Here is a 115,343-nt window from a genome sequence, read left to right as displayed (position 1 = left end):
TTTGCTAAAGTTGATGATGATATTAAGATTAAGGCAATAGTAACTAGTTCTGACGTACAGGGTAACGTTTATCAAGAACTAGCTTTACAGGATGCGACAGGTGCTATCATTGTTAGTGTAGCACAAGGTGGACTCTATGGAGCATTACCTGTTGGTACTGAGATATTGGTTAGCTTGAAGGATCTTTATGTCGGCAACTATGGTAAACAGGCTCAAATCGGTGTACCATCGAAGAATGCTACAGGTGCAGATGTCATTGGCAGAATCGGTCGTGCGACATGGGATCAGCACTACAAGATTCTTTCTACAGGACATAAAGTTGAGCCTACTCTCTTTGCAACAGGTTCAACTCCTACAACGTGGAATCTTGATACGGACGGAGGTAAGCTCGGTGTAATCCGTAACGTTAGTTTCAAGAGTAGCAACAACGCAAAGGTGAAAGACACCTTCGCTGATGCGAATGGCGGTGCGGGAAGCGTTAGTTGGACATTGAATGAGCAGGACGGAAGAAAGGTAATTGTATATAACAGTAACTTTGCTGACTTTGCGAATGCTAAAGTTCCAACTGGTAAGGTAGACATCACTGGTATCATCAAGCGTTTCAATAACCAGTGGGAAATCATTATCCGCTCTTTGGACGATATCAAGCCCGCTGAACGCATAGATCCATTTGCAGGACTTCCTGGTACAGGCGATGGTACACAAGCTAACCCAATTGACGTTACTCGCGCCTTAGCTTATATTGCTTCTGGTCATGCTGATGCTACAGAATACTATATAAAAGGTAAGATTTCCTTAGTCAACAGCGTTGATACTGGTAATTATGGTAATGCTGAATATTACATATCAAATGACGGCACAACCAACAATCACCTCATGGTATTCCGTGGCTATTGGTTGAATGGTGCTAAGTTCACTACCGCAACAGCTCCACAACTTGCTGTTGGAAAGACAGTCGTTATCCTCGGTAAGTTGAAAGACTATAATGGTACGCCAGAGATTGACCAACGCAGTAAGATTATCTCAATTAATTAACAAGTAAAGTAACAATACACAAGATGAAAAAGATTATTTATTCAATGATGGCATTGGCTATCTCAGCCACAGTTTTCACCAGTTGCGAGGATGTACCATCGCCATATAACATGACATTCGAAGAGCCTAATGTCACTCCTACCCCACAACCAACCACTGATCTCAATACAGAGGCTACCGCTTGGACGGTTGCAGAAGCAGTACAGAAGATACAGGCAGGGCAGACTACAAATGGGGAGGCTTATGTAAAGGGTATTATCTCTGCTGTAACTTTCTACGATCAGAACCATAAGAGTTTGTCTTATTATCTCTCTGATAATGGAACCGATAAGACGCTTCAAGTATTCTCTGGTAAGGGTGTAAATGGTGCTGACTTCGCAGCTAAGACCGATTTGCAGGTTGGTCAAACAGTTGTTGTTAAGGGTAATCTCAAAGCTTTTACTAACAAGCAGGGACAGACTATCATGGAGATAGATAAGGGTAGCAAGATTATAACTATTGGTGGCTCTGCAACCCCACAACCATCAGGTGTAGCACTCGCTGCAACATTTGCAACAGGCGAAGACAATTTCACCATCAATAATATCACCCTTCCTTCAGAGCTCACGTTCGTTTGGAAACATGATGCAAAGAACAAGTATATGAAGGCTTCTGCACACAAAGGAAGTGACAACTATGCTTCTGAGAGCCGTCTCGTCTCTCCAGCCTTTAGCCTAGCAGGTAGAACTTCTGTTACACTTTCTTTCAAGCACGCAGCTAAATTCTTTGCCAATGCAGCCAACGAGTTTAAGGTACAAGTATCAACAGATGGCACAACATGGCATGACGTAGCTGTTTCAGCTTATCCAACAGGTAACGATTGGAAGTTCATCGATGCTACTTGTGACCTATCAGCTTATGCAGGTCAACCAACTGTTTATATTGGTTTCCACTATACCAGCACAGCAACAACTGCTGGTACATGGGAGATTAGCAACGTAGAGGTAAAGTAAAAAACAATATGAAATATTTGGCAGGGTGCAGAATTATTCGTAATTTTGCACCCTGTTGAGTGTAGTCTCCTAGTTTATTCATAGGAGAAGAACAAAGACGAGTTACATTATTAACAATTAGATAATAACAAAATGAAACAAGGTATTCATCCAGAAAACTATCGCCCCGTCGTATTCAAAGATATGTCCAACGGCGATATGTTCCTTTCAAGATCTACATGCAAGACTACAGATACAGTAGAGTTTGAAGGCGAAACTTACCCAGTGGTAAAAGTCGAAATCTCAAGTACCTCTCACCCATTCTATACAGGTAAGAGCAAACTTGTCGATACAGCAGGTCGCGTAGACCGCTTCATGAGCCGTTACGGTAAGTTGAAGAAGTAATCGATAAATATCTTTCGATTTAAAGACATATAAAGTGCGAACAAACGTAGTTGCATATACGTTTGCTCGCACTTTTGTATTCAAGAGAAACTAGCATCCTCTAACAAAGCAAGCACACAACCCGACACAATGAACAATAAACTAGTTAGCAAGGGTATCTTAACCCTTACCTTATTCACCTTAGCTGTATGTTCTTCATGCAGCAAAGACGATAGCGGATCCTCCTCCACAGGACAGAAAGAGACCATCGTTAATAACACAAACTCAAATATGAAGGATATCCGACCAGCAACACATCGCCTTGAATTTCCAAGGCTAAAGGGCGGAAGCAGTACTATTCTCACACACGAACTGAACACGGGTGAAGTGAATTACAGCGTGGAATGGGATGTTGTTAAGAAGTCGAACAGATGGACTTGCTACGAGATTTATGCGAAAAACGCTGAGAAGAACGTACCAAGGAAGCCATACACCGACCCAAATCAATACCCCTTTGACCCGCTCTTCCCCGCAAATGCCTATTATACTTACGACCCTATCTACGGCTCTGGCTACGACCATGGGCACATCTGTCCCTCGGAAGATAGGAAATACTCAAGGGAATCGAATGACCAGACTTTCTATCTTAGTAATATGCAACCTCAAGTCCATGGCTTCAACGCTGGAGTTTGGGAAACAATGGAAAGCAAGATGAGAACCTATATCACTGCTGCCAAAATCTCAAAAGATACACTCTTCATCTGTCGCGGTGGTACGATTGATAAGGCAGGACAATTCATGACCATGAGAAGTAATGTCATCGTCCCCAAATACTTCTTCTCAGCTGCCCTGATGAAGTATAAGGTGTACGGAAAAGATAAGTGGGAGTACAAGGCTATCGGCTTCTGGTTTGAGCACAAGAATAACAATGACCGCTCGCTTGTACCCTATGTTGTCAACATCAGTGAGCTTGAACAACTCACGGGTATAGACTTCTTCTGCAATCTACCTGATGACATTGAACGAAAGGTAGAAAGCGTATCAAAAGAGAAAATCATTGACCTCTGGAACATACAATAGGTTCTTTCTGCTACGAAAGAACGGACTTTACAGATTGTTTCACAACAGCTCTGTCTAATCTTTCTCACCCGTTTGCGAATCGTCTACTACCCGTTCCAGCATGATTTAGCACCCGTTCCAGCATTATTTATTACCCGTTCCACATTTCCTTCTAACGTGTTGCGCATCATTTACACACGCGTATAAATTTAGTTTCATCATGATGAAACACAAGTTTCACCATGGTGACGAAATAGTTTCACCATGGTGAGAAAACAATTTCACCATGGTGAAACTAACAAAAGATACGGAAGGGAAAAAACACAAGACGCATGAGTAAAGAACAGGAGACAAGGGAGAAAGAATAGCGGAACCTATTAGACAAAGAGCGTGAATAGGGTGCAAAAGGATTTGAATTAGCATAGATGGAAATGTAAATATATTAGGTATAAATGATGTGGAGATAGGAAGGTGTTTTCACGACGCAATATCCCTTAAGAGCACGAACATTATTGTCTTGATTCTTAAAGGACTTAAAAACGGGGGCTATGATTAGTATTTTTCAGAATTTATAAGTACCTTTGCCATGTAGCAGAAGGTGTAAGAGAAAGCTAGCCAAAGTTATGCTATTACACACACTACCAATATATTATAAGAGAAGCATACTGAATGAAAGAATTTATCATATCTGAAGTAAAGACAGAGACAGCTATATTAGTGGGCCTCATCACAAAGGAGCAAGACGAAGCCAAGACGAAGGAGTATCTTGACGAACTCGAGTTCCTTGCTGATACCGCAGGTGCTGTTACCGTTAAACGATTCACACAGAGAGTGAATGGTCCGAGTGCTGTTACCTACGTTGGTAAAGGTAAGCTCGAAGAAATCAAAGAATATATCAAGCAGAAAGAGGACGATGATGAGCCCATTGGTATGGTTATCTTTGACGATGAGCTATCAGCCAAGCAGATGCGCAATATCGAGCAGGAACTCGGGGTAAAGATACTAGATCGCACCTCTCTCATTCTCGATATCTTCGCTATGCGTGCGCAAACAGCCAATGCGAAGACACAGGTAGAATTGGCACAATATCGTTATATGTTACCTCGCCTACAACGCCTATGGACACACTTGGAGCGTCAGGGTGGCGGCTCTGGTTCTGGCGGTGGTAAGGGGTCAGTAGGTTTGCGTGGTCCTGGTGAGACTCAGTTGGAGATGGACCGCCGTATCATCCTCCAGCGAATGTCCCTCTTAAAGCAGCGATTAGCCGAAATAGATAAACAGAAAACAACTCAACGTAAGAACCGTGGGCGTTTGATCCGTGTAGCACTAGTCGGTTATACGAATGTGGGCAAGTCAACAACTATGAATCTGCTCGCCAAGAGTGAGGTGTTTGCCGAGAATAAGCTCTTTGCTACCTTAGACACAACCGTGCGTAAAGTAGTTGTAGAGAATCTTCCATTCTTACTTGCTGATACCGTAGGATTCATCCGCAAGCTCCCCACAGACTTGGTTGATTCGTTTAAATCGACACTTGATGAGGTGAGAGAAGCTGACTTACTTTTACATGTTGTGGATATTTCTCACCCTGATTTCGAGGAGCAGATACAGGTTGTAAACCAAACGCTCACCGAACTAGGGTGTGCTGATAAGCCCTCTATGATCATCTTCAATAAGATTGATAACTATCATTGGATAGAAAAGGAAGAGGACGATCTCACGCCAGCAACCAAAGAGAATATCACCTTGGAAGAACTCAAGAAGACCTGGATGGCTAAGGAACAGGAACAATGTCTGTTCATCTCAGCTAAGAATAAGGAGAATATAGACGAGTTCCGAGACGTGCTTTACAAGAAGGTGCGTGAGTTGCATGTGCAGAAGTATCCCTACAATGACTTCCTTTATAACATCGAAGAGGAATAAATATTATTGGGCTAATGAGCCTAATAAGGCTAATCGGGCTAATAAGATAAATTGGGCTAATAAGGCTAATTGGGCTAATAAGGCTAATTGGGCTAGTAAGGCTAATTGGGCTAGTAAGGCTAATAACAACAACTAAAACAAAGAATTATGCAATATCGTTCCCTAACACCTGAAGAGATAGACCTTCTAGAGAAGAATAGCTGCTGGGCAGAGGATTGGACTCGTGTGAAGGTTGCAGAGGAAGACTTTCAAGCAAAGTTCTTCCATCGTGTAATGTTTTATGGTGATATCCGATTGGGAAAATGCCAGAAGGATATAGAAATAGCAAAGGATTTCGTTAAGCACTCGGGTATTAACGATGCCACCTTACGCAATGTCACGATAGGTGATAACTGTTTAATAGAAAAGATAGGGAACTATATCAATAATTACACCATTGGTGACGACTGCATTATCTCAAATGTCTCTGTTATGGAGACAACAGAGGGAGCAACCTACGGAGAAGGCAATCTAATTGCTGTGCTCAATGAGGTAGGCGATGGAAACGTGATACTATTCCATGACTTGAACAGCCAGTTTGCTGCATTCATGGTTAAGCACTTCAATGATAAAGACCTCAAGAATGCAATACGTAGGCTCGTTTCGGAAGAGATAGCACGCACCAATCCTGACCGCGGTACCATTGGTAATAACGTGAAGATTATCAATACACGGGAGATAACAAACACGGTTATACAAGATGATTGTGAAATATCAGGTGCTAGCCGATTGAGTGATTGCACAATACTTAGTTCAGAGAATGCAAGTGTATTTATTGGTACTGGTGTCATCTGTGAGAACTCGATTATCTCTGACGGATCTAGTATTGTGAATAGCGTAAAGATGCAAGATTGTTTTGTTGGAGAGGCATGCCAGATAACTAATGGTTTCACCGCCTCACAAAGTGTATTCTTTGCTAATTCATTCATGGCAAACGGCGAGGCTTGTGCTGCCTTCTGCGGTCCTTTCTGTGCATCGCATCACAAGAGCTCACTACTCATCGGTGGTATGTTCTCCTTCTATAATGCAGGATCAGGAACCAACTTCTCTAATCATGCGTATAAGATGGGACCAATGCACTGGGGAATATTGGAACGTGGTACGAAGAATGCTAGTGGTAGCTATCTGTTAATGCCAGCTACGATAGGAACCTTCTCTGTATGCTTCGGTAAGTTAATGCACCACCCCAACACAACAGCTCTCCCCTTCTCGTATCTTATTGCGGAGGCCGACAAGATGTTCCTTGTGCCTGGTCGTAACATAACAACGGTAGGACTTTATCGTGACATACGCAAGTGGCCTAAACGTGATATGCGTCCGCAACAGTCACAGAAGAGTATCGTTAACTTCGATTGGCTATCACCTTTCTCTGTTGGTGAGATATTAAGAGGAAAGAAGATATTGGAGAGTCTGCGACAAGCGAGTGGTGATAACGTATCAGCATACAACTATCACGAATACACCATCAATGCTTCCAGTCTACGTAAGGGTATCAAATACTACGATATAGCCTTGCACATCTACATGGGGGCAGTGCTCAAGCGTGCACATAAGTGGGGCTTCTTTGGTAAACCAGAGACCGAAGTCGGTACTGGTAAATGGAATGACTTATCAGGCTTATTACTTCCTGAATCAGAAGAGATGCGCCTTATCCGTGATATTAAGGATGGTACGCTTGAAACCATACAAGATGTTATTGAACGCTTTACGGAAATCAACGATAACTATCGAGTATATCAATGGACATGGACGTATCGCATGATCCTTGAATATTATGGTATCAAGGAGATTACAGCAGAAGACGATGAACGCATTAAGAAAGACTACATTGAGGCACGTCGTGCATGGATTGCCGAGATTAGGAAAGATGCTCAGAAGGAGTTTGATATGGGCGATGTGGAGCCAGAAGTATTTGAGTCCTTCGTCAATAGCCTTGATCATGAGATAGACTTTGAGAATTGATAACCAACCTTATATACAACAACTAAACTATTATTGTATGAGAAAGTATTTCCTTAATCAAATCTACATGAAGGGGATTTGTGTGGGAGCAATGCTTCTACTAACAACCCTTGCGGGACATGCACAGCGTTACAACTACGAGAGTGTGCCAAATGATCCTATGCAAACGCGTATCTATACGCTGAAGAACGGACTGAAGATTTACTTATCAGTTAACAAGGAGAAGCCACGTGTGCAAACTTACATTGCTGTTCGAACAGGGTCACGTAATGACCCAAAGGAGACAACTGGTTTGGCTCACTACTTGGAACACCTTATGTTCAAAGGAACTACCCACTTCGGAACATCTAACGCAGAAGCTGAACGTCCTTATCTAGACTCTATTGAAGCACGATTCGAACAATATCGTCACATCACAGATCCAGTAGCACGCAAGAAGTGGTATCATCAAATTGATTCCATCTCTCAACTAGCTGCTCGTTATAATATTCCTAACGAGTACGATAAGATGATGACCGCTATTGGAAGTTCTGGGACAAATGCCTACACATCGAATGATGTCACTTGTTATGTTGAGAATATCCCTTCAAATGAGATTGACACATGGGCAAAGATACAAGGGGATAGATTCCAGAACATGGTAATCCGTGGTTTCCACACAGAGCTTGAAGCTGTGTACGAGGAGTATAACATTGGACTGGCAAGTGACTGGCGCAAGATGTATGCAGCTTTGTTTGCAAAGTTATTCCCTACACATCCTTATGGTACACAAACAACGATTGGACTTGGAGAGCACTTAAAGAACCCTTCTATTGTCAATATTAAGAATTACTTCCACAAGTATTATGTACCTAACAATATTGCTATCTGTTTATCTGGCGACTTGAATCCAGACGAGACTGTGGCAACTATTGATAAATATTTCGGTAATTGGAAACCAAGTGCACATATAGATGTACCACAATATGCTGCTCAACCAGCCATCACAGCGCCTATCGACACAACTGTTATAGGTAAGGAAGCTCCTATGTTCTTCATGGGTTGGCGTGCTGACGCTAGTAACTCTCAACAGATTGATACCCTAGAAGTAATTGGAGAGTTACTATCGAATGGCAAAGCTGGTTTATTCGACTTAGACCTCAATCAAAAGATGAAGGTACAAGAGGTCGGTGCGGGCGTTGCTGATATGAACGATTACTCTGTATTCTATCTCTATGGTCAATCTAAGAAAGGACAAACATTACCAGAAGTTCGTAGTTTGGCATTAGATGAGATTGAGAAGTTAAAGAAAGGACAATTCTCTGACGATTTACTTCCTTCTATCATCAACAACTATAAAAGACATTATTACACACAGCTCGATAACAACCAGTTCCGAGCAAAGCAATTTGTTGATGCATTCATCAATCATAAGAACTGGAAACAGGAAGTAGAAAAGATTAGTCGTATATCTAAACTAACAAAGACTGACATCGTTAGGTTCGCTAACCACTTCTTTGGTAATGACTTTGCGTGTGTTTACAAAGAGCAAGGCAATGACACTACTATTAAGAAGGTGGAAAAGCCAGCCATAACCCCTATCCCTACGAACAACGATAAACATAGTGCGTTCTTGGAGGAGATTGTGAATACAAAGGCAACTCCTATTCAACCTCAGTTCGTTGATTATAAGCGTGACCTGACAAAGGCGACAACAAAGAAGGGCTTACCTATCCTTTATAAGCAGGACACATCTAACGATCTCTTCACGCTCTGCTTTGTTCTTCCTTTCGGTGACGAACACGATCCTAAGCTCGCTTATGCAGCTGAATATCTTGAGTATCTTGGAACTAATAAGCTCACAAACGAACAGATCAAACAACAGTTCTATAAGTTAGCATGCGACTATAGCATATCTGAGAAGAATGAGCGCACCTACATCACGCTTAATGGCTTAAATTCAAATATGCCACAAGCTCTTGCCTTATTAAATGATTTACTTAATAATGCAAAGGTGGATAAGCAGGCTTATAACCTCTATGTTGAACAGGTTTTGAAATCACGCAGCGATAATAAAGCTAATCAGCAACAAAACTTTGCGGCTCTGAGAAACTATGCAACGTATGGAGAATACAACCCAACCCGTAATATTCTTAGTGAACAAGCTCTTAGAGCAATGAATCCACAAGAACTACTAAATATGCTGAAAGGGTTGAAGAACTATAAGCAGACAGTTCTCTACTATGGACCATCAAGTCTAAAGGCGATTGATGAACTTGTTAGTAAAACCATTCAATCACCTAAGAAGTTTGCAGAAGTTCCTGCTGCTAAACGTTACGTAGAACAGACAACACCAAAGAATGAGGTGATTATTGCTCCTTATGAGGCAAAGAATATCTATATGGTACAGCTTCATAACGAGAATCAAGATTGGACACCTGAACGTGCCCCAATCATTGCTCTCTTCAATGAATACTTCGGTGGTAGCATGAATGCAATCGTCTTCCAAGAGTTGCGCGAAGCACGTGGACTTGCTTACTCTGCCTATGCACAATATAATACACCTTATCGTTTAGGTGATAAGGAGAGTTTCTACACCTATATTATTACACAGAACGATAAGATGATGGATTGTGTACACGAGTTTAACAAGCTCCTTGACGATATGCCAGTGCGTCAAGCAGGTTTTGATCTAGCAAAACAAAGTTTGATGAAGAGCTTGGCTTCTGCACGTACTACAAAGTACTCTATCCTCACTTCTTACCTTGCAGCACAACGATTAGGACTTGATACCTCATTAGGCGAAGTTATTTACAAAGCTCTTCCAGCACTACAACTGAAAGATGTCATCGACTTTGAGAAGAAGTATGTAGCTAATAAGCCATTTAAGTACATCATTCTTGGTGATGAGAAAGAGCTTGATATGAAGGGGCTTGAGAAGATTGCACCTATCAAGAAGGTTACTACAGAAGAAATCTTCGGATATTAGAACAAGGTAAAAGCGAATAAACAAGAAACATACAAAAACATAATAACAAACAAATAGAAAACGCCGCTGTGCCTTATACAACATAGGCACAGCGGGAAAACAAAACATTATGGCTGAATTCAAATATGCACCAATGTTTCAATTGGGCAAGGATGACACCGAGTACAGACTGATCTCTAAAGAGGGAATTAGTGTAGGTGAGTTTGAAGGTAAAGAGATCCTTAAAGTAAGTAAAGAAGCGTTGACGCTCCTAGCACAAGAAGCTTTCCACGATTGTGAGTTTACGCTCCGTCGTGCACACAATGAGCAAGTTGCGAAGATTCTAACTGATCCAGAGGCTTCAGAGAACGATAAGTATGTTGCTCTCCAATTCCTCCGCAATGCAGAGACGGCAGTTAAGGGAGTATTGCCTTTCTGTCAAGATACGGGTACGGCTATTATTCATGGTGAGAAGGGACAGCAAGTTTGGACTGGTTTCGAGGATGAGGAAGCACTCTCACGTGGTGTATTCAATACTTTCACCGAGGAGAACCTTCGTTACTCACAGAACGCTCCTCTTAACATGTATGATGAAGTAAACACAAAGTGCAACCTCCCTGCACAAATTGATATCGAGGCTGTTGAAGGTGCAGAATATCGATTCGTAATGGTTGCCAAAGGTGGTGGTTCTGCTAATAAGACCTACTTCTACCCAATGACAAAGGCTACCATCCAAAACGAGGGAACGCTGATTCCATTCCTCGTAGAGAAGATGAAGAGTCTAGGTACTGCTGCTTGTCCTCCTTACCACATCTGCTTTGTTATTGGTGGTACATCTGCTGAGAAGAATCTATTGACAGTTAAACTCGGTAGTATTAAGTACTATGATAACCTGCCAACTACAGGTGATGAGACAGGTCGTGCTTTCCGTGACATCGACCTAGAAGCTAAACTCCTAGACGAGGCACACAAGATCGGACTTGGTGCGCAGTTCGGTGGTAAGTACCTAGCACATGATATCCGTGTCATCCGCTTGCCACGCCATGGTGCAAGTTGCCCTATAGGTATGGGCGTAAGCTGTTCTGCTGACCGCAACATCAAGGCTAAGATTAACAAAGATGGTATCTGGTTAGAGAAGATGGATACAAATCCAAGTGAGTTAATACCAGAGGAGTACCGCAAGCCAGGAGAGGGCGCAAAGGGCATTGAGATTGATCTTGATAAGGGTATCGATGCTGTACGTGCGGAATTAACAAAGTATCCTGTATCTACACGCGTCAATCTAAAGGGAACTATCATCGTAGCACGCGACATAGCACATGCTAAGTTGAAGGCTCGTTTGGATGCAGGTGAAGACTTACCTCAGTACTTCAAGGATCATCCAATCTTCTATGCTGGTCCTGCTAAGACACCGGCAGGTTATCCTTGTGGTTCAATGGGACCAACAACAGCTAACCGAATGGATCCATACGTAGATGAGTTCCAGAGTCATGGTGGCTCACTTGTTATGTTGGCGAAAGGTAATCGTACCCAAGTAGTTACTGATGCATGTAAGAAGCATGGTGGATTCTATCTCGGTACGATTGGTGGTGTAGCTGCTGTCCTTTCTCAAAGTAGCATTAAGAGCATTGAGTGCGTAGAATACCCAGAACTTGGTATGGAAGCTATCTGGAAAATTACAGTTGAAGACTTCCCCGCTTTTATCCTTGTTGACGATAAGGGGCATGATTTCTTTAAGGAATTAAAGCCATGGACTGGTTGCAGTTGCGATAAATAAGATGTAAGAGAATATACAACTGAAGAGTAATAGCTTTTACAATTTTTCAACGAGATTATTACTCTTTATAAAACTAAGAACAGCATGAAAGTAGGTTAATACTTACCTAATGCTGTTCTTTTTTATATACTAAATAGGAGCTAAACTTACAATAATATTGAGACTTCATAACCCATTAGATTACAGGCACAAAAGCATTTAATAACTTCATCACGAATCCATTAAACTAAAGCACAATTATACTTTAACTTAAACTTCATTCGTACTTTAACTTAAACGACGATTGTACTTTAACTTAAACCCCTCTCGTACTTTAACTTAAACATCAATAGAGACTCATACACACCTTATATAATAGAAAGGGTTATAAAAGCACCATCGAGGAACAACAAATAATACAAAACAATAGCGTTGAAAACGATGAATATCTTCCCAAAAGGAAGAAGAAAGGTTCTATTTAGTCTCTTTTGTGTTTATATTTGTTAAAAGATGTGTGTACACTATACTATATTACAATAGGTTATATTATATTTGCATCTGCAAAACCTAAAGGTACAGAAACAACAACCTAGTATTAGACAACGAAGTCCTAAATACACCCCTAAAGGACCCCTAAGTCAGATAATTTATTAACAAACTCAACTATAATCAATGAGAAAAGGAAAGATTCTACCAGTAAGTGTTTTCCTATCTTGCTGCTGCCTTAACGCATTTGCCAGTGGTCATGTCAGTTCATCTGACAATCTCGGCAAAAATATGGTGACAGCTGTTACCAAAGCTACAAGCACAGGTATCTTAGGAACACAACAATCGAATGGTGATGTAAAGGTCAATGGTACTGTCGTTGACAATGCCGGTGAGCCAATTATTGGTGCAACGGTAAGAGTAAAGAACTCTCAAAATGGTACAGCAACTGACCTTGATGGTAAATTTGAGTTAAGCGTCCCTAAGGGTTCAACTCTTATCATCAGTTACGTCGGAATGCTTACGCAAGAGGTTCAAGTAACAGGTTCGTCTGACCTGAAGATTACCATGAAAGACGAAGCACACAAGATTGACGAAGTTGTCGTAACCGCTTTAGGTATCAAACGCTCAGAGAAGGCTTTGAGTTATAACGTACAGAAGATTGGTGGCGAACAACTTAGTGCTGTTAAGAACGTAAACTTTGTAAACAGTCTGAATGGTGCTGTCGCTGGTGTGAACATCAACGCTTCAACGTCAGGTGTTGGTGGTGCTACTCGTGTTGTCATGCGCGGTACAAAGTCTATCACCGGTGGTAACAACGTTCTTTATGTAATCGATGGTGTGCCAATGCTCAATAAGAGTGGTGGTGATGTTGGCGGTGGTCGTTACTCAAGCCAACCAAGTGGTGAAGGTATTGCAGATATTAACCCAGACGATATTGAGAGCATCAACGTTCTTACAGGTCCTTCTTCTGCTGCCCTTTATGGTTCAGCTGCCGCTAATGGTGTTATCATGATTAACACGAAACGTGGTGCAGAAGGAAAGGTGAAGGTTGCAGTTTCAAGCAGTATGGAGTTCTCTAATCCTTTTGTTATGCCAGAGTTCCAAAACACTTATGGCAACAAAGCAGGTTCTTTTGAAAGCTGGGGCGATCGTTTAGCAACTCCATCTTCTTACAATCCTAAGAACTTCTTTAACACTGGTCATAGTTACATCAACTCTGTAACATTGACAACAGGTACAAAGACAAATAAGACATATATCTCTGTTGCAACAACCAATGCAACTGGTATATTACCTAACAACAAATACAATCGTTACAACTTTACAGCTCGTAACACAAGCGACTTCCTCAATGACAAGTTACATCTTGACGTAAGTGCTAGTTACATCATCCAGAACACACAGAACATGTATCGTCCTGGTGAGTACTACAACCCATTGACAGCCGTTTACCTTTTCCCACGTGGAGAGGACTGGTCAGCAGTACAGTTGTACAAACGTTACGACGCTTCACGCAAGTTTGCTACACAATATTGGCCTTATGGTGACCAGGGTATGCAGTTGCAAAACCCTTACTTCATTGTTAACGACATGATGACTCCTACAGAGCGTAAGCGTTACATGTTCATGAGTAGCTTGAAGTATGACATTCTTCCTTGGTTAAATGTTACTGGTCGTGTACGTGTTGATAACACTAACACTGAATCAGAGAGTCGTTTCCACGCAAGTGGTCAGGGCATCTTGTATGCAGGTACATATGGTAATGGTATCTATAACCACTCTCAGAGCATCGATCAGCAGACATACTTGGATATGATGTTCAACCTTGATAAGAGCTTCGGTACTGATTATCGCTTAACAGCTAACCTTGGTGCCAGCCTCGAAGACTATCGCTCAAGTGGCGTTGGTTTTGGTGGTCCTATCCTCAAGGTTCCTAACTTGTTCTCTTCTGCAGCACTTGATCCAGTAAACGCGATACCTAATGATTCTGAGTTCCGTAAGCGTAATACAGCAGTCTTTGCTAGTGCAGAACTCTCTTGGAAGGATATGTTGTTCCTCTCAATGACAGGACGTAACGACTGGAGTTCACTCTTGGTAAATGCAAAGGAACCTTCTTTCTTCTATCCTTCTGTAGGTCTATCAGCCATTGTTACTAAGATGGCAAAACTTCCAGAGTTCATTTCATTCATGAAGGTGAGAGGTTCATATACTGAAGTAGGTTCTCCTATCCCTGATCGTTATCGTGGCGTTACACGCGGAACAGTGACCTACCCTATCTCTAATGGTATTCCTTCAACACGTACCATCATGCCTTTCTATGACTTCAAGGCTGAAAGAACGAGATCATACGAGTTAGGTTTAGACCTACGTATGTTCAATAATAAATTGAACCTCGATCTTACTTGGTATCACTCTAACACCTACAACCAGACCTTCTTAGCAGAACTCTCTGCAACATCTCCTTATTCTGGTTTGTATATCCAGGCTGGTGACATTGCCAATACTGGTGTTGAAATGTCTTTGGCATATAATGACCATGTTGGTGCTGTTGACTTTGAATCACGTCTTGTATATAGCCGCAACGTCAATAAAGTAAAGAAGTTGGTTCGCAATTACCATACAGGTATTGACAATCAGGTAATCAACTTTACTGAGACATCAGCTGGTGGTGGTTTCATTCGCGAGGGTGATAGCATGGGTGATGTATATATCACAAAGGTCTTGAAGCGTGATGCTGCTGGCAATATCGCTGTTGGTGCAGATGGTAGCCTTTCTTCTATGGACTTACCAAATGGTCAACGTCTAAAGATTGGAAACACTAACCCTGACTTCACTTTGGGTTGGAGAAACAATATCTCATGGAAAGGTCTTAACCTTTCATTCCTAATCAATGCACGTGTTGGCGGTATCGTAACTTCTGCAACACAGGCTGTTCTCGATCAGTTCGGTGTATCTAAGGCAACAGCAGATGCAAGAGACCGTGGCTATGTAGAGGTTGCTGGTGGACAGAAAGTTGACCCACAGAAATACTACGAGGTTGTTGCAAACCAGCAGCTGATGGGTTACTACTACTACAGTGCAACTAACGTTCGTCTACAGAACGTAAGTCTAAGCTACACATTGCCTAAGACTCTATTAGGACAAGGCTGGCCTGGCGTTACTGTTGGACTCATCGCTAATAACTTATGGATGATTTACAACAAGGCTCCATTCGACCCAGAAGTTGCTGCTTCTACTGGTACTTATGGTCAAGGTAGCGACTATTTCAGTGCTCCTAGCCTAAGAAACATTGGATTTAGCTTGAAACTTAACTTCTAAAACGAATTTCTCATGAAACGAAATATTAATTCTATTATATGTGTTTCGGCTCTTGCCGCATCACTATTAGCTTCTTGCCAAGCTGACTTTGAGGATATAAACCGTGATCATCGTCAGCCAACAGAAACACAATTGGAACAAGATAACCTAAATGTTGGTGGTTTTGTTACTTCTTTCGAAGAGAGTATCTTCCCTGTAGGTTCTTCTGGTACAGGTTATGTTAACGATTATCAGATTCCTTACACACTAGCAGGTGCATGCTGGATTGGCTATATGGCACCAGCTCAAAATAAGTGGGTTGGACGTGGTTTCCCAAGCTACGCTCTAAAGCCATGGAGCCAATACACTTATAATGTAATGGCTGGTAATGCCTTCCGTAACTTCCTTGACGTTAAGAAGCGTACTGCCAATGATCCAGAAGGATTAGCAATAGCACAGATCATCAAGGTTGCAGCAGTTCACAAAGCAACAGATACCTTTGGTCCTATTCCTTATACCAAGGCTGGTATCGCTGGTGCTACAACAGCTGAATACGACTCACAAGAAGATGTTTATAAGGCTATGCTAAAAGATTTGGACGACGCTGTTCAGGCTCTTAGCAATGGTGGACATGATGTGTTCCCTAAGTATGATATCATTTACGAGGGAAATTACACTAAATGGTGTAAGTTTGCTAACTCTTTAATGCTTCGTTTGGCTATGCGCATCGTTTACGCTAATCCAACACTTGCACAGCAATATGCAGAGAAAGCAATCAATAATCCTTATGGTGTAATTGAATCTGCTAAAGACGCTGCACAGCTATCTAAGGGTGCAGGTGTTTCTCTACGAAATCCATTAGTAATCATCAATGGGAGCTACAATGACGTTCGTATGGGTGCAGAGATTGAATCATACCTCAAGGGTTATGACGATCCACGTATCGCCTCTTACTTTGTAAAGTCAAAGAATAATGGTATCGAGGGTTACTATGGCGTTCGTTCAAGTATTCCAAACACAACAGACTACTTGGATAAGACAAAGTCATCTTCTCTCAATGTGCAAGACGCAACACCTATTTACATCATGAAGGCTTCTGAGGTTTACTTCCTACGTGCAGAAGGTGCACTTCGTGGTTGGAACATGGGAGGTGGCTCAGCACAGTCATACTACGACAAGGGTATTGCAACTTCATTTGAAGAGAATGGTTTAAGCTCAGCACAAGCAACAGCTTATGCAGCAAATAGTACAGCAAAACCAGCTAACTTTATTGATGCACAACACTCTGAATATAATGCAACTGCAGCCTCTACGATCACTATCAAATGGCAAAGCAGCGATACCTTTGAAAAGAACTTAGAGCGTATCATCACACAGAAGTACCTTGCTATCTATCCTGATGGACAGGAGGCTTGGTCAGAGTTCCGCCGTACAGGATATCCTCGCATATTCCCTTCTGTTCTAAACGCAACAGATTGTGATGTTGATGGTGACCTCCGTCCTACACGTATTCCATACTCAAATGATGAATACACCAAGAACCTTGCAAATGTTCAGAAGGCTGTTTCATTATTGAATGGACCTGACAATGGCGCAACACGTGTATGGTGGGATAAGAAGAATAAATAACCCTTATAAAGATTATTCAAATGAAGAAATATTATATTTTCGGTCTCTTAGCATTACTCTTCGCTACTGTTAGTTGTAGCGATTGGACAGAGCCTGCAACAAAGAATATCGACGGACTCTTAGCTGATGCTGATGCTGCACAGGCAAAAGCACATGAGGCTTATCTGGCTAACCTCCGTGCGTACAAACTATCAGATCACCAAGTCACCTTCGGGTGGTTTGGTGGCTGGACAGGTGAGAATCCAGCATCACGCTGCCTCTATAATCTCCCTGATAGTACAGACTTCGTATCTCTTTGGGATGGTTTCTCTAATCTAACCAAGGCACAACAGGCAGACTTGAAGCGTGCCCAAGAAGAGAAAGGTATCCGTGCATTGGCATGTGCTCTTCTTTTCGACATCGGTAAAGGTGTTACCCCTGCACAGCCTAAAGCATCAAAGGATAAAGGTGAGACATGGGAACAATACAACCACAACTACTGGGGTTGGGTAGATGGTGATGAAGAGAAAATTAATGCCGCCATTGTAAAGTATGCTAATGCAATTTGCGACACAATCTATAAGTACAACCTCGATGGTTTCGATCTCGACGCAGAGCCTTATATCCCACAACCATTCCAGACCAGTAAAGAGATGTGGCAAGGCGATCGTATGAATCTATTCATCCGCACTATGGGTAAGCGCATCGGGCCAAAGGCTGAGACAGAAGAAGGTAGAAAGAAATTGTTAGTCGTAGATGGCGAACCTTATTGGTTCTCTGCAGATATGGCTCTCTACTTCAACTACTACATTCTTCAGGCTTACAACTGCTATTCTTACACTGATCTTGACACACGCTTCCAGCAGGTAGCTAACAAATTTGCGTCAAAGCAATCAGCTGAGGAGGTAGCTCGCAAGCTCATCGTAACAGAGAACTTCGAGGCTTACTCTGCTAAGGGTGGTGTAAACTTCACGACTCGTGATGGAAAGACTGTCACATCTTACCTTGGTATGGCTCAATGGCAACCACTAAAGGGACGTAAGGGCGGTATCGGTAGTTACCACATGGAGAAAGATTACGCAGCTAATCCTTCTTACAAGTACCTACGTCAGGGTATCCAGATCATGAATCCTGCTATAAAATAACTAAAACATAAATAGACAAGATGAAACATATATTTCAATTCTTAGGTATCGCTTCTATTGCATGTCTCACATGGTCATGTGCAAATGTAGACTATGATGAGGTGGGTAATGAAGGTAAGTTACCCAACGCAATATATATTGATGGTGCAGATGTTGCTCCTATCTCTAAGCTTACAGTAGACGCAGCAGGTGGTAAGGCTAGCTTCACTGCTCGTGCAGCAAACAGACTATCATCTAATGCTACTCTGAAGTTTGCTGTTGATGAGCAAGAGCTTACAAAATACAATGAGGCAAATGGCACACATTATAAGCTATTGCCTGCAAAGTATTACAGCCTATCAACAGAGAATCTCACCATTGATAAGGCAAATATCTCTAATGGTAATATCGATGTAAACGTTAAGCCACTTGGTGACGATTTAGATGCTTCAACAAAGTATGCAATACCTGTGAAGATTGCTTCAGTTGATGGTGCTAAGCTCTTAGGCTCAAGCTCTGTAAAGATCTTCGCTATCGACCGCGTACTCTATACAACCGCTCTACGTCAGAAGAACTTCTACTTGAAGACCGTTTTCCCAACACCTTACACAGGTTTACACGAGTGGACAATGTCTTACGCTATCAAGCTTGATCGCAACAAAGATAACCAGGCAGTTCTCTCTCCAGACTTCTATTCTCGTGTCACTGCTGATGGTGCTTTGCAGATGAAGGTGGGTGAGACAGACGATCCTAAGGCATTTGCTAAGACAAAGCTACAGCCAGGTAAGTGGTATTACATTGCTTGGGTTTACAAGAACCAGCATGTAAGATGCTACATCAATGGCGTACTTGATAACGAGTTCGACGTACCAAAGGTTGAGACTTTCACTAAGTTGAACATGAGTTGGGGCGCATTCGAGGGCTATGTTCGTGAGATTCGTCTCTATGACAAGGCACTCACAGCATTCCAGGTAGCTGATAACTTGTACATTGAAACTCCTGACAATCCAGACTTACTCTTCTATGCACCATTAGACAAGAAGACTGGTATCAAGGATGTATCAAAGAAGCAGAATACTATCAAGGTTTATGTTCCAGGTTCTGGTGATGGTACAGAGTATGACCAAAGCCTTATAACATGGTCGAACGAGAAGTTCCCAGAATAAACATTCAATAAGTAACTAAGCAATATGAAAAAGAACATATATATTATAGCAGTTGCACTCGCAGCTACAACCTTTACGGGTTGTAGCCACGATTACAACTACGATGGCGAATACGACATCCCAGGTTATTTCCATGGCTCTGACCCACGAAACAACTTGGTTTACTTCCCAACTAATGTTCAGGAATATACCAACGACTTCGTTGGTGACATCCCTGTGGGTGAGAATAGTCACACATTCAACTTCACAGCAAACATTAGTCGTAATCTTACTAACGCTACTAAGATTCAGGTGGCATTAGCAGCTGACGCTCCATTGTTGGCTACTACTTACAAAGACTATCAGGTGGCTACTGCTGATCAGATATCTCTTCCTAACAACGGAGTATTCGACTTTGCAACTGGCACAACCCAAGTAAACATACCAGTCACTGTAAATAATCTCCAGAAGATTACCAAACCAACAGTCGTACCAGTACGTATTACACCTTCAAGTGCTGACTTGAAGAATCCATCAACAAACAAGCAGGACTATGCATACATCGTTATTCAACCTAAGGATGTATGGACTGCTAAGCTTATTGGTGAAGGTGGTATAGCAAAGATTGGTGCTTCTTCTACTACATATACAAGTGGCACAACATTGAATATCCAATTTGCTACAACCAAGCAGCTTACTGAAGATTGCAAGGTAGGACTAGAGCGTGACAACTCTCTCTTCAAGAGTGAGGGTGAGGCGAAGCTTGCTCCTGAGGGTATCGCAGTCGCTTCACAGGTAAGTGCAAAGAACTTATCAGATGTGCAAACTACCGTAACATTGCAGCATCCAGAGAAGTTCACAGCAGAGGGATTATACATCCTTCCAATGCGTGCAGTATATTATGACAAGGCTGGCAACAAGCATTACATCCAAGGCGGAGAGGTGCTCATCCCTATTAATGTAGCTGATATCCACTTCGAGGCATCATCTTCAACTCCATCAGGTAGCAAAATCTCTAGCTCAGATTACACTATCACTACTTCTAGAGACTTCTCTTATGGATCAATAGAAGATATGTCAGATGAAGATACGGAGCAGTACACTTACCTCCCACAAGGTACAACTGACCTCACTATCGATTTGAAGCAAACAACAAGTGTAAAGGGTATAAGCCTAGGAATATTTGTCAACGAAGATTATGCTTACTATCCTGATTACGTAAAGGTTTATGGTAGTACCGATGGTTCTAACTGGAAACTCATGTCTGACAAGATTACGATGAACCAAACAACATGGAATGACATCGTTGCTACGAAGACTACAAACGTACGCTACCTAAAGATTGAGTACCACACACTCGAGGCATTTGGCTCATTGTCAGAGATTGAAATCTTTAAGTAATTCCGATAATAAGTAAACATCCTCACGGGTGTTTACAACAAGCAAGAACAAGAGGCTGTATTGCTTCTCTTACCACTACAATAAGTGGATAATGAGATGAGATACAGCCTCTTTTGCGTCATCTCTAAACAACACATATGTGTTACCACTCATTACACATATGTGTTACCATGCGTGACACATATGTGCTACTACTCGTGACACGTATGTGCTATTCCTTGCTACACATAGGAGAACCAGAAGTATCATCAGTATGATACAGGAGTTTCATCAGTACGATACTACAAAGAGACCATCAATCGAATGGGATAAAAGATAGGTTCTCCTGCAAACAAAGAAACGCCCTTCTTGAGTTGAGATAGGCGTTATCTCGCATCAAGAAGGGCGTTTGCTCTATTCAAGACAGACGCAGTCTGCCGCTCTCCTACTCTACCAAACGATAGAGACCAACCTCACTAATGGTGGGGATATCACGTACTTGATGAAGTACCAAACGTACTTCTTTCGCCGTCTGAGGAGCGAATTTCAACAGGCGTTTATGCCCTATCGTAGTACCCTCCGTCACCTTCTTCCATTGCCCTTTGGCATCTTTTACCTCCAATGAGAACTGCTCTACACGCTGTCCCTTTCGGATGTCTTCTTGCACAGAAAGCACATTGAATGTCGCTGGTTGCTTGAGTTTAAAAAGGAACACAGCCGTACCCTTTTTCATATTCGGACGGACGGATGTATCATAATTATCATCTATCAGATTCTGACCTTTACCCTCTAGTAACTGACAAGTAACTTTTGCATTCGCTAAAAGGTTATGCTTAAAAGTAGCATCATATAACTGACGGAAACCACGAAGGCTCTTCACATCTGCCTCCGCAAGCTGTCCTTCCTTATTCGGAGGGAGATTCAAGAGTAAAACTCCATTCATTCCAACTGATGAGAAGTAGATATTCATCAACTCTTTGGGGGTCTTTACCTGATTGTCCTGTTCCTTATGATAGAACCAACCTGGGCGTATGGACACGTCAATCTCTGCAGGATACCATACGAGAGACTTTGCTTTCTCAATGACTTTCCGACTTCCTAAATCCTCTCCACGCATATCGCCAACAGGCTGAGTCAGCATTTCCTGTTGAGAGTTCTTAGCTATGGCATCCTGGTCGAGATTATCCTTTGGAACAACGCTCCACTCCATTTCACGACCTTTACCCGTCTCAGTTCCAACCCATCGAACGTCTGGTCCCATCACAGCTATCACCGCATCGGGTTGTAATTTGCGAATGACTTCATACCAACGCACAAAGTCATAGTGCTGCTTCTTACCGTTGGGTCCTTCACCGCATGCACCATCAAACCATACTTCACTCACCTTTCCATATTGCGTGAGTAACTCTGTCAGTTGCTTAACAAAGTAATCGTTGTATTCCTCTGTACCATAGAGCTTAGAGTTACGATCCCATGGTGAGAGGTAAACTCCAAATGACATACCATACTTATGACAGGCATCACTGACCTCACGAACCACATCGCCCATTCCATTCTTCCATGGTGACTGCTTCACACTATGGTCAGTATAAGCTGAAGGCCATAAACAGAAACCATCATGATGCTTACATGTAAGGATGGCACACTTGAACCCTGCCTCCTTCAACTCACGTATCCATTGGTCAGCATCCAGGTTAGTTGGATTGAAGATCGCAGGAGACTCCGTTCCATCGCCCCACTCCCTGCCTGTATAAGTATTTACCCCATAATGCAAGAAAGCTGTCAACTCCTGGCGTTGCCAGTTGAACTGACGAGCGGAAGGAACAACATTTGCAGCTTTCTTAACAATGTCTGCAGGAGAATCAGATGGATTAATAACAACAAAATTATGCTCCTGAGCGTGCGCTACAGGGAGCAATGCAGGCATACAAAACAAGCAAGAACTTGCAATCGTAGCCCTCAGAATTTTCGAGTAGGCTTTATTCTGCATACGAATAGGTAATTGATTGTAAATTAATTTATGTATTACTCCCCGCAAAATTACGACATTATCCTTAGATAATCAAACTATGCTATCACAAAAAGCATATAAAGACTCTTAAAAGCGGAACTAGCAATAATAAACGACATATAGCCTAGAAATAACACATTTAATTGATAAATTATAGTTAAATATTTCCATAAGTATAAGTAAATTTGTAACTTTGAATCCACTTTAAAAGACATCCAAATAAACGAAATGAATCTAAAGACTAAGAACCAAATGACGGTAGACCAAAACCAAAGTAAGCAGCATAGTCCAGCGACATGGGTACCAACACTTTACTTCGCAATGGGTATGCCTTTCGTTGTTCTCAATATGGTTTGCACGTTAATGTATAAAGGTATGGGAGTATCTGATGCTCAAATTACCTTTTGGACATCACTCATCATGCTTCCATGGACATTCAAACCTGTATGGAGCCCATTCCTTGAAATATACAAAACAAAGAAGTTCTTTGTTGTTCTCACACAGATACTTACGGGATTGTTGTTCGCATTAGTAGCTTTTGCGTTACATCTCCCTTCTTTCTTCGCAATCACCATTGCCATGCTTGCAGTAATTGCAATGAGTGGTGCCACACATGACATTGCTGCTGACGGAACCTATATGTCAGTACTTTCTAATGAGGAACAAGCCCGTTGGATAGGCTGGCAAGGAGCCTTCTATAACATTGCAAAGATTGCAGCAACAGGTGGATTGGTATATCTTGCAGGTAGTCTCATCAAAATATTCGGCGTTACGAAGGCATGGACATTCATCATGCTGATTATTGCTATCATAATGGTTTCTATTGGTATCTACCATTATTTCATCCTTCCGAATCCAAAGAAAGAGGCACAAGAAACACCTCAATCTCTTAGTGACTCATTAAATGAACTACTCAAAGTATTCATTGATTTCTTCAAGAAGCCACATATTCTATACTATATCTTCTTCATCATTCTGTATCGTTTTGCAGAAGGTTTTGTCATGAAGATTGTCCCTCTCTTCCTTAAAGCACCCCGTGCTGAACAAGGTCTAGGGCTTACCGAGCAAGAGATTGGACTTTGCTATGGAACATTCGGAGCTGCTGCTTTTGTCATCGGCTCTATCCTTGCTGGCTATTACATTGCTCATAGAGGATTGAAGAAGAGCTTATTTTCCCTCGCATTAGTATTTAACATCCCCTTTATAGCCTACACGCTCTTGGCTATTTATCAACCAGAAAACTTGATATGGATAGGTGGGGGTATCGTAATGGAGTACTTCGGATATGGCTTCGGCTTTGTAGGATTGTCATTATTCATGATGCAACAGGTTGCGCCTGGTAAGCATCAAATGGCGCATTATGCCTTCGCCAGTGGTATTATGAACCTAGGAGTAATGTTGCCTGGTATGCTAAGTGGACTCTGTAGTGACATTCTTGGTTATCGCAGATTCTTTATCTTTGTCTTGATATGTACCATTCCAGCATTACTAATTACATGGTTCGTACCTTTCACTTATCCAGATACAACAAAGAAAGAAAAGGCCTAATAAGCCCTTAAATAACAAATAGAACATTCAAACAAAATAATTAAAACCAAAACTTATGAGATTAATCATAGAACCCGATTACAATCAGTTATCTAAATGGGCAGCTAATTATGTTATTGAACGTATCAATGCTGCAAAGAATCAAGCTAAACCTTTCGTACTCGGTCTGCCTACTGGTTCATCACCAGAGGGTATGTATGCAGAGCTAGTGAAAGCTTACAAAGAAGGAAGAGTGAGTTTTAAGAACGTTATTACATTCAATATGGATGAGTATGTGGGACTACCTGAAAGTCATCCACAGAGCTATCACTCATTTATGGCAGAGCATCTTTTCAATCACATTGATTGCCCCCAAGAGAACATCCATATACTTAATGGTAATGCTGAAGACTTACAAGCAGAATGCCAACACTATGAAGAAATGATTCGTGAAGCAGGCGGTATCGATCTCTTTCTCGGAGGTATTGGCCCTGATGGTCACATTGCTTTCAACGAACCAGGTTCATCTCTTCATTCACGTACTCGTATCAAGACACTGACATCTGACACTCGTATAGCAAACTCTCGATTCTTCGATAATGACCCAGAGAAGGTTCCAGCACATGCTTTAACAGTAGGTGTTGGTACAGTCATGGACGCAAAAGAGGTTCTAATCCTTGTAAATGGTCATAACAAGGCTGAGGCTCTTCATGCTGCTGTTGAGGGAGGTATCACTCAGAAATGGACTATCAGCGCCCTTCAGATGCACGAGCACGGAACAATTGTATGTGATGAGTCTGCAACAGACAAGTTGACAGTTGAAACATATAAATACTTTAAAGATATAGAAAAGGAGAATCTATAATGAAACTAAATCTAAGTTCACAAATCGTACTAAACCAAGTTCCTAAAGAGTTTTATCACCCATCAACTGCTATCGAGAGATCAGAGATTACGCGCTTTGAGAAAGTGCCTACTGATATATTCCCTACCATAGAAGAAGGTGCTGCCGATATAGCAAATCAACTTGAAACAGAGATTAAGAAGAGAGAACAAGAGGGACGACAACTCGTCATAGGTATCGGCTCTGGCTCATCTCTCACACCAATATTTGAGGAGCTTATCAAGCGTCATAAGGCTGGAAAATTGAGCTTCAAGAATGTTGTTATGTTTAATGCTTACGAGTACTTCCCACTGAATGCGGAGAATGTAAATCGTAGTATCAATCAATTGAAGCAGCGCTTCCTTAATCATATAGATATCGAAGAGAAAAACATCTATACCTTAGATGGAACGATTGCTCAAGACAAGGTACAAGAACATTGCCGTGCCTACGAACAGCGCATTAAAGAGCTTGGAGGACTTGATGTAATCTTATTGGGTATTGGTCGTATGGGTAATATTGCGACCAACGAACCAGGTTCTAGTATCACCTCTGCATCACGCCTTATCCTCATTGATGAGACTGCACGCGAAGAGATGAAGATGAGTTTTGGTTCACAAGAAACCGTTCCTCCATGCTCTATCACTATGGGTATTAGCACTATACTTGCCGCTCGCAAGATTTTCTTAACAGCATGGGGCGAGGAAAAGGCAGATATCATCAAGAAAACTGTTGAGGGTAAGATTAGTGAGACAGTACCTGCATCCTACTTACAAACACATAATGATGCTCATGTAGTAATCGACCTCTCTGCTGCAGCAAAACTTACTCGCATCCAGCATCCTTGGCTTGTTGCTTCATGCAAGTGGACCGATAAGTTAGTACGCTCAGCATTGGTATGGTTGTGCCAGATCACTGGTAAACCAATCCTTAAGTTAACGAATAAAGACTACAATGAAAATGGTCTTAGTGAGTTATTAGCACTCTATGGTTCAGCTTACAATGCTAATATTAAGATCTTTAATGACCTTCAGCATACTATCACAGGATGGCCAGGTGGTAAGCCTAATGCCGACGACACCTATCGTCCCGAGCGTGCTAAACCATTCCCGAAGAGAGTAATTGTATTCTCTCCACACCCTGATGATGATGTTATCTCAATGGGAGGAACACTCCGTCGTTTAGTACAACAAGGTCATGATGTACATGTGGCTTATGAGACATCGGGTAACATTGCCGTTGGAGATGAGGAAGTTGTACGCTTCATGCACTTCATCAATGGCTTTAACCAAATATTCGGCAACGAGCAAGATGAGGTTATCAAGTCTAAGTACAAAGAGATTAAGAACTTCTTGAAAGGCAAGAAGGAAGGTGATATCGACACACAAGATGTACGCACAATCAAGGGACTTATCCGTCGTGGAGAGGCTCGCACAGCTTGTACATTCAATCAGATTCCACTCGACCACGTACACTTCTTGGATCTTCCTTTCTACGAGTCTGGTAAGATCGAAAAGCTCCCAATGAGCGAGGCTGATGTAAACATTGTTAGAGATCTCATCACTAAGGTGAAACCTCATCAGATTTATGTTGCTGGTGACTTGGCTGACCCTCATGGTACACACCGTAAGTGTACAGATGCAGTACTTGCAGCTTTAGACCTTGAGAAAGAAGCTAAAGCAGAGTGGCTAAAGGATTGTCGCGTATGGATGTATCGTGGTGCATGGGCAGAATGGGAAATTGAGAATATCGAAATGTGCGTTCCTATCAGCCCTGAAGAACTACGTGCTAAGCGCAACTCTATCCTCAAGCACCAGAGTCAGATGGAAAGTGCTCCATTCCTCGGAAACGATGAGCGACTCTTCTGGCAACGTTCGGAAGACCGCAATCGTGGAACAGCAAAACTCTACGATGATCTCGGTTTAGCTTGCTATGAAGCAATGGAAGCATTCGTTGAATACAAGTTCTAGTACCTAAAGGGGCTGTAATAGAAAGAAAATCTTTAGATTACGACCTTTAAAAATTAACCCTGTACCTACCTTTCAAGGGTAGGTACAGTTTATACAACCCCCAATATAATCATGTTCTTATCGATTAGAACAGTGATTATAACTAAACAAAACAATCAAAAACTTCCCCATTTAACAAAAATGAGAAAGCATATTATCTTTTCACTTATTCTCTCTTTGTCATGTTTGACAGGGTATGCAAAGACTATCCAAACACCTAAAGATGATGGTGAATTTAGAACTGTTGTCTTTGACGGAGCTCATAGCACCGTCCCTTACCGCATCCCTGCAATTACAGAAACACGCAAAGGAACTTTATTAGCTGTATGCGACTATCGCTTAAACCATAGTGATATAGGATGGAACAATCGCAATGGTTTATGGCAGATTAACGTTGTTATGAAGACCAGCCAAGACTTTGGTCGAACTTGGTCAGACTCTGTTTGCGTTGCACGTGGCAATGAACATGCAACTAACCCTGTACGTGCTGCCTTTGGAGACCCAAGTATTGTAGCAGATAGAACATCTGACAATGTCCTCCTACATTGCGTTGCGGGAAAGTCAGGATACCAGACAGCAACCCGACAGAATCCACAACATGCTGTATTCTTCCATAGTAAGGATGGTGGTAAGACATGGGACAATGGTATTGAACTAACCGAGATGATACATGGTCTTTATGACGGGAAACTACCCAACGGAGGCAAACCTGATGGTATATTCCTTACATCAGGTAAGATTATGCAAAGCCGCTATATACGTAAAGGTAAGTTCTACCGCCTTTATATAGCACACCCAATTAGGCAAAAAGGCGTGGATATCTGCGGTACATTTGTCATCTATTCAGATGACTTCGGATATACTTGGCATACCCTTGGCAACCCTTCAGTCGCTCCTTCAATAGCACAAGATGAATCAAAGATAGAGGAGTTACCTGATGGTAGTGTATTACTTAGTTGCAGGAATGTATATGGTGGAAGACGATTCAATGTGTTCACATATACCAATGCAAAAGAAGCTACTGGGTCATGGGGCAAAGAAGTAATGCCAGAGAACATGACCGCTAAGGAAGTAAATGCATGTAATGGTGGTATCCTCATCGTACCAGCTAAGAGGAATATTGATGGCAAACAACTCTTCGTTGCCCTACAATCTGTTCCTCTCAGCGCAAAGCGTGATAGCGTTGGTTTCTATTATAAGGAAATAGCTCGTTATGCCGATTACTCAACAGCAGCGGCACTTGGAAAGAATTGGAAGAAAGGACTGCGTGTAACTGACGAGTCTTCTTGTTACTCCACAATGGTTAATATGTCTAATCATCGCATAGGCTTCCTTTACGAAGTTCGTGGGCAAAATGATGGCTATGACATAGAGTTTGTTAGTCTCTCATTGAATGACATCACAAACGGAGAATACACGATTCTTCCACATGTTGACCGCACTCAATTCCTCAAAGATGCAGCTCTTGCAAGGAAAGGAAAGACTCAACCAAGAAACAAAAGCAATATAAGAAAGAAATAAGAACAGACGTTTATACTATCCATTTATTATCAAGATATTGACATGAGAAAAATATTCAGCATTCTTTGTGGCATATTACTTCCTCTATCCTCATTGGCTCAGACTACCACTCCTGAGTGGCAGAGTCAATACAGCACAGGACTGAACAAGTTAGAACCACACGCTTATGTGATACCTTATTCATCTGTTACAGCATTGCAGCAACCTGGTGGTTACGAACATTCCACCTACTATATGTCGCTCAACGGAAAGTGGAAGTTCCATTGGAATAGAAACCCCGAGCTACGCCCAAAGAACTTTTATCAACCTGACTTTGCCGTACAGGGATGGAATGACATCAATGTTCCAGGCAACTGGGAACGCCAAGGTTACGGCTTACCTATATACGTCAATGAGACATACGAGTTTGATGATAAGCTCTTCAACTTCAAGAAGAACCCACCTCATGTACCATCTGCAGAGAATGAAGTAGGCGACTATCGTCGTACATTCACTATACCTGCTGCATGGAAGGGACGCCGTGTCGTTCTATGCTGCGAAGGTGTTAAATCATTCTTCTACCTATGGATCAATGGGCAATATGTTGGTTACAATGTAGGTGCGAAGATGCCTTCTGAATGGGATATAACCAAATACCTTAATGACAAGGGTGACAATGTAATTGCGATGGAGGTCTATCGTTGGAGCTCTGGTTCTTACCTCGAATGCCAGGACTATTGGCGTATCAGCGGTATTGAACAGGATGTTTATCTGTACTCCACACCTATGCAATACATAGCAGACTATAACACAACTGCTTCTGTTGACAAACAGACGGATGGCAGCTACAATGGTACTTTCAGTCTAACTACCAATATAAAAGGAACAGGAGCTGCTTCTGTCAATTACACCTTAACGGATGACAAAGGCAACAAAGTGCTCTCCGAAGATAAGACTGTAAACCCGAAAGATGCCGATGCTATCGTAAACTTCACCACAAAGGATGTACAGAATGTAGCTGCATGGAGTGCTGAGCACCCTAATCTCTACACGTTACTTATCACCTTAAAGGATAAAGATGGTAATGTAACAGAGCAAACTGGTAGCAAGATAGGATTTAGGACTATCGAGATAAAGAACAAACAACTCTGTATCAATGGTACGCCTATACTTGTCAAGGGAGCCAATCGCCACGAACATTCTGAACGTGGTCGCACCGTCAGCAAGGAGCTTATGGAACAGGATATTCGTATGATGAAACAGAACAACATCAACCTGGTTCGCTGCTCTCACTACCCTAACGACGCTTATTGGTATCAGCTTTGTGACAAATACGGATTGTACGTTATCGATGAAGCAAACATCGAGTCACATGGTATGGGATATGGCAAAGAGTCATTAGCAAAGGATAGTACATGGCTCAAGGCACACATGGATAGAACTCGCCGTATGTATGAGCGTTCTAAAAACCACCCTAGTATCATCATCTGGTCATTAGGTAATGAGGCTGGTAATGGCACTAACTTCGAGCACACATATCGCTGGCTTAAGAATGCTGATAAGACTCGCTTGATACAATACGAGCGTGCGGAAGAGAACTTCAACACGGATATCTATTGCCCAATGTATCGTTCACTTGATCACATGAAGGAATACGCTAAACGCACTGACACCACTCGCCCTTACATCATGTGCGAGTATCTTCACGCTATGGGTAATAGTTGTGGTGGCATGAAGGACTACTGGGACTTGATTGAGAAAGAACCTATCTTGCAAGGTGGAAGTATATGGGACTGGGTGGATCAGTCGTTCCGTGAGGTAGATAAGAATGGTAACTGGTATTGGAGTTATGGTGGCGATTATGGACCAAAGGATGTTCCTAGCTTCGATAACTTCTGTACGAATGGTTTGATAGCTGCCGATCGCACACCTCATCCACATCTTGCAGAGGTGAAGAAGATTTACCAGAACATTAAATCAGAGCTTGTATCAAACGATAAAGAAATAACGATTAAGGTAAAGAACTGGTTTAACTTCACCAATCTCAATGCTTACCAGCTTAACTGGCAAATTGTTGATGAGAACGGAAAGGTGCTCTCTAAGGGAACAAAGAACGTGGATTGCGCTCCTCATGAAACAACAACTATCACCTTCCCTGCTGCTAACTTGAAGGCAACAACTGAAGCCTTCCTTGATCTCGCATGGCAACCTGTCAATGACGGATTGGTTATCACCAAGAATGATGTAGTTGCTTACGATCAGTTCACACTGAAACAAGCAGCGAACTGCACCACATATCTCCCACGTGAGAAGCAACGCACAAGTTATAAGGTGGATGAGAAAACAGGCGAGTTAACCTCTTTGAAGAATGGCAACAAGGAATATCTTGCTACCCCACTCTGCCTTAGTCTTTATCGTCCAGCAACCGATAACGATGGACGTGACCAATTCGGACTTAGACTCTGGCGTGAGGCTGGACTTGATTCTATCACGCAGAAGGTAACGAAGATTACGCATAAAAAGGACGTAACGAGCGCAGAGACCGAGATTATCGGTAAGAAGGGTAATGTCATTGGAACAGCTCTCTTCACTTATCAACCTCAAAAGGATGGTGCGTTAGCAGTATCAGTGACCTTCAACCCAGACACTGCAATCATCAAATCGCTTGCTCGCATTGGACTTACCTTCCGCATGAATGACGACTTCGGAAAGGTTGAATACGTTGGTCGTGGTGATGTTGAGACTTACAACGACCGCAAACAAGCAGGATTGATTGGGCATTACAACACCACTGCAGAGGCTATGTTCCATTATTATGTGAAACCACAAGCAACGGGCAACCGCACTGATGTGCGATGGGTGAAGTTCTCTGACACAAAGAACCAACTGATGGTTGCAGCGCAGCAATCCTTCCAGTTCTCTGTAATACCATTCTCTGATAGTGTTGTCGATCGTGCTACTCACATCAACCAACTCTATCGCGATGGAAAGGTAACAGTACACTTAGATGCACTGCAAAGCGGTGTTGGTACTGCAACCTGTGGTCCTGGTGTTGCCGAGCAATATCGTGTTCCAGTTAAGCGAACAACCTTCACCTTCGTTCTCTATCCTTTCGCCAAATAGTGTAAACGATTAGAACGACATAAACAATCGCCCTATTCCTTTCCTCTTACCATCATTCAGAGGAAAAGAATAGGGTTTTTCTGTCCCCTAACATTCCTTACGAACGACTTTACTAAGCCTTCTTTTAAAAGGAGAGGATATGCCTAGATAGATTATTAAGGTATATAAGAATCAACTGACGATAGTCCCTCGATACCCTTTTAGAGTTAGTATTCAATCGAACGAGTAATACCATGATGACTGCTTGCCTATAAGATGTATCAAATTCTACAGACGTGTAGAACGAATTATACAAGGCTGTATAACTAATTATACACACGTGTATAACTAATTATACAAGCGTGTATAAAATTGTAGGAAAAGGCTTTCAACGATCGTACTTAACCTTTCTAATGGAAGAGACACCTATTGGAGAGCAATTAGAATACGAACCATTGAATAACAACGATAAAGCTATTAGCAGAGGAGGAGAAACACTTCTCCTTTTGAGAAAGGCATATCTTTGATGCGAGAAGGGCGTTTCCTTGATGTGAGGAAACGCCCTTCTTAAATAGAAGAAAGCCTCTGTTGCTATACAGAAAGCTTCTGTATTTGTAAGTTCTTAATAGATTAACTCAATGAAAGACACTCGTGTAATTCAACAGGAACCAGACTATAATCCCCAATAGAACAAGGGTTATAGTTAATCGGAAAAGACAACTCGTTATCTTCTTAATCAATATTACACCAACGACTAAAGCCAATAACAAGCCTAAGAACTGTTCGAAGTGTTCCATTCTAAAAGATCGTAGTTTCTACTTAAACAAATGTCTGAAATTCATCGGGATAGGCGTCTCAAACTCCATGCGCTGATGTGTCACAGGATGGTAGAAACAAAGAACATAAGCATGCAAACATAGTCGGTGCAAAGGATCATCACCATTGCCATACTTGACGTCACCGCAGACTGGATGCCCCATATCGGCTGAATGCACACGTATCTGGTTCTTCCTTCCTGTTTCCAAACGATATTCAACAAGACTATGGCGCACTGTTCTATCTAACACATGAAAGTGAGTAACGGCATACTTACCGCCATTATCCACTGGAGAACTATAGGTGACATAAGCCTTATTATCCTTCAACCAGTTGGCAATCGTACCTTCATCGTTCTCCATCTCACCACTGACAACAGCCACATAGCGGCGATCATAGACTATATTATGCCAATCTCTCTCCAAGAGCTGTTCGGTCTGCATATCCTTAGCATATATCATTAAGCCCGAAGTGTCACGATCCAAACGATGCACAACATGCGCTGTGCACTTCTGTCGAGACTTGTGGAAATAATCGTCCAACACGGCTTTCACATTGAGAGCAGAGTGACCAGCAGCCATTGAGAGGATACCTATGTTCTTCTCAATCACAACTAAGAAGCGATCCTCATAGACTATCTTCACATAACGACTACGGAACAGATCGTTCTTCTTACTCTTACTTACTGAAACCTTGTCACCAGCTCTTAGCGGATAATCAAACTGCGTTACGCACTTGCTGTTAACCTTTATACCTCGGTTCTGCAACGTTGCTTTCACCTTACTCTTACTCTCGCTGAGGTTAGCTAACAGCCATTCCAGCAATGGAGCATTATCTCTTACCTTATAATGCTTATATTTCTCTTGTGTATATGGGTTCTTTCTTATCATCAGGGTGCAAATGTACGAAGAATAAGTGATACATCTATTAAATCAGTAGAAGAAATTAATTCCCATAGGCTACACGCCAACCTCAATAACTATTACCTATCAATAACAATTCTTCTCATGGCTTGAGAAGAAAGCAAGAGATTTGGGGAAATGGAATAAAAGTAGTACCTTTGCAGTCAAATTATTATATAATAAGGTATTAGAAAAAGATGATTACACTTTCAAACCTTGCTATCCAATTCGGCAAGAGAGTTCTCTACAAAGACGTTAATCTAAAGTTTACACCAGGTAATATATATGGAGTTATCGGTGCTAATGGCGCAGGTAAGTCAACATTACTTCGTGCGATATCAGGCGATTTAGAGCCTAACAAGGGAACTATTGAGCTTGGTCCAGGCGAGAGATTGTCGGTATTGGAGCAGGATCACTTTAAATATGACGAGTACAAAGTGATGGATACTGTCCTCATGGGACACGATAGTCTTTGGCAGAATATGAAGGAGCGTGAGGCTCTATATGCCAAACCAGAGATGACAGAAGAGGATGGTAACCGCGCTGCCGACCTAGAGTTAAAGTTCGCAGAGATGAATGGCTGGGAGGCAGAAAGCAATGCTGCACAACTTCTTCAGAACCTCGGTATTAAAGAGGAGCTACATGAGAAGCAGATGTCGGAGCTATCAAATACAGAGAAGGTGCGCGTTATGTTGGCGAAAGCATTGTTTGGTAAGCCAGAGAACTTACTACTTGATGAGCCTACTAATGACCTTGACCTTGATACCGTGGAATGGCTTGAGGACTATCTAAGTGAGATTGACGAGCATCAGACGGTGTTAGTTGTTTCACACGACCGTCACTTCTTGGACACTGTTAGTACACAAACGATTGATATCGACTTCGGCAAAGTTACGGTATTTGCTGGTAACTATTCGTTCTGGTATGAAAGCTCACAACTTGCATTGCGACAAGCTCAGAACCAGAAAATGAAGGCTGAAGAGAAGAAGAAACAACTTGAGGAATTCATCCGCCGGTTCTCTGCTAACGTTGCAAAGAGTAAGCAAACTACATCTCGAAAGAAGATGTTGGAACGTCTAAACGTTGAAGAGATCCGCCCTTCAAGTCGTAAGTATCCAGGCATTATATTCAGTATGGAACGTGAACCGGGTAACCAGATTCTAGAGGTACAAGACCTTAAAGCTGTTGATCCAGACGGCACTGTATTGTTCGATCACGTAAACTTCAACATAGAAAAGGGGCAAAAGGTCGTATTCTTGTCACGCAATCCAAAAGCAATGACAGCTCTCTTTGAGATTATTAATGGTAATCGAAAAGCAGACGAAGGAACGTACAACTGGGGTGTTACTATTACAACAGCTTATCTCCCACTAGACAATACTGAGTTCTTTAATTGTGACCTAAATCTGGTCGACTGGCTATCTCAGTATGGTCCAGGTAATGAGGTTGCTATGAAGGGATTCTTAGGTAGAATGCTGTTCAAACAAGAAGAGGTTGAGAAGAAGGTAAACGTCCTCTCGGGTGGAGAAAAGATGCGTTGTATGATTGCCCGTATGCAATTACAGAATGCAAACTGCCTCATCCTTGATACGCCAACGAACCACCTTGACCTCGAAAGTATCCAAGCATTCAACAATAACTTAGTTAGTTTCAAGGGTAACATCTTGTTTAGTTCACATGACCACGAGTTCATCAACACTGTTGCTGATCGTATCATCGAGTTGACACCAAGTGGTACTATCGATAAGTTAACCACTTACGACGACTATATCCATGATGAACAAATCAAGGAACAGAGGGCTGGTATGTACTAAAGACATCCAACATGGCATACAATTTGTAGGTGTATACCACGATTAATAGTACTTTAATATGAGCAAGAAAGAAAAGAAAATAAACATAGAAGGCGAAGAGTTGGAAAAGAACTATGATGAGTCTACTATGAACGAAGAGAATACACAAACTGAAGATAACAATGAAAAGGATTCTTCAGAGGAATCTTCTTCAGAAGAGAAGACTGATCCTATAGTAGCTGCACAGAGTGAGGCTGAAGCATGGAAGGACAAGTATATCCGTTTAGTAGCCGAGTTTGACAACTATAAGAAACGTACGTTAAAAGAGAAGTCAGAGCTAATCTTAAATGGAAGTGAGAAGACTATCTCCTCTATCCTACCTATTTTAGATGACTTTGAACGTGCTCTTTCTGACAAGACAGAAGACCCAGTAGCTATCAAAGAGGGCTTTGAACTCATCTTCAAAAAGTTCCTCAAGACATTGGAGACACTGGGAGTAAAGAAGATTGAAACGAACGATACGGACTTTGATGTTGATTACCACGAAGCTATTGCCATGGTTCCTGGCATGGGAGATGCCATGAAAGGAAAGGTAATAGACTGCGTTCAAACAGGATATACATTGAATGATAAGGTTATCCGACACGCTAAGGTAGCAGTAGGACAATAAACAAGATGGCTAAAAGAGATTACTATGAAGTACTCGAAGTAAGCAAGAGTGCTTCTATAGATGAGATTAAGAAGGCTTACAGGAAACTAGCTATTAAGTATCACCCTGACCGCAATCCTGGTGATGCCGAGGCTGAAGCCAAGTTCAAAGAGGCAGCGGAAGCATACGATGTATTGCATGATCCGCAGAAACGCCAGCAGTATGATCAATTCGGATTTGATGCTCCAGGCGGTGGATTTGGCGGTGGCAACCCATTCGGTGGAGCAGGTGGATTCTCTATGGATGATATCTTCTCCATGTTTGGAGATGTATTCGGAGGGCACGGCGGAGGCTTTGGCGGATTTGGAGGCGGTGGTCAACAAGCACCTAAATATCGTGGTTCTGACCTCCGACTGAAGGTTCGCTTATCCTTACAAGAGGTCGCTACAGGTGTTACCAAGAAGTTTAAAGTGCGCAAAGACGTCACCTGTGAGCATTGTCATGGTACAGGTGCAGAAGGTGGAAGTGGCACCGAGACTTGTCCAAATTGTCATGGTTCTGGTGTAGAGATACGTACTCAACAAAGTATGTTTGGTATGATTCAGACCCAAACAGCCTGTCATGTATGTGGTGGAGAGGGTACGATCATCAAGAACAAGTGTACTCATTGTCAAGGTGAAGGTGTTGTCAAAGGTGAAGAAGTTGTCGAAATCAATATCCCAGCAGGTGTTGCTGAAGGTATGGTGGTCAACGTTCCTGGCAAAGGAAATGCTGGAAAGCACAACGGAGTGACTGGTAATATACAAGTGTATATCGAAGAGGAACCTAATGAAACATTCGTTCGTGATGGACAAAATGTTATCTATAACCTCCTACTCGACTTCCCAACGGCTGTACTCGGAGGGCAAGTTGAGATTCCAACTATTGATGGAAGCAACGTAAAGATTAAGATTGAACCAGGCACACAACCGGGTAAGACACTTCGACTAAGGGGCAAGGGACTACCTGCCGTACAGGGTTATGGCACTGGAATTGGCGATCTTGTCGTACATATCAGTATCTATGTTCCAAAGGAGCTAACGAAGTCTGAGAAGAAAGCCATTGAGGAATTGCGTGACAGCGAGAACTTCCGTGGTGATAAGAATACGAAGCGTTCTATCTTTGAAAACTTCAAGAAATTGTTTAATTAACGCCTTAGATTCATTCTACAAGTCGACTAGCTGATTGTAAGATGAATGGTATTAGTCCCATTAGACTGTAACAGCTAATGGGACTAAATGTTATTATATCCATTGTCAAACGCCCAAGATTACAAACATAACACACTACATGACTTACCAAGAAACAGTAGAATATCTATTCAATAGCACCCCTGTTTTTGAGCATATTGGTGCTTCCGCATACAAAGAGGGATTAGAAACGACACGCACTCTAGACGAGCACTTTGGTCATCCGCACACCCACTTTCTCACCATTCACATCGCAGGAACGAATGGTAAAGGCTCATGTTCTCACACCTTAGCAGCCATCTTACAGGCTGAAGGATATAAGGTTGGACTTTACACAAGTCCGCATCTTATTGACTTCCGGGAGCGTATCAAAGTAAATGGAAAGATGATTTCTGAACAAGAGGTAATCGATTTTGTTGAGCAAGAACGCAGTTTCTTTGAACCATTACATCCCTCGTTTTTCGAACTAACAACCGCTATGGCCTTTAAACACTTTGCTGACCAAAAGGTCGATATAGCAATTATTGAAGTGGGATTAGGTGGCAGATTGGATTGCACGAACATTATAACTCCTATCCTTTCTATCATTACGAACATTTCTCTTGACCATACTCAATTCCTTGGAAATACGCTTGGTGAGATTGCAGCAGAGAAGGCGGGAATCATAAAACAAGGTGTACCAGTAATCATCGGAGAGGCTGTGCCCGAGACACAAAAGGTCTTTTTGGCTAAGGCACAGACGATGGATTCATTGATCGTATTTGCTGAAGACATCCCAGCAGTACTCTCTTCGCAGGCTTTACCAGGTGGGGGACGTGCATACGAAACCCGTTTCTTCGGTCATATTAAGGGTGAATTAGGAGGAAGCTATCAAGAGAAGAATGCCAATACCATACTTACTGCAGCTATGCACCTATATAATAAAGGTGTGATAAAGAATACTGAAAGTATAGAAAAAGGCTTTGCGAACGTTTGTGAGATGACTGGTCTCATGGGTAGATGGCAGACAATTCAGAAACAACCATTAGTGATTTGTGACACAGGACACAATGCTGGCGGATGGAAATATCTGTCTCAACAAATCAAGCATACGCCTTGCAAACAAAGAAGAATCGTCTTTGGTATGGTGGATGACAAGGACTTACACTCTGTCATGGGTATGTTACCCGATGATGCCGTGTACTACTGGACACAACCAAGTACGCATCGTGCCTTCCCTGTACATAAGATTTCCGAAACTGCTGATGCTTACGACTTACAAGGAAAACAATATCCAACAGTAATGGAAGCCTATCGAGCAGCTCTTGCTGATGCCGACAAAGATGAATTCATATTTGTTGGTGGGTCTAGCTATGTGGTTGCTGACTTACTAACAGGCTTGCAATAGAAATTCAAAAGGACATCTCTTATAACATCCACGAAGGATAGATGTTTCAAACAAGACATGTGAATGCACAACAATAAAGAACAAGTCGGTCTATAATGAAATGCTGTCTTATTAATAGAGATTAATAGAAAGAGAAGAAAGAAACGCCCTTCTTAAACAGAGAAGAGCGTTTCTTCACGACAAGGAAAGGCTCTTATCCCATCAAAAAGAGCGTCTCTTCATTTTAAACTTGTTGTCTAATTCTATAAGAACAAAACCAAATTAAGAATCAGAAGAAGTATTCGATTATAAAAAGAAAAGCATTAAAGATATGCTGATTAAGCAATAAAAGCACTTCTGGAAAGCAAAGGAAAGAGTGTTGATTAATTGTTTTTAACACAATAGTAAATATCATTTCTTTAGGTTAAGTTTGTGACTTTCGTTTATTTTTATTTACTTTGCAACTCATTGAATTAGTAACTAAAAACAAACGTCATGGTAAATACCGCAGAGACACAATATGTGTGTGGACTGAAAAAAGAGGACTTCCAGACCACTATTGATGGAAAGAAAACAGACCTCTATATCCTTAAGAATGCAAAAGGAAACGAAGTGGCAATCACAAACTACGGTGGTGCTATTGTCGCAATAATGGTTCCCGACAGAAATGGAAACCTATCCAATGTCATTCAAGGGCATGATAACATTCAAGACGTTATCAATTCTCCCGAACCTTATCTATCAACTCTTATTGGACGATATGGCAATCGCATTGCAAAAGGAAGATTCCAACTCAATGGCAAGGAATATAAACTTGCCATTAACAATGGTCCTAACTCGCTGCATGGAGGCAAACAGGGATTCAATGCAAAGGTGTGGGATGCAACACAGGTAAACGAACACGCTGTTGTATTGAAATATACATCCTCTTATGGAGAAGAGGGTTTCACGGGTGAGGTCGAAGTGTGGGTTGCCTATTCATTTACAAACGATAACGAGCTAGTTATCAAATACCTCGCTAAGTCAAATAAGAAGACTATCATTAACCTTACCAGTCATGGATTCTTCTCTTTGGCTGGTATTGCTAACCCAACACCCACTATCAATGACCTAGAATGTCAAATTAATGCTGATTTCTACTTGCCTATTGACGAGACTTCTATACCAACAGGTGAGATAAGAAAGGTAGCAGATACGCCTTTTGACTTCCGTCAGATGAAACCCGTTGGACGAGATATTGATGCTGACAATGAGCAGATTAAGAATGGAGCTGGTTATGATCATTGCTTCGTTCTGAACAAGAGGGAAGAGGGAGAACTGTCGTTTGCTGCACGAATCAAAGAGCCTCATAGCGGTAGAACAATGGAGGTTTATACAACAGAACCAGGCGTTCAGGTGTACACAGATAACTGGGCAGATGGATACAAAGGACAGCATGGAGCAACCTTCCCACGCCGTAGTGCTATCTGTTTTGAGGCTCAACACTTCCCTGATAGCCCTAACCATCCTTATTTTCCATCAGTTATCTTGGAGCCATGTAAGGATTACAGGCAGAAGACAATCTATAAGTTTGGAGTGGAGGAATAACCATCTTATGAATTAATAAACAAAAAAATAAACTAGACACAATGGAAAATCAAACAAAGAAGAAAGGAACTCTAGTGGCAATCATCACTATGATGTTCCTATTCGCAATGATCTCTTTCGTCACCAACATGGCGGCACCTTTTGGCACAATCTGGAAACAACACTATGATTGGGCAGGTATGATGGGAAACATGATGAACTTTGCTGCATACCTATTCATGGGCATCCCAGCTGGTATGATGATTACTAAATACGGATACAAGAAGACTGCTCTTGTTGCCTTAGCATTGGGCTTTGTAGGTATTGGAGTGCAATACGTTTCAAGTACAATGGATGGTAATTCTATCAGTACATACGTCGTTTACCTACTTGGAGCATTCATTTGCGGATTCTGTGTATGTATTCTTAATACTGTTGTCAATCCAATGCTTAACTTGCTAGGAGGCGGTGGTAATCGTGGTAATCAGCTCATTCAAACTGGTGGATCATTGAACTCTCTCGCAGCAACATTAACCCCTATGCTTGCGGGCTCAATGATTGGTGAGATTACAAAAGGCACATCTCTGCAAGTAGTAACACCATTACTTCTTATCGCATTAGGTATCTTTGCAGCTTCATTTGTTATCGTCTGGTTCACCCAACTAACCGAGCCAGAAACAGAGCATGCAGATGTCATTGGTGGTGTTAAGGGTGCTTTGGCTTATCGCCAACTTGTTTTAGGAATTATTGCTATCTTCTTCTATGTTGGTGTAGAGGTGGGTATTCCTGGACAACTCTTATTCTATCTGAGTGAGCCAGTATCTGAAGGCGGTGTTCTTGGCAGTGCAGCTGTAGCTGGTCTCATTGCTGGTATATATTGGTTGTTAATGCTTGTTGGTCGTTTTGTAAGTGCTTTCATCAGCGGTAAAGTTTCTTCTCGCACACAGTTAACAGTAACATCTGTGGTGGCTATTGCCCTCCTTTTAATTGCAATATTCACACCAGAAGGTAGCAAGATGAACCTTACAGTACCTAACCTTGCCGAGAGTACATTGATACATGCAGAAGTTCCAACAAAGGTATTGTTCATCATCTTGTGTGGAATTTGTACATCCGTAATGTGGGGCGTAATATTCAACCTCGCAACAGAAGGACTTGGGAAATACACAGCAACAGCCTCTGGTTTGTTCATGACTATGGTAGTCGGTGGTGGTGTCATGCCATTGATTCAGAACCTCATGGCAACTAAGATTGGTGATATTCAGAGCTATTGGCTAATCGTTGCAATGTTAGCTTATATCCTCTTCTTCGCTTTGATTGGCTCTCGCCCAGCTAAGAAAGCATAACAAAAATACCCTTTCTAATAGCAGATAATTCCTTTTGAATTGTCTGCTATTATAACATAAATGTAAAATAAAAACCCTAACAATCATTTTAAAATATACTAACTAACATGGACATAGAATTTGTAAGAAGTCGTTTCATTAAACATTTTGACGGCAAGACTGGTAATATTTATTTCTCACCAGGACGTATTAATCTCATTGGTGAACATACAGATTATAATGGAGGTTTCGTATTCCCTGGTGCTGTAGATAAGGGTATCATGGCAGAAGTAAGACCTAACGGAACAGATTCTGTAATGTGTTACTCTATCGACTTGAAAGACCGAGTTGAATTTAAGGTAGACGATCCAGAAGGTCCACGCGCTACATGGGCACGATTCATCTATGGTATGGTTCAGGAGTTTAAAGCACTTGGTGTTGATGTAAAAGGATTTAATATTGCCTTTGCTGGTGACGTTCCTCTCGGTGCTGGTATGAGTTCTTCTGCTGCTATGGAAAGTTGTTTTGGCTGTGCCCTGAATGATTTATTTGCTGACAACAAGGTTTCTAAATGGGATATTGCATTGGCAGGTCAGGCAACAGAACATAAATACATCGGTGTTAACTGTGGTATTATGGATCAATTTGCCAGCGTCTTTGGCAAAGAAGGAAAGCTCATGCGCCTAGATTGTAGGAGTCGTGAATTTGAGTACTTCCCATTTGATCCAAAAGGTTACAAGTTGGTTCTCGTAAACTCAAAGGTTAAACATGAGTTGGCAGGAAGTCCTTACAACGACCGTCGTAAGAGTTGTGAGAATGTTGTCGCAGCACTTAGTAAGCACTTCCCTAATAAGAAGTTCGAGACATTGCGAGATGCTAATTGGGAAGAACTAGAGGCTGTAAAAGCAGAAGTTAGTGCCGAGGACTATCAGCGCGCACATTTCGTACTGGGCGAGAAAGATCGTGTACTTGCTGTTTGCGATGCTCTCGTCGCCGGTGACTATGAGGCAGTTGGACAGAAGATGTACGAGACGCACTATGGTTTAAGCAAGGAGTATGAGGTTAGTTGTGAGGAACTTGATTATCTCAACGATGTTGCTAAAGAGAATGGTGTTACTGGTTCTCGTATTATGGGAGGCGGTTTCGGTGGCTGTACAATAAATCTTGTAAAAGACGACTTGTATGAGACTTTCATCAAGAATGTAACCGAAAAGTTCAATGCAAAATATGGACACGAACCAGAGATCTATCCTGTAATCATCAGTGAAGGCTCTCATAAGGTTTGTTAACTCTGATAGTTATAATTGCAAAAGTATAAGCCATAAGCTCATAAAGACTTATGGCTTTTTACTTTGAGAAAGTCAAAATAAACGGATAAAAACGTGATTATAATCATAAAAATTAGTATTTTTACATCTCTATTATAAATGTCTACAACATGAATGAATATTACCAAGGAGAACCCAAACTATTAGTCTCCGTGGATTGTATAGTCCTAGGATTTGAAAACAAAAAGCTTAAACTACTTGTCGGTAAGCGTAAAGTAGAACCAGAAAGTGGCAGATTGTCTTTGTATGGAGGATTTGTAAAAGAAGACGAGAGCTTGAAAGAGGCTGCTAATCGTGTATTATATCAATGCACAGGTATTAAGAATCCCTACATGAGACAAGTCGGTGCTTTTGGTGAAATAGATCGTGATCCAGGTGATAGAGTTATCTCCATCGCCTATTGTGCACTCATCAATGCAACAGATTATAACCATCAAGCTATGGAGGAAAATGACCTACAATGGCTTGAATTAGACCATCTAGAAGAACTATATGGCGATCATCAGAAAATGGTACAACTAGCTTTGGAACAATTACGCAAGCTCCTCAACAATGCTCCTATTAGCTTTAGTCTGCTGCCCAAACTATTTACTTTGACCCAATTGCAACATGTTCATGAAGCGATCTTAGGTACAGAGGTTGATAAACGTAACTTTAGGAAGCGCATTAAACAAGTTGATTTTATAGAGCAAACGAGTCTTATAGATAAAGTAACTAGTAAAAGAGGAGCCCTTCTATATCGCTTCAACAAGCAAGCATATAAGGATTGTTCTGTTTATAAACTATAAGTATCGTGAAAAGTAGAATAACTCTATTATGATCTTAAAATACTATTAGCAGCATCTAAAAACATTTTTATAAAAATGTAAGTTTATTATTTTGAGGTCTCCACATTTATCTCTATATTTGCATTATCAAATTTAAATCCAATCTATATGAATGACAAGGAACTGATGAACCGCGCAGCGGACAACATTAGAATTCTAGCAGTCTCAATGGTAGAGAAAGCCAAGTCTGGACACCCGGGAGGTGCTATGGGCGGAGCAGACTTTATCAACGTTCTTTTCTCTGAGTTTCTCGTTTATGACCCAGATCAGCCAGAATGGACTGGACGCGATCGCTTTTACCTCGATCCTGGTCACATGTCTCCTATGCTCTATGCAGCGCTAACACTTCAAAGGAAGTTCACAATTGATGACATCAAACAATTCCGTCAATGGGGATCTATCACCCCAGGACACCCTGAGCGTGACTTAGCACACGGCATAGAGAACTCTTCTGGTCCATTAGGACAAGGACATGCCTATGCTGCAGGTGCTGCTATAGCAGAGAAGTTCCTTGAGGCTCGACTTGGTCACACTATGATGCAACACAAAATATATGCTTACATCTCTGATGGCGGAGTACAAGAAGGCATCAGTAGTGAAGTCGGAAGATTGGCAGGAAATCTAGGTCTTAATAACCTCATCATGTTCTATGACGCTAATGATATCCAACTTTCAACAGAATGTGGGGCTGTTATGTGCGAAGATACAGCAATGAAGTATCAGGCATGGGGATGGAATGTCATAAAGATAGATGGTAATGATCCAGAAGCTATCCGTGCTGCACTTATCGCTGCAAATAAGGAGGAATTACGCCCAACCCTTATTATTGGTGCAACAATAATGGGTAAAGGAGCCTTGCAAGCTGACGGCAGTAGCTACGAACATAACATAAAGACTCATGGAGCACCACTTGGTGGTGAAGCTTATACTAACACGATAAAGAACCTTGGTGGAGACCTCAATGATCCATTCAAGATATTCCCAGAAGTACAGAAGCTATACGATGATCGCAATGCTGAACTAAGACAGATTGTTGCTGAGCGACATGCTACAGAGGATGCGTGGAAGAAGCAGAATCCATCAAAGGCAGAGCAGATCCAACAGTGGTTCTCAGGTAAGGCTCCTAAAATAGATTGGAGTGGTTTAGTTCAAAAACGTGATATTCCGACACGTAATGGTTCAGCAGCTTGTCTTGGGGTAATTGCAGAGCAAGTACCTAATATGATAGTATCTTCTGCTGACCTCAGTAACTCTGATAAGACAGATGGTTTTCTGAACAAGACTCATTCATTTACTCGTGGCGATTTCAGTGGTGCTTTCTTCCAAGCTGGCGTAAGTGAATTAGCTATGGCATGTATGTGTATCGGTATGATGCTACATGGTGGTGTTATCACTGCAATGGGAACATTCTTCGTTTTCTCAGACTATATGAAGCCTGCTATTCGTATGGCAGCACTCATGCAAGTACCTGTAAAATTCGTATGGAGTCACGATGCATTCCGCGTTGGAGAAGATGGTCCTACGCATGAGCCAGTAGAGCAGGAAGCACAGATTCGCTTAATGGAGAAGTTACAGAACCATGCTGGTCAAGATTCAGTACGCGTTCTTCGTCCAGCCGATAGTGATGCTGCAACCATCTGTTGGCAGATGGCTATGGAGAATATGGATACGCCTACGGCACTTATCTTCTCACGTCAGAATGTAAAGAGCTTACCAGAAGGAACTAATTATGAGGGAACTCGGAAGGGTGCATACATAGTCAAAGGATCAGACGAAGATTACGATGTTATCCTTGCTGCAAGTGGTTCGGAAGTATCGACCTGCGTCGAAGGAGCAGAATTACTACGCAATGATGGAATAAAAGTCCGTGTGGTTAGTGCTCCTTCAGAAGGACTTTTCCGCCGTCAAAGCAAAGAGTATCAAGAAGCTATTTTACCCCAATATGCAAAGATTTTCGGTCTAACTGCAGGTTTACCTGTTACCCTTGAAGGTCTCGTTGGAGCAAATGGTAAAGTCTTCGGACTCAATAGCTTTGGATTCTCTGCACCCTATAAAGTACTGGATGAGAAACTCGGTTTTACCCCAGAGAATCTATACAAACAAGTCAAAGAATATCTAGCACAATAGTTTAACTTGAACCACCTGTCCCCAAGACAGGCTGGTTCGTAAAACCTAAACAGCTTATGGAAATTAAAAAAGTAGGAATAGCTTGCGACCACGCAGGCTTCCCATTGAAGCAATTTGTTATCCAATATTTGGAACAACACAAGTATGCATATAAGGACTTTGGTTGTAATAGTGATTTAAGCTGTGATTATCCAGATTACGCCCATCAATTAGCAGAGGCCATTGAAAATGGTGAAGTCTATCCAGGTATTGCTATCTGTGGGAGTGGAGAAGGTATGGCAATGACACTAAACAAGCATCAAGGTATACGAGCAGGATTAGTTTGGAACAAGGATGTTGCAGAGTTAACACGCCAGCACAATGATGCAAATGTAGTTGTCCTTCCTGGTCGCTTCATTGATAATAAGACAGCAGAGAAGATTCTTGATGAGTTCTTCAAAGCAAGTTTTGAAGGTGGTAGACATGAACGCCGAGTAAAGAAAATAGCAATTCTATAAGACTTAAAAAGAATAGAATATATCTTTTCTACCCTTAAAGAGATACAATTACGACCATGGTAGATTTATCATGGGTGGGATTAAATCTTTATATCAAGGATAACTAGCACTGAAGTCAAAATAGTAACGCTAGTCAGTAAAGAAGGGGAAAGTAATCATAAAGTATAAAGAAGGTGTCTGGAATTATATTCTAGACACCTTTTCGTATAATTAATAACTATTTTTCTTCTTTCCCAACAGGGAATGTTTCTTCTTCAGGCAAGTGGAAACGATAACTACGATTGAACACTTCTCCCACCTTATTAATCTCGAGGAAAGTTGTTCCTCCACCTCCGAAAGACCCCGAGAGATAGGCTATATTATCTTCCAAATCAATGTATCCCTTTTGACGTAGCATTCTTAAAGCTGCAATAAACATCTCTTGGCTAGATTTATGTTGCTGTTGGTGAATGGCAATAACACCATAACTAAGGTTCAACCAACGCTGTACCTTCTCCTTATAACAAATAGCTAATACAGGATTAGGACCACGGAAAGCTGCAAGGTTACGAGCTGTCAAACCAGTCTCACTATCAGTTACAATACCTTTCACTCCCAACTGCTCTGTCGCCTCAATAGCACTTCTAGACAGAAATTCACGCTGGTCATTAAGGTTTGTCATAGGAACGTTTATATGTCCACGCTGGTGTGCATCAGCTTCAGCAGCTTCAGCTATACGAGCCATAGTCTGTACAGCCTCAACAGGATACTTACCACTAGCTGTTTCACCACTTAACATCAATGCATCTGTGTGGCTATAGATAGCATTGGCAATATCTGTCACCTCTGCACGGGTAGGTCGTGGGTTGTTAATCATAGTGTGTAGCATCTGCGTAGCCACAATCACAGGTTTCTTTTTCAAAATACACTTGTTGATGATACTACGTTGAATACCAGGAATTTGTTCAATTGGCACTTCAATACCTAAATCACCACGTGCAATCATAATACCATAAGAGGCATCGATTATTTCATCAATATTATCAACTCCCTCTTGATTCTCAATCTTCGAGATGATTTTAATATCCGAGTTATGCTCATCAAGTATCTTTTGAACTTCCAATACATCAGCAGCGGAACGCACAAAAGAGTGTGCAATAAAGTCAATATCCTCCTCTATTGCCAAAAGAATATTTCGCTTATCTTTCTCTGTTAAAGCCGGTAACTCAATATGCTCACCAGGTACATTTACGCTCTTATGTGATCCTAAATCACCTTCGTTTTGTACCTGTGCAACCAACATAGGACCAGAACTCTCGACAACTAACATATCCAAAGCACCATCATCAAAAAGCACATGATCACCAACTTTTACATCACGAGCAAAGTCTGGATAAGAAACGTTTATAATATCTTTCATTGTATCGACTTCTGGGCGACCAAAGATCTTCACCATATCACCTACTTTATAATGAATAGGATTATCTGTCCCAGTTGTCCTTACTTCTGGACCTTTTGTATCTATCAAAAGAGCGAGGTGTGGAGACACTGTACGTGTGTTACGAATAATCTCACGAATCCCTTCAGGAGTTGCATGAGCTGTATTCATACGAACAACATTCATACCTGCAAAGAAAAGTTTCCTAAGGAAGTCAACATCACAACGTCTGTCACTAATTGAACATACTATCTTTGTTTGTTTCATAATTTGAGTGTTATTGTTTAATTCGACATAGCTGAAAATATAATATATAAGAGTGAAGATAAGATCAAAATACCAACAAACAAAATTGTAAAAACGACTATTGTTGTCTTCCCTACTCCACTTATAGACTTACAGTTTTTCGTCTGTAATATTGCTTTATTTGCGACATTATCCATGAAAACAGACGACGAATCCTGCACAACTTGTGCATTTGAAGCACCTTGTACGAACTGTTCTGTATTAGGAGTAGCAACAACCATATTCTCTCCACAATAAGGACAATTACACTTCAAAGTCTTTCCTCCGTCTGATGTTATCACGAAAGAACGATGACAATGTTTACAAATAATTTGAAATTGCATTCTCTAATTACCTCCTTTCATTCGTTTTATCTAACGTCATCAATAAGGACATGTCCATCTGTTACCTGAACTTTTATCTTTCTAAACACCGTTATACCATGCTCTGATAAGCGAACTTTATACCAGTCATCATCTAATGGTGTAATTTGTAGATTACGACGCAATTCATCGAAGTCGTACTCATTATTGAAATTACCAAAGGCAGCCCACCATTCACCCCATACATCCTCACCCTCATCATAAGCATCAACTCCAAACACCATTTGTTGACAATATGGGGTTAAATAACGTACATAGTAACTTGGATCACCTGATATAAATACAGCTTTCCGATAGAATGAATCTAGAAAAGAACAGACAGACTTCTGTTCATCAGCCTTGCGTTTTACTGCAGCTTCCTGCATCTGCTGCTTTGTACGGATCTGCATAACAGAGTCTGCATGAGCCTTGCGTTGTGCTGCAAAAAGTTTCCTTTCATTCTCTTGCTGTTGCTGCCAATAAATAAAGCCAAAGGTAGCAAAACCTCCAAGAAATAGGACAATTAACACACATAACAGAACCTTTATAGAAGAATTGTCCCCGCCTTTATCCTGCACATCATAATTAGTTGACTGTACAGAAGGCATTACTGGCTGGGCTATTGCAGGCAAATTTACAAGTAAAGGCTGCCCACAATAAGGGCAATTACAATGCATCCTATCGCTTCCATCACTGGTAATAGCAAATGAACGATGGCACTTATTACAAGTCACTTGATACTGCATCACCTATTTTTCTGCAAATTTAAATATTTTATTTCATACTTGGAAATGTTTTAACCAATAATCTATAAGAGAAAACGAGGGCACCAGAGAAGTTTCCCTTATTTCTTTTTTATACTTTTTATAAGGACTATCTACATCTTAAAAGGAACCATTCTCACTTGCAATCAATGATCTTCAATACTGGAGAAGAAACTTTATCACATATAAAATTAGACTATTTTTTCGCACGAAATAGTATAGTTTTTTGATAAAAATAAACTATTTTTTCTTCGACATATACATACTTTCTTATTTCCTTAGATGCACCTTTCCAATGTAATAGGCATATCTTATAAGACAGAAGAATGTGACGTATAATAGAATTTATGGTTATCAATAGCCGAAAAGAGCATAATAAAAGAGGAGCGTCACATCTCGTGAGGCTCCTCTCTCCTTCATTTAAATAACTCTCTGATTGTTACATCTCTTTTAATCCTTAGTGTTCTTTTCTCTTTCTTATGAAATCCTCTTTCACAATCTAAAACCTTTTAAGATGAACTAATTACTATCAATATCTAGTCTCTAGTATTTAAACCTTTTTTGAGTCTTGTCATTAAATAGCTTGTCAGCTATGTTTTGTAACTCTCTAATTAAGTTTTCTAGTGGTTGTTTTAGTATTTACACCTATTTTTATAACTCTCTTTTAATTCTTTGTTTATCTATGTCCACCAAAGACAGAACCATTGTTTGATGATCCTCCACCCATTGATCTGTTACCACCGAACGACGAACCATTACCGAAACTACCTCTTGGTGTACTGAAAGATGGGCTTGGATTGCCAAAAGAACGTGTTGGTTCATTACCTCTAGTAGCATTTCCGAAGCTATGACCTGCACCAAATCCACTATTGTTATTAGGGCGTGTAACAGTTGTACGGGTAGAACTTTCACGTGGCTCATAAGTACGATTCATACCCATAGAACCCTCAAATGTACTCCGTTGTTGATTTCCGAAGCTGCGTGGACGATTGTCTTGTGGATAATTATAATCGTATGAGCTGTAATTGTTGTAACCCCTGTTATAATATCCTCGATTGAAGTTGTCACGCATACCATAATAGTTACTATTGTTTCTTCCGTAGAAGAGATCTCTGCCATAATACCAACTTCTATCACCATTCATACGCCAACTATGAGCTCCACGATAAGCAGAATAGAAACTTGGACGACCGAAGTAATAGTAATCACGACGTGGATATCTTGCGTAAACACTGAAGTGCCAGTAACCAGCATCCCACCTTAATGGGCGATAGAAGTAATTAGCTTCCATGTAAGCTCTATATTGCCAATCGCAGAGGATGTAGTTGAAATCCATATTACGATGCGTCCAGTTAGCTCCATAGAGGTCAACCATAGAGTTTACACTCATGAGGTAATCGAGATTTATCTCGTATGCGGCTTCATATTGCTCCTCGGTCAGATTTAATTCATAAGCCATCTTGTCCGTTAAGAAGAGGGCTTGTATGCGAGCCTGCTCGTAACTCATAGCATTTGCAGAGGCACTGAGAACGAGTGTTGCAATGAGTGTTAATATAAGCTTCTTCATACTTTTTCAATCTTTATAGGTGAATAACTAGGGATGTTAGAAAGGCTTTTACCATCCAATCCCTGTTTTCATGTTGCAAAGGAACAAATATTATTTAGCATCCTAAAAGGATTTCCCCTACATAGAGGGGGATTTTCCCTAAAGGTGTATAATATGTTGGAAAAGGAAGATATACCCCTAATATAATAAGGTGTAATCCTAAAGTCGAAGAAGAGATATTCGTTTGCTATTTCCCTTTTTTTTATTAACTTTGCAGGAGAGAATATGTGTATGTAGATTGTAGAAGTCTTATTTTACTCCTTACTACACACCTATGTCTATTTAAAGAATTAGCTTTATAATATGAAAAAACTTCTTTTATCCTTGTTTGTCATTCTACTCACAAGTGTATTGAGGGCGCAATCTTGGGAAGGAAACAATAGAGATACATCCCGTGTACAGTTACTTAAAGGATTAGAATATACACTGGAGTTGCAAGGGAGTTTCTCGAAAGGGAAAACTCCTTTGTGGCTGAATGCTAATAAGTATGGATTGAGTTCTTTGGATGTAATGAATGGCTATATGCGTGGGGCAATAGAGCGCCCCTTGAATATAGATGCAGGACACAGGTTTGGAGTTGGCTATGGTGTTGATGTGATTGCACCAGTAAACTATACTAGTAAAGTTATTATTCAACAAGCCTACTTAGAAGGAAGTTGGTGGCATGGAACGTTGACTATTGGAGCAAAGGAACAACCAATGGAAATGAAGAATGCTGATTTAAGTACAGGTTCACAGACTTTGGGCATTAATGCCCGACCGATTCCACAAGTGCGATTAGCACTCGGTGACTATTGGACTTTACCATTTGCTAATGGTTGGCTACACCTTAAAGGACACATAGCTTATGGTATGTTGACCGATAAGAACTGGCAACATGACTTCACTCGTTTACAGTCAAAATATTCTGATAAGGTGCTTTTTCATTCTAAAGCTGGTTACTTGAAGATTGGAAACGAGGAAGTGTTCTGCCCTTGGTCATTAGAGATGGGACTAGAGATGGTATCACTTTTTGGAGGAATCTCTTATCTTCCTGATGAGCATGGGAATCTTATTCCATCGAAAGGCAGAACTGGTGTACGTGACTTCTGGTATGCTTTTTTACCTGGAGGAGCAGACAATGGAGAGACAACCTACCAAAACGTAGAGGGTGATCAACTAGGAAGTTGGGTCATGCGATTAAACTATGAAGGTGAATGGAGTTGTGTTTCCGTCTATGCGGATAAGTTCTTTGAGGACCATTCTTCAATGTTTCAGTTAGATTATGATGGTTATGGAGAAGGAACGGAATGGCAACAAAAGAAGAAACGACGTTATTTGTTGTATGATTTTAAGGATTGGATGTTAGGTTTTGAGTATAAGTATAAACCAGACCATTGGCTGAATAACGTTGTTGTTGAATATATTTATAGTAAGTATCAGAGCGGTCCAATCTATCATGACCACACTATCACAGTGCCAGACCATATAGGAGGAAAAGACAACTACTATAATCATTACATCTTCCCAGGCTACCAGCATTGGGGGCAAACGATGGGTAATCCGCTTTATCGATCGCCTATCTATAATGAAGATGGTACTATTTATTTCAAAGACAATCGATTTATTGCACTCCACCTAGGCTTAGGTGGGCATCCTACAGACTGTTTGAAGTGGCGCTTTCTAGCAACTTGGCAAGAAGGATTGGGAACTTATGAAAAACCTTATACACATAAGAAGCATAATGTTAGTTTGTTAGGTGAAACCTCTTATATGTTTAATAGAAGTGAAACAAGTAATTGGTTAAGAGGTACAGAAGTAAAGTTGGGTATTGGGGCTGACTTTGGTGGTATTCTTGAAGGTCCTAATTATGGCTTACAACTAACGCTTAGTAAACGCGGATTGCTGAATAAATAAGGTATAGATTGTTGAATGTTTATAATACACAAAAGATATGTTTAAATCAAATATATTAGTATTCCTGTTACCAGTGTTAGCTCTTCTCTTTTCTTCATGTAGCTTGGAAACTGATAATGACGCTGGTGATTTAGAGGGAATGTGGCATTTAGTTCGAATCGAGGAGTCTGTAACAAATACACACATAGATGTGAGTAACGAAGTAATATTCTGGTCGTTTCAAGCAAAACTCTTACAGCTAGAAGATAAAACTGGTACACACAATAGTTTTCTTTATCGTTTTAATATCAACAATAATCAGTTGGTATTGTCTTCACCTTACCTTTTTGATCGTGAAAATGGCGATCATCTGCTCACAACTTATGACTCTTCTTTGAGTTTATATGGCGTAAAAAACTTAACACCAATATTCAATATAGAAAGATTAAAGGGAGATAAATTGATATTAGGTGATGGTAGTGTAAGACTCTATTTTTATAAGTTTTAAAACCTTGTGATATATTAGTGAATGTCATTATTCACTTTGAAAAGGAGACAAACCCTTCTGTTTTATCCTCATGTCTAACATATAATTGAATAGGATATAACAGATGATATCAATGGAAATTATCCATGTGATAAGAAGATGATTGAACAATACTATATTAATAACAATGTATAAAAGTGCAAGCGAGAGGATGCTGAGTAATGTTTGACGTTGTGTAAGTCCAGCACGGATGAGTTTATGATGTATATGATTCTTATCAGGTCGAAAAAGAGGCTTATGGTGTAATAATCGTACGATGATAACCCTAAACACATCAAAAACAGGTACAATTAATAATGTTACTGAAAGAATAATTGAATCTTTCTGATAGGGCATAACATGTGGATTATACATACAGAATTTAACCATCAAAACACCTAGAATATATCCAAGTGTTAGACTACCAGAATCACCCATGAATATCTTTTGTCCTCTTTCCACTCTACCGAAAAGATTATAATAAAGGAAGGGAATAAGTACACCCATCAGTCCTGCAATTAAGATACAATAGATTCCTAGATTCTCACGAAGGAAAAGGAAGAAGAGTCCACATAATGCAATAAGAACCAAACTTGCCGATAGTCCATCAATACCATCAATAAGATTGATAGCATTCATAACGAATACTAAGACACCAATAGTCAGTAACATTCCTCCCCACATAGGTAGTTCATAGACACCTAAGAAACCATAGAGGTTATTAATGTATAGATAGGAAATAGGTAATAAGCACGCTGCAATTATTTGCATGAGCAGTTTCGCTCTTGCACGAACACCAAATATATCATCAATCAGTCCTGTCAGATAAATAACAGTAATGCCTAAGCCAAAGAATACACTCCATGGGCTTATAGCAATCTTGTTCCCTTTGCTAGTATAAGACCATACGAGTAATGCAACAATAGAAGCAATAAGCATACTAGGTAAGAACGATACCCCTCCTAAACGCGGGATAGCATTCTTGTGTACCTTACGTGCGTTGGGAGTGTCATACAAATGCTTTTTCCTGCAAAAAGATAGTATTTGTGGAATCATAAAGAATCCACAGATAGCACTCATGGTAAAAGCAAAAAGACTGATTAAAATATATGTCGACATTTTATTTATATTCTTGTGCTTAATAGAACTCAATAATTGTAATAATATTGTATCTGGGTATTGGAAAGGCTTAATAATTATCCCTAATAATTGTTTTTACGAAATCTTCTTACCATGAATGGTTGTTTGTTATTTTCTTTTTGTACATTTGTAGCTAAAGAATACTAATGGAGTCGTTGTAAGGCTTAGGCTGTGAACGATTCTTTTAAGTATTTTTTGTAAAATACATCTTAGATATCAATGTGATGGAACGTATTGACGTATCAGTTTTAATGGCCGTTTATAAGAAAGATAATCCTGCTTTCCTTCGTGAGAGTTTAGAGAGTATCTTTACGCAGACTGTGGAGGCTGGTGAGGTTGTTCTATTAGAGGATGGACCCTTGACAGAGGCGTTGTATGAGGTTATAAAGTCATATCAGTCAAAATATCCGGCATTAAGAGTGGTGGCGTATCCCATGAACCGAGGGTTAGGAAAGACCTTAAATGATGGCTTACAGTTATGTAAATACGATATTGTAGCCCGTATGGATGCGGATGATATATGCAAGTCTAATAGGTTTGAAACAGAGTATAACTGGCTTAAGGCACATGAAGACTATGACGTGATAGGCTCTTGGGTTGACGAGTTTACCAATGACAAGACGCAAGTCAGGTCGATAAGGAAAGTGCCTGAACAGTATGAAGATATAAAGAAGTATGCTCGTTATAGATGTCCTGTTAATCATCCGACAGTGATGTATAGGAAAGCTGCTGTGCAGGCAGTAGGAGGCTATCTCACAGAGTATTTCCCTGAAGATTATTTCCTTTGGTTGCGAATGTTAAAGAACGGTTGTAAGTTTCATAATATTCAGCAGTCTTTGTTATGGTTTCGATACTCAGAAGCGACTGTGGCAAAGCGAGGCGGCTGGTCTTATGCTTGTGATGAAGTACGCATATTGGTAAGAATGCTGAAGATGGGGTATATCCCCTTTCATATATTCTGCCAAAGTGTTGTTATTCGATTCACCACCCGTATAATGCCTTTACCTATCCGTCAGCGCCTATATAATCTGATAAGAAAGACATAAGACAGCCTTATTGAGTAAACAAGGAGGGCGTCAATGACATCCACAAAGAGTTAGCACAATAAAACAGCTAACATGTCGTTATTATTTAGATGTTGCTGTTAATGGTTAAAGATAAATACAGAATAAAATATAGATTCAATGGAAGACAATAAGAAGGAGAGTGTTGCAGTCAGTTCCTTTCTCAAGAAGCTCAAGCATGATTGGCTACGTTATGTAATCGTGTTTGTCGTTGCTTTGGTAGGAGCAATCTTAGTGATTCTACCTGTCCCACGCTATTATAAGTGCGACATATCGCTCGCTCCAGAGATGGATAATACTGAGAATGGGGGGAAACTAAGCTCTATTGCCTCTTCCTTTGGCGTAGATCTTGGTGATGTAGCATCTGGTAATGCCTTGCAACCCAGTCTTTATCCAGACCTGATGAAGTCGAATGAGTTTATAAAGAGTCTGCTACAGATTCCTGTAGAGACAAAAGATGGGTCGGTGAAGGCAAGTTACTATGATTATCTTTACAGTCATCAGAAAGACTCACCATACGGTAAGGCAATCGGATGGATAGCGAAGAAGTTTGGTGATAACGACAGTCTTGCCACTGCAACAGAGCCTGTTAACCCCTTTATGCTCAATAAGAAGCAAGACGAAATATTCTCAAAGATAAAGGGAAATATTGCATGTGACATTGATATCAAGACTGGTCTGATAACGATTTCAGTGGAAGATCAAGACCCATTGATTAGTGCAACGATAGCTGACTCAGTACGAGCTAAACTACAGGACTTCATCACCAACTATAAAACCAACAAGATGAAGAATGACGTGAAGTACTATACAAAGTTGGTAGCAGAAGCAAAGAAGAAATATGAAGCCGCCCGTCAGAAGTATGCTTCCTTCTCTGATGCCAATCAAGATGTTATCTTGCAAGAGCTTCAGTCACAGCGTGATGACTTAGAGAATGATATGCAGTTGAAGTTTAATGCTTATAGTGCGCTGAGCACACAACTACAGAATGCACAGGCAAAGTTACAGGAGCATACCCCTTCCTTTACCATTGTTCAGAGCGCATCAGTGCCTGTTAAGCCTGCAGGACCTAAGCGAATGGCCTTCGTCTTCATTGTTGTTTTCCTCAGTATGATGGTTACGTTCGTTGTATGTAACTTCTCATTGTTGTTTGGTGGAGCAAAGGGCGAATAGTTGATGATAACAGTTAAGGATATAATAACTCGTATCAACTCATCTTCTATATCACGAAGAATGGGGAAGGGACTGGTATGGTCGTTTACAGGAACGGCTTTAGCGAAGTTCCTTACCTTAGTCGTTGGTATCATCTGTGCCCATATCTTGCAGAAAGAGGCATACGGAGAGTTCTCTATGGTACGCTCCACTATTAATATGTTCATCGTCCTTGGCTCTGCAGGCTTAGGTGTTACGTCGACTAAGTATATAGCAGAATATAGGGAGAATCAGGCGGATAAGATTCCAGCTGTCTATGCCGCAACAAACTGCTTTGGCTTTTTAATGGCTATCATAACGGCAATCTTGATACTGTTAGGTGCACCGTTCATTGCGAATAATATCCTTCACCATGCAAGTATTGTGCTACCTGTAAGAGTAGGAGCGGTGTTGTTGTTCTTTTCTATTATCAATGGCGTACAGAATGGAGCCTTGATGGGCTTCGAGAACTTTAAGGCTATTGCTATTAACACACTATTGGGAAGTATCTTGGAGTCGGTCTTGACCATCCTCGGCGCTTATTATTTTGGGGTAAATGGAGCTGTACTTGGTTTCGGGATGGGTTTCATCTTGATTTTTGTTATGAACCATCTCTCCATTAATAAGAACTTCTCTGCTATACAGATAAAGAAGTTAAGCATAAAGAACCTCCGTCTGAAGGATTTCTCTATCTTGTACACTTACAGTTTGCCAGCGGCACTCTCTTCCCTGCTTATTGCTCCTTCCTTCTGGTTGATACGTTCTATACTTGTCAGGACAGATGGCTTCCGAGAGCTTGCAGTGTTTGAAGCAGCCGACCAATGGAAGGTTATTATCTTGTTCATCCCCACTGCCTTCAGTCAAATAGTTCTTCCTATCCTGTCCAGTCTACATAAGGAAAAGACCTCCTTTGTGTCTACTTTGAAGTATAATATGCTGATAGTAGGAGTTACAGCATTGTTATTGGCAATAGGCGTAATGCTTTTCGGTGGTTTTATCATGCGTCTGTATGGTACGACCTATAACAATTCAGCCCCCTTACAGATACTGGCTATCTCAACAATCTTCTCTGCTTTAGCTAACGTTCTTGAGATGGCTGTATATAGCTTAGGCAAGATGTGGCAGTGTTTTGGTATCAATGTCGTGTGGGCAATATTGATGATAGGATGCACCTACATCCTTTGTCAGAGAGGTAGTGGGGCTAATGGGCTTTCTATGGCAGTATTAATTTCCTATATCGTGTCCTTCTTCATGTTCTTAGTTTACACATTCTTTGTTGTTAGGAAGGAGGTAAAGTGATGTCAGAGAAAGTACGTTATACGTTGTTTGCACTCTTTCTTTTCCTTACACAGATACTGGGTACGGGTATTGTTCCTATGGGGTTATTTGCCCTTTCGTTGTTAATGATACTCTCGCCCACCACCTTCTTAAGAAATCTAAGGTACACTCCAATCTTCTTTCTGTTTATTTGTCTATCCTTGGGTGTCGGAATCTATTTCGCATTATGCAATGGTCTGAAGTCTTGGAATATAGCTTATTGGGGACAGTTCTATTTCCTTTGCATCCTTCTCATGGGTGTTAAAGATAAGAAATCGTGCTTGGAAGCGTTACGCATCTTCGTCTTTATCATCTTTATCCTTGACTTTGGTACTAATCTCTTATTCCTTGTAGGAGTGAATGTACCATGGACTGAACTGCCACCAGTGCGCCCTGGCGAGGCACTTGCACGTTTCCCAGGTTTTAAGGGGAATGCCTTATATTCGGGAAGTGTCACCTTCGTGAGTGCTTGTTATATGCTTAATCAGAAGAAGGTGAATAAGCTTGTCTTCTACATAGGACTTGCGTCGATGGTAGGCAACCTTATCTTATCTGGTTCTTATCGCTATCTTATCATCGGAGCGGTTGTTGCAACGATGTATTACCTACGTTTGTATAGAAGTAAGATAATGATGGTCGGGATGTATGTGTCAAGTATTATCGTTGTGTTTATGGCAACACTTGTCACGATGTTCTCTAATCTAAGTAACTTCTATCGGGCGTTTATTTGGTTCCATTTCATAAAGGAGATAGGCAAAGACCCATGGATAGGACATGGCTTCTTCAATATCCATTTGGATGAAAACCAAGACTTTAGTACACCTTCTCATCTGATAGCTAATGGCGTGACCGAGTCATGTATCCTAACTATTGGCTATAGTTTTGGTGTCATAGTATTGTTATTTTTCCTCGTAAGTATTGTCAAGACATTATTAAGATATAAGGCATACCGACGTTATTCAGTAGAGTTAGGATTGTTTATCGGTCTAACCTTGGACCTTTTCTGGGGTGGAAGTTTCGATAACACCTATACCTTTGCGTTATTGTTATTAAGTTGGTATCTGATTAATGAGACCGCTTGTAAAAGAGAACTGAATGAAGACATTCACGATAATAATACCGACGTATAATAATCTCGACCTTTTCAAGAGTGCGTACAGTTCTGTTTGTAAGCAGGACTTCAAGGACTATGAGATTATAGTAGTAGATGATTCCGAAGATTCATCTATATCGGATTACGTGTCAATGGTCAATGATTCATCTATCGTTTATCGGCATCATGTGCCCTCAGCAGGCGCTGTTAATAATTGGAATAGTGGCTTACAATTAGCAAGCGGTAGGTTTGTTATTGTGTTACATCACGATGAGGCTTTCGAAGAGGATGGTTATCTGACTTCATTAAATGAGCAATTCAAAAGGGGATACGACGTAGTTGTGACCCGTGTAAAGGTCTTCAATGGTGGAGAACTTAAGCCTAATGTATTCTCAGAAGCTGTGATGAGGCTCTTCACGGGCTTTCCTTCGCTCCTTTTCCTTTGTAATGTCATTGGTCCTTGCTCTTGTGTCGCTTTTAGACGAGAGCATCTAACCTACTTTGATAGCCAACTCCGCTGGCTTGTTGATGTTGATTGGTATTATCGTCTACTAAAGGGAAGGCGCAGAACGTTCGTAGATAGTCTTCATGTTGACTCTTTTAATGATCATGACGATAAGATAACTAACCAGATAGATCTCAAGCAAACCGAGGTAGAAGATATCTCTGTTCTTAGTTCAAAGTATAAGTATCGCCTACTGCTAAGATGTTGCTTGTGGGTCAATAAGGTCGTTATGCACTCTAATCTGAAATGTATAATAAAGAGAGTAATCCGCAAATGAAGATAGTAAAGATATTAGGTGGCTTAGGCAATCAGATGTTTCAGTATGCTCTATACCTCTCCCTGCAAGAGTCATTCCCAAAGGAGCGTGTGGCGCTCGACCTTTCTTGCTTCAATGGCTACCACCTACATAATGGTTTCGAACTGGAGCGTATCTTCTCATTGACCGCACAGAAGGCGTCTGCGGCAACTATCATGCGCATTGCCTATTACTACCCCAACTATCTTTTATGGCGTATTGGCAAACGTCTTCTACCTCGTCGTAAGACAATGTGCTTGGAGAGTTCCACCTTTCGCTATGATGAGTCGGTGTTGACAAGAGAAGGAAACAGATACTTCGATGGCTATTGGCAGGATGAAAGATACTTTGTAGCGTGTCGGGAGAAGGTCTTGAAAGCCTTTACATTCCCAGCATTTAAGCGCACAGAGAACCTATCTTTGCTAAGGAAATTAGATAAGAACAGCGTTGCAATACACGTGAGGAGAGGCGATTATATAGGTAATCAACTTTATCAAGGCATCTGCGATCTCGACTATTATCGGGCTGCGATTGATAAGATAAGTACGTATGTTACACCCTCCGTGTTTTGTATCTTTAGTAATGATATAGCATGGTGTCAGACGCATCTTCAGCCTTATCTGAAGGCTCCTGTAGTTTATGTGACATGGAACACAGGGACAGAGAGCTACCGAGATATGCAGTTGATGTCGTGTTGTGCACATAATATCATTGCAAACTCTTCTTTCTCATGGTGGGGTGCGTGGCTTAATCAGAATAACGAAAAGGTTGTCATTGCTCCTAAGCGGTGGTTGAATATGGACGACTGCCAGTTCCCTTTGCCAGCGTCTTGGGTCAAGATATAAAAGGGACTGAAATCAAGTGAGGATTTTATTCCCCTTTTATTTTATATGTGAGAACTTAATCTACAGGTCTATCAGCAATCATCATATTGCGTAAAATGGTGCGTTTACATCGGTGTCTTTTCTTGTGTGCATATTCTATGCTCCTTGTTCCGCCACTGGAAAGCTAATGTTCCCACGCAGGAACATTGATGTTCCGCCGTTGGAACGTTGATGTTCCCGTGCTGGAACATTGATGTTCCACCGCAGGGAACAACCTCTCCTAATGCTATCCGTTGTCATCCTACCTATTATGTCCCGACACAGAACAATACGAAACACATTATTGTCTTATAATTCATAGCAAAACGGTAGACCTATATACCTTATATAAGTCTACCGTTTTATGTTGAAACGATATGGCATCAATAGCTGCCATAACATCTAATCTCTTATTTTAGCAAATTAGCTATCGTAGCAATGACAGCTGCGATACTAGCTGCACTGGAGCCAATGCTGAGCGTTTCAGCAAGCCCCATACGGCTTTGTATCTTCGTAGGGACAATGATTTCGCAACCAGGACGTACCTTTGCATTGTGACCTACCTTTGCTAACATTCCGTTCATGTATAGGATGTAGGTATTGCTCTTCTTCGCATCATTGGCAAAGCCACCTGCTTGGTCGATATAGTAAGCAACACTCTTACCTTCTACGTAACCAACAGAATTTGGAAACATAACAGCGCCATTAATCTTGACGGTACCATTATATTGTGGAACTATGAGTCTGTCACCTTCTCTCAATACAAGGTCAGCATCACTACCAGGATGGGCAATCGCCTTATCAAGTTCTATACCAACAGGATACATATCAGGTACTTGGAACTTCTCTTCAGCTTTCTTGCTATTTTCTTGTGCTGCTTGCAATACGGCAGCATCCTTTGTCCTAATAGCTAATTGCATTATATTCTTGCTTTGTTGTTCCATTTGAGTTCTGAAAGCAGCCTCCATACGAACACGCTCACCAGGTGTTGGGCGACGCTCTAGACGTGCTCCCTTTATATACGCAAGGTCAGTTCCACCGCCTGCAGCTTTGAATATATCACTCAAACGCATCTTACGTGAAGTGAGGGTATAGTTCCCTGCAAAGACGACCTCCCCTTCCACAGACACATTCTGCTGTGTTGATGTGCCAGGACTCTTACGCACGTAAACTTCATCGTATGGCTCTAAAACGAATCCTGGTGCACCATCTATGACAAAGCCATCGCGGAGAGAGAACGAATAAGTACGTGCTATAATAGAATCTGGCTCAAGTGCTTGTGGGTTGGTGATACGTCGTGACACATCTACCCTTACGGTTGAGGCGGTCTGCTTCAGTCCACCAGCTTGCAAGATGAAGTCTTCTAAAGATTCATTGTCAGCGTATGTATATATTCCAGGATAGAGCACCTCTCCATGAATTGTGATTGTTCGCTGTTCTTGCGCTTCTGTCTTGGTTGGAATGAAGAGCACATCCTCATTCTGAAGAGGGACATCGGCTACGCGACCAGTAAGGATACCATCAATATCTACAGATATTACCTCCAATGTACGATCGGCCTTCTTCCTATGTAATACAGCATGCGGAGCAAATGCAACTTCAGTTAATCCGTCGGCAGCTTCTACCAGTTCACGCACACTATTAATACGTCCACCTACCTCATACATACCTGGACGGAACACAGCTCCCTTGATTTCAACCATATTCTCATAACGAGGTATCACTGAATCAACGCTAACGGAATCCTCATCAGCCACCCGGAAGTTACGCATATCAAACTCGTTGACATTAAAGATAGAGTATTGACGACCCGTCTTTCTGCGTACACGGACAGAACGGGTGTAGGCATCGCCAGCGAATCCACCGGCATAACTAATCAAGGTTCCCAGGCTCTCGCCACGCTTCATCTCATAGAACATAGGACGTTTGACCTTACCACTCACTTGTGCGAGCATCTCGTAAGGACCAACGACAATGACATCATTATCTGCCAAGCGTACGTTGCCACTCAAATGACCCCGACGAAGGAAGTCGTAGACATCGACAGTGCTTATGAGCGTACCCCCACGATATACCTTTATATTACGTAATGTTCCAAGGTCTCCAATACCTCCAGCCATATAAAGGGCATTGAATACGGTTGCAAAGGCTGATAGAGTATAAGTTCCGGGGGTCTTAACTTCACCAACAACATTCACCATGATTGTATGTGTCTGTCCCACCGAAAGGCGGATACTAGAACTGCTGTATCTCTTTCCTAGTTTCTGCTTGATACGATTATTTGCCTGTGCGACAGTCAAGCCACTTACTTGAATCGGACCAAAACCATCTAGGGTAATGATTCCATCAGGGGCAACTGTTGTTTGATATGACTTCTGTGAAGCGCCATAGACATCAATGAATACAGCATCACCGGGACCTAAACGATAGTTACGAGGTAATGCCATGTTCATATTCGGCTCGAATGATAGACTCTTATTATTAAAGATATCGCGTCCCCAGACTTTCTTGCGATTACGGCTTAACTGCTTTAAAAGATTCTCATACAATACAGCAGTGTCCTGTGGCATCCAATCATTCATCTCCGATTGCATCTTCAGATAATCGCCATCATTCTCATCATATGTATGTTCCCACATTTGATTATTTGATATTCGACCATCAGAGTATCGGTTCATCTCCTGCTCACTATTATTGTAGTCGTCGAGTGTATTCTCTGCAACCTGACGCTTGTTCTGCCCTGGACGCTTCTGCCCATTGTTACTACGACTACGGTCTCCAGTGCTGCTTTCAGATACAGCACCAAACGCAGCATTACCTTTTTGCATCTTCTCATAGGTTGCTCTTACACGCCTAATCTGAGAGATGTCGACGCCACTCTGCATCAGCTTGGTCACAATCTGAGCCTGTGAAGTACCACGTTTGTGCTCTTTCTGCACGAATTCCATCACTTGCGTATCGGTCATAGAGGATTGCGCAAAGCCAGCTAAAGAGCATGCTAAGAGTAATACGAATAGAATATATTTCTTCATTTCCATTGTTAGAATTTCTTGCCTGTGATAATATTAAGGATAGTTTTAACAACAATGATAAAGTCTACCCATAGCGAACGATGTTGTAGATAACGAATATCCATCTCCATACGTCGTAGCATTTTCTCCATAGTGTCAGTATATCCATTATAGAGTGTAGCCTCAGATGTAAGTCCTGGTCTCATCTGATAAATTAGGTTATAGCGGTCTGTATGTTTCTGTATCTTGTCTATAAAGTACTGACGTTCTGGTCTCGGACCAACAAACGACATATCTCCACAAAGTACATTCCATAATTGAGGTAACTCATCCAAATGATGATCTCGCAGGAACAATTCTAATCGAGTAGAATTTGTTCTATCACTATTTGCAACAAGCTGAGGTCCCTCTTCCTCCACAATACTACTCATTGTTCGGAACTTATAGATTGTGAAAGGTTTCCCTTTATATCCGATACGAACTTGTTTAAAGAACACAGAACCATTGTTTTGATATGTTAGTAAGAGAATAATAATGATGAATAATGGAGAACAAATAATGAAACCAATGAGCGATGATATAATATCAAAGGCTCGTTTGAGGCTACGTTGTAGCCTCCCCATGGCATCAATATTAGTTGATATGTCCATTTCTTCTTGTGTTAGTCTCGTTTGTATAGTATAACTCAACTTGGTTTTATTTATTATAGTGTTGTCTTTGTTATTTCTTTGCAAAGGTACTTTTTTTTATTTATTTATTAGTTAGAAAAGTGTATCTTTCTATAGTTCTCTGTATCTTTGTGCGTGAATCAGGGTGTGTAATGCGTAAAATTATTCATATAGACATGGATGCTTTCTTTGCTTCTGTAGAACAAAGAGATAATCCAGAACTGCGTGGCAAGCCGATAGCTGTTGGTTATGATGGACCACGAGGAGTGGTATCTACGGCTAGTTATGAAGCCCGCCCTTATGGTGTTCACTCAGCTATGTCCATTGTACAAGCTAAGCGTCGTTGTCCAGACTTGGTAATTGTTCCCTGTCATTTCGATAGATACAAGGAAGTTTCTAGGCAGATTCATCAAATATTCCATGAGTATACAGATCTTGTTGAACCTATCTCTTTAGATGAGGCTTTCCTCGACGTGACAGAGAACAAGAAAGGTATTTCGATGGCTATAGACATTGCCAAAGAGATAAAACAGAAGATTTTTGAAAGGACTTCGTTAACAGCCTCAGCTGGAGTTAGCTATAATAAACTATTAGCAAAGATTGCTTCAGATATGCGCAAACCCGATGGCATTTATATTGTTCATCCTGATCGTGCAATGGATTTCATCGGCAGTCTTCCTATTGAAAAGTTATGGGGTGTTGGACCTAGAACTGCTGCCAAGATGCATGAAATGGGAGTTTTTAAAGGTGAACAATTACGTAATATATCTTACAATCATATGACCCAGGTTTTTGGAAAGATGGGGAAGATATATTATAATTTCTCTCGTGGCATTGATGAACGACCTGTAATCGTAAGTAGAGAACGTAAGTCAGTTGGCTGTGAACATACTTTTCGTGAAGACTTACATATTGAGTCAAAGATTATAATAGAACTTTACCATCTCACCTTAGAACTTGTTGAACGATTGACAAGAAACCAATTTGAAGGAAGAACACTCACTCTAAAGTTGAAATGGGATGCAACGACGCAGATAACACGTAGCTTAACACAAGGAAAAATCCTACGAACAAAGCATGATATACTCCCACTCGCAAAATTATTGCTCAGCGAAACAGGCTATAAAAAGCATTCTATCCGTTTAATGGGGTTATCGGTCTCTTCTTCAACAACCGATGGATTTGATGAGGGGAATACGCCTATCTGGGTGGAAGGAGACTTACCTTTCGAGAAGTAAGACGTTTCTTATCACATCTTTCCTAACCTCATTCATTCTTCTAAAAGTCCTAGTTTGTTTCTCATATTCATTTGCTGTCATATTAAATACCTGGTATAATGTGTTGCTTATTAGTGTGTTATTTTTCGAAGAGGACTGATGGAAGTAATAGTAAAACTAAATAATCTCTTTTCCAAATGTAGCTTTCCAACCATTCAATCCTATTACTTTCATACTTGTGGTGACTATTACTACTTTAACGTTTGGAGCTTCTTTATATGGGTACAGACACCTAAGTACAATAACAGAAACGGCAAGTTTATGTACTACTTGCGAATGAGTAATATATAGATAAGGCATGTTTCGTATAGAAAATAGATTATTTTTATTTTCATAATAAATTAAACTTCAAGTAAAAATAAACTATTTTCTTATAAATGGTAGTCTTATTTATTGGATAAATAATGCCTTACAGCCTTTGAATTAAGACTATATTACGCCATAGATGTGGCTTGGGTAAAAAGAAAGAGATATTACATACAGACTGAAATATATTTTCCTTCATAATTCAAGTATACGAATTTCAGCATTACCCATTGGTAATATCTCATTCATGGGCTTATCAAAATAGACACTCTGAATAGCTTTGTTAATAATACCATGCCCCACAGCAAGTACCTTCTGATTGGGATATTCTGCACGTAACCACGCTATAAACTCTGCCGCCCTAGCCTTTATTGCATCAATACTCTCAATATCCTTTGGCCATAAAGCAGGATTCTTCAGATTAGATAAGTCAGGTATATACTTACCAGTGAAGGCTCCCCAGTCACGCTCACGTAATAATGGAGTTGTACAAACAGACTTATCATGGGGGGCAGCAATAATCTCGCAAGTATGAATACTACGTCTCAGATCACTTGACACGAAAGCATCTATTGGTTCATTCTTGAGCTGTTCCGCAACCTCTTGAGCCTGTTTAATACCCTTCTCATTCAGTTCTCCCTGTGTTTGTCCTTGCATGATGTGACGCGCATTGTCAATAGTTTCACCATGACGGACTAAATATAATAATGTCATTTATTTATTTCTTTTTCATGCAAAAGTAACAAATAGTTTACGAGTAAAGCCTTGGAATAGAGATTATTTTGTATTTTTGTAGCCATGAAAGTACTACAAATATCAGCTATAAGAGCAATTCTTATGGCAGTGACAGGATTCCTTTTGGTGAAATATAACCAAGGAGCAATGACATGGTTAACCATTACCATCGGTCTACTCTTCTTCCTCTCGGGAGCGGTTTCATGTATCGTCTATTATGTAGAAAAGGAACGTATTGCCAAAAGAAAGGCAAAAGCAGAGAAGGAGGAGACAGATGCTTTGAAGTCGCCTTCATTCCCTCTTGCAGGAGTAGGAAGCGTTGTTTTGGGTATTATCCTAGCCATTATGCCCGAGACATTCGTTATTGGTATGGTCTATATTCTTGCAGCTTTACTCATTCTTGGTGCTGTAAACTTATTTATAACACTTGCCCGTTCAAAACAGTATGCACATGTTCCTGTCTATCTCTGGCTTCTCCCTACCCTCATCTTGATTGTCGCTATCTTCTCAATACACAAACCAATAGAGGCAGCGGCACTACCATTAAAAGTGATAGGATGGGCTTTCATGTGTTATGGAGTTATCGAATTGCTCTTCTCTATACGTAATTATTATATTCGAAAAGCGTTTGAGAAGGCTGAAGAGAGTAAGATTGTTGAAGGCTTCAAACTCGCTAATGAGAATATTGAAGACGCTGAAATCATAGAAGAAGAGAAGCCTACAACATAACAAACAAACAGCAGCTAACCCGAAAATACAGGTTAGCTGCTTACTGATTATTAACTTTCATCAGTGATTATGAGCACTGATACTCAAGTGAAGAACACTCTATAAGAATCTAATCTCACCAAAGAAGTCGGGTCGATGGAAGTCAGGTGCTGGCAAGTCTATCGGATTCCACGACAAGAAATGAGGCTTTGTTGTCTTATCACCACACTTGTAGAAATTAGCACGCATTACCAGATTAGAGAGATCCTTTAGGTTATGACGGAAGAAAGAAGATACAGGGACAACCAAAGCAAGTTCCCATTTCTGCTTGTTCTCTTTCATTTCAAAGGGTTCACGACCTAGTGAAGACCAACGCTCAATGGCATTTAATACATCTGATGGGGCTTTCGATCTGTCCTCACGACCTTTTCCATTACATAGTAGGACTGTACCAATACAATTGGTCTCAAGGTTATAATAGCCTCCTTCTACATCTGGACTAACAAAGAACTCACAGCAGGAGTCTTCCCAAACAGGACCTAAGTCAGTTCCAGAGACAGCTCTCACACAATCTTCCTCCACACGATAATGGAGCAAGACAGCATCCCCCTTATGGGCAATCGCAAACTCTACTTGTGGGCAATAAGGGTAATCAGCAGCCCAATCAACCGTATCTATTTTCTGATAAGTAACCTTTTCAGCTCTAAAAAGAGCTGGGATATCAGCAGCATTAACCTGCTGACAATCTATTCTTCGTACTTCTAATTGTTTCATTGTCTTAATGTTTTCTGAACAAAGTCAGCCATCATCTGATCATGTTTACGCACATCACGATAGAGTAAGAGCTGATTACGTGAACGAACAAGGTTATGCTCCGCATACTTAGTCTTAAAGTAAACATCCCCATTAAGGTAATCGGCGAGGAAACGGGAACACTGCATAAAGGGGAAGAGGGCTACTGCAAAAGGTAAATGACTCATTTCTACTTCCGTTAAGAAGCTACCCGCACTACTGAGATATCCCTCTGTGAAGGATTTAAAGATGTCCTCTTTGAATCCAACAGCCTGATAATTGTCACTATCTTCAGCTACATTATTAGCACTAGTACGTAAGAAGTCACCATAATCAGAGAATACAAAGCTAGGCATAACAGTGTCAAGATCTATCACGCAAAGTACCTTTCCTGATTCATCGAAGAGCATATTATTAACCTTTGTATCGCAGTGACAGGTGCGCTTAGGCAATACGCCCTCCCGATAGAGGCGTTCAGCAAGGCACATCTCATCCGCATGACGATATAACTCATCTATAATATCCTGCACACTAGATGCTCTTCCCTTAACATCAGCACTTACTGCTGCTTGTAACTGACGCATACGAAGCTCCATATTATGGAAGTCTGGTATCACCTCACCGAGCGGTTCTTTCAAGTCGACTAACATCTTCTCGAAATTACCAAAGGTTTCCCCACAACAGAAAGCACTATCAGGATTCACCTCTTCCTTAGTAATAGAATCGGGGATAAAGACGCTCATTCGCCAGTAACGACCATAGGCATCTTGATAATAAGTGCGCCCATCTGTAGTCTTAACGAATTGTAAGCACTTGCGTTCAATATCCTTCTCTCCCTGCTCAACTAGCTTCTCTCGAATGTGATTAGTAACCAATTCGATATTGTGTTGCAGGAGTTCAACATCGGTAAAGATAGCATCATTAATGCGTTGCAGTATGTAATCAGGAGTATCTTTCCCTATTGTTGACACTCGCAGCGTCTCATTGATTAGCCCGTTACCAATAGGACTCACACTTTCTACAATGCCGTTTATACGGAACTGAGAAACCACGTTATTAAAATCAGTCATAGCTTGCTTAAGTAATTAAAGGTCGATACCCATGACTCGCCAAAGGCTTTCAATGACATAGAGTCATGCGTATCGAATAGATTATTTTACTAGAGTTTGATCATTGCCTAAGGGCGATCTGAAGGCTTAACACCGAATTGTGAAGGCTTATTCCCCATAACAAATTCGAGTGTTCCACCACGTACAATATCCTTGAAGTCAATGTAAGAACGAGTATAAGGCTTACCATTCAACTTCGCACTTTGTATATACTTATTCTCGGAACTATTGTTATGCGCAACTACACGGAAGGTCTTTCCATTACCAACATTCAATGTTGCTTCATCGAAAAGTGGCGATCCAAAGACATAACGACCACCGGCTGGATCAACTTGATAGAAGCCTACCGAAGACAGGATATACCATGCTGACATCTGTCCAACATCCTCATTTCCACTCAAACCATCAAAGTCATCATGGTACAAGTTAGCCAAAACATAACGTATCTTGTCAGCCCCTTTCCAAGGTTGCCCAACATAGTTATACATATAGAGAATGTGGTGACTTGGCTCGTTACCATGCGCATATTGACCAATTAAACCAGTAATGTCTGGTGAGGCATCAGCGCCCATATCACCATTGACAATGAACAGTGAATCAAGCTTTGAGACGAATGGTTTCTCCCCACCAAAGGCAGCTACAAGCCCGTGAACATCATGTGGCACTAACCAAACATACTGCCAAGCATTACCCTCAGTATAGTCATCCTGACGATGGACAGTGCTGAATGGATCGAATGGCTCACGGAACTTATGGTCGGAAGTAACGCCTCTCATGAACTTTGTTTGCTTATCGAAATAGAAGTCACGATACGACTGGCTACGTTTGTAGAAGTACTTGTAATCCTCTGTCTTACCCAACTGCTTGGCAAGTTTGGCGATACAAGCATCAGCGAGTGCATACTCTAATCCCTTAGCAACCGTCTCCTTCTCTGGGTCGAGATCACAAGGAATATAGCCGTACTTCTTCAATAGTCCCATACCTCTTTCATCTCTCATTGCAGAGGCTTTAACCGCTTCAAAGACCGCCTTCTTATCCACATTAAATCCCTTCAAAGCAATGTCAACAAGTACAGGAATACCAGGATTACCCACCATACAGTCTGTTTCATTACCCATCAAGTGCCAAACAGGGAGCTTACCTTGCTGCTTGAAGATATGTAGCATTGTCTCTGCAAGATCACGTTGCATCTCTGGTTGAATAAGCGTCATCAAGGGGAAGGCTGCACGATAAGTGTCCCACAGAGAGAAGGTGGTGTAATCAGTGAAGTCGCCCTTATGCGTCTTACCATCTGCCCCACGATACTCTCCATTTACATCACTAAACACTGAAGGGGCTATCATCGTGTGATAAAGTGCCGTATAGAATATACGTTTCGCACGCTCGTCCTGTGTCTTAATTGCAATCTTACTTAGCTCACGATTCCAAACGGCATTCGCTTTAGCCACAACGCTTGCAAAGTTCCATCCAGGAAGCTCCTGTTGCAGATTCTCTCGAGCATTCTCTACGCTAACAGCAGATATACCCACCTTCACTAAAAGTGGCTGATTGGTTGATGCAACAGAGAATATTCCTATTGTATCACGCTCATTCTCTTCAAGTTTAACAGGCTCGGAGAACTCCGCAACGAAGTAAACTCGCTGGTCTTTAGCCCATCCCTCAGACATTCGGAATCCTGTAATGGTCTTATCTGACTCCTGCTTGAACTTGCAAGAAGTCATCTTATCCCATCCAATCCCTTGTGCAAGATTCAAAGCTATATAACCTTTCGTAGCATCGGCTGGGAATGAGTAACGATGAAAGGCTACACGTTGGGTTGCGGTCAACTCTACCCTAATTCCAGAAGCTAACATCACCGAATAATAACCTGGACGTACATATTCTGCTTTATGCGAGAACTTCACTTCGCGCTGTGAAGGGTTGGTCATAGGTAATAGAGAAACATCACCCAAGTCGCCAATACCCGTACCACTAAGGTGCATCTGACCGAAGCCAATCACTGTTGAGTCGCTATAATGATAGCCTGAACACCAATCCCAACCTTGTTTCTTTTGCGTTGGACCTGCCTGGATATTACCAAATGGAACATTAGCACCTAGGAAGACATGACCATGACCACCTGTACCAATGAAAGGATTCACATACTGCGTGTAGTCTTGTGCACTAACAGAGAAGATTGTTGCTAGCGCTACAGCAGCAGTCAAAAAGATTTTCTTCATAAAGTTATAAATACTATTTATGACGACAGAATGACTCTACTCCGCATCGGGAGTTCTACTGTCTATGATTGAAAAGAATATTCACTTACTGAACGGAGTACATAGAGAAAGCCTTAACGGAATATCCTTTACGAATAAAAGAGAGGGTAATATTTCTGCTCACTAACTCACTGATAAAGTTTAAGTTATAATCCCGTTGGACTAATTAGGCTGGCTAGTACCACTGTTTTAAGTTATATTGATGAGACAAATTTAGCAACTATTAATGACATATCAAAACATTTCAATAACAAATGTCAGTGCATAATATAAAAATGAGCGAGCAAACGGGAGTGAAGAGGAGGAAGTCGCTTTCATCGGTGGAAAGTCTTATACGCATTGCACCGCACAAACGATAGGAAAGGGAGAAGCCATAGAGGGGATATAGCTCGCCGACTCCTATCGTATCATGGAGTATCATCAGCATGATACCAAAAATGACTCGTATGTAATAACGAAATGACTCGTATGTGTCAGTGCCTGTTACTCGTATGTGTCAAAGGGGCTAACACATACGTGTCAATTTAGTAGGTCTAGCGTCAAGGAATTTGAGAACGCATGAAGGCTTGGCACTAGATCGTACCAAGCCCTCAGTTTCTTCTTATTCATACGTTCGCCGTGATAAGGCGAATCCGTCGACTTACTTCTTATTGATGATAATCTCATCAGTGAAGATCCACGCATCTGGCTCACGCGAGGTGGCTTTCAAACGCACATAACGCGCCCGTACCGAACCCTTCCAGCGATAGGGGTAAACAAGGTAGTCGCTGTCTGTCTTGATACCAGGGAGCGTCTTATCTATTGTGGTAAACTTCTTTCCATCCTTTGAGACAAGTAGGGTTATGGTGTTAGGAACATAGATGACAGCCTCCAGCTGGTGCATGAAGTTGGCTTCCACATCCTTGATATCAGTTACCTTCCCCATGTCTACAATCACGTCAACGCCTGTGCTATCAATGAAGCCCTGCCATCTTCCCTCAAGGTAGCCCCAGTCACCACACAATCCATTGGTCAGCGTACTATCGCCTTCTGCACGATATTTCTCAGCGTATCGACCGAGATAGGTCACGGGCTTACCCAAACCTTCATGCTGCACGATGGAACGGCTTTCAGGGCGTGCACCTTTCTCTTTTCGAATGTCGAAAGCATTATAGCCAGCACGTTTGAGCGCATCAGTTGCCGTGATTACTCGTTGACGGAAGTCGGCATAGCCTGTACGTTGCTTCGTCCATCCCGTCTCGGCTAGCGCAAGTAATCGGGGGTATATCATATACTCTAAATGGTCTGGCTTCTCTATGAATTCCGTCCATACACAACCCTGTACACCATCGATATATTTCTCCAAAGACGTACCCTTATAAGCCGCTGGGATAGGATCATAGTTGTAAGTCTTCTCCAATCTCGTATATCCTCCTTGTGCCTTTGGTTCCGTCATGGGGTCGTCCTGATACATATTCAAATAGCAGAACTCTTGCGGTGCCATGACCACGTGATGCCCACTCTTAGCGGCAGTCAATCCTGCTTCTGTGCCACGCCATGACATGACAGCGGCATTGGGGGCTAAGGTGCCTTCCATGATTTCATCCCATCCGAGGAGCTTTCTGCCATTATCGTTAAGGAAGCGTTCAATGCGGTGAGTGAAATGACTCTGTAACTCGGCTACGTCCTTTAGATGATAGTCCTTCATCACACGCTGACAATCAGGACAGGTCTTCCATGTGCGGCGTTCAGCCTCATCGCCTCCTATGTGAATGTACTTTGAAGGGAAGAGTTGCATTACCTCTTTCAATACATTCTCCATGAAGGTATATGTTTGTTCTTTCCCTACGCATAAATCTGACTGAGTATAGGGTTTACCCGTACATGATAACTCTGGGTAAGCATAGACAACCTCATCACTATGCCCTGGCATCTCAATCTCTGGTATGATGGTGATATGGCGTGCAGCGGCATAATCGACAATCTCTTTAATGTCGTCCTGCTTGTAATAGCCACCATATATATTCATTCCCTTCCAACATACAAGGCGAACAGGATCAGGCGAATACTGGCGGTTCTTTCTGTTCCACCACTTCGTCCAGTCAGATTCTGTTCTATGGGCAGTCTCCTCTGTTAGGCGCGGATATTGCTTCACTTCCATGCGCCACCCACCGCCGTCAGTGAGGTGCCAGTGGAATCTGTCGAGCTTGAAGTACGCCATAGCCTCCAGTTGCTTCTTGATTTCATCACTCGACCAGAAGTGTCTTGAGCAGTCTATCATCAGACCACGATAAGCGAAACGGGGTGTATCTGTTATCTTTACGCAAGGAATCTGGCGATCCTTCTCCAGCTGTCGTAGTGTTTGCAAACCATAGAAAAGTCCCATAGGAGTTCTCGCCTCTATGGTCACTGCTGTTGGCGTAACATTTAATTCATATCCTTGTAGACTTACGCTATCTGCCGCCATCGCTGCCTCCTGTTCCGTACCAGTACAGATGAGGCGCAAGGGTGCATCAGCAGCAGGGTTCTTTACGGATGAGAACGGGATATTCATTACATCTGAGGTGTACTGATTCAGTATCTTGAAGTCCTTTCCTTTAAGATTGGTCACGCCTTGTAGCCCCTTAGCCAATGTGAAAGTGCCTTGCTGAAGAGTGATACTCTCGGGTTGAGGGATAATGCTCTGCGCACTGACAGGTTGTGTGATTGAGGCTGATAATAGCAAGAATGCTGCGCCTATAAATACTTTTTTTATCATGACTATAGTGTCGTTGTAGTGGGATATACGATAGGTATTAGCCTCGAATGCCCCACCTTATTTCTTTAAATAAAACTTTAATACTCCGCCCTTCAAGAGCTCTTCATTACTGATACGATATTGGTTCCACGGCTTACCACCTAATTCCATCTTACTGATGATAACGTCATCGGGATTAGGGCGCACAGCCTCAATAACGAGCTTGTCCCTACCCCACTGCGCCTTATCCAGACGAATGATTACCTTGTCAAAGACGGGGGATGTGAGGGTGTAATAGGGTTCACCAGGGCAATCGGGATAGAATCCTATCATATTGAAGACTGCCCAAGCTGACATGGTTCCCGTATCGTCATTACCAGGAATGCCCTCTGGCGCATTCTTGAAATATTCCTTCAAGAGCCTACGTGTCTGTACCTGTGTACGCCATTCGTCACCCTTGAAATATGAGAAGAGGTAAGGATAAGCAATATCGGGTTCATTGGCAGGGTCGTAATATCCCTTATCAAAGACGCTCTGTAACTTATCGACGAATGACTTCTGACCTCCCATCAGCTTTGCTAAGCCTTTCACATCATGTGGCACATAGAACGAATAGTTCCAAGAGTTGCCCTCGTGGAAGCCAGGTGACGGCTCGAAGTTCTCGCCCTGCTTAGGGTCAAAGGGCTTATAGAAGCTACCATCGGGCATGATGGGGCGGAATACGCCATACTCCTTGCTGTAATAATGGCGATAACCTAACGAGCGATCATAGAAGAGTTTGGCGTCAGCTTTCTTGCCTAAGGCAGCTGCTAAACGTGAAAGCGCATTATCTGCAATGTAATATTCCAGTGCGTGAGAAACCGAATTATCATATTGTTCGTGCAGGGCAACATAGCCTTTCTGCATGTACTCATCATTATCTGGGCGCAACGGATTATCACTGCCTTTCGTTAGCGCAGACTTACGGAAAGCCTCGTATGCCTTATTGATGTCGTAACCACGCAAGCCCTTGAGCCACGAATCAGTGATAACGGGAATCGCTGGGTCACCTTCCATGGTATAAGTCTCGCGACCAAAGAGTTCCCACTTCGGCATCCATCCATGTTCGTCATACATATCAATCATTGTACGAATCATATCACGCTGACGATTTGGGTAAACCAACGTAAGCAACTGATGCACGTTGCGGTAAGTGTCCCAAAGTGAGAAGACGGTATAGCGGTTGCCCTCTTTTATGGTGCGAATATCGTTGCTCTCCATTGCTGGATATTGCCCATTGACGTCTTGTAGGATGTTAGGATGGATGAGGGTATGGTACAAGGCGGTATAGAAGATGGTGCGTTCCGTCTTCGTGCCTCCTTCAACAAGGATACGAGAAAGGTCATCATTCCACTGCTTGCGAGCGGCATTGTAGATGGCATCAAAGTTCTTTCCATGCTGTTCGGCATTGAGATTCTCTCGTGCATTTGCGATACTGACAAATGACACGCCCATCTGTACTTCTACTTGCTCGTTGGCATCTGTATCGAAGTTCATCCATACTCCTATATCATCGCCCGATAATTCTTTCTGATACTTCTTATAGAGCTTATACTTGCCATTGTCAGCATCCCATTCTGCCTCAACGCCTGTCATAGCACGCTGTTTCTTCCAATAGCCCGACTCTAAAGGCTTTTTGCTTATGCGCATAACGAAGTAGATAGGGAACACTGCCTGTGGGTTATAACAGAAGGTTCCTTGCAACTTCATGCCTTCAAACTCGGTATCGCTTACCTTCCGCACCATGGCTCCCGTCTCATTCGTGAGTCCTTCGCCTAAGTTCAACAAAATGTGGCTCTCACCTTTGGGAAACGTAAAGCGAGCTATTGAGGTGCGCGGTGTTGCGGTTACTTCAGTCTTGATGTCGTATTTGGTAAGATGGTTCGAGTAATAACCAGGGTGGGCTACTTCCTTATCGTAAGTGCTACCATAGGTCTTATAGTCTACATCTAACTTCCCCGTCGTTGGCATAAGCAATAACGAGCCCACTTCTGGGCAACCTACGCCACTAAGGTTCACATGAGAGAAGCCTGTGAAATAGACATTATGATATTCATAAGGTGTTGACCACCATCTTGCATCCTTATCATACTTATTCAAATCGGAACCCATCACATTGAAGGGAACGACTGACATCAAACCATTCGGGCACACAGCACCAGGGTTGGTTGTTCCGAAGTTGGATGTTCCAATGAAAGGATTAACAAGATCAACGGGCTCCTCGCCTGTCTTATCTGCAGCTCTCAAGGATAGAAAAGATAAGGAAATAAGGATTCCCAATAGGAGTTTAGGTCTCATAAAAAACATGCAGTTAATAGTTATTGCTGCCATGGCACATGAATGAAAAGGACTATGGCGAGCCTATATGAAAATGACTACGCACATCTCTGACATTATATGATAATACACCGAAGATGTGCGTAGCTCTGTCTTACAAGTAGGTTGATACTTATAAGATGCTATTGTTCTTTGTAAATTCAACAATCTCTTTGATATAGCCGAACGCCATACCAACAACGGTATCAGCTGCACCATAATATACAGCGACACGCTCGCCATCCTGCAAAGCAGCACATGGGAAGACTACATTTGGCACGTCGCCTTGCAATTCATACGTAGCTGCTGGAGCCAATAGATAGGGACGAGTACGATAGAGCACCTTCTCTGGATTGTCCTTATCAAGGATAGCTGCACCCATTGAATAGCGGAAACCATTACAAGTATTGATTACGCCGTGATAGAACAAAAGCCAACCCTCATCGGTCAAGAAAGGAACTGAACCTGCACCAATCTTTGTGCATTGCCATGCGCTCTCTGGGAAAGGAGTCACCTTCATCACACAACGATGTTCGCCCCAATACTTCATGTCAGGGCTGAAGCTGATATAGATATCGCCGAAAGGAGTATGACCATTATCGCTTGGACGGCTCAACATCGCATACTTCCCGTTAATCTTCTCTGGGAAGAGTACGCCATTACGATTGAATGGCAAGAAAGCATTCTCACACTGATAGAACTTCTTAAAGTCGAAGGTGTAAGCAATTCCGATCGTTGGTCCGTGATAGCCGTTGCACCAAGTAATCCAATAACGATCCTCAATCCATGTAACACGTGGGTCATACTTATATTCTGACTCAATCATCTCCGTGTTTCCTGCCTCAAACTTAATAGGCTCGTGATTGATCTCCCAGTTGATACCGTCTTTACTGAAACCTGCGAAGATGTTCATCTGCACCGCCTTGTTATCGCAACGGAACACTCCAGCGAAGCCGTCCTCAAATGGTACGACAGCACTGTTGAAGATACTGTTTGATGTTGGAATATGATAGCGGTCAATGATTGGATTCTTTGAATAACGCCACATCACATCCTTGCATCCAACAGGACGCTCCTCCCAAGGTAATATATCCTTAATACTTTTCATTATAAATAGTTTTATGTTTTTAGCTTATGAATACCACTCAATTTTCGCAAGCAAAGTTAACTTTTTACTTCTACATAGAATAAGAATTTATTATTCCTTAATTAGGAAAAACACTTATTAACGGGATATAAAGGCAGATCCGACCGCTTTAAAAAAAAGTATATACGGGAGAAAAAGGAAGACAATACAGGTAAAGAAGACGAGGAATACGGGAAGGAAAGAATGGGAATACGGCAAGAATGATAATTTTATCCGTATATTTTCTTGCTTTTATACGTATTTTGTTATACTTTTGTACGCATGTAATTTCATTTTCAGCATAGTGAGAAAACAATTTCAGCGTAGTGAAAGTATATTTTCAGCATAGTGAAAATGTTTCATCAGCATTGAGAAAATATAATTTGATACGCATTAAATTATGATAGAATACAAGAATAACTATAACGGAATACGCTTCCGACTGCGAAAATATACGAATCAAACAGCCAAAGAATATGCTTACAAATGGAAAAGAAAGCGTATCTGACGGCGAAAACGTACATAAGAAAAAGAAGAGTAAACGAACGAAACAAAATTATAAAAGGTTATGAGCATCAAATACAGACTACAAAAGAATTACGGAAAGCTGAAAGAGAAGGCAGAATTTCGTACAATCATCATGGAGCGACAGACCATTGGATTGGAACGCATTGGGCGGGACATACAAGGTGCAACGGCTCTTACGCGAGCGGATGTTTTCGCAACGGTTATGGCTCTGGGAGATGAAATAGCCCATCAACTATTGGACGGAAACGCTGTCCATCTGCCGGGTATCGGTTATTTCTCACTGGCTGTAAAAGGTGAGGTGTACGAGGATCCGCGCACACACAATCATCGATTGCGTAACCCGAAAGTGCGAACGATAAAGTTCCGCCCCGATCGTGAAATGGCGCATAAGCTCCTTTCTGCCAAATTCGAGAACGAAACTCATCATTACGGCAATGCCTCTATTCCTACAGCCGAAGACATCGATCAAGCACTCGAGGAACTTTTCGCCGCAAAGTCTGTCATTACCATTGCCGACCTCCGCCGGCATCTCAATCTTTCCGCTTCTACTGCTTATCGCATTGCGGAACGATTGGAAACGGCAGGCAGAATCCATAATATTGGGACACGCCGACTAAAGTTGTTTGAGTTGAAGAGTAAACAAGTGGACGAGTAGACAAGTGGACGAGTTTATAGCATTTACAGCCTTTTCTTTGGTTGTTTGATAAGAATGTATTACTTTTGCACCGACTTCCAAAGTGGAAGTTAGGGGGTGCTTGCCTGTTTGGGCTTGCTGAGAATATACCCATTGACCTGATACGGGTAATGCCGTCGTAGGGAAAATTCCCCTTATTTATATTTTAATATCATCACTAGAAGGATATGAAAAGAATTATCCTATTCACTGCTGCATTAACATGTGTAGCAACGACAAAGGCACAAGAAGTAACTGACACGCTCAAGCAACAGCACTTGGAAGAGGTAATAGTAGCTGGCGTTCGAGTACAAAAGAATGCTCCTTATGCAGTGGCTAACATCAAGAAAACTGAACTTGAGGCTTTCTCTAAAACAGGACGTGAATTACCTTTCTTATTAGCTCAAACGCCGGGCGTGTTAGCTTGGGGCGAGAACGGATTAGGTACGGGTACGGCAGCTATGCGCATACGAGGCGCAGCAGGAAGTCGCATTAACATCACCTTAGATGGTGTGGCTTTAAACTCGCCAGAAGATCAGACAGTTTTCTGGGCAAACATGAACTCATACGCTTCGCTTATGGGAAGCGTACAGATACAGCGCGGTATCGGAACATCTACAAACGGCGATGGTGCTTTCGGCGGTTCGGTTTCTTTGGCGACAAGTTCACCCATGAGAACGCCGAGCGCAGAGGTCAGTGCATCATACGGTTCGTATAACACTTACAACGCAGGAATGAAGTTCTCAACGGGTTTGCTCTTCAATCATCTTATCTTTGATGGGGCATATCACGAGACAGCCACCGATGGTTATGTCCACGGCACAAGCGGGCGGTCGGGTTCTTACTATGGCGGTTTGACTTGGTTAGGGGATAACTTCCGTATTAGCTACAAGAACATCGGAAACTTTGAGAAGACGGGGCAGGCTTGGAATGGAGTTGTCGCTGGTAGCGGTGATCTTAGTTTGATGGATGGCACTTTCGGGGTACATACGGGTATTAAAACTTACAAGGATCTTTACGATAGAGGATTAGGCAAATTCAATTCCCTATACGAGTATTTGCAAACAGACAATAATGGTGCTTTCGTCAAAGATGCTGCGGGGAATTATCAAACGGAACGATTTAAGATGCGCGATGGTTCGCTTTGGAAGAAGACTACCGATAACTTCTATCAGAATCACAACATCCTTTCTTTCCTCATTCATCCTGCACAGCATTGGAGCCATAACATAACCTTACATTATACTTATGGTTATGGTTATTACAGCGAGTTCAAACGGAAAGCAAAGTTGGCTAGGTTTGGTTTGCAATTCACCGACAATACTGGCACGCAGATAGCGAAGACTGACCTCGTGCGTCGTAAGGGTTTGTCACAACACACCTACGGCATTATCTACAATCTCAACTACAAAGATGAGAACTGGGATGTAATGGGTGGCTTGAACCTTCAACAGTTCCGTGGCGATCACTTCGGATATCTTACTTATATCAAAGACCAACAGGTTGACAACAAGTTCCGACCTAACGGCAAGGATTATAAGTATTATTCTTCTGACGCTCGTAAGTTCGATTATAGCGGTTTCTTCAAAGCCAATTACCACTTTAACAACTACTGGAATACGTTTATCGACCTTCAGTATCGCCGTGTGGAATATAGAACCAATGGCGAAAATGATAGATTCCGTAAGAGTGCCACTGGATACCATAATCAACTATTGGATATCAATAAGCATTATGACTTTATCAATCCTAAAGCGGGCGTAAGTTACTATCGTGATGGGCACAAGGCTTATGCCTCCATCGCCTATGCTAACCGTGAACCAGAACGCAATAACTTTACCGAGAATGGTAGTTACCCTGCACCTTCGCCAGAACGATTGATGGATATAGAGCTTGGCTATCAGTACACAGGTAATAACTGGCATGCTGGCGTAAACCTTTATTATATGGACTATACGAATCAGTTTGTGCAAACTGGCGAGAAGAGTGACATAGGCGAGAATCTTACCACGAACATCAAGAACAGCTATCGTATGGGTGCCGAGTTGGAAGCTGGCTGGAGTCCGTTATCATGGTTGACTGTCGAAGGTAACGCTGCGTTAAGTCGCAATGTTATTAAGGACTTTGACGAGATGGCAAGTGTCAACTTTGATGATTCCTTCCGCAAGATTCATTATAATCACTCTACTTTGGCGTTCTCTCCATCAGCCATCCTCAATGGTTTCCTCGATTTGCATTACAAAGGCATTAAGGCTGTATGGCATACAAACTTCGTCAGTCGTCAGTATCTAGATAACACCGAGAATATAACCCGTTCGTTACCTTGCTATTCGCAGACGAATGTCAACATCAGCTACTCTCTCCGTCCCGCAAAGCGTCTTATCGGTTTGAAGGAAGCTATCTTCGGTGTGAACCTCAACAATATCTTCAATCGCCATTATGCAGCCAGCGGATGGGTATATAGCACTATCCTCGACAATGACGGTCATCCTAACGAGAACCGTTACACACAATTGGGCTTCATCCCAATGGCAGGATTTAATGTGATGGGGAGTGTTGCGTTGAAGTTCTAAGCCTCACCCCCGCCCCCTCTCCTATTGGAGAGGGGAGTGAAATGTGCTATTTGCTAAAACTTATATGCAACAATAGAACAAATAAGGCGAATGAAAAGCCTCATAAAATATATTATCAATAAATAGGGAACCTCGGTATCCACTCCCCTCTCCATTCGGAGAGGGGTTGGGGGTGAGGCCGTTATTATGACACTAGACATGCTGGGCTGCATTGTCGGCCTCATTTACATCTATCAAGAATACAAAGCGAGTATATGGCTTTGGCTGACGGGTATTATCATGCCTGCCATTTATATGGTTGTCTATTACGAGGCGGGACTATATGCGGACTTTGGAATGCAAATCTACTATACATTGGCAGCCATCTATGGCTTCTTGTATTGGAAGTTCGGAAGGAAGAAAGGGGCGGAGGAGATTCCTATCACACGCTATCCTCGTCGGTTGATACTCCCTTCACTGCTTGTCTTCCTCCTTCTTTGGGCTGCACTCTACTTCATCCTCATCAAGTTCACGAACTCGACCGTACCCGTATTAGACAGCTTCGGCAATGCACTCAGCTTCATCGGACTATGGGCATTAGCAAAGAAATACATCGAACAATGGTGGATATGGATTGTCGTCGACATCGAACTGGCAGGACTCTACCTTTATAAAGGAATTCCTTTCACTGCAGGACTCTATGCGTTCTATGCCGTTATCGCTGTGGCAGGATACTTTAAGTGGAGGGGAAGCCTCCCCCAACCCCTCCGAAAGGAATAGGAAAGGAGCCTCCCCAAGCCCCTCCAAAGGAGGGGATATGCCTAACGGAATAAAGGTTTCATCAGAGTTCTCCAAAATATATTCATAGGTTGAAGAAGAAGTTACTGTAATAAATAAAATGCATACAAAGTTTCTCGAAAGAGAGCTATAATAAAATAGAGCAACACAACAAATGATTATCAATAACAAAGAGAATAACAAGAACAAACAACATCCTCATATCCCCAACGAACACCCCCTTAGGTTCTCCCCTCCTTTCGGAGGGGTCGGGGGAGGCTTTCACTCCGTCATCCTAGCAGCGGGCGACTTCCCCACTCACGTCCTACCCCTTCGCATCCTACGCACTGCGAATAATCTCATAGTATGTGATGGCGCACTCAAGGAGCTACTTGAATATGAGATAGAGCCAACGGCAGTAGTGGGCGATGGCGACTCTCTCTCTGAAGAGTTGAAACAACGCTATGCACACATCTATCATCATATATCAGAACAGGAGTTTAACGACCTCACCAAGGCTACCCTCTTTGCTCGTTCGCATCTGAAGATGGACGCATCCACCCATACCCGCCCCCGTTTCTGCTACCTCGGAGCAACTGGCAAACGGGAAGATCACACGCTAGGGAACATATCTCTCATGCTCTACTACTATCGTCAGTTGGCTATCGACCCAGTGATGATAACCGACTATGGTTATTTCGTAGCAGCATCGGGCACCATGCGCTTTGATTCTTTCCCTGGACAGCAAGTCAGCATCTTCAACGCTACCTGCAAAGAGCTATCCAGCAACGGTCTCAAATGGGACATCTATCCATTCAACGAACTATGGCAAGGAACGCTGAACGAAGCCTTATCAAATGAATTTACAATCCATGCCGATGGTGATTATCTCATCTACCGAACACATAAAGTATAACAAGCCTTTTTCTACAGATCAAAAATGCCATATCTTCATCCTTTTAAGAGATGTCGATATGGCTTCTTTTATAATTGAATATTGCTGTACAATAATCCCTCTACCCCATTACAACCACCCTCTTTCCGTACTATTAGTATAAAGTTGGACAGAAATAATATACAATCAGGAAAAAACCTACCTCCGTTTTTAATAAAACGTACCTCCATTTTCAGTAAAACGTACCTCCGTTTTCCCCAAAACAATAGTACTTTTTACTTAAAACGATAGTACCTTTTTTCTAGAAACAAGTACGCTGCATATATTATGCGAGTGAGAAGGGACACAAAAGCGAATGTGTTATCTAGAAGAAGTTGACTCCTGCAACTTATTTAAATCATGCTAGTAGGTTTACACATACTAATGGGAGGTGAGATATAATACTAGACAAGTGAACGCACGGAATAAGAAGTTGATAGATTAGAGTATTTAGTTCCCAAACATAATGCGGGACTACCTAATAAAGGTAATCCCGCAATAAACTTTATGCTATTTAAGTCTTGCTAGACAGCAATAAATAAAAATCTATTCTCTTAGCCGTTTAGTACTTACGACCGTTAGCATCAATGATGTTGCTAAATGGTGCAAAGTTGGCTGCATCAGTAACTGGTGGTGTGCCTGTAATGGCTGAACCAACATAGACTGGGCGGATTGCACAAGCCTGATGCTTCTGCGGCAATGTCATTCCATAGTTAAGAGAACCAAAGAACAAGCCCCTACAAGTACTTACTGCTGTTGCACGGTCAGCATAATAGAAGCCCATGAAATTACTACCCTCAGCAACATGACGGTAAACTGTTGTACTAACATTGTCATTACGTTGTCCTGTGATAGGCAAGAACAGACCTCGGTTAGCAAGTACAAGACCCGTTACGTCTTCATACTTCCAAAGCTTTTTACCAGTAGGGAACTTGGCATGCTGACCAGTCAGTGCGTAGTCGCTATAGTAAATACCATAAATCTTATTACCCTTATCGGTATAACAGAATGCTGGTACCTTTGTGACACTTTTCATCAAGTCTTCGAATTGCTCTGCGGTAGGATACTTATAATAATAACTACGTCCTGTCTTTTCGGTATGATATTTTACGATATCACCAAACTTTGCTTCACTCTTATCTACCGGTCCGTTGAACAAGCCGCCAGGAGTTAATTTATTCTTATAGTATTTCTCATCTATACTAAATCCTGTTCCACCGAGATAAGCATTGCTATTCAAATTCAAAGCCTCTGAAATATCTCCCCATCTAAAGAGGTCTAAGTCGTCAGAAGTCTGAGTGTAACGTCCATTATGGTTGTCAATATACCAGTTCTGTGAACCTAATCCATTCTTTACTATATTTTTGTTATCCACTTTGTTGTCAACTGATGGATTATCACCATAGTTACTAATCCACCACTGTGCTGGTGCAATACCCCAGTACTCCTGTGAACCCTTCTTATAGTGTATAAAGTTACCTGTAGCCCACATCACATCCTTTACTTTCACATATGGCTGAGGAGTTATCTTCTCAACGGTAATGTTTGAGCGGTAGTCATAACCTGTGTTAAACACCTTTGAAGCAGTCTTTGTGTAAACACCGCTTGGTGTATAAACGGTTATAGTGAAGTTGGTTGAGGCATCCTCTGCTAAGAAAGCAGTCCAAATATAACCTTTAGTAAGGTTCAGTTTTGAACGGTCTTTATTAGCGATTGTAATAGCATATTCCTTTTCATCATTTGTACCAACAAAGCTGCCATTCTTGAGGTTAAGTACGTCATAAGAACGAAGACCATTAATCTTTACACTATCAATATCCTCAATGAAACTAGAGCTGCTTGGACCATTAACTATCTTGAACTTCATACCCCAGATAGCCACCTTGCGCTCAAAGTTCGCCTTTAATTTTATGTTATTTACATTTTGTGGAACTTCCTTAAGAAGATCTGAACCCCAGTTAAAGTCAAACTTCTTATCGATATTCTCCAATGTTCCGTTCTGTTTGTTCATGTTGAGTGAAACATATTCGGTAATCGTATTGGAAACATCGTGATAAGAAATTGTCACACCTTGGTTTGTTTCTGTTGTTTCGCTTGTAGAAACCAGTCCTACAGAACCTTCCTCAAGACCTGCAGCAGGGTAGAAGAATGCAAACTGATTATTTACCTTCAGTTGGTTCTTAGACTTTACTGTACCTTGGAACGAAGTCCCTTTACTGCCACCACTCTGTGAAGTCAGTGTGCTATAGGTGTGTTCTGTGCTTTGGTTATTATCAGCAGTATTGTAGATAAATATTTTATCACCTGCAGCCCATCTTGATAAAACATTGTTTTGCTCATCAAGTTTGAGCGTGCGGGTAGCTGCATGAGTAGTACTGTCTGTGGCAGCCGCTACTTCAACATTATATACGTAGCTTCCATCCTGTGCTACATCACTGCTCATGTTGTCGGTATCGCTACAGGCTGTAAATCCTATCATGGCGATTGCGCCACAAAGGAACTGCAATTTCCGTTTCTTCATTCTTACATTTAATTTTTTTAGTTTAATCTTCCCATCCTTTCACTTCAACATACTCGTTGCCGCCAAAAGGGTTTGACTTAGAGAGGTTATCCTCTCCACCATGCTTTGGGTCACCTTTCTCTGCACTAATCTGCAATAAATCAAAATCTGTTGTTGTAACAATAATCCTGCAATTAGGACTTTCATAACTCTTCTTCATAATTCTCTTGTTTATAGGCATAAGTCACCCTGTAAATTCTATTCTTGTTTACAATGATATTTCCTACAGAATACCTTATGATTCGTTATTTAGTTTACCTTATGTTATCCCAATATCCCTTACTGAGAAAAGAACACTAAATCAGCCTGCAAAGTTAGTATTTTGTTTTAATATAAACCAATATCTGAAGAGAAAGATTGTGTAAGACCAACTAGCTTTTGCATCTTCTTGATAAAAATCAAATGCTTAGTGAGAAAAAGAACGATACTAAAACCAAAGTACAAAGATTAAAAAAGAAAATACTAAAAACAATCGTTTGCTTTTAAGTATTGTTCTGTATGGTGATATTAATCTAACATCACCATACAGAAGGGGGACTATATAATAAGGAGGAATTCTCTTAAGCCCCAATGAATGTAAAGAAGCAAGATATTACTTAACAACAACTTTCACAGCCTTACCACCTTGACGCTTTACATACACACCTGCTACTGGTTTCTCTACCTGTATGCCACCTAAGGTGTAATAGGTTACAGGAGCCTCACTTGTCGTCTCTACAGCATTGATAGCTGTTGGATCAACCTTAGTAAACGAAACTGTCATAGCTGCTACATCAATGGTAACATCGTATGTAGCCTCCTCTGTGAAGTTCCACTTATTATCATCACCACCAAAGACAATCTTCCCTTCATCGGTCAAGTCGCACAGATAGAACATCTGGTCGAACCCAGCATAGACATTCGTACCGAACTTCAACTCACCTGGCTTCAACTCTGTACGTGCTGAGAACTTAGCTGGATTAGAAGCATCTTGCTTCATCACAGTACCTTCTCCGATACTCCAACCGCCCTTCGTAGCACTACCAATCATCCATAAAGCAGTATGCTTCAAAGGTGTAGCTTGATAAGTAGCCTTCATCACAATGACTGTTTTCTCCGCCAAGTTACACACGATATCATAGTTGGCAGACTCAGAAACAAAGAACTTACCATCGGTAGGCTCATCTTCGCTGCTAACTAATGGAGCCTCAACGCCCGACTGCAAAGTAACAGGACCAGCACCGGCACGATACTCCAAATTACCCCAACCAAGCTCGGTAAGGAACTTAAACTCCTTATTTGCATCTAAATGAACGGTAGCCTTAAAGACATCAGCGTTCTCATCAGACTTCTGCATAACGGTAGATTGACCAAGATTCCAACCACCCCATGTAGCGTCACCGACGATTACTAAACGATCAGCAGCTTTTGCAGACAATGCACCAATAACAAATAAGGCACAACATAAAATAGATTTGGTAAATGTTTTTAATCCCATAAAGACATATATTTAAAAGGTTATTAATATCAAACTCAACCTGAGTTTTCTCATTATATAATTATAAATTGATTTCTTTAAATTATCTAAGAAGATTTAGGTTTATATCTCTCCTTTTACAAGTGCAATATTACGAAGAAAATGTGAGACAATAAGCAAATACAAATTACCTATAGAGATAATATAAACTGAGACAAGTAATTTCATATATAAAATAAGAGATATTAATCTTATAAAACCTTATATATCAACTTTGTACAATATAAGAAGAAACACAAAAGAAAGGTTCGATAAAACAAAAAATATAAAACATAGAATATGGCTTATTAGTAGGATTCTTATGCTCTATAGGCATCAAAGGAGGCGTGCTTTTCGCTTACTATATCTCTAACCAATATCTCCAACTAAGATTTATACATTCTCCGAAGCGACTAATTCATATATGCAAAAGTATGATTAATCTAAGTAGACAAATGATTGAGCAAATACCAATGATAATAAAAAGTCAGCCATGAAAAGTAGCTGACTTATAAACTAAATACTTTATGCTTTCAATTTAAATGAGTTCTCAATACTTGCTATTTCTGCATAGAATCCCTTGTCAACCTTCAGCCGGTCTTCTATCTTCGAACAACTATGGATAACAGTACTGTGATCGCGATTACCCACTAACTTACCGATACGACTTGCTGGCATCTTCGTATATTTCTGTGCCATATACATACTCACTTGTCGTGCAATAACAATATCTTTCTTGCGTGAACGAGAGTTGACAGCCGTTGTAGTAACACTGAAATGCGCACAAACCTTATCCAAAATATCATCTATGGTTAATGGCTCATCATCAATCTTCACAGCACGTTTTATAACACGTTCAGCTAGTCGCATATCTATATTGCTGTTATAAACAACGCTGTAAGCCAAAAGAGAGTTGATAACACCTTGCAGGTCTCGCACACTACCATTCGCTGTTTCAGCAATAAACTTAATCACATCTTCAGGAATACTAAGCCCATCACGCTTAATCTTATTGTGCAAGATATCCACACAAAGTTGCACATTAGGCTTTTCCAACTCTGCAATAAGACCACAAGAGAAACGTGTCAACAAGCGATCATTCATTCCTTTAAGATCTACAGGAGGGCGGTCACTGGCTAAGATAATACGTTTTCCGTTGCGGAAAAGATGATTAAAGATGTGGAAGAAAGTGTCTTGTGTCTTGGTAGCAGTAATCCACTCTTGTATATCATCCACTATTAATATATCAATCGTTTGATAGAAATTGATGAAATCATTGGTGGTGTTCTGCCTAACAGAATCTGTGTATTGTACCTGGAAAAGGCGCGCAGAAACATATAACACACGCTTTTCAGGATAAAGCTGTTTGACTTTCAATCCAATAGCATTGACAAGATGAGTCTTACCACAGCCTGAAGGACCATAAATAAACATTGGATTGAATTGTGTCGTACTAGGATGTTCTGCAATAGAAAGTCCTATTGAACGAGGCAATTTATTACTATCTCCCTCTACATAGTTAGTGAAGGACTTATGTGGGTCAAGTTGCGAATCAAGGTCTTGAGGCACTGCGTCCAAAATCGTAGGACTTTGGTTGCCACGGGCAGTAGGTCTCTGTGAGGAGATCTCTTCGACTGTGTCTGGTTGTAAGTCTTGTGATAAGTGATGCTCCTGATCGACCATCACACGATAACTCAATTGAACACCTTGACCAAAGACACGTATGAGAGTCTTACGCAACAAAGGGACGTAATGCTCTTCCAAATATTCATATACGAACTGACTTGGCACCTGAACCAACAATGTCTTACTGGCCGGCTGATAGGATTGAAGTACTATCGGACGGAACCAAGTATCGTATTGCTGCTCGGTAACATTCTCCTTTATAAGCTGGAGACACTGATCCCAAAGTTGTTTAGGATTGACGTTCATATTGATATCTACGTTACTTATGTCTTTCTACAAATGGTATGTTAACAGACCATTCCTAGTTTCTTACCTTTGCAAAGATAGTAATTTATTTATAAAAAGCCCATTTCTACATAATTAACGATGTAGTACTATAAAGCTCATAAACGGCTATTTCAATGTACTTTACAGAGTTTCTGGCTTCAACATATACTCAAAGTTATTTGCTCAATTATAACAACTTGATAAACAAGATGTTTCGTTTAGTAAAGAATAAAATTAATAATATGAGTGAAACAAATACCAGAGATGGTTAAAAAGACTGATTTACACGACCCTTATAACACATCTCTAGTATGTGAAACAATCATCTTTTAATTTAGACGATATTTAAATTACTTATCCTTTCTACCAAATAGCGAGAAGTGAACATAGCGCTTGGGGTGAGCCTTTAAGTTGACAAGCAAACTATCAGCACTGCGCATTGTACTATTCAAATTATTGTAAAGAGAGGCATCGTTCATCAACAATCCTAGACTTCCCTCATTACTATTTAGCTTTGCTGTAAGAGAGTTGATATGCTCTAAGGTTGTATTGACTTTCGTCATTGTACCCTGCACATCAATACCATCAACCTTATTGTTTAATGTTGCAATCATACCATTAGCACCACGAATCGCACCACGTGCTTCTGTAATTCCGCCATTTGCATTTGCCATTAAACCATTAACGCCATCCATTACTCTACCTGCTTTAGAAGTCAATATTGGTAGTGAATGATTCATCTGAGCAAGTAACTGGTTTACTTCACGTGTAGAGGTAGTAAGATTAGCTGTAATTTGATTGACATTATGAATAGAGCTTCTCACAGCTGGATCAGCCAAGAGAGAATTGACACTAACAAGTATGCTATCCAACTTTGGTAGCATCTTTTGAATAGAAGGGATCATATCCTTCATTCGACCCAATGCTCCGTCATTAATACGACCATCAATAATTCCATTTGAGGCTAGCGTCTTGCGACTCGTTCCAAGCACTAAGTCAACTTTCACATTACCCATGACATCACTGATAATATCAGCCTTTGTACCCTCTGGAATGTTCATGCTTTTATCAATATCTACTCCTACCATAATTGGTTCACCAGGTTTTGCATAATCATATTCTATGCTCTTTACTGTTCCAACCTTAAAACCATTTGCATATACAGGAGTAGACGTTGAGAGACCACTTACATTACTGAATCGCATTTGATAGTGTGTATCTGTCGAGAAAATAGATAATCCCTTCAGAAACTGCATACCGAAGAACAAAACAATAACACCTAGTATTGCGACAAGTGCTATCTTTACTTGTGGCGTGAAAAACTTACCCATATTACTTCCTTTACTTATTCTTTTTAGTCTTTAAAAACTCATTAATAGCCTCGTTCGTATCCATACGATTTCCCCCTTTATAAGCAATAACAAATGCCTGAGGAAAGTCTTTTTTCAATTTTTCTCGAAGCCGTGCAATCTCATTATAGTTAGTACTGCTACCTATTGTATACTTATAGAACGAGCCTTCTTGTACACATTCTATATCCTTATGTCCTTTGAATTGTTCGCAACCAGAACGCAACTGACGATTCGAAGCGATAACCAGTACTTTAAAAATCGGTGTATTTACAGATACACTAGCCTTATTGTCTTTTTTCCCATCAGTAGTTGTTCCCTTTGTTGGAACAGGCGTTGCTTCTTTTTTAGGAGTCTCTTTTATCGCCTTTTTAGCAATAGACTTCTTTGTTTGCTGGGGCTTTGTAGAAGGGGTAACTAGATTCATTTGACCTGTTGGAGGTGCCGGAATAACTCTAGTAACACTAATTTTCCTATTATCTGCAGACTTATATGGTACAACGATATGCGTGTCGTACATATTCTTATACTTGACAAAGGCATTGTAAATCCCCTTTGCCATGGCGTCAATACCATCTGGACTATTTAAGAATTCCTCCTCATCTGCTGCAGTAATAAAGCCTAATTCTATCAGACAACTAGGCATATAACTCTCACGCAACACCAAGAAACCTGCTTGATGTACACCTTTATCAATGCGATTAGCACTAGAACATACCGAACGTTGTATTAACCTAGCCAGCTCTACACTCTTTTCCATGTTTGAATTCTGCATGAACTCAAACATAATATAGCTTTCGGAAGATTTCGGATCAAAGCCTTGATAAGTCTGTTGGTAGCCTTTCTCCATCGAAATAACCGAGTTCTCACGCATCGCAACATCAAGGTTATCCTTCGCACGGTGCATACCTAAAGTATAAACTTGGAATCCTTTAGCATAATGACCAGGCACTACTGAATTTGTGTGTACCGATATAAAAAGGTCAGCTTTAGCCTTATTAGCTATATCAGCACGCTGATGCAGCGGGATAAATACATCCGTCTTGCGCGTATAAATCACTTGCACGTCGGGTAAGTTTTGCTCCACATAACGTCCAAAGGCTAATGCTACATTCAAATTAATGTCTTTCTCTTTAGAAATAGCACCTAAAGCACCAGCATCATGACCTCCATGACCAGCATCAATAACAAGTGTGAAGCGCCCATTTGCAGCCCATGAAGTAGCCACAAACAATACAAAGAAAACAATGAAAAGCGTTATTTTCTTAAACATACTTAATTATTTAGGGGACAAAGATACGGTTTTTCATTTGGAAACCTTAGTTCTAAACCTTGGTTTTATCATTTATTAAGTGTAATTCAATGCCTGCACTATCACAATCCGCACCCATCGGTGGATTCTTCTTCACCAATTTCAAGTCAATACTCTCAAGCTGTATGTATCGTGCCAACAACTCATTTACTATTTTTCCAGCTGCTGCTTCCAATAGTTTCGAGGGTTGCTTCATAACATCGGAAACTATATTGAAGACATCTGCATAATTTAATGTATCATCAACATCATCACTCTTCATAGCTGCAGCAAAGGGGTAACCCAATCGAAGATCAAGTACATAATCATTGCCAACAACCTGTTCTTGTTCTCCAACTCCTATAAAAGCATGATATTGAAGACCCTGCAAAAGAATATAAGTAGACGTTAATTCCATTATTAAACATTAGTTTTAAAGATACAAAGAAAGTGTATTAAGTGCCCTATAAGCACCTAATACACCCCATAAAATTACCCACAACGAGAAGCACCACAATTAGTACAAATCAAGCATCCCTCTTGGTAAACAAGAGTCTCCTGTCCACAAACTGGACAACAGAGCCCTGAAGCCTTTGTACCATCGGTTACGTACTTCTTCAAAGCACGTTCCACACCATTCTTCCAAGTGTTAATACTCTCGTTCTTAAGCTGCAATGAGCCTACAAGCTTTATGACATGGTCTATCGGCATACGGTAACGAAGCACACCAGAGATGAGCTTTGCATAGTTCCAATACTCTGGATTGAACTTCTCCGACAAGCCTTCAACAGTCGTCTTATAGCCTCGCTTATTCTCAAACTGGAAGTCATAACGATGACTACCATCCTCTGCAGTCTGCTTGATGATCTTTCCCTTGGTAACACTCTTTGGTAAGGCAATACCTTCCTCATCGTCTTGAAGACCCGTAAAGATCTCGTATGGATAACCATCCAACAGCCCAACAAAAGCCACCCACTTCTCCTTGTTATTCTGAAAACGTACCACATCACACTCGAGTTCCTTAGGTCTAACCTCCATTACCTGTGGTCGGCTACATACATGTTCGTGATGTTCTTCAGCAGAAGTTAAATCTTTCTCCTTCTCTTCTTCGGCAGAGTTATTCTCTTTCTTCTTATCTTTCTTAGAAACAGATATCATCACTCCGGACCTGCTACCATCACGATATATGGTGCAACCTTTGCATCCGCTACGCCAAGCCTCAACGTATAACTTATTGACAAGAGCCTCATCAACGCTGTTAGGGAGGTTCACTGTCACTGAAATCGAGTGGTCAACCCACTTCTGAATAGCACCCTGCATACGTACTTTCATCAGCCAATCAACATCGTTGGCAGTAGCTTTATAATAAGGTGAACGCTTTACCAACTCGTCAATCTCTTCTTGGCTGTACTTCTTTTGAGTATCAATACCATTCGCTTCCATCCAAGTTAGGAACTTACGATGGTACACAATATACTCTTCAAAGGAGTCTCCAACCTCATCAACAAAGTCCACGTGCACATCAGTATCATTTGGGTTCACTTTGCGACGACGCTTATACACAGGCATAAAGACGGGTTCTATACCCGAAGTAGTTTGTGTCATTAAGGACGTAGTACCGGTTGGAGCAATCGTTAAACAGGCTATATTACGACGTCCATAACGTATCATATCCTCATAAAGTTGTGCATCAGCCTCCTTCAAACGAAGTATGAATGGGTTATGCTCCTCACGCTTTGCATCATAGATAGCAAAGGCTCCGCGCTCCTTTGCCATTCGAACGGAAGAACGATAAGCATTCAATGCCAACGCACGATGAACACTAACAGAGAAGTCAGTAGCCTCTTGTGTTCCATAACGCAGACCCATTGCTGCTATCATGTCACCTTCGGCAGTTATGCCCACTCCCGTTCGACGACCTTTACCACTCTTATCCTTTATCTTCTCCCAAAGATGGTACTCCGCGTCCTTCACCTCATCAACTTGTGGGTCGCTCTTAACCTTTGCCATGATAAGATCAATCTTCTCCATCTCTAAATCAACGATATCATCCATGATACGTTGTGCTAGCTGTGCATGCTTGCTAAAGAGATCGAAGTCGAAGCAAGCATGGTCTGTGAACGGATCTATAACATAAGAGTATAGATTCAACGAGAGCAATCGACAGCTATCATAAGGGCACAAAGGAATCTCACCACAAGGGTTAGTTGAGACGGTGCGGAAACCTAAGTCTGCATAACAATCAGGTATGCTCTCACGAATAATGGTATCCCAAAAGAGCACGCCAGGCTCTGCGCTCTTCCAAGCATTATGTACTATCTTCTCCCAAAGAGCCTTTGCTGATACCTCATTAGTAAACTTTGGCTCTGTAGAATCTATTGGAAACTGCTGTACATAAGGCTTATCATCAATGGCAGCACGCATGAACTCATCCGTAATCTTTACTGACACATTAGCCCCAGTGACCTTCCCTTCCTCCATCTTAGCGTCTATGAACGCCTCAGAGTCTGGATGTTTAATACTCACAGAGAGCATTAATGCACCTCGACGACCATCCTGTGCAACCTCCCTTGTACTATTGGAGTAGCGTTCCATGAAAGGAACAAGTCCTGTAGAGGTAAGGGCAGAGTTATGAACAGGTGAGCCCTTTGGGCGAATGTGGCTTAGGTCATGTCCAACGCCTCCACGGCGTTTCATCAGTTGAACCTGCTCTTCGTCTATACGCATGATAGCCCCATAAGAATCGGCATCACCATCTAATCCAATCACAAAACAGTTGGATAACGATGCTATCTGATGGTCATTACCGAGTCCAGTCATCGGACTTCCAGCAGGAATAATGTACCGGAAATGATCCAAAAGATTGAATATCTCTTCTTCTGTTAAGGGGTTCTTATACTTATTCTCAACACGAGCTATCTCCTTCGCTATACGTCTGTGCATCTGCTCTGGAGACTTCTCATAAATATTACCAAAGCTATCCTTCATTGCATACTTGTTCACCCAGACACGAGCAGCAAGCTCATCTCCATTAAAGTAAGCCAATGAAGTCTGGTAGGCCTCATCGAATGAGTTAGTTTGATTGATCACCATTGTCGTTTTTAGAAAATTAACGCCTGCGAAGTTACGAATTGTTTTCTTAATTCTAAAACATTTGCTTAACTTTGTCGAAACAAAGTTATTAGCAATGGAAACTATCAATTCAAGAAGAACTATAAGACGATATTCTCAAGAGGATGTATCGGATGACTTGTTAAGAGAACTCCTATCGGTTGCAGAGAGAACACCAACTATGGGCAACCTGCAACTCTATTCGGTCGTTATCACCCGAAGCCCGGAAATGAAGAAGAAGATCGCTCCGGCACACTTCAATCAACCCATGGTTACGGAAGCTCCAGCCGTTCTAACCTTCTGTGCAGACTATCGCCGAACAACCTTATGGGCGACACAAAGGAAAGGAACACCCGGCTATGACAACTTCTTATCATTCCTAAATGCGGCAACAGATGCCCTTCTTTATTGCCAAACTTTCTGTAATCTCGCTGAAGAAAGGGGCTTGGGAACCTGCTTCCTGGGTACTACGATCTATAGTCCAAAAGCGTTAATTGAAGCACTCGAATTGCCTCGTTTGGTCATGCCAGTTGCTACTATCACCTTGGGATGGGCTGCTGAAACACCCGAGCAGACCGATCGTTTGCCATTAAAGAGTATTATTCACAATGAGACTTACAACGATTATACACCCGAGAGAATAGACGAGTTTTACATGCAAAAGGAGAACTTGAAAGAGAATAAGGACTTCGTTGAGCTGAACAAAAAAGAAACACTTGCACAGGTATATACCGATATTCGTTATACAAAGAAGGATAACGAGGCTATGTCTGTGGGCTTGCTTGAAGCACTAAGACAGCAGGGGTTCCTCTAAGGAGACGCCTTCCTTATCTTAAAGAGGGCGTTTCTTCCCATCAAAGAGAGGCTTCCTTCATAGCAAGGAAACGCCCTCTTCAATACAAAGAATAAGTTATCTTACCTTTATGAAATTCCGAACTACTATTGACATCCCTATTCCGAACTTCTCGTTCAAGCCCTGTGAAAGAGTCCTCTTTGTGGGTTCTTGCTTTGCAGATAACATCGGGAAGCGATTCAAAGAGGAGAAGTTTCGCACAATAGTCAACCCTTTTGGGGTGATGTACAACCCTGTTTCCATCCTTCACACGGTACAGAAACTATCCAATCAGGTGTTTGATATAGCAGTATTTACGCTTGGAACCAACCATGTCTATGTAGAGAAAGCTACGGAAGAGATTGTAGATAATTGCCAAAAACGCCCTCAGAAACTTTTCAACGAACAAGAGTTAACGATTGACGAATCGGCTAATGCCCTACGTGAAGCCATCCATTTATTAAGGAAACAAAACCCAAATGTGAAGGTGATAGTGACTGTTAGTCCGATAAGATATGCAAAATATGGATTCCACGGAAGCCAGTTGTCAAAGGCTACATTGCTTTTGGCAGCAGACAAACTAGTACGAGAAGAAGGAGAGGCAGTCTATTATTTCCCTGCTTACGAGATAGTGAATGATGAGTTACGCGACTATCGCTTCTACAAAGCGGATATGTTACATCCTAACGATCAAGCCGTTGAATACATCTGGGAACGGCTCGTTGAGACTTGCTTCTCATCGGAAGCTAAGAAGTTTCTGGAGGCTTGGCGACCTATTAAGGAGGCATTAGGACATCGTCCATTCAATCCTGATTCGGAGGCATATCGGCTCTTTATGCAGAAGACCAAAGAGAAGATTCAATGGTTAAAGCAGCTATATCCTGACTTAGAACTAGACGAGTAATAACTGAAACAAAGCTAAAATGAATGAAAAACAGATAGAAGGTTTACTGGAGCAACATGGTATTAAACTAACAGCAAACCGAATATTAATAGCAAAGATAATGTCCACGCTAGATTATCCCATATCTATGAAAGAGTTGGAAACAATGCTCCTCACGATGGATAAGTCGAGTATCTTCCGCACATTATCACTCTTTAAAAGCCACCATCTGGTACATCAAATGGAGGATGGTAACGATATTGTGCGTTACGAACTATGCCATAGTCATAGTGAGGAAGAGGACGAAGACATACATGTACACTTCTATTGTGAACACTGCCATCGCACCTTTTGCCTCAATGAAATATCTGTTCCACAAGTTAATTTACCTGTTGGCTATAGGCAGACAGCCGTTAATTATATGATAAAAGGGATTTGTCCAGATTGCTCTCAGCGATAGATTCTTTATCAATAAGTAAGAAAAAACAGCTTAGATAAGATGTTGTATTGATAGTTTTGATTATCTTTGCATGAGATTAAAACAATTAGGATAGTAATGAATTATACTATTGAGAAAGTAACGACGCTCATTGGTGCACGCCGTTATGGTGATACTGATGCTAACATCAGCTTTGTTCTTACCGACAGTCGATCACTATGTTTCCCCGAAGAAACATTATTCTTTGCACTCAAAACAGAGCGCAATGATGGTCATAACTATATACCAGAACTATATGCAAGGGGCGTTAGAAACTTTGTAGTAGAGGTAGTTCCTGATAAATGGGAAACGCTCTACTCGGGTTCAAACTTCCTAAAGGTTGTGGGCAGCCTAGAGGCTTTGCAACGTCTAGCAGAGCGTCATCGCGATGAGTTCCTCATACCGATTGTGGGTATAACAGGTTCTAATGGCAAGACAATGGTTAAGGAGTGGCTTTATCAACTACTATCTCCTCAAATGGTGGTAACGCGTTCGCCAAGAAGTTATAACTCTCAGATTGGTGTTCCTTTGTCGGTTTGGTTGCTCAATGAAAACACCCAAGTAGGGGTGTTCGAAGCGGGTATCAGTAAGCCAGGAGAGATGATGGCACTGCGTGACATCATACAACCTACCATCGGCGTATTCACTAGTTTGGGTACAGCACACCAAGAGAACTTCCCTTCCATAGAGGCTAAATGTATGGAGAAATTATGTCTTTTCCATGACACAAAGGCGATTGTCTATTCTATGGATGACGATGTTCTGACACATTGCTTGGCTCAATATAACTACCAAGGGGAACAACTTAGTTGGTCAATAAAGCATACGGACGCAGCGTTCTGTATAAAGTCTATTCAGAAGAAGGACATTGAGACTACCATTACTTACACATGGAAAGGTGGGAAAGAGGCTCAGTATAAGCTTCCATTCATTGATGACGCAAGTGTGGAGAACTCTATCACTTGTGCTGTTGTTGCACTACATTTAGGCGTAACGCAGGCTGCTCTTGCAGACCAAATGGCGCAATTGGAACCTGTTGCTATGCGATTGGAAGTGAAAGAGGGACAGCATGGTTGCACGCTTATCAACGATTCTTACAACTCTGATTATAACTCACTTGACATTGCACTCGACTTCATGAATCGTCGTCCTGACCATAAGGGACGCAAGAGAACACTGATATTAAGTGATATACTTCAGAGTGGTGAGGAGGATAAAGAGTTATATAATAAGGTGGCATTCCTATGTGAGAAGCGTGGAGTAGAGAAGTTCATCGGTATTGGAGAAGGGCTTTTAGCAGAACGTAATGCCTTCAAGCATTTAGGAGAAAAGCACTTCTTTGCTACTATCAATGCCTTCATTCATAGTGAGGTATTTGCTAATTTGCACGATGAAGTAATCCTTTTAAAGGGTGCAAGGCAGTTTGGTTTTGACCATCTCACCGAACTATTGGTAAAGAAGGTACATGAGACTGTATTGGAGGTGAACCTCAATGCGGTGGTAGATAACCTCAACTGGTATCGTTCCTTCATGAAGCCTGAGACCAAGCTAGTGTGCATGATCAAGGCTGATGCATATGGAGCTGGAGCCGTAGAGATTGCTAAGACATTACAAGATCATCGTGTCGATTACCTTGCTGTGGCCGTGGCTGATGAGGGGGTAACGCTCCGCAAGAATGGTATCACAAGTAACATCATGATTATGAACCCAGAGATGTCGTCCTTCAAGACGCTCTTCGATTATGATCTTGAGCCTGAGGTTTACAGTTTCCGACTCCTTGATGCACTCGTCAAAGCCGCTCAAAAGGAAGGCATAACAGGCTTCCCTGTTCATATCAAACTCGATACTGGTATGCACAGACTGGGCTTTGATCCACAGAAAGACATGGATGAATTGATTGATAGACTTAAATATCAGAATGCAATCATACCACGTTCTGTCTTCTCTCACTTCGTTGGCTCTGATGCAGATAGCTTCGATGAGTTCTCTGCCAAGCAGTTTGCTTTATTCGACGAGGGTAGTAAGAAGCTGCAAGCAGCATTCAAACACAAGATTATCCGACACATGGATAACTCATCAGGAATCGAACACTTCCCAGCACGTCAACTAGATATGTGTAGGCTAGGATTGGGTCTTTATGGTATCAATCCACGCACAAATAAGATTATCAACAATGTTTCTACGCTCAAAACTACCATCCTTCAGCTTCGCCATGTGCCTGCGGGTGACACGGTAGGATACTCTCGTAAGGGTACAATCGACCATGATAGTGTTATCGCCGCAATACCTATTGGCTATGCAGATGGGCTCAATCGCCACCTGGGGAATCGCCATTGTTATTGCTTGGTAAACGGTCAGAAGGCAGAGTATGTAGGCAATATTTGCATGGATGTAGCCATGATTGACGTTACAGGTATCGATTGTAAGGAGGGCGATAGCGTTGAGATTTTCGGCGACCACCTACCTGTTACAGTCCTTAGTGATGTATTAGACACGATTCCATACGAGGTTCTCACCACCATTAGTAACCGTGTGAAGCGGGTTTACTTCCAAGACTAACGAGTGCTATTCATCCCCTCTTCTTCCCTTGAAGAGGGGATAGATTGTATCAAACTCACCTTCTCACTGTCATTTTCAACACTGAATACACAGATAAAAGGACGACTCCATGACTTCCTTTCATCCGTGTATTCTGTGTTTAAGATGAACTTAGTAATAAATAAACAACTATAAGATTTATGGAGATAATATACTTAATTCTGGGACTTATCATCGGTTTCGTCATCTCATTCTTGTGGCTAAAAGGCAAGATGACACAGGATGTGAGTAAAGCAAATGAGCAACTGGCAGCACTCCGCAGTCAGCTGGAAGCAGAACAGAAGAGCGTTGAGGATCGCCTTGCTGTCGCTAAAGAGAATGCGACACAACAGGTGACTGCAACGAAAGAAGCGGCTGACCGACAATTAGAAGAGGTCAAGAACAGCTACACCCAACGCCTGGAAGTAGAACGCAAACATAATGAGGAATTACGTAACGAACTACAGAAACAGGCGGAGGCAAAGAACAAGTTACTGCAAGAGGAGGTGCGTAACATGGCGGCGCAGATGCTTTCAGAGAGTCGAGAGAAGATGAATACGGCTGATAAAGAGCGTCTCGAGGCTTTACTCACGCCTTTGAAGGACCGCTTGGAGGCTTTCAATCAGACAGTGACAAACAATAGTAAGGAGACAGCAGCTAACAAAACAGAGATCAAAACAACCTTCGAAGAGGCGATGAAGAGACTGCATGCCGAGCAAGAAATGACCATTAAGGCGATGCGTGAAGACCAAGAACGAACGGTGAAGGAGCTTCGCGAGCAGACAGAACGCATTGGAAATGATGCCGCCTCACTAACGAAAGCACTCAAGGGGGACTCGAAGATGCAAGGTGACTGGGGTGAGATGATTCTCGAAAAGACCTTAGAAGACTGCGGGCTTATTAAGGATCAGCAGTTCTTCCTACAAGAGAATTACAAGGACGAGGAGGGTAATAACTTCCGGCCAGACGCTGTTATTGAGTTGCCGAATAAGGAGAGAGCAGTCGTCGACTCGAAGGTTTCGCTCACAGCTTACCAATCGGCAATAAAGGAAACAGAGCCTGATGAGCAGGAGCGATTGCTGAAAGAGCATGTAAACTCCGTACGGAAGCACATCGACGAGCTGTCGGCTAAGGGCTACGAGAAGATTGTCCCCGGTTGTATCGGCTATGTCTTGATGTTCATCCCCTACGAGAGTGGCTATTCCGCAGCCCTCAAGACCGACCCTTCTATCCTACAATACGCCTACAGGAAGCATATCATCGTACTCAGTCCGAGCAATCTCCTCATGGCATTGCAACTGACCCGCACAATGTGGCAGAACTATCGATTGAATAAGAATGTAGATGAGATTCTCCGCCAGTCGAACGATCTATACGATAAGTTCGTGACCTTCGGTGAGACCTTCGTAAAGATTGGAACGAGTATTGAGAAGCTCCAATCTGACTTCAACAAGGCTAAGGGACAACTCAACGAAGGCAAAGGTAATATCATTAGACGCCTCGAAGGTATGAAGACGCTGGGGATTACTCCAAAGAAGCAGATACCTGATAACTTATAAGGCACATATCACAAAAGACTCCACTCATGGTCGGATAAGTACGCACCATGGGTGGAGTCTTTTCGTTTATACACCTTTATATAATAGTGGAAAACTCATTTCAACAAGAACTTCCGCCTCGATTCGATGATATCCTCCATATTCTCACTTGCCCACGAGAGTAGATTATCAATAAGAGGCAACAGACTCTTTCCCTTCTTCGTAAGCGAATACTCCACACGAGGTGGTACCTCTGGAAAGACTTCACGACGAATGAGACCATCTGCCTCAAGCATCTTTAGCGTTGCTGTCAACATCTTTTGAGAGATGTCAGGGATATTCCTTTGCAACTCTTTAAAGCGTTGGGTATCGTTCGACTCAAGGGTGAAGAGCACCAGCATTGACCACTTATCTCCTACCCTAGAGAGCACATTTCGGATAGGACAATTAGGGTAAAGAGCATCTCTAATCTCACTTCTATTCATTTCTAATAACGTCTATGTGTCTTATTACTATACAAAAGTAACTATTAAAGTCAACGTTCCCTTTTACTTTATAGTTAAACTATGTAAAACTAAGAAACGGCAATCTCTCTACTTACCGCATTACTTACTTCGAGGTAACTGGCTGACCTTTGCGTGCCTACTTGTGCGATTCTATGAAAGACTATACCTTTGCATCGTCAAAACAAAATAATAACAATTAAACAAATAAAGCATTATGAAGACGATTGAAACAATTAAGGATGGTAAGAACTACACAGCAGTAACAGTTGGAAAGCTCAACGAGATCAAAGATTATGTGCTCCCTATGGGCGAGATTGAGATACCCGGTAAGGTGTTCGCAGGGCAGGCTTTGCACGCAACAGGTAGTGAGCTATCATTCCAAACACTCGTTTCAGGACAAGACAGTGGCTTCTTGCACACACATAAGACACACGAGGAACTTTACTTCATACTAAAAGGTGAGGGCGAATATCAGGTAGATGGCGATATATTCCCAGTCTCTGAAGGTAGTATCATACGTGTTGCTCCAGAAGGCAAACGTGCATTGAAGAATACAGGTAAGGGTGAGTTGCTCATGCTTTGCATACAATATAAGGCAAACAGCTTCGTTGAGAGCGACTCTCCCGCTAGTGATGGCAATATCTTAAATGAGCCACTTAAATGGTAACCGACCCCTTATTTCCAACGTGTCCGATACGTAATGTCCTTGCAAGGATATGCCGACCGGACACGCTGTGGATTATCCAGTTACTCGGTGCAAGTGGTTCGAAAGGATACAACACACTACTAAAGGATCTTCCTGAGAGCGAACTCGCCAATTCCTTGCAGGTATTAATACAGGACGAGATTATCACTGAGAAGGCTGGTAAATACGCACTCTCTACAACAGGTAAAGAGTTGTTCCCATTAGTAGCATCGCTCATAACTTGGTGTAATGAGCACCTTGACTAAATATTCATCTTATTATTTGCACGATCATAAACGCCTTACACCCAGCAGAAAAGAATACCTTTATATACAAAGCATACACAAAATAGCATACAATAGAGCGTTCCCTCCATTTCAAAAGAGCCTCTCTTCCACCCGAAGAGAGGCTCTTCTCACAGGAAGGAAAGGCTCTCTTCATTTCGAGCAGACGCCCTTCTGCAATGCTATTGATTTGTTAATACGGATTATTTTAGCTATCTTTGTCCACCAAACAAAACAGTACATTCAATGGCAACAGTTGACGACAAGAAGATTATCTTCTCAATGGTGGGCGTGTCAAAGATCATCCCACAGAACCAAAAACAAATCCTGAAGAACATTTATCTATCGTTCTTCTACGGCGCAAAGATAGGTATCATTGGTCTTAATGGTGCGGGTAAGTCCACCTTAATGAAGATTATTGCAGGGCTTGTAGAGCCTACGCAGGGCGAAGTTGTGTGGAGCCCGGGTTATTCGGTGGGCTATCTACCACAGGATCCACCGCTCGATGAGAGTAAAACAGTCAAAGAGAACGTCATGGAGGGAGTGCAACAAATCTATGACGCACTCAAAGAGTATGACGATATCAACGTGAAGTTCGGCTTGGAGGAGTATTACTCTGATGCCGACAAGATGGATAAACTCATGCAGAGACAGGCTGAACTTCAAGACTTCATCGACGCTACTGACGCTTGGAACATCGACTCCCGACTGGAACGGGCGATGGATGCCTTGCGCTGTCCTAAGGGCGATTTGCCTGTGACAAATCTGTCTGGTGGTGAGCGCAGACGCGTTGCCTTGTGCCGATTACTCCTACAGAAGCCCGACGTTCTACTGCTTGATGAGCCTACCAACCACCTCGATGCAGAGAGTATCGACTGGTTGGAACAGCACTTACAGCAGTATGAAGGCACCGTTATTGCCGTCACTCACGACCGTTACTTCCTAGATGATGTGAGCGAATGGATACTCGAACTCGACCGCGGGGAAGGGATTCCTTGGAAGGGAAACTACTCTTCGTGGCTCGATCAAAAGACCAAACGCATGGAACAGGAAGAGAAGTCTGCATCGAAGAGACGTAAGACTCTCGAGCGAGAGCTGGAGTGGGTTCGCATGGCACCAAAGGCTCGACAGGCAAAAGGTAAGGCTCGTTTGAACTCATACGAACAAATGCTCAACGAGGAACAGAAGCAGCGTGAAGAGAAGTTAGAGATATTTATCCCGAACGGTCCACGCCTCGGTAATAAGGTGATTGAGGCGCAGCACGTGAAGAAGGCGTTTGGCGATAAGGTGCTATTCAACGACCTCAACTTCATGTTGCCACCTAATGGTATCGTTGGTGTCATCGGTCCTAATGGTGCAGGAAAGACCACTCTCTTCCGCCTCATCATGGGACTTGAGCAGGTAGATGGCGGTACGTTTGAGGTGGGTGAGACCGTTAAGTTGGCTTATGTAGACCAGCAACACAAGGACATCGACCCTAACAAGACCGTTTATGACGTAGTGGCACAGGGCAACGAAACCATCCGCATGGGTGGGCGTGACATCAATTCGCGTGCTTATCTGTCACGTTTCAACTTCTCAGGAACCGACCAGAGCAAACTCTGTTCAGTGCTATCTGGTGGTGAGCGCAACCGCTTGCAACTGGCATTAGCACTCAAGCAGGAAGGCAATGTGTTACTCCTCGATGAGCCAACGAACGACATCGACGTGAATACGCTACGTGCGCTTGAGGAAGGTTTAGAGGCTTTCGCAGGTTGTGCAGTAGTCATCAGCCACGACAGATGGTTCCTCGATCGTATTTGTACGCACATCCTTGCTTTCGAAGGCAATGGCGAGGTCGTATTCTTCGAAGGCGGTTTCTCCGATTACGAGATCAACAAAGCGCGCCGTCTAGGTAATGAAGAAATCAAGAAAGGCAGGTATCGCAAACTAATGGAAGAGTAAAACTTCACTCAAGGGGATGTATCACAAGCGTTGTTAACGACTGATACATCCCCTTTTTCTTGTGTGTACCTTATTCGTTCAATAAGGTCTTATCACCCGCAAAACCATTATTCTACACAGTTATACAAGCCTGTACAATGAATTGTAACTCAATACATGGAACGCATAGTCTCAAACTATGATACTTATTATTTCAGGCTCCGAGACACACAGTTTCAGGCTCCAAGACACACAGTTTCAGGCTCTGAAACACACAGTCTCAGGCTCTGAAACACACAGTCTCAGGCTCTGAAACACACAGTCTCAAGGCTTGAAACACACAGTCTCAGGCTCTGAAACACACGGTCTCAAGGCTTGAAACACACAGTCTCAAGGCTTGAAACTTTCATTACCATGCGCTGGTTTGAGAGTGACAAAAGCCTATGCAGGGCATTCTTTCATATAAGTGAGCGCACCTATTAGCATCCGTCTTTACTCTTCCCCCTATCACCTACGAACAAAAAGAAGTGCTTCATGCGAGTGTAACACTTGCATAAAGCACCTCTTATATATACTATTGTGTGAGAGTAAACAAGTTTACGAGTAAACGGGTAAACGAGTTGTTACCTCATTACCCACCGTCTCTAATCACTCCCCTCTCCATTCGGAGAGGGGTTGGGGGTGAGGCTGTAGAGGGGTTGTGTGGGGCTGTTATTGGGGGATTAGGCTTCTTTTCGATTCTTAAACCTCATATATCCCGCTCCAATAATAGCCAAGAGCAAGATGACGATAGCGATGTAAGCGATTGTCTCAGTCGTGGATATACTCGTTGGATGGAAGTCGAGTACAACCGTGTGCTTGCCTGCCTTCACATTCAAAGCACGTAGGATGTAGTTCACCCTACCGAGTTCTGCAGGCTGACCATCAATCGTTGCTGTCCATCCAGGATAATAGATTTCAGCGAAGACAACCACTCCCCCCTTCTTAGATTCTATAGTGTATTGCAGGTTGTTAGGCTCATACTTGACGAGTTTCACTATAGCCGTTGAGTCGTTACTCTGTGCTTGTCCGAGGACAGACTCAAACTTCTTATCTGCAACGGCTTCGTGACGTACATCAATCTTACCTACTCCGGCATATTCCGCGTTGGCGTCAGCTACATAGTTAATCTTATCTACGAACCATCCATTCCCTTGTGCATAAACATTCTGCAAAGGCATCGTTGCACCTCCTTGCAATGGTAGGATGAAGTACTTCGTGTTAAGCATATTCAATACAGGGAACACTTTCGCGCCATCCACCTCCTGCATATTTCCATTCTTAGCAGCGATTGCCTGCATAGCAGCTTGCATCTCGGGTGCAATGTAAGCATCAATCATCTCTTGATAACGACGCAACTTCGCTGGGTGATAGCCACCGATACTCTTATGGAAGAAAGATGTCTCGTTCTCGTTAAAGGTGTTCGAAGCGAGGTTCAACACACGGTAGTCAAGGCTCTTATCCTTCATAATGGCAAGGTCAGTGGAAGTGGCTTGATGAGGCATATCACGCTCACTCTTGGGAACAAACATCTCATCATTTAGGTATCGTTTGTCCACTTGCCACATATCAACAAGACAAAGTACTGCCATGCAGATAACCATATAATCGGCACGTAACTTCTTCATCTTGTAGAGGAACAAGAGGGCGAAACCTATCAAGATCACTATGACCGAACGCCATGCGTCAGCACTCACCATTGCCTCACGCATCGCTGCGATGTTGGCTAAAATAGTGTTAGCAGTATTGCCATCCATGCCTTGGATACTGGTAATCATCTGACGCTCTTGGTCGCTGACAAAGGGTTCCATCATACCTGGGAACAGGGCAATCAATAGCGCAACACCTGCTGTAAGAGCTAAACTGGTGTAGACAAACTTCATCTGTTTGGTAAGTACTTCAGGCTCATCAACTATCTTCTTCAAGGCAAGCGCAGCCAAAAGAGGTATCGTAAACTCGGCTATTACGAGGATACTAGCCACAGTTCGGAACTTAGCATACATCGGTATATAATCGAGGAAGAAGTTCGTAAAGCCCATGAAGTTATGTCCCCATGCTAGAAGAACCGACAGAACAGTAGCCGCCAGTAGTGCCCATTTCATAGAGCCACGCACAATGAACAATCCTAAGATGAAGAGGAACAACACGAAAGCACCCACGTAAACAGGTCCACTAGTGCCTGGCTGCGTACCAAAGTATTGCGGTATTGCATCATAGAGTTGCGGTATCATCGATTGTATCTGTGGGTCGGCTTTTGCCATAGCAGTGGCGTTCTTGCTCAATGGGACAGTAGCCCCACCCTTCGCATCAGGCACTAAGAGCGTTAGAGTCTCATCAATGCCATAACTCCATTGTGTTATGTAGTCACGGTCTAAACCAGAGCTTGTTTGATTGGCGGCATCCTTCTTTACCAACTCACTCTTGCCTCGCATGCTCTCCTTCTGATACTGCCATGTGTGATAGAGGCTCGATAGATTGATTGCAATACCAATCACTGCTGCAGCTGCCACGACGCCTGTCGACTTCATAAAGCCTGCTAGTTGCTTCTCACGCACAGCCTTTACAAGGTAAGCTATCACCATGAAGAGGATGATAAACAGGTAGTAATACGTCATCTGCACATGGTTCGCCTTTATCTCAAATGCCGTGAAGAGTGCTGTAACAATGAATCCTGACAGGTATCGACCACGATAGGCTAAGACGATACCAGCAATCATTGGCGGTAGATAGGCTAATGCCATTACCTTCCACAAGTGGCCTGCTGCGATGATAATTAGGAAGTAGGACGAGAACGCCCACATGATACTTCCGAGTGCAGCTAACGTCTGTCTGAAGTCGAAGGCACGCAACAGAATATAGAAACCTAACAGGTAGGCGAAGAGGAACCATACGTTATCTGGCAACCAGAGATGGTATGCGTTCATCACTTGTAACAGTCCATCGGTCGACTGATAAGATGGTGACATCTGATAAGTAGGCATACCTCCGAAGATAGAATTAGTCCATCTCGTTGTCTCACCCGTACGATTTTGATACTCCGTAAGCTCTTGCGCCGAGCCAACACCCGCTGAAGCATCGTGCTGAAAGAGTATCTTTCCCTGTGTAACGGGCACAAGGAAGTAAGCGAAAGAGATAATCGCAAATACCAATACCACCACTACATCAGGTAGGAATTTCTTATAAGTTCTCATATTTCTAGCGTTTTGTTTCTTCTAAAGTATGCGTATTAATGCGTGCAAAGTTACAAAAAACAAAGTACTTACAACATCCAACTTCTAACTTTTTCGTACCTTTGCAGTATGAAAATAGGAATCATCGTTGCGATGGACAAGGAGTTCACGCAACTCAAGTCAATTCTCTCAGACACGCAAACAGAGCGTTATCATCATAAAGACTTCGTAACCGGAACGCTAGAGGATAAGGAGATTATCCTGCAACAATGTGGTATTGGTAAGGTTAACTCGGCTATTGGTGCTGTGGAGATGATTAATCATTACAACCCCGACTTAGTTATATCAAGTGGTTGTGCAGGCGGTGCCGACACCTCTTTGGAGGTAACTGATGTGGTGGTAGCAAGCGAGTGTACTTACCATGACGCATATTGTGGTGACGAGGTACAATATGGTCAGATTATTGGTATGCCAGCCCGTTTTAAGGCACCAACAGAGCTTATTGAGAAGGCTCTCTCACTAAATACACGTAACGATTGTAAGGATATTCATGTCAAAGCAGGGCTAACTGTTAGTGGCGAATGGTTCGTTAACTCACGGGAGAAGATGCAACAGATCCTTGATAAGTTCCCATCGGCAACAGCTGTCGACATGGAGAGTTGCTCCATTGCACAGGTCTGCCACATCTACAAGAAACCCTTTATATCTTTCCGTGTCATCAGTGATATTCCATTGAAGGATAACAAGGCTAGCCAGTACTTCGACTTCTGGAACAGGATAGCTAACGGTAGCTTTGAGGTGACGAAACACTTTATTAGTATCATATAAAAGGAGTGAGAGCCTCGTTACACAGTAATATAACAACAAAAGAAAGCAACTATGAACAAGATTCCATCATTCACTATTGACCACGAGCGATTGCTACGTGGCATCTATGTAAGCCGTAAAGACGAGGTAGGCAACGAGGTTGTTACCACTTTCGACATACGTATGAAGGAGCCAAATCGTGAGCCTGTGCTGCACGTGGGAGCTATCCATACTATTGAGCATTTGGCTGCTACCTATCTTCGAAACGACCCGGAATGGAAAGACCGAGTTGTATATTGGGGACCAATGGGCTGCCTGACAGGTAATTACCTTATCCTTCAAGGCGACTTGGAGTCGAAGGATATTGTAGAACTCATGCGTCGCACCTTCCAATTCGTCGCTGATTACGAGGGCGAGATACCTGGTGCTGCACCACGCGACTGCGGTAACTATCTACTACATGACCTCCCCATGGCTAAGTGGGAATCACGTAAATTCCTCACAGAGGTGCTGGATAACATCACAGAAGCTAATCTTCTGTATCCGGAGAAAGAGTAGACAAGTGGACGAGTAGACGGGTTGACAAGTTGACAAGTTGCTTGTAATGATAGCGACACGACCTATTAACTCGTCTACTCGTCTACCCGTCTACTCGTCAACCACTAACACAACCACACCATGCCACAATCAATTCATACAGAAAGTATGACCCAAGGCGCACCATCTCGCGCCATCATCAAGTTTGCCATACCCCTTATTCTCGGCTACCTATTGCAGCAGATGTATCTAATCATCGATGCCGCCATCGTCGGGCGATGGATAGGAGTGAACGCATTAGCGGCTGTTGGAGCCTCAAGCAGCATTATGTTCCTTATCATGGGGTTCTGTAATGGTTCGTGCGCAGGCTTCGCCATCCCTATAGCACAGGCTTTCGGAGCGGGCGATTATCACAAGATGCGATGCTACGTAAGCAATTCCATCCGTATTGCCGTTGTATTGGCAATCGTCATCACATTGCTTTCTTGCATTTTTTGTGGTAAGATTCTTCACCTCGTCAACACGCCAGAGGATGTGTTCCATGACGCTTACGTCTTCCTCTTCCTACAGTTCTGTACGATTCCATTTACCATTGCTTACAACTTACTATCGGGTCAGATACGTGCACTGGGGAACTCGAAGCAACCTTTCTACTTCTTAATTGCATCGTCATTCCTCAACATCTTGCTTGATATCGTGCTTATTCTCTTATTGAGAATGGGCGTAGAAGGAGCAGGTATCGCCACTTTCTTGAGTCAAGCTGTTGCTTCCGTTCTGTGTTGGTGGTATATTAAAAAGAAGCTAACGATCCTTGTTCCCAAGGGCGAGGAACGCTCTTTCGATAACAAGAAGATTAGTATTCTGCTAAACAATGGCATACCAATGGGACTGCAATTCTCCATCACTTCCATTGGTATCATCATGCTTCAGAGTGCGAACAACGCCCTTGGTACGATTTATGTAGCATCGTTTACGGCGGCAATACGCATTAAATATCTCTTCACCTGTGTGCTGGAAAATATCGGTGTAGCCATGGCAACCTATTGTGGACAGAACATTGGAGCTAAGAGAATAGACCGAGTAAAGACGGGAGTGCGCGATTCTATGTGGATTATGATGGCTTACTTCGTATTGACAGTGGCGATTATCTATCCTTTTGCAGACGAGATGATGATGCTCTTTGTCAATAGTGGTGAGCAAGAGGTCATCGCTAATGCAGCTCAACTCATGCGTATAGCCAACTGGTTCTATCCGTCATTAGGTGTGCTGGTCATCCTCCGTTATAGTATTCAGGGGCTCGGATATAGCAATTTGAGTATGATGAGTGGTGTCATGGAGATGATTGCCCGTTGCGGTGTTAGCCTTTGGTTAGTACCAACTTTCGCATGGTTAGGCGTCTGTTATGCCGATCCCGTCGCTTGGATAATGGCTGATTTATTCCTTATCCCAGCCTACTTCTGGCTTCTACGTAGATTGAAACAACGGGGGAAGTAAGCTGTCTTTGAATCCATTCCCAACATCCCCTCAAAGGGAGGAAGAACGAATGGGTGCAAATTAAGAGAGCCTCTTCTCCATTTAAGGAAGGCGTTTCTTTGACATGAAGAAACGCCTTCTTCGCATTGAAGAGGGCGTTCCTTCAAAACAAGCCAGACCTTCCCAGCAAACTTCCGTTAGGCAACATTCCCTCCTTCAGAGGGGCTTGAGGAGGCTTTCCGTTAGACTAGAAGAAGGTAGTGGAGCTGTTCTTACAAATCAAACTTATACCCTACAGATACCTCAAAGACCTTATTGCGGGCGGTTAGTCCATATTTATAAGCATTAAGTACACCTACATTATAACGAGCATCTAACACCACATTCTCATACTCATAACTGATACCAACGGGGATTGAAAGGGTGAAATTGCGTAGTCCTTTCTTAATGTCTTGGTCTATCTCTGCCTCTTTTACATTCGTTCTATGTCCATCTGTATCAAGGTCATAAGTCTGCATTCCAGCATGATACTTACCATAGATTAAGAAAGAAGGGGCGACACCTACGTTGATTGAAAGCCCCGGCGCAATGTAAGAATGACCCACAAGAGGAACCGAGATATAGTCCATTCGATCGTAATGATCGTGCCATGTCACACCATTATCATCAACGTCCTTGTACTTACAACCAGCCTGAACGTAACTTAAACCGATTGATAATCCAACAATATCAGATGCCTGATACATCACATCGACACCGCCTGTAAAACCTGGGCGAGCCTGTGGCTTCAGCTCTTGAGATTGATTATCACCAACCACTGTACCGCCTGATTGATGAGTTAGAGAGGCTATCGACACACCAACATGAGGTATCACCGACCATGTTCCAGCCTTACTCTGTGCAAAAGAAGCTAACGAGATGGCACTCAAGAAAGCTAATGTAATTATCCGTTTCATTGGGTTTTGAATGTTATTAAGTTAAAGATTACATCATAGAAAACGGTATTATTCGCTATTTATTATACTCTCCCTGCTTGTTATTCAGACTTAAATCCTCTTATCCTATAAACCTATTTTATTCAAGGTTAGGCTATCTCGCTCCCCACCATAGAACGTTTTCAGTACTTCTTCAAAGATATCATTAGGACAAACTACGTCAAATAGCGTCATAGAAGATTTGAGTTTGACGGCATCAATGCTACTCCCCATTACCCTTTTCACATCCATATTGTCATGCAACAGGACTGCCTTAGTGATTGTGCGTAAGCGTTCGTTCAATAGTGGATGAGCCAGATAAGTGCGTGCTTCATCGGTATCAGCCAATCCATAATACTGTGAATACGCACTGTGACCAAAGCCTTTTAGCTGTGGGAAAATAAACCATATCCAATGCGTCTGCTTGTGTCCTTGCTGCATTTCTACCAATGCTTGGCGATAAGTATTGCCCGTATTCTGTGCCTCTATGAAACGTTCAATGTTAAAAGGATCAGCCTCTCGACAGCCCAACAAGTCTTCAAAATCATTAAGAACGCCACGCAACTCGGGAGTTAGGAGGGCATAGCAATAACTTGAAAGCTTCTTCGGAATCACATAAAAGGCTTGAGCTATACCACCAGCCATTGCTGCTATCGTATCAGAATCGCCTCCTATAGATACCGCCGAACGCATCACATCTTCAAAGTTGGCACCCTCAAGGAATGCTAAAAGAGCCTGTGGGACAGTATTCTGACAGGACATATCATAGGAATAAGTAGGTCGGATATCATCCAATTGCCGACTTAAATCATAATGAAAGTTCTCCTCTGCATAGCTCTTAATCTCCCTCTTCGTTGCTCCATGACGTGCAAGATAAATGGAGGAAGCAATTGCTTGTGCTCCTTTTATGCCTTCCGAATGATTGTGTGTCACCTCTGCTGATATCTTCGCAAGACCTAATGCTTCCTGTAAACTATGCGCATAGAACGTAACGGGACTTACCCTCATAGCCGAGCCATTCCCATAGCTATTATAAGGTTGAGGCTCTGGATTATACAACCAACGCATAAAACTACCAGCATAACCAGCCGTTGGATAACGCCTGCCAAGCTCTTGCATGTGTCGAACCAGTGTTTCTTTGCAATGCTCCTTATCGTCACACAGCCATCGAGCCACAGCCAACGTCATCACCGTATCATCTGTGAATTTACTCTTCGGAGTAAACAAATGGAACTCTTTCCGCTTCGTATTCTTAAACTCATAGGCTGACCCTATGATGTCTCCAACTATTGCTCCTAACATAAACTAACCTTTTATTATTTGAATCTCATACTGCCCTACTCTCGAAATAACTAACTAGTTCCATTGGAGAGAGCCTTGAACTCGGTTACAAAAATAAGTATAATCTGTTAATAAAGCAAGTAAGCTAAGGTTTTAGTCAATACTTTATTCATCGTAAAGACTAGTGCTTATTCCTTGCATATAAACAATGGAATAGAGGCGTAATAGACGTTTCTTGAAGAATTAAAGAGATTGTAAGAAGCCTCTATCTTAAAGGACTTTATTTATTTAGAAGTATTGACTAAGGTTCAAGGAAGTAGTACTATACGAATCGAGGATTAGGCGTTAGCGCTTGTTAGAGTACCTGTTTGCATTTCATTTCTCCTATACCTTCTTTTAATTACCTACTAGACTTGCGTCTTTTACACAATGAGATAATTTCTAAAATGTATCTAATTGAAAATAAAGAAGTTACCTTGCTATACAAACTAAACAGGTAACGATTTGGAAACGAGCGAAGTGCCATTAACCGCAGGTTTCTGCATCAACAAAGAACGCTTGTTATTCTGTTTACAAAGATAATACTTTATTACCGAATAACAAGCGTTTTTAATGAGATATTCTTCTTTCTGCATTTTTGTAATGCTGATTTTGTCGCTGTAATGGGATTATAATCCTCGTCCTCGCTTCTTCTTTCTGTTGGCTTGATATCTGAGTCTGCGCTGCCACACAGCTTCGGCATAGTCATCGCTCTGTGTGGATGGTGTAATCAAATCGCCCAACCCTTCCATTAGTTCATCGGCTGCGCTAACGATGGTGCCTGCCACTGCACCAATGGGATTCTGCACTTGTGAGGTATCATTGTCTCGTGAGATAGAGGAACGGCTTGGAGGTACAAGTTGGTAACCTGTATCAGATTGTTCTTTCCTTTCTGTCGGCTTTTGTATTGTTTGGTGTGGCATCTTTGATTCTTCCTTGTTGGTTGCTTCAAAGTTCTTCTGCAGGGAACGGTAGCCGAACTCCCTGCCGATTTCGGAAGCTTTGAATGTCTGTCCACAGTAGGAGAACTTCAAACCATAGACCTTGCCCTGCTTGTTCTTCATACGCTCTATGGAAATGCCGTTCTTATTCAGCTCATAGAGGAACATGGAATGCCCTGTGATACCTGTACCTTTGTATTTTTCAAGTAGGGCATAGCAAATCTTCTGCACCTGCTGCTTTGTCTGTTCTCTCGTTAGATTGGCTTTTGACTTTTGGTATATCTTCTCCGCCTTGACCTCCTTTGCGATAGTCAAGTTTTTCTCCCTGCTTATTTCCTCCGCCACTTTTGCTGCCCTATTGCTCACAAAGGTGGTATCATAGACCTCTCCGTAAAGGCTGATGCGGTTGGCGATGATGTGAATGTGTCTGTTGTCGGTGTCCTTGTGCGTTACCGCCACCCATTGATGGTTGTCAAGTCCCATTCGCTTGGCAAACAGATGGGCTATTCTCATAAGCTCGGATACAGGCAGTCTTTTCTCGTCTTGTGGTGCTATACCGATTTCGATGCGGAGGAACTTGTTTCTGCATCGTGTGTTGTAATCGTTGACCACTTTCATTTCCTCATAGATTGTCTTTGGCTCCCTGCTGCAAAGATTGTGGAAGACAAGCCGACTACCGATTTTGCCCTCTCTAAAAATATAGTCCAGAGCTGTGCTTCCGTGCGCTATTGCCTTACATTTTCCTATCATCTCTTCTCATATTTAAGACCTTATATATCTCATCGTTCACACGAAAATGCGGGTCGTAAAATCGCTTAAATGCTTCTTTGGCACATAGCGAGAGGTTCTTTGTGATATGTAGCCAATCCTCGTCCTTGACCTTTATGAGATTGGAAACCTGCCCATAGAATCTTCCTGTATGTTGGAGGATGGCAATGGCTTCCCTCTCATTTTCGGTCATCTTGGGAACGGCTGTTACTTCTCCATTAAGTAATATCTCACGGCAGTAGTCGGAGAATTTACGCCCCGCACTTTCTGCCTTTGACTTGATACGCTGCTTTTCCTCTAAGGTACATCTTACCTTGATGAACTCTGTCTTATTCATCTTCTGCTCTTCCTTATTCTGTTGCTGCCATCGGGCAGTCTTTTTATTATATCTGTTCATATAAGCTTCTTTGAAAGTTAATCATTATAGATGATTCATTGTCTCTTAATT

84 protein-coding genes and 1 riboswitch (1 of these 85 running past the window's edge) are annotated in these 115,343 nt (G+C 41.9%); of the genes, 54 read left to right on the top strand and 30 right to left on the bottom strand.

From position 1 onward, the window contains the following. From HMPREF9969_RS04125 to HMPREF9969_RS04065, 14 genes are all read left to right on the top strand, one after another. Positions 1-1,035, top strand: the 3' portion of a protein-coding gene (locus HMPREF9969_RS04125) for a DUF5689 domain-containing protein (RefSeq protein WP_036894949.1). The gene continues 204 nt to the left of window position 1, outside the view; the window shows 1,035 of its 1,239 coding nt (coding positions 205-1,239); its start codon lies beyond the left edge, outside the window; it ends in the stop codon at positions 1,033-1,035. 23 nt (positions 1,036-1,058) lie between these two features. Continuing rightward, a complete protein-coding gene (locus HMPREF9969_RS04120) occupies positions 1,059-2,027 on the top strand; it encodes a choice-of-anchor J domain-containing protein (RefSeq protein WP_009434537.1) in 969 nt (322 codons plus the stop codon). Between the two features lie 132 nt (positions 2,028-2,159). Then, positions 2,160-2,411, top strand: coding sequence for a type B 50S ribosomal protein L31 (locus tag HMPREF9969_RS04115; RefSeq protein ID WP_004384468.1), 252 nt, complete (start codon positions 2,160-2,162; stop codon positions 2,409-2,411). A gap of 129 nt (positions 2,412-2,540) precedes the next feature. Next, entirely contained in the window at positions 2,541-3,470 is a 930-nt protein-coding gene (locus HMPREF9969_RS04110) for a DNA/RNA non-specific endonuclease (RefSeq protein WP_036894947.1), read from the top strand. Positions 3,471-4,118: 648 nt separating this feature from the next. Beyond that, positions 4,119-5,369 (top strand): GTPase HflX, encoded by a 1,251-nt coding sequence (gene hflX, locus HMPREF9969_RS04105; protein WP_009434549.1) that lies wholly within the window; start codon positions 4,119-4,121, stop codon positions 5,367-5,369. Beyond that, the gene (locus tag HMPREF9969_RS12780; RefSeq protein ID WP_009434556.1) at positions 5,338-5,505 is read left to right on the top strand and encodes a hypothetical protein; all 168 of its coding nucleotides are present in this window, start codon (positions 5,338-5,340) and stop codon (positions 5,503-5,505) included. Before hflX ends, HMPREF9969_RS12780 begins: the two co-directional genes overlap by 32 nt. Before the next feature lie 11 nt (positions 5,506-5,516). Then, positions 5,517-7,370 carry a DUF4954 family protein gene (locus HMPREF9969_RS04100; protein WP_009434586.1) on the top strand — a complete coding sequence of 618 codons (1,854 nt, stop codon included), beginning with the start codon at positions 5,517-5,519 and terminating at the stop codon, positions 7,368-7,370. Between the two features lie 37 nt (positions 7,371-7,407). Further along, positions 7,408-10,338, top strand: coding sequence for a M16 family metallopeptidase (locus HMPREF9969_RS04095; RefSeq protein WP_009434530.1), 2,931 nt, complete (start codon positions 7,408-7,410; stop codon positions 10,336-10,338). 109 nt (positions 10,339-10,447) lie between these two features. Further along, positions 10,448-12,094: a fumarate hydratase gene (locus HMPREF9969_RS04090; RefSeq protein WP_009434591.1), complete on the top strand. Its 1,647-nt coding sequence runs from the start codon at positions 10,448-10,450 to the stop codon at positions 12,092-12,094. A 651-nt stretch (positions 12,095-12,745) separates the two neighbouring features. After that, entirely contained in the window at positions 12,746-15,880 is a 3,135-nt protein-coding gene (locus HMPREF9969_RS04085; RefSeq protein WP_009434568.1) for a SusC/RagA family TonB-linked outer membrane protein, read from the top strand. A gap of 12 nt (positions 15,881-15,892) precedes the next feature. After that, the gene (locus HMPREF9969_RS04080) at positions 15,893-17,488 is read left to right on the top strand and encodes a RagB/SusD family nutrient uptake outer membrane protein (RefSeq protein ID WP_009434546.1); all 1,596 of its coding nucleotides are present in this window, start codon (positions 15,893-15,895) and stop codon (positions 17,486-17,488) included. 20 nt (positions 17,489-17,508) lie between these two features. Next, positions 17,509-18,612 (top strand): glycoside hydrolase family 18, encoded by a 1,104-nt coding sequence (locus HMPREF9969_RS04075; protein ID WP_009434534.1) that lies wholly within the window; start codon positions 17,509-17,511, stop codon positions 18,610-18,612. A gap of 20 nt (positions 18,613-18,632) precedes the next feature. Further along, entirely contained in the window at positions 18,633-19,757 is a 1,125-nt protein-coding gene (locus HMPREF9969_RS04070) for a DUF1735 and LamG domain-containing protein (protein WP_009434579.1), read from the top strand. A gap of 24 nt (positions 19,758-19,781) precedes the next feature. Beyond that, positions 19,782-21,137: a discoidin domain-containing protein gene (locus HMPREF9969_RS04065; protein ID WP_009434580.1), complete on the top strand. Its 1,356-nt coding sequence runs from the start codon at positions 19,782-19,784 to the stop codon at positions 21,135-21,137. 424 nt (positions 21,138-21,561) lie between these two features. Here the strand turns inward: HMPREF9969_RS04065 and HMPREF9969_RS04060 are convergent, their stop codons facing one another. After that, a complete protein-coding gene (locus HMPREF9969_RS04060) occupies positions 21,562-23,106 on the bottom strand; it encodes an alpha-L-fucosidase (protein ID WP_036894943.1) in 1,545 nt (514 codons plus the stop codon). 249 nt (positions 23,107-23,355) lie between these two features. Between HMPREF9969_RS04060 and HMPREF9969_RS04055 the strand changes: the two genes are divergently transcribed. From HMPREF9969_RS04055 to HMPREF9969_RS04035, 5 genes are all read left to right on the top strand, one after another. Continuing rightward, the gene (locus HMPREF9969_RS04055; protein ID WP_036894940.1) at positions 23,356-24,675 is read left to right on the top strand and encodes an MFS transporter; all 1,320 of its coding nucleotides are present in this window, start codon (positions 23,356-23,358) and stop codon (positions 24,673-24,675) included. 55 nt (positions 24,676-24,730) lie between these two features. Then, positions 24,731-25,519 carry a glucosamine-6-phosphate deaminase gene (gene nagB, locus HMPREF9969_RS04050; RefSeq protein ID WP_009434604.1) on the top strand — a complete coding sequence of 263 codons (789 nt, stop codon included), beginning with the start codon at positions 24,731-24,733 and terminating at the stop codon, positions 25,517-25,519. Further along, positions 25,519-27,507 carry a glucosamine-6-phosphate deaminase gene (locus HMPREF9969_RS04045; protein ID WP_009434577.1) on the top strand — a complete coding sequence of 663 codons (1,989 nt, stop codon included), beginning with the start codon at positions 25,519-25,521 and terminating at the stop codon, positions 27,505-27,507. The genes nagB and HMPREF9969_RS04045 overlap by 1 nt, the downstream gene beginning before the upstream one ends. Before the next feature lie 180 nt (positions 27,508-27,687). After that, positions 27,688-29,067 carry a sialidase family protein gene (locus HMPREF9969_RS04040; RefSeq protein WP_009434558.1) on the top strand — a complete coding sequence of 460 codons (1,380 nt, stop codon included), beginning with the start codon at positions 27,688-27,690 and terminating at the stop codon, positions 29,065-29,067. Between the two features lie 42 nt (positions 29,068-29,109). Continuing rightward, entirely contained in the window at positions 29,110-32,169 is a 3,060-nt protein-coding gene (locus HMPREF9969_RS04035) for a glycoside hydrolase family 2 TIM barrel-domain containing protein (RefSeq protein WP_009434583.1), read from the top strand. A 794-nt stretch (positions 32,170-32,963) separates the two neighbouring features. Here HMPREF9969_RS04035 and HMPREF9969_RS04030 read toward each other — a convergent pair. Next, positions 32,964-33,854, bottom strand: a complete 891-nt coding sequence (locus HMPREF9969_RS04030; RefSeq protein WP_004384406.1) for an RluA family pseudouridine synthase — start codon at positions 33,852-33,854, stop codon at positions 32,964-32,966. 209 nt (positions 33,855-34,063) lie between these two features. On the opposite strand from HMPREF9969_RS04030, the gene HMPREF9969_RS04025 reads away from it, so the two are divergent. The 10 genes from HMPREF9969_RS04025 (at position 34,064) to rpiB (ending at position 46,573) form a co-directional block, all read left to right on the top strand. Next, a complete protein-coding gene (locus HMPREF9969_RS04025; protein ID WP_004384405.1) occupies positions 34,064-35,680 on the top strand; it encodes an ABC-F family ATP-binding cassette domain-containing protein in 1,617 nt (538 codons plus the stop codon). A gap of 58 nt (positions 35,681-35,738) precedes the next feature. Then, on the top strand, positions 35,739-36,329 hold the full coding sequence (locus HMPREF9969_RS04020; protein WP_009434571.1) for a nucleotide exchange factor GrpE: 591 nt from the start codon (positions 35,739-35,741) through the stop codon (positions 36,327-36,329). A gap of 5 nt (positions 36,330-36,334) precedes the next feature. Next, a complete protein-coding gene (dnaJ, locus tag HMPREF9969_RS04015) occupies positions 36,335-37,498 on the top strand; it encodes a molecular chaperone DnaJ (protein WP_009434545.1) in 1,164 nt (387 codons plus the stop codon). 139 nt (positions 37,499-37,637) lie between these two features. Next, positions 37,638-38,924 carry a bifunctional folylpolyglutamate synthase/dihydrofolate synthase gene (locus HMPREF9969_RS04010; RefSeq protein ID WP_009434548.1) on the top strand — a complete coding sequence of 429 codons (1,287 nt, stop codon included), beginning with the start codon at positions 37,638-37,640 and terminating at the stop codon, positions 38,922-38,924. A gap of 474 nt (positions 38,925-39,398) precedes the next feature. Then, on the top strand, positions 39,399-40,490 hold the full coding sequence (locus tag HMPREF9969_RS04005) for an aldose epimerase family protein (protein WP_009434603.1): 1,092 nt from the start codon (positions 39,399-39,401) through the stop codon (positions 40,488-40,490). A gap of 41 nt (positions 40,491-40,531) precedes the next feature. Further along, on the top strand, positions 40,532-41,815 hold the full coding sequence (locus tag HMPREF9969_RS04000; RefSeq protein ID WP_009434612.1) for an MFS transporter: 1,284 nt from the start codon (positions 40,532-40,534) through the stop codon (positions 41,813-41,815). A gap of 107 nt (positions 41,816-41,922) precedes the next feature. Then, entirely contained in the window at positions 41,923-43,083 is a 1,161-nt protein-coding gene (gene galK / locus HMPREF9969_RS03995) for a galactokinase (RefSeq protein WP_009434569.1), read from the top strand. Positions 43,084-43,232: 149 nt separating this feature from the next. Next, positions 43,233-43,910 carry an NUDIX hydrolase gene (locus HMPREF9969_RS03990; RefSeq protein WP_009434589.1) on the top strand — a complete coding sequence of 226 codons (678 nt, stop codon included), beginning with the start codon at positions 43,233-43,235 and terminating at the stop codon, positions 43,908-43,910. Positions 43,911-44,057: 147 nt separating this feature from the next. Then, on the top strand, positions 44,058-46,076 hold the full coding sequence (locus tag HMPREF9969_RS03985; RefSeq protein ID WP_009434587.1) for a transketolase family protein: 2,019 nt from the start codon (positions 44,058-44,060) through the stop codon (positions 46,074-46,076). 56 nt (positions 46,077-46,132) lie between these two features. Further along, positions 46,133-46,573 carry a ribose 5-phosphate isomerase B gene (gene rpiB / locus HMPREF9969_RS03980; RefSeq protein WP_009434582.1) on the top strand — a complete coding sequence of 147 codons (441 nt, stop codon included), beginning with the start codon at positions 46,133-46,135 and terminating at the stop codon, positions 46,571-46,573. Positions 46,574-46,790: 217 nt separating this feature from the next. On the opposite strand, the gene pyk is transcribed toward rpiB, so the two are convergent. From pyk to HMPREF9969_RS03960, 3 genes are all read right to left on the bottom strand, one after another. Continuing rightward, positions 46,791-48,257 carry a pyruvate kinase gene (gene pyk / locus HMPREF9969_RS03975; RefSeq protein WP_009434607.1) on the bottom strand — a complete coding sequence of 489 codons (1,467 nt, stop codon included), beginning with the start codon at positions 48,255-48,257 and terminating at the stop codon, positions 46,791-46,793. 388 nt (positions 48,258-48,645) lie between these two features. Then, positions 48,646-49,383, bottom strand: a complete 738-nt coding sequence (locus HMPREF9969_RS03965; protein WP_009434600.1) for a hypothetical protein — start codon at positions 49,381-49,383, stop codon at positions 48,646-48,648. Positions 49,384-50,077: 694 nt separating this feature from the next. Continuing rightward, a complete protein-coding gene (locus HMPREF9969_RS03960; RefSeq protein WP_009434550.1) occupies positions 50,078-50,968 on the bottom strand; it encodes a hypothetical protein in 891 nt (296 codons plus the stop codon). A 342-nt stretch (positions 50,969-51,310) separates the two neighbouring features. On the opposite strand from HMPREF9969_RS03960, the gene HMPREF9969_RS03955 reads away from it, so the two are divergent. Both HMPREF9969_RS03955 and HMPREF9969_RS03950 read left to right on the top strand, forming a co-directional pair. Further along, complete coding sequence (locus tag HMPREF9969_RS03955) at positions 51,311-52,903, top strand: capsule assembly Wzi family protein (RefSeq protein ID WP_009434560.1); 1,593 nt, start codon at positions 51,311-51,313, stop codon at positions 52,901-52,903. A 37-nt stretch (positions 52,904-52,940) separates the two neighbouring features. Beyond that, on the top strand, positions 52,941-53,390 hold the full coding sequence (locus HMPREF9969_RS03950) for a lipocalin-like domain-containing protein (RefSeq protein WP_009434570.1): 450 nt from the start codon (positions 52,941-52,943) through the stop codon (positions 53,388-53,390). Positions 53,391-53,417: 27 nt separating this feature from the next. Here the strand turns inward: HMPREF9969_RS03950 and HMPREF9969_RS03945 are convergent, their stop codons facing one another. Then, a complete protein-coding gene (locus tag HMPREF9969_RS03945; protein ID WP_009434616.1) occupies positions 53,418-54,527 on the bottom strand; it encodes an MraY family glycosyltransferase in 1,110 nt (369 codons plus the stop codon). A gap of 245 nt (positions 54,528-54,772) precedes the next feature. Between HMPREF9969_RS03945 and HMPREF9969_RS03940 the strand changes: the two genes are divergently transcribed. The 6 genes from HMPREF9969_RS03940 to HMPREF9969_RS03915 all read left to right on the top strand — a co-directional run bounded on the left by HMPREF9969_RS03940 (position 54,773) and on the right by HMPREF9969_RS03915 (position 60,858). After that, complete coding sequence (locus HMPREF9969_RS03940; RefSeq protein WP_036894935.1) at positions 54,773-55,594, top strand: glycosyltransferase; 822 nt, start codon at positions 54,773-54,775, stop codon at positions 55,592-55,594. A 138-nt stretch (positions 55,595-55,732) separates the two neighbouring features. Beyond that, on the top strand, positions 55,733-56,785 hold the full coding sequence (locus HMPREF9969_RS03935) for a chain-length determining protein (RefSeq protein ID WP_009434552.1): 1,053 nt from the start codon (positions 55,733-55,735) through the stop codon (positions 56,783-56,785). Between the two features lie 3 nt (positions 56,786-56,788). After that, positions 56,789-58,102, top strand: coding sequence for an oligosaccharide flippase family protein (locus HMPREF9969_RS03930; RefSeq protein ID WP_009434559.1), 1,314 nt, complete (start codon positions 56,789-56,791; stop codon positions 58,100-58,102). Then, a complete protein-coding gene (locus tag HMPREF9969_RS03925) occupies positions 58,102-59,250 on the top strand; it encodes a ligase (RefSeq protein WP_009434557.1) in 1,149 nt (382 codons plus the stop codon). The genes HMPREF9969_RS03930 and HMPREF9969_RS03925 overlap by 1 nt, the downstream gene beginning before the upstream one ends. Continuing rightward, on the top strand, positions 59,216-59,995 hold the full coding sequence (locus HMPREF9969_RS03920; protein ID WP_009434602.1) for a glycosyltransferase family 2 protein: 780 nt from the start codon (positions 59,216-59,218) through the stop codon (positions 59,993-59,995). Before HMPREF9969_RS03925 ends, HMPREF9969_RS03920 begins: the two co-directional genes overlap by 35 nt. Then, on the top strand, positions 59,992-60,858 hold the full coding sequence (locus tag HMPREF9969_RS03915; protein ID WP_009434595.1) for an alpha-1,2-fucosyltransferase: 867 nt from the start codon (positions 59,992-59,994) through the stop codon (positions 60,856-60,858). Before HMPREF9969_RS03920 ends, HMPREF9969_RS03915 begins: the two co-directional genes overlap by 4 nt. Before the next feature lie 135 nt (positions 60,859-60,993). Here HMPREF9969_RS03915 and HMPREF9969_RS12775 read toward each other — a convergent pair whose 3' ends face one another. The 3 genes from HMPREF9969_RS12775 to HMPREF9969_RS03905 form a co-directional block, all read right to left on the bottom strand. Beyond that, complete coding sequence (locus HMPREF9969_RS12775) at positions 60,994-61,137, bottom strand: hypothetical protein (RefSeq protein ID WP_156787939.1); 144 nt, start codon at positions 61,135-61,137, stop codon at positions 60,994-60,996. A 149-nt stretch (positions 61,138-61,286) separates the two neighbouring features. After that, positions 61,287-63,908, bottom strand: a complete 2,622-nt coding sequence (locus tag HMPREF9969_RS03910) for an SLBB domain-containing protein (protein ID WP_009434541.1) — start codon at positions 63,906-63,908, stop codon at positions 61,287-61,289. A gap of 8 nt (positions 63,909-63,916) precedes the next feature. After that, complete coding sequence (locus tag HMPREF9969_RS03905) at positions 63,917-64,537, bottom strand: sugar transferase (RefSeq protein WP_036894929.1); 621 nt, start codon at positions 64,535-64,537, stop codon at positions 63,917-63,919. A 170-nt stretch (positions 64,538-64,707) separates the two neighbouring features. Between HMPREF9969_RS03905 and dinB the strand changes: the two genes are divergently transcribed. Next, complete coding sequence (gene dinB / locus HMPREF9969_RS03900) at positions 64,708-65,793, top strand: DNA polymerase IV (RefSeq protein WP_036894927.1); 1,086 nt, start codon at positions 64,708-64,710, stop codon at positions 65,791-65,793. 540 nt (positions 65,794-66,333) lie between these two features. Here dinB and HMPREF9969_RS03890 read toward each other — a convergent pair. After that, complete coding sequence (locus HMPREF9969_RS03890; protein WP_009434572.1) at positions 66,334-66,852, bottom strand: histidine phosphatase family protein; 519 nt, start codon at positions 66,850-66,852, stop codon at positions 66,334-66,336. Between the two features lie 84 nt (positions 66,853-66,936). On the opposite strand from HMPREF9969_RS03890, the gene HMPREF9969_RS03885 reads away from it, so the two are divergent. Beyond that, positions 66,937-67,602, top strand: coding sequence for a DUF308 domain-containing protein (locus HMPREF9969_RS03885; RefSeq protein ID WP_036894922.1), 666 nt, complete (start codon positions 66,937-66,939; stop codon positions 67,600-67,602). A gap of 99 nt (positions 67,603-67,701) precedes the next feature. Here the strand turns inward: HMPREF9969_RS03885 and HMPREF9969_RS03880 are convergent, their stop codons facing one another. From HMPREF9969_RS03880 to HMPREF9969_RS03855, 6 genes are all read right to left on the bottom strand, one after another. Next, positions 67,702-68,355 (bottom strand): carbohydrate-binding family 9-like protein, encoded by a 654-nt coding sequence (locus HMPREF9969_RS03880; protein WP_009434528.1) that lies wholly within the window; start codon positions 68,353-68,355, stop codon positions 67,702-67,704. Beyond that, positions 68,352-69,443 carry a phosphotransferase enzyme family protein gene (locus HMPREF9969_RS03875; protein WP_009434592.1) on the bottom strand — a complete coding sequence of 364 codons (1,092 nt, stop codon included), beginning with the start codon at positions 69,441-69,443 and terminating at the stop codon, positions 68,352-68,354. Before HMPREF9969_RS03875 ends, HMPREF9969_RS03880 begins: the two co-directional genes overlap by 4 nt. 107 nt (positions 69,444-69,550) lie before the next feature. Then, positions 69,551-71,701 (bottom strand): GH92 family glycosyl hydrolase, encoded by a 2,151-nt coding sequence (locus tag HMPREF9969_RS03870; RefSeq protein ID WP_009434610.1) that lies wholly within the window; start codon positions 71,699-71,701, stop codon positions 69,551-69,553. Between the two features lie 679 nt (positions 71,702-72,380). Further along, complete coding sequence (locus HMPREF9969_RS03865) at positions 72,381-74,477, bottom strand: family 20 glycosylhydrolase (RefSeq protein ID WP_009434606.1); 2,097 nt, start codon at positions 74,475-74,477, stop codon at positions 72,381-72,383. A 57-nt stretch (positions 74,478-74,534) separates the two neighbouring features. Then, a complete protein-coding gene (locus HMPREF9969_RS03860) occupies positions 74,535-76,793 on the bottom strand; it encodes a GH92 family glycosyl hydrolase (protein WP_036894918.1) in 2,259 nt (752 codons plus the stop codon). A gap of 151 nt (positions 76,794-76,944) precedes the next feature. Further along, positions 76,945-77,919 (bottom strand): glycoside hydrolase family 130 protein, encoded by a 975-nt coding sequence (locus HMPREF9969_RS03855; protein WP_009434539.1) that lies wholly within the window; start codon positions 77,917-77,919, stop codon positions 76,945-76,947. A gap of 586 nt (positions 77,920-78,505) precedes the next feature. On the opposite strand from HMPREF9969_RS03855, the gene HMPREF9969_RS03850 reads away from it, so the two are divergent. The 4 genes from HMPREF9969_RS03850 to HMPREF9969_RS03835 all read left to right on the top strand — a co-directional run bounded on the left by HMPREF9969_RS03850 (position 78,506) and on the right by HMPREF9969_RS03835 (position 83,383). Further along, a complete protein-coding gene (locus HMPREF9969_RS03850) occupies positions 78,506-79,120 on the top strand; it encodes an HU family DNA-binding protein (protein WP_009434533.1) in 615 nt (204 codons plus the stop codon). Positions 79,121-79,202: 82 nt separating this feature from the next. Beyond that, a riboswitch (TPP riboswitch) is annotated at positions 79,203-79,301 on the top strand. Positions 79,302-79,326: 25 nt separating this feature from the next. Beyond that, on the top strand, positions 79,327-81,711 hold the full coding sequence (locus HMPREF9969_RS03845; protein WP_009434553.1) for a TonB-dependent receptor: 2,385 nt from the start codon (positions 79,327-79,329) through the stop codon (positions 81,709-81,711). Between the two features lie 186 nt (positions 81,712-81,897). Then, on the top strand, positions 81,898-82,470 hold the full coding sequence (gene pnuC, locus HMPREF9969_RS03840) for a nicotinamide riboside transporter PnuC (protein ID WP_009434538.1): 573 nt from the start codon (positions 81,898-81,900) through the stop codon (positions 82,468-82,470). A gap of 172 nt (positions 82,471-82,642) precedes the next feature. After that, on the top strand, positions 82,643-83,383 hold the full coding sequence (locus HMPREF9969_RS03835) for a thiamine diphosphokinase (RefSeq protein WP_009434593.1): 741 nt from the start codon (positions 82,643-82,645) through the stop codon (positions 83,381-83,383). A 580-nt stretch (positions 83,384-83,963) separates the two neighbouring features. Here HMPREF9969_RS03835 and HMPREF9969_RS03830 read toward each other — a convergent pair. From HMPREF9969_RS03830 to HMPREF9969_RS03800, 8 genes are all read right to left on the bottom strand, one after another. After that, on the bottom strand, positions 83,964-85,922 hold the full coding sequence (locus tag HMPREF9969_RS03830) for a hypothetical protein (protein WP_036894916.1): 1,959 nt from the start codon (positions 85,920-85,922) through the stop codon (positions 83,964-83,966). Positions 85,923-85,944: 22 nt separating this feature from the next. Continuing rightward, complete coding sequence (locus HMPREF9969_RS12770) at positions 85,945-86,121, bottom strand: hypothetical protein (RefSeq protein ID WP_009434585.1); 177 nt, start codon at positions 86,119-86,121, stop codon at positions 85,945-85,947. 432 nt (positions 86,122-86,553) lie between these two features. Then, positions 86,554-87,438, bottom strand: a complete 885-nt coding sequence (locus tag HMPREF9969_RS03825) for a SusF/SusE family outer membrane protein (protein WP_009434576.1) — start codon at positions 87,436-87,438, stop codon at positions 86,554-86,556. Between the two features lie 543 nt (positions 87,439-87,981). Further along, positions 87,982-89,388 (bottom strand): chromosomal replication initiator protein DnaA, encoded by a 1,407-nt coding sequence (dnaA, locus tag HMPREF9969_RS03820; RefSeq protein WP_009434581.1) that lies wholly within the window; start codon positions 89,386-89,388, stop codon positions 87,982-87,984. A gap of 371 nt (positions 89,389-89,759) precedes the next feature. Further along, on the bottom strand, positions 89,760-90,740 hold the full coding sequence (locus HMPREF9969_RS03815) for an MlaD family protein (RefSeq protein ID WP_009434563.1): 981 nt from the start codon (positions 90,738-90,740) through the stop codon (positions 89,760-89,762). A 10-nt stretch (positions 90,741-90,750) separates the two neighbouring features. Beyond that, on the bottom strand, positions 90,751-92,031 hold the full coding sequence (locus HMPREF9969_RS03810; RefSeq protein ID WP_009434578.1) for an N-acetylmuramoyl-L-alanine amidase: 1,281 nt from the start codon (positions 92,029-92,031) through the stop codon (positions 90,751-90,753). 52 nt (positions 92,032-92,083) lie between these two features. Continuing rightward, the gene (folB, locus tag HMPREF9969_RS03805; protein ID WP_009434575.1) at positions 92,084-92,467 is read right to left on the bottom strand and encodes a dihydroneopterin aldolase; all 384 of its coding nucleotides are present in this window, start codon (positions 92,465-92,467) and stop codon (positions 92,084-92,086) included. Between the two features lie 74 nt (positions 92,468-92,541). Next, entirely contained in the window at positions 92,542-95,142 is a 2,601-nt protein-coding gene (locus HMPREF9969_RS03800; protein ID WP_009434567.1) for an adenosylcobalamin-dependent ribonucleoside-diphosphate reductase, read from the bottom strand. 94 nt (positions 95,143-95,236) lie between these two features. Between HMPREF9969_RS03800 and HMPREF9969_RS03795 the strand changes: the two genes are divergently transcribed. The 5 genes from HMPREF9969_RS03795 to rmuC all read left to right on the top strand — a co-directional run bounded on the left by HMPREF9969_RS03795 (position 95,237) and on the right by rmuC (position 101,489). Beyond that, positions 95,237-95,974: a nitroreductase family protein gene (locus tag HMPREF9969_RS03795; protein WP_009434531.1), complete on the top strand. Its 738-nt coding sequence runs from the start codon at positions 95,237-95,239 to the stop codon at positions 95,972-95,974. A 109-nt stretch (positions 95,975-96,083) separates the two neighbouring features. Beyond that, the gene (locus HMPREF9969_RS03790; protein WP_009434565.1) at positions 96,084-96,896 is read left to right on the top strand and encodes a GSCFA domain-containing protein; all 813 of its coding nucleotides are present in this window, start codon (positions 96,084-96,086) and stop codon (positions 96,894-96,896) included. A gap of 19 nt (positions 96,897-96,915) precedes the next feature. After that, the gene (locus HMPREF9969_RS03785) at positions 96,916-97,335 is read left to right on the top strand and encodes a Fur family transcriptional regulator (RefSeq protein WP_009434555.1); all 420 of its coding nucleotides are present in this window, start codon (positions 96,916-96,918) and stop codon (positions 97,333-97,335) included. Between the two features lie 96 nt (positions 97,336-97,431). Further along, positions 97,432-99,912 (top strand): bifunctional UDP-N-acetylmuramoyl-tripeptide:D-alanyl-D-alanine ligase/alanine racemase, encoded by a 2,481-nt coding sequence (locus tag HMPREF9969_RS03780; protein ID WP_009434543.1) that lies wholly within the window; start codon positions 97,432-97,434, stop codon positions 99,910-99,912. Between the two features lie 179 nt (positions 99,913-100,091). Then, complete coding sequence (gene rmuC, locus HMPREF9969_RS03775) at positions 100,092-101,489, top strand: DNA recombination protein RmuC (RefSeq protein WP_009434596.1); 1,398 nt, start codon at positions 100,092-100,094, stop codon at positions 101,487-101,489. A 95-nt stretch (positions 101,490-101,584) separates the two neighbouring features. Here rmuC and HMPREF9969_RS03770 read toward each other — a convergent pair whose 3' ends face one another. Further along, the gene (locus HMPREF9969_RS03770; protein ID WP_009434605.1) at positions 101,585-101,953 is read right to left on the bottom strand and encodes a winged helix-turn-helix transcriptional regulator; all 369 of its coding nucleotides are present in this window, start codon (positions 101,951-101,953) and stop codon (positions 101,585-101,587) included. 235 nt (positions 101,954-102,188) lie between these two features. Between HMPREF9969_RS03770 and HMPREF9969_RS03765 the strand changes: the two genes are divergently transcribed. The 3 genes from HMPREF9969_RS03765 (at position 102,189) to ettA (ending at position 104,887) form a co-directional block, all read left to right on the top strand. Further along, positions 102,189-102,641, top strand: coding sequence for a cupin domain-containing protein (locus HMPREF9969_RS03765; RefSeq protein ID WP_009434554.1), 453 nt, complete (start codon positions 102,189-102,191; stop codon positions 102,639-102,641). Further along, positions 102,635-102,925 (top strand): winged helix-turn-helix transcriptional regulator, encoded by a 291-nt coding sequence (locus HMPREF9969_RS03760; protein WP_009434574.1) that lies wholly within the window; start codon positions 102,635-102,637, stop codon positions 102,923-102,925. Before HMPREF9969_RS03765 ends, HMPREF9969_RS03760 begins: the two co-directional genes overlap by 7 nt. Positions 102,926-103,189: 264 nt before the next feature. Continuing rightward, positions 103,190-104,887: an energy-dependent translational throttle protein EttA gene (gene ettA / locus HMPREF9969_RS03755; RefSeq protein WP_009434614.1), complete on the top strand. Its 1,698-nt coding sequence runs from the start codon at positions 103,190-103,192 to the stop codon at positions 104,885-104,887. A gap of 701 nt (positions 104,888-105,588) precedes the next feature. On the opposite strand, the gene HMPREF9969_RS03750 is transcribed toward ettA, so the two are convergent. Beyond that, the gene (locus tag HMPREF9969_RS03750) at positions 105,589-108,096 is read right to left on the bottom strand and encodes a YfhO family protein (RefSeq protein ID WP_009434601.1); all 2,508 of its coding nucleotides are present in this window, start codon (positions 108,094-108,096) and stop codon (positions 105,589-105,591) included. Positions 108,097-108,204: 108 nt separating this feature from the next. On the opposite strand from HMPREF9969_RS03750, the gene HMPREF9969_RS03745 reads away from it, so the two are divergent. The 3 genes from HMPREF9969_RS03745 (at position 108,205) to HMPREF9969_RS03735 (ending at position 110,913) form a co-directional block, all read left to right on the top strand. Beyond that, positions 108,205-108,903: a 5'-methylthioadenosine/adenosylhomocysteine nucleosidase gene (locus HMPREF9969_RS03745; protein ID WP_009434584.1), complete on the top strand. Its 699-nt coding sequence runs from the start codon at positions 108,205-108,207 to the stop codon at positions 108,901-108,903. Between the two features lie 51 nt (positions 108,904-108,954). Further along, positions 108,955-109,440, top strand: coding sequence for an S-ribosylhomocysteine lyase (locus HMPREF9969_RS03740; RefSeq protein WP_004383851.1), 486 nt, complete (start codon positions 108,955-108,957; stop codon positions 109,438-109,440). Positions 109,441-109,560: 120 nt separating this feature from the next. Further along, positions 109,561-110,913, top strand: a complete 1,353-nt coding sequence (locus tag HMPREF9969_RS03735) for an MATE family efflux transporter (RefSeq protein ID WP_009434562.1) — start codon at positions 109,561-109,563, stop codon at positions 110,911-110,913. A gap of 251 nt (positions 110,914-111,164) precedes the next feature. Here the strand turns inward: HMPREF9969_RS03735 and HMPREF9969_RS03730 are convergent, their stop codons facing one another. The 4 genes from HMPREF9969_RS03730 to HMPREF9969_RS03715 all read right to left on the bottom strand — a co-directional run bounded on the left by HMPREF9969_RS03730 (position 111,165) and on the right by HMPREF9969_RS03715 (position 115,292). Then, positions 111,165-111,848 (bottom strand): porin family protein, encoded by a 684-nt coding sequence (locus HMPREF9969_RS03730; protein ID WP_009434573.1) that lies wholly within the window; start codon positions 111,846-111,848, stop codon positions 111,165-111,167. Positions 111,849-111,953: 105 nt separating this feature from the next. Then, positions 111,954-113,168 (bottom strand): DUF1810 family protein, encoded by a 1,215-nt coding sequence (locus HMPREF9969_RS03725; RefSeq protein WP_009434540.1) that lies wholly within the window; start codon positions 113,166-113,168, stop codon positions 111,954-111,956. A gap of 647 nt (positions 113,169-113,815) precedes the next feature. Further along, positions 113,816-114,877, bottom strand: a complete 1,062-nt coding sequence (locus HMPREF9969_RS03720) for a relaxase/mobilization nuclease domain-containing protein (RefSeq protein ID WP_009434529.1) — start codon at positions 114,875-114,877, stop codon at positions 113,816-113,818. After that, positions 114,861-115,292 carry a plasmid mobilization protein gene (locus HMPREF9969_RS03715; RefSeq protein ID WP_009434551.1) on the bottom strand — a complete coding sequence of 144 codons (432 nt, stop codon included), beginning with the start codon at positions 115,290-115,292 and terminating at the stop codon, positions 114,861-114,863. Before HMPREF9969_RS03715 ends, HMPREF9969_RS03720 begins: the two co-directional genes overlap by 17 nt. Positions 115,293-115,343: the final 51 nt, after the last annotated feature.

This window comes from Prevotella sp. oral taxon 306 str. F0472 (genome assembly GCF_000257925.1).
Taxonomy (GTDB): domain Bacteria; phylum Bacteroidota; class Bacteroidia; order Bacteroidales; family Bacteroidaceae; genus Prevotella; species Prevotella vespertina.
This window is presented reverse-complemented; position numbering and strand designations above follow the sequence as displayed.

Bases quoted from the DNA above. Each gene is read 5' to 3' on its own strand.
- HMPREF9969_RS04120 (WP_009434537.1), top strand. From the start codon at position 1,059: ATGAAAAAGATTATTTATTCAATGATGGCATTGGCTATCTCAGCCACA.
- HMPREF9969_RS04115 (WP_004384468.1), top strand. From the start codon at position 2,160: ATGAAACAAGGTATTCATCCAGAAAACTATCGCCCCGTCGTATTCAAA.
- HMPREF9969_RS04110 (WP_036894947.1), top strand. From the start codon at position 2,541: ATGAACAATAAACTAGTTAGCAAGGGTATCTTAACCCTTACCTTATTC.
- hflX (WP_009434549.1), top strand. From the start codon at position 4,119: ATGAAAGAATTTATCATATCTGAAGTAAAGACAGAGACAGCTATATTA.
- HMPREF9969_RS12780 (WP_009434556.1), top strand. From the start codon at position 5,338: ATGACTTCCTTTATAACATCGAAGAGGAATAAATATTATTGGGCTAAT.
- HMPREF9969_RS04100 (WP_009434586.1), top strand. From the start codon at position 5,517: ATGCAATATCGTTCCCTAACACCTGAAGAGATAGACCTTCTAGAGAAG.
- HMPREF9969_RS04095 (WP_009434530.1), top strand. From the start codon at position 7,408: ATGAGAAAGTATTTCCTTAATCAAATCTACATGAAGGGGATTTGTGTG.
- HMPREF9969_RS04090 (WP_009434591.1), top strand. From the start codon at position 10,448: ATGGCTGAATTCAAATATGCACCAATGTTTCAATTGGGCAAGGATGAC.
- HMPREF9969_RS04085 (WP_009434568.1), top strand. From the start codon at position 12,746: ATGAGAAAAGGAAAGATTCTACCAGTAAGTGTTTTCCTATCTTGCTGC.
- HMPREF9969_RS04080 (WP_009434546.1), top strand. From the start codon at position 15,893: ATGAAACGAAATATTAATTCTATTATATGTGTTTCGGCTCTTGCCGCA.
- HMPREF9969_RS04075 (WP_009434534.1), top strand. From the start codon at position 17,509: ATGAAGAAATATTATATTTTCGGTCTCTTAGCATTACTCTTCGCTACT.
- HMPREF9969_RS04070 (WP_009434579.1), top strand. From the start codon at position 18,633: ATGAAACATATATTTCAATTCTTAGGTATCGCTTCTATTGCATGTCTC.
- HMPREF9969_RS04065 (WP_009434580.1), top strand. From the start codon at position 19,782: ATGAAAAAGAACATATATATTATAGCAGTTGCACTCGCAGCTACAACC.
- HMPREF9969_RS04060 (WP_036894943.1), bottom strand. From the start codon at position 23,106: ATGCAGAATAAAGCCTACTCGAAAATTCTGAGGGCTACGATTGCAAGT.
- HMPREF9969_RS04055 (WP_036894940.1), top strand. From the start codon at position 23,356: ATGAATCTAAAGACTAAGAACCAAATGACGGTAGACCAAAACCAAAGT.
- nagB (WP_009434604.1), top strand. From the start codon at position 24,731: ATGAGATTAATCATAGAACCCGATTACAATCAGTTATCTAAATGGGCA.
- HMPREF9969_RS04045 (WP_009434577.1), top strand. From the start codon at position 25,519: ATGAAACTAAATCTAAGTTCACAAATCGTACTAAACCAAGTTCCTAAA.
- HMPREF9969_RS04040 (WP_009434558.1), top strand. From the start codon at position 27,688: ATGAGAAAGCATATTATCTTTTCACTTATTCTCTCTTTGTCATGTTTG.
- HMPREF9969_RS04035 (WP_009434583.1), top strand. From the start codon at position 29,110: ATGAGAAAAATATTCAGCATTCTTTGTGGCATATTACTTCCTCTATCC.
- HMPREF9969_RS04030 (WP_004384406.1), bottom strand. From the start codon at position 33,854: ATGATAAGAAAGAACCCATATACACAAGAGAAATATAAGCATTATAAG.
- HMPREF9969_RS04025 (WP_004384405.1), top strand. From the start codon at position 34,064: ATGATTACACTTTCAAACCTTGCTATCCAATTCGGCAAGAGAGTTCTC.
- HMPREF9969_RS04020 (WP_009434571.1), top strand. From the start codon at position 35,739: ATGAGCAAGAAAGAAAAGAAAATAAACATAGAAGGCGAAGAGTTGGAA.
- dnaJ (WP_009434545.1), top strand. From the start codon at position 36,335: ATGGCTAAAAGAGATTACTATGAAGTACTCGAAGTAAGCAAGAGTGCT.
- HMPREF9969_RS04010 (WP_009434548.1), top strand. From the start codon at position 37,638: ATGACTTACCAAGAAACAGTAGAATATCTATTCAATAGCACCCCTGTT.
- HMPREF9969_RS04005 (WP_009434603.1), top strand. From the start codon at position 39,399: ATGGTAAATACCGCAGAGACACAATATGTGTGTGGACTGAAAAAAGAG.
- HMPREF9969_RS04000 (WP_009434612.1), top strand. From the start codon at position 40,532: ATGGAAAATCAAACAAAGAAGAAAGGAACTCTAGTGGCAATCATCACT.
- galK (WP_009434569.1), top strand. From the start codon at position 41,923: ATGGACATAGAATTTGTAAGAAGTCGTTTCATTAAACATTTTGACGGC.
- HMPREF9969_RS03990 (WP_009434589.1), top strand. From the start codon at position 43,233: ATGAATGAATATTACCAAGGAGAACCCAAACTATTAGTCTCCGTGGAT.
- HMPREF9969_RS03985 (WP_009434587.1), top strand. From the start codon at position 44,058: ATGAATGACAAGGAACTGATGAACCGCGCAGCGGACAACATTAGAATT.
- rpiB (WP_009434582.1), top strand. From the start codon at position 46,133: ATGGAAATTAAAAAAGTAGGAATAGCTTGCGACCACGCAGGCTTCCCA.
- pyk (WP_009434607.1), bottom strand. From the start codon at position 48,257: ATGAAACAAACAAAGATAGTATGTTCAATTAGTGACAGACGTTGTGAT.
- HMPREF9969_RS03965 (WP_009434600.1), bottom strand. From the start codon at position 49,383: ATGCAGTATCAAGTGACTTGTAATAAGTGCCATCGTTCATTTGCTATT.
- HMPREF9969_RS03960 (WP_009434550.1), bottom strand. From the start codon at position 50,968: ATGAAGAAGCTTATATTAACACTCATTGCAACACTCGTTCTCAGTGCC.
- HMPREF9969_RS03955 (WP_009434560.1), top strand. From the start codon at position 51,311: ATGAAAAAACTTCTTTTATCCTTGTTTGTCATTCTACTCACAAGTGTA.
- HMPREF9969_RS03950 (WP_009434570.1), top strand. From the start codon at position 52,941: ATGTTTAAATCAAATATATTAGTATTCCTGTTACCAGTGTTAGCTCTT.
- HMPREF9969_RS03945 (WP_009434616.1), bottom strand. From the start codon at position 54,527: ATGTCGACATATATTTTAATCAGTCTTTTTGCTTTTACCATGAGTGCT.
- HMPREF9969_RS03940 (WP_036894935.1), top strand. From the start codon at position 54,773: ATGGAACGTATTGACGTATCAGTTTTAATGGCCGTTTATAAGAAAGAT.
- HMPREF9969_RS03935 (WP_009434552.1), top strand. From the start codon at position 55,733: ATGGAAGACAATAAGAAGGAGAGTGTTGCAGTCAGTTCCTTTCTCAAG.
- HMPREF9969_RS03930 (WP_009434559.1), top strand. From the start codon at position 56,789: ATGATAACAGTTAAGGATATAATAACTCGTATCAACTCATCTTCTATA.
- HMPREF9969_RS03925 (WP_009434557.1), top strand. From the start codon at position 58,102: ATGTCAGAGAAAGTACGTTATACGTTGTTTGCACTCTTTCTTTTCCTT.
- HMPREF9969_RS03920 (WP_009434602.1), top strand. From the start codon at position 59,216: ATGAAGACATTCACGATAATAATACCGACGTATAATAATCTCGACCTT.
- HMPREF9969_RS03915 (WP_009434595.1), top strand. From the start codon at position 59,992: ATGAAGATAGTAAAGATATTAGGTGGCTTAGGCAATCAGATGTTTCAG.
- HMPREF9969_RS12775 (WP_156787939.1), bottom strand. From the start codon at position 61,137: ATGACAACGGATAGCATTAGGAGAGGTTGTTCCCTGCGGTGGAACATC.
- HMPREF9969_RS03910 (WP_009434541.1), bottom strand. From the start codon at position 63,908: ATGAAGAAATATATTCTATTCGTATTACTCTTAGCATGCTCTTTAGCT.
- HMPREF9969_RS03905 (WP_036894929.1), bottom strand. From the start codon at position 64,537: ATGGACATATCAACTAATATTGATGCCATGGGGAGGCTACAACGTAGC.
- dinB (WP_036894927.1), top strand. From the start codon at position 64,708: ATGCGTAAAATTATTCATATAGACATGGATGCTTTCTTTGCTTCTGTA.
- HMPREF9969_RS03890 (WP_009434572.1), bottom strand. From the start codon at position 66,852: ATGACATTATTATATTTAGTCCGTCATGGTGAAACTATTGACAATGCG.
- HMPREF9969_RS03885 (WP_036894922.1), top strand. From the start codon at position 66,937: ATGAAAGTACTACAAATATCAGCTATAAGAGCAATTCTTATGGCAGTG.
- HMPREF9969_RS03880 (WP_009434528.1), bottom strand. From the start codon at position 68,355: ATGAAACAATTAGAAGTACGAAGAATAGATTGTCAGCAGGTTAATGCT.
- HMPREF9969_RS03875 (WP_009434592.1), bottom strand. From the start codon at position 69,443: ATGACTGATTTTAATAACGTGGTTTCTCAGTTCCGTATAAACGGCATT.
- HMPREF9969_RS03870 (WP_009434610.1), bottom strand. From the start codon at position 71,701: ATGAAGAAAATCTTTTTGACTGCTGCTGTAGCGCTAGCAACAATCTTC.
- HMPREF9969_RS03865 (WP_009434606.1), bottom strand. From the start codon at position 74,477: ATGATAAAAAAAGTATTTATAGGCGCAGCATTCTTGCTATTATCAGCC.
- HMPREF9969_RS03860 (WP_036894918.1), bottom strand. From the start codon at position 76,793: ATGAGACCTAAACTCCTATTGGGAATCCTTATTTCCTTATCTTTTCTA.
- HMPREF9969_RS03855 (WP_009434539.1), bottom strand. From the start codon at position 77,919: ATGAAAAGTATTAAGGATATATTACCTTGGGAGGAGCGTCCTGTTGGA.
- HMPREF9969_RS03850 (WP_009434533.1), top strand. From the start codon at position 78,506: ATGAGCATCAAATACAGACTACAAAAGAATTACGGAAAGCTGAAAGAG.
- HMPREF9969_RS03845 (WP_009434553.1), top strand. From the start codon at position 79,327: ATGAAAAGAATTATCCTATTCACTGCTGCATTAACATGTGTAGCAACG.
- pnuC (WP_009434538.1), top strand. From the start codon at position 81,898: ATGACACTAGACATGCTGGGCTGCATTGTCGGCCTCATTTACATCTAT.
- HMPREF9969_RS03835 (WP_009434593.1), top strand. From the start codon at position 82,643: ATGATTATCAATAACAAAGAGAATAACAAGAACAAACAACATCCTCAT.
- HMPREF9969_RS03830 (WP_036894916.1), bottom strand. From the start codon at position 85,922: ATGAAGAAACGGAAATTGCAGTTCCTTTGTGGCGCAATCGCCATGATA.
- HMPREF9969_RS12770 (WP_009434585.1), bottom strand. From the start codon at position 86,121: ATGAAGAAGAGTTATGAAAGTCCTAATTGCAGGATTATTGTTACAACA.
- HMPREF9969_RS03825 (WP_009434576.1), bottom strand. From the start codon at position 87,438: ATGGGATTAAAAACATTTACCAAATCTATTTTATGTTGTGCCTTATTT.
- dnaA (WP_009434581.1), bottom strand. From the start codon at position 89,388: ATGAACGTCAATCCTAAACAACTTTGGGATCAGTGTCTCCAGCTTATA.
- HMPREF9969_RS03815 (WP_009434563.1), bottom strand. From the start codon at position 90,740: ATGGGTAAGTTTTTCACGCCACAAGTAAAGATAGCACTTGTCGCAATA.
- HMPREF9969_RS03810 (WP_009434578.1), bottom strand. From the start codon at position 92,031: ATGTTTAAGAAAATAACGCTTTTCATTGTTTTCTTTGTATTGTTTGTG.
- folB (WP_009434575.1), bottom strand. From the start codon at position 92,467: ATGGAATTAACGTCTACTTATATTCTTTTGCAGGGTCTTCAATATCAT.
- HMPREF9969_RS03800 (WP_009434567.1), bottom strand. From the start codon at position 95,142: ATGGTGATCAATCAAACTAACTCATTCGATGAGGCCTACCAGACTTCA.
- HMPREF9969_RS03795 (WP_009434531.1), top strand. From the start codon at position 95,237: ATGGAAACTATCAATTCAAGAAGAACTATAAGACGATATTCTCAAGAG.
- HMPREF9969_RS03790 (WP_009434565.1), top strand. From the start codon at position 96,084: ATGAAATTCCGAACTACTATTGACATCCCTATTCCGAACTTCTCGTTC.
- HMPREF9969_RS03785 (WP_009434555.1), top strand. From the start codon at position 96,916: ATGAATGAAAAACAGATAGAAGGTTTACTGGAGCAACATGGTATTAAA.
- HMPREF9969_RS03780 (WP_009434543.1), top strand. From the start codon at position 97,432: ATGAATTATACTATTGAGAAAGTAACGACGCTCATTGGTGCACGCCGT.
- rmuC (WP_009434596.1), top strand. From the start codon at position 100,092: ATGGAGATAATATACTTAATTCTGGGACTTATCATCGGTTTCGTCATC.
- HMPREF9969_RS03770 (WP_009434605.1), bottom strand. From the start codon at position 101,953: ATGAATAGAAGTGAGATTAGAGATGCTCTTTACCCTAATTGTCCTATC.
- HMPREF9969_RS03765 (WP_009434554.1), top strand. From the start codon at position 102,189: ATGAAGACGATTGAAACAATTAAGGATGGTAAGAACTACACAGCAGTA.
- HMPREF9969_RS03760 (WP_009434574.1), top strand. From the start codon at position 102,635: ATGGTAACCGACCCCTTATTTCCAACGTGTCCGATACGTAATGTCCTT.
- ettA (WP_009434614.1), top strand. From the start codon at position 103,190: ATGGCAACAGTTGACGACAAGAAGATTATCTTCTCAATGGTGGGCGTG.
- HMPREF9969_RS03750 (WP_009434601.1), bottom strand. From the start codon at position 108,096: ATGAGAACTTATAAGAAATTCCTACCTGATGTAGTGGTGGTATTGGTA.
- HMPREF9969_RS03745 (WP_009434584.1), top strand. From the start codon at position 108,205: ATGAAAATAGGAATCATCGTTGCGATGGACAAGGAGTTCACGCAACTC.
- HMPREF9969_RS03740 (WP_004383851.1), top strand. From the start codon at position 108,955: ATGAACAAGATTCCATCATTCACTATTGACCACGAGCGATTGCTACGT.
- HMPREF9969_RS03735 (WP_009434562.1), top strand. From the start codon at position 109,561: ATGCCACAATCAATTCATACAGAAAGTATGACCCAAGGCGCACCATCT.
- HMPREF9969_RS03730 (WP_009434573.1), bottom strand. From the start codon at position 111,848: ATGAAACGGATAATTACATTAGCTTTCTTGAGTGCCATCTCGTTAGCT.
- HMPREF9969_RS03725 (WP_009434540.1), bottom strand. From the start codon at position 113,168: ATGTTAGGAGCAATAGTTGGAGACATCATAGGGTCAGCCTATGAGTTT.
- HMPREF9969_RS03720 (WP_009434529.1), bottom strand. From the start codon at position 114,877: ATGATAGGAAAATGTAAGGCAATAGCGCACGGAAGCACAGCTCTGGAC.
- HMPREF9969_RS03715 (WP_009434551.1), bottom strand. From the start codon at position 115,292: ATGAACAGATATAATAAAAAGACTGCCCGATGGCAGCAACAGAATAAG.